Origin of the sequence: Bacillus sp. FSL M8-0025, from assembly GCF_037975475.1 — a bacterium.
GTDB lineage: Bacteria > Bacillota > Bacilli > Bacillales > Bacillaceae > Bacillus > Bacillus subtilis.
Map to the genome: position 1 here is coordinate 2,174,574 of NZ_CP150258.1, position 112,106 is coordinate 2,286,679.

The 112,106-nt window shown below is 43.4% G+C and carries 135 protein-coding genes, 1 pseudogene and 2 riboswitches (2 of these 138 cut by a window edge); of the genes and pseudogenes, 15 read left to right on the top strand and 121 right to left on the bottom strand.

Features of this window, described 5'->3' with window-relative positions; translation table 11 throughout:
* The 4 genes in view from bshB1 to MKX38_RS10985 are tightly spaced (at most 15 nt apart) and all read right to left on the bottom strand, a layout consistent with a single transcriptional unit that may run on beyond the window.
* Positions 1 to 368 carry the 5' portion of a bacillithiol biosynthesis deacetylase BshB1 gene (gene bshB1 / locus MKX38_RS10970; RefSeq protein WP_003230642.1) on the bottom strand. Its footprint begins 343 nt before the window's first position, so 368 of the gene's 711 nt are visible here — the first part of the coding sequence; its start codon is at positions 366 to 368; its stop codon lies beyond the left edge, outside the window.
* Positions 361 to 774, bottom strand: a complete 414-nt coding sequence (gene mgsA / locus MKX38_RS10975) for a methylglyoxal synthase (RefSeq protein ID WP_003230640.1) — start codon at positions 772 to 774, stop codon at positions 361 to 363. Before mgsA ends, bshB1 begins: the two co-directional genes overlap by 8 nt.
* A gap of 15 nt (positions 775 to 789) precedes the next feature.
* Positions 790 to 1,593: a 4-hydroxy-tetrahydrodipicolinate reductase gene (gene dapB / locus MKX38_RS10980; protein ID WP_038429205.1), complete on the bottom strand. Its 804-nt coding sequence runs from the start codon at positions 1,591 to 1,593 to the stop codon at positions 790 to 792.
* Positions 1,594 to 1,604: 11 nt separating this feature from the next.
* Complete coding sequence (locus MKX38_RS10985) at positions 1,605 to 1,940, bottom strand: nucleotide pyrophosphohydrolase (RefSeq protein WP_004398044.1); 336 nt, start codon at positions 1,938 to 1,940, stop codon at positions 1,605 to 1,607.
* Positions 1,941 to 2,079: 139 nt separating this feature from the next.
* Between MKX38_RS10985 and MKX38_RS10990 the strand changes: the two genes are divergently transcribed.
* A complete protein-coding gene (locus tag MKX38_RS10990) occupies positions 2,080 to 2,952 on the top strand; it encodes a YitT family protein (protein WP_003230635.1) in 873 nt (290 codons plus the stop codon).
* Positions 2,953 to 2,993: 41 nt separating this feature from the next.
* Here MKX38_RS10990 and ypjB read toward each other — a convergent pair whose 3' ends face one another.
* The 36 genes from ypjB to MKX38_RS11170 form a co-directional block, all read right to left on the bottom strand.
* The gene (ypjB, locus tag MKX38_RS10995; protein ID WP_003230633.1) at positions 2,994 to 3,788 is read right to left on the bottom strand and encodes a sporulation protein YpjB; all 795 of its coding nucleotides are present in this window, start codon (positions 3,786 to 3,788) and stop codon (positions 2,994 to 2,996) included.
* 68 nt (positions 3,789 to 3,856) lie between these two features.
* Complete coding sequence (locus MKX38_RS11000; RefSeq protein ID WP_339187156.1) at positions 3,857 to 4,450, bottom strand: DUF1405 domain-containing protein; 594 nt, start codon at positions 4,448 to 4,450, stop codon at positions 3,857 to 3,859.
* Between the two features lie 110 nt (positions 4,451 to 4,560).
* Positions 4,561 to 5,328, bottom strand: a complete 768-nt coding sequence (locus MKX38_RS11005; protein ID WP_003225562.1) for a menaquinol-cytochrome c reductase cytochrome b/c subunit — start codon at positions 5,326 to 5,328, stop codon at positions 4,561 to 4,563.
* Between the two features lie 34 nt (positions 5,329 to 5,362).
* Complete coding sequence (qcrB, locus tag MKX38_RS11010) at positions 5,363 to 6,037, bottom strand: menaquinol-cytochrome c reductase cytochrome b subunit (RefSeq protein ID WP_003225560.1); 675 nt, start codon at positions 6,035 to 6,037, stop codon at positions 5,363 to 5,365.
* A gap of 1 nt (position 6,038) precedes the next feature.
* A complete protein-coding gene (locus MKX38_RS11015) occupies positions 6,039 to 6,542 on the bottom strand; it encodes a ubiquinol-cytochrome c reductase iron-sulfur subunit (protein WP_003230627.1) in 504 nt (167 codons plus the stop codon).
* A 142-nt stretch (positions 6,543 to 6,684) separates the two neighbouring features.
* A complete protein-coding gene (locus MKX38_RS11020) occupies positions 6,685 to 7,131 on the bottom strand; it encodes a YpiF family protein (protein WP_041337728.1) in 447 nt (148 codons plus the stop codon).
* Positions 7,132 to 7,185: 54 nt separating this feature from the next.
* Complete coding sequence (locus tag MKX38_RS11025) at positions 7,186 to 7,725, bottom strand: ReoY family proteolytic degradation factor (RefSeq protein ID WP_015251820.1); 540 nt, start codon at positions 7,723 to 7,725, stop codon at positions 7,186 to 7,188.
* A gap of 71 nt (positions 7,726 to 7,796) precedes the next feature.
* Entirely contained in the window at positions 7,797 to 9,068 is a 1,272-nt protein-coding gene (locus MKX38_RS11030; protein ID WP_032726037.1) for a tetratricopeptide repeat protein, read from the bottom strand.
* A gap of 335 nt (positions 9,069 to 9,403) precedes the next feature.
* Complete coding sequence (gene aroA, locus MKX38_RS11035; RefSeq protein WP_015251819.1) at positions 9,404 to 10,690, bottom strand: 3-phosphoshikimate 1-carboxyvinyltransferase; 1,287 nt, start codon at positions 10,688 to 10,690, stop codon at positions 9,404 to 9,406.
* A 10-nt stretch (positions 10,691 to 10,700) separates the two neighbouring features.
* Positions 10,701 to 11,816 carry a prephenate dehydrogenase gene (locus MKX38_RS11040; protein WP_339187161.1) on the bottom strand — a complete coding sequence of 372 codons (1,116 nt, stop codon included), beginning with the start codon at positions 11,814 to 11,816 and terminating at the stop codon, positions 10,701 to 10,703.
* A gap of 48 nt (positions 11,817 to 11,864) precedes the next feature.
* A complete protein-coding gene (hisC, locus tag MKX38_RS11045; protein ID WP_015714167.1) occupies positions 11,865 to 12,947 on the bottom strand; it encodes a histidinol-phosphate transaminase in 1,083 nt (360 codons plus the stop codon).
* Between the two features lie 10 nt (positions 12,948 to 12,957).
* Positions 12,958 to 13,761: a tryptophan synthase subunit alpha gene (gene trpA / locus MKX38_RS11050; protein ID WP_339187164.1), complete on the bottom strand. Its 804-nt coding sequence runs from the start codon at positions 13,759 to 13,761 to the stop codon at positions 12,958 to 12,960.
* Positions 13,754 to 14,956: a tryptophan synthase subunit beta gene (trpB, locus tag MKX38_RS11055; RefSeq protein WP_120028319.1), complete on the bottom strand. Its 1,203-nt coding sequence runs from the start codon at positions 14,954 to 14,956 to the stop codon at positions 13,754 to 13,756. The genes trpA and trpB overlap by 8 nt, the downstream gene beginning before the upstream one ends.
* The gene (locus MKX38_RS11060; RefSeq protein WP_015714169.1) at positions 14,937 to 15,584 is read right to left on the bottom strand and encodes a phosphoribosylanthranilate isomerase; all 648 of its coding nucleotides are present in this window, start codon (positions 15,582 to 15,584) and stop codon (positions 14,937 to 14,939) included. Before MKX38_RS11060 ends, trpB begins: the two co-directional genes overlap by 20 nt.
* A 4-nt stretch (positions 15,585 to 15,588) precedes the next feature.
* Entirely contained in the window at positions 15,589 to 16,341 is a 753-nt protein-coding gene (gene trpC, locus MKX38_RS11065) for an indole-3-glycerol phosphate synthase TrpC (RefSeq protein ID WP_015251815.1), read from the bottom strand.
* The gene (gene trpD, locus MKX38_RS11070; RefSeq protein WP_339187169.1) at positions 16,334 to 17,350 is read right to left on the bottom strand and encodes an anthranilate phosphoribosyltransferase; all 1,017 of its coding nucleotides are present in this window, start codon (positions 17,348 to 17,350) and stop codon (positions 16,334 to 16,336) included. Before trpD ends, trpC begins: the two co-directional genes overlap by 8 nt.
* A complete protein-coding gene (trpE, locus tag MKX38_RS11075; protein WP_003246124.1) occupies positions 17,322 to 18,869 on the bottom strand; it encodes an anthranilate synthase component I in 1,548 nt (515 codons plus the stop codon). Before trpE ends, trpD begins: the two co-directional genes overlap by 29 nt.
* 215 nt (positions 18,870 to 19,084) lie before the next feature.
* On the bottom strand, positions 19,085 to 19,468 hold the full coding sequence (gene aroH / locus MKX38_RS11080; RefSeq protein ID WP_004398675.1) for a chorismate mutase: 384 nt from the start codon (positions 19,466 to 19,468) through the stop codon (positions 19,085 to 19,087).
* Positions 19,465 to 20,553, bottom strand: coding sequence for a 3-dehydroquinate synthase (aroB, locus tag MKX38_RS11085; RefSeq protein WP_076458060.1), 1,089 nt, complete (start codon positions 20,551 to 20,553; stop codon positions 19,465 to 19,467). The genes aroH and aroB overlap by 4 nt, the downstream gene beginning before the upstream one ends.
* Positions 20,553 to 21,725 (bottom strand): chorismate synthase, encoded by a 1,173-nt coding sequence (gene aroC, locus MKX38_RS11090; protein ID WP_339187173.1) that lies wholly within the window; start codon positions 21,723 to 21,725, stop codon positions 20,553 to 20,555. Before aroC ends, aroB begins: the two co-directional genes overlap by 1 nt.
* Positions 21,726 to 21,799: 74 nt before the next feature.
* Complete coding sequence (gene cheR, locus MKX38_RS11095; protein ID WP_015251811.1) at positions 21,800 to 22,570, bottom strand: protein-glutamate O-methyltransferase CheR; 771 nt, start codon at positions 22,568 to 22,570, stop codon at positions 21,800 to 21,802.
* A 236-nt stretch (positions 22,571 to 22,806) separates the two neighbouring features.
* Positions 22,807 to 23,256, bottom strand: coding sequence for a nucleoside-diphosphate kinase (gene ndk / locus MKX38_RS11100; RefSeq protein WP_010886554.1), 450 nt, complete (start codon positions 23,254 to 23,256; stop codon positions 22,807 to 22,809).
* 115 nt (positions 23,257 to 23,371) lie between these two features.
* Positions 23,372 to 24,334 carry a heptaprenyl diphosphate synthase component II gene (hepT, locus tag MKX38_RS11105; RefSeq protein ID WP_324271629.1) on the bottom strand — a complete coding sequence of 321 codons (963 nt, stop codon included), beginning with the start codon at positions 24,332 to 24,334 and terminating at the stop codon, positions 23,372 to 23,374.
* A 25-nt stretch (positions 24,335 to 24,359) separates the two neighbouring features.
* Complete coding sequence (gene menG / locus MKX38_RS11110; protein WP_003230580.1) at positions 24,360 to 25,061, bottom strand: demethylmenaquinone methyltransferase; 702 nt, start codon at positions 25,059 to 25,061, stop codon at positions 24,360 to 24,362.
* A gap of 6 nt (positions 25,062 to 25,067) precedes the next feature.
* Positions 25,068 to 25,823 (bottom strand): heptaprenyl diphosphate synthase component 1, encoded by a 756-nt coding sequence (gene hepS, locus MKX38_RS11115; RefSeq protein WP_004398550.1) that lies wholly within the window; start codon positions 25,821 to 25,823, stop codon positions 25,068 to 25,070.
* Between the two features lie 163 nt (positions 25,824 to 25,986).
* On the bottom strand, positions 25,987 to 26,214 hold the full coding sequence (gene mtrB, locus MKX38_RS11120) for a trp RNA-binding attenuation protein MtrB (protein ID WP_003230576.1): 228 nt from the start codon (positions 26,212 to 26,214) through the stop codon (positions 25,987 to 25,989).
* A gap of 21 nt (positions 26,215 to 26,235) precedes the next feature.
* Entirely contained in the window at positions 26,236 to 26,808 is a 573-nt protein-coding gene (gene folE, locus MKX38_RS11125; protein ID WP_003225516.1) for a GTP cyclohydrolase I FolE, read from the bottom strand.
* A gap of 187 nt (positions 26,809 to 26,995) precedes the next feature.
* Positions 26,996 to 27,274 carry a non-specific DNA-binding protein Hbs gene (gene hbs, locus MKX38_RS11130; RefSeq protein ID WP_003153447.1) on the bottom strand — a complete coding sequence of 93 codons (279 nt, stop codon included), beginning with the start codon at positions 27,272 to 27,274 and terminating at the stop codon, positions 26,996 to 26,998.
* A gap of 373 nt (positions 27,275 to 27,647) precedes the next feature.
* Positions 27,648 to 29,126, bottom strand: coding sequence for a stage IV sporulation protein A (spoIVA, locus tag MKX38_RS11135; protein WP_003230572.1), 1,479 nt, complete (start codon positions 29,124 to 29,126; stop codon positions 27,648 to 27,650).
* Between the two features lie 180 nt (positions 29,127 to 29,306).
* Positions 29,307 to 30,041, bottom strand: a complete 735-nt coding sequence (locus MKX38_RS11140; RefSeq protein ID WP_339187176.1) for a hypothetical protein — start codon at positions 30,039 to 30,041, stop codon at positions 29,307 to 29,309.
* Positions 30,042 to 30,062: 21 nt separating this feature from the next.
* Complete coding sequence (locus MKX38_RS11145) at positions 30,063 to 30,266, bottom strand: DUF2768 domain-containing protein (protein ID WP_004399143.1); 204 nt, start codon at positions 30,264 to 30,266, stop codon at positions 30,063 to 30,065.
* 337 nt (positions 30,267 to 30,603) lie between these two features.
* On the bottom strand, positions 30,604 to 31,641 hold the full coding sequence (locus MKX38_RS11150; protein WP_003230566.1) for an NAD(P)H-dependent glycerol-3-phosphate dehydrogenase: 1,038 nt from the start codon (positions 31,639 to 31,641) through the stop codon (positions 30,604 to 30,606).
* Between the two features lie 17 nt (positions 31,642 to 31,658).
* Positions 31,659 to 32,969: a ribosome-associated GTPase EngA gene (gene engA, locus MKX38_RS11155; protein ID WP_003230565.1), complete on the bottom strand. Its 1,311-nt coding sequence runs from the start codon at positions 32,967 to 32,969 to the stop codon at positions 31,659 to 31,661.
* 153 nt (positions 32,970 to 33,122) lie between these two features.
* Positions 33,123 to 33,317, bottom strand: a complete 195-nt coding sequence (locus MKX38_RS11160; RefSeq protein ID WP_003230563.1) for a hypothetical protein — start codon at positions 33,315 to 33,317, stop codon at positions 33,123 to 33,125.
* Positions 33,314 to 34,207, bottom strand: a complete 894-nt coding sequence (locus MKX38_RS11165; RefSeq protein ID WP_003230562.1) for a YIEGIA family protein — start codon at positions 34,205 to 34,207, stop codon at positions 33,314 to 33,316. Before MKX38_RS11165 ends, MKX38_RS11160 begins: the two co-directional genes overlap by 4 nt.
* Positions 34,204 to 34,803: a hypothetical protein gene (locus MKX38_RS11170; RefSeq protein WP_003230560.1), complete on the bottom strand. Its 600-nt coding sequence runs from the start codon at positions 34,801 to 34,803 to the stop codon at positions 34,204 to 34,206. The genes MKX38_RS11165 and MKX38_RS11170 overlap by 4 nt, the downstream gene beginning before the upstream one ends.
* A gap of 77 nt (positions 34,804 to 34,880) precedes the next feature.
* Here MKX38_RS11170 and MKX38_RS11175 point away from each other — a divergent pair, with 77 nt between their 5' ends.
* Positions 34,881 to 35,012, top strand: coding sequence for a YpzI family protein (locus tag MKX38_RS11175; RefSeq protein WP_003225499.1), 132 nt, complete (start codon positions 34,881 to 34,883; stop codon positions 35,010 to 35,012).
* 42 nt (positions 35,013 to 35,054) lie between these two features.
* On the opposite strand, the gene fni is transcribed toward MKX38_RS11175, so the two are convergent.
* The 17 genes from fni to MKX38_RS11260 form a co-directional block, all read right to left on the bottom strand.
* Positions 35,055 to 36,104 carry a type 2 isopentenyl-diphosphate Delta-isomerase gene (fni, locus tag MKX38_RS11180; protein ID WP_032722383.1) on the bottom strand — a complete coding sequence of 350 codons (1,050 nt, stop codon included), beginning with the start codon at positions 36,102 to 36,104 and terminating at the stop codon, positions 35,055 to 35,057.
* A 12-nt stretch (positions 36,105 to 36,116) separates the two neighbouring features.
* Positions 36,117 to 37,265, bottom strand: coding sequence for a 30S ribosomal protein S1 (gene rpsA / locus MKX38_RS11185; RefSeq protein ID WP_003230556.1), 1,149 nt, complete (start codon positions 37,263 to 37,265; stop codon positions 36,117 to 36,119).
* 232 nt (positions 37,266 to 37,497) lie between these two features.
* On the bottom strand, positions 37,498 to 38,172 hold the full coding sequence (cmk, locus tag MKX38_RS11190; protein WP_003230555.1) for a (d)CMP kinase: 675 nt from the start codon (positions 38,170 to 38,172) through the stop codon (positions 37,498 to 37,500).
* Between the two features lie 78 nt (positions 38,173 to 38,250).
* Positions 38,251 to 38,427, bottom strand: a complete 177-nt coding sequence (locus MKX38_RS11195) for a YpfB family protein (protein ID WP_003230553.1) — start codon at positions 38,425 to 38,427, stop codon at positions 38,251 to 38,253.
* A gap of 44 nt (positions 38,428 to 38,471) precedes the next feature.
* Positions 38,472 to 39,125 carry a cyclic di-GMP receptor DgrA gene (dgrA, locus tag MKX38_RS11200; RefSeq protein ID WP_003230551.1) on the bottom strand — a complete coding sequence of 218 codons (654 nt, stop codon included), beginning with the start codon at positions 39,123 to 39,125 and terminating at the stop codon, positions 38,472 to 38,474.
* Between the two features lie 92 nt (positions 39,126 to 39,217).
* Positions 39,218 to 40,570: a germination protein YpeB gene (gene ypeB, locus MKX38_RS11205; protein ID WP_003230547.1), complete on the bottom strand. Its 1,353-nt coding sequence runs from the start codon at positions 40,568 to 40,570 to the stop codon at positions 39,218 to 39,220.
* A 34-nt stretch (positions 40,571 to 40,604) separates the two neighbouring features.
* Positions 40,605 to 41,522 carry a spore cortex-lytic enzyme gene (sleB, locus tag MKX38_RS11210; protein WP_004398523.1) on the bottom strand — a complete coding sequence of 306 codons (918 nt, stop codon included), beginning with the start codon at positions 41,520 to 41,522 and terminating at the stop codon, positions 40,605 to 40,607.
* Between the two features lie 138 nt (positions 41,523 to 41,660).
* Entirely contained in the window at positions 41,661 to 42,317 is a 657-nt protein-coding gene (gene prsW / locus MKX38_RS11215) for a glutamic-type intramembrane protease PrsW (RefSeq protein ID WP_014480144.1), read from the bottom strand.
* 119 nt (positions 42,318 to 42,436) lie between these two features.
* Entirely contained in the window at positions 42,437 to 43,411 is a 975-nt protein-coding gene (locus MKX38_RS11220) for a YpdA family putative bacillithiol disulfide reductase (RefSeq protein WP_015714182.1), read from the bottom strand.
* 108 nt (positions 43,412 to 43,519) lie between these two features.
* On the bottom strand, positions 43,520 to 44,794 hold the full coding sequence (gudB, locus tag MKX38_RS11225; RefSeq protein ID WP_003230536.1) for an NAD-specific glutamate dehydrogenase: 1,275 nt from the start codon (positions 44,792 to 44,794) through the stop codon (positions 43,520 to 43,522).
* Between the two features lie 155 nt (positions 44,795 to 44,949).
* A complete protein-coding gene (locus MKX38_RS11230) occupies positions 44,950 to 45,534 on the bottom strand; it encodes a genetic competence negative regulator (protein WP_003230533.1) in 585 nt (194 codons plus the stop codon).
* A 158-nt stretch (positions 45,535 to 45,692) separates the two neighbouring features.
* Positions 45,693 to 46,472 carry a metallophosphoesterase gene (locus MKX38_RS11235; RefSeq protein WP_003230532.1) on the bottom strand — a complete coding sequence of 260 codons (780 nt, stop codon included), beginning with the start codon at positions 46,470 to 46,472 and terminating at the stop codon, positions 45,693 to 45,695.
* Between the two features lie 85 nt (positions 46,473 to 46,557).
* A complete protein-coding gene (locus tag MKX38_RS11240; protein ID WP_003230531.1) occupies positions 46,558 to 47,001 on the bottom strand; it encodes a YpbF family protein in 444 nt (147 codons plus the stop codon).
* A gap of 62 nt (positions 47,002 to 47,063) precedes the next feature.
* Positions 47,064 to 47,786 (bottom strand): LysM peptidoglycan-binding domain-containing protein, encoded by a 723-nt coding sequence (locus tag MKX38_RS11245; protein ID WP_264099018.1) that lies wholly within the window; start codon positions 47,784 to 47,786, stop codon positions 47,064 to 47,066.
* Complete coding sequence (locus tag MKX38_RS11250) at positions 47,737 to 48,339, bottom strand: CPBP family intramembrane glutamic endopeptidase (protein WP_339187179.1); 603 nt, start codon at positions 48,337 to 48,339, stop codon at positions 47,737 to 47,739. Before MKX38_RS11250 ends, MKX38_RS11245 begins: the two co-directional genes overlap by 50 nt.
* A 26-nt stretch (positions 48,340 to 48,365) precedes the next feature.
* Positions 48,366 to 49,856, bottom strand: a complete 1,491-nt coding sequence (locus tag MKX38_RS11255) for an ATP-dependent DNA helicase RecQ (RefSeq protein WP_015251799.1) — start codon at positions 49,854 to 49,856, stop codon at positions 48,366 to 48,368.
* Positions 49,849 to 50,907, bottom strand: a complete 1,059-nt coding sequence (locus tag MKX38_RS11260) for a helix-turn-helix domain-containing protein (RefSeq protein ID WP_004398594.1) — start codon at positions 50,905 to 50,907, stop codon at positions 49,849 to 49,851. Before MKX38_RS11260 ends, MKX38_RS11255 begins: the two co-directional genes overlap by 8 nt.
* A 265-nt stretch (positions 50,908 to 51,172) precedes the next feature.
* Here MKX38_RS11260 and MKX38_RS11265 point away from each other — a divergent pair, with 265 nt between their 5' ends.
* Positions 51,173 to 51,421, top strand: a complete 249-nt coding sequence (locus MKX38_RS11265; protein ID WP_003225461.1) for a ferredoxin — start codon at positions 51,173 to 51,175, stop codon at positions 51,419 to 51,421.
* Between the two features lie 39 nt (positions 51,422 to 51,460).
* Here MKX38_RS11265 and fmnP read toward each other — a convergent pair whose 3' ends face one another.
* Entirely contained in the window at positions 51,461 to 52,033 is a 573-nt protein-coding gene (fmnP, locus tag MKX38_RS11270; RefSeq protein ID WP_004399159.1) for a riboflavin transporter FmnP, read from the bottom strand.
* A 154-nt stretch (positions 52,034 to 52,187) separates the two neighbouring features.
* A riboswitch (FMN riboswitch) is annotated at positions 52,188 to 52,322 on the bottom strand.
* 208 nt (positions 52,323 to 52,530) lie between these two features.
* Between fmnP and serA the strand changes: the two genes are divergently transcribed.
* On the top strand, positions 52,531 to 54,108 hold the full coding sequence (serA, locus tag MKX38_RS11275; protein ID WP_004398713.1) for a phosphoglycerate dehydrogenase: 1,578 nt from the start codon (positions 52,531 to 52,533) through the stop codon (positions 54,106 to 54,108).
* 42 nt (positions 54,109 to 54,150) lie between these two features.
* Here the strand turns inward: serA and aroD are convergent, their stop codons facing one another.
* The 15 genes from aroD to scpA form a co-directional block, all read right to left on the bottom strand.
* The gene (aroD, locus tag MKX38_RS11280; protein ID WP_076458067.1) at positions 54,151 to 54,918 is read right to left on the bottom strand and encodes a type I 3-dehydroquinate dehydratase; all 768 of its coding nucleotides are present in this window, start codon (positions 54,916 to 54,918) and stop codon (positions 54,151 to 54,153) included.
* Between the two features lie 111 nt (positions 54,919 to 55,029).
* Positions 55,030 to 56,136, bottom strand: coding sequence for an anti-sigma-X factor RsiX (gene rsiX / locus MKX38_RS11285; protein ID WP_339187181.1), 1,107 nt, complete (start codon positions 56,134 to 56,136; stop codon positions 55,030 to 55,032).
* A complete protein-coding gene (gene sigX, locus MKX38_RS11290; protein WP_003230521.1) occupies positions 56,072 to 56,656 on the bottom strand; it encodes an RNA polymerase sigma factor SigX in 585 nt (194 codons plus the stop codon). The genes rsiX and sigX overlap by 65 nt, the downstream gene beginning before the upstream one ends.
* Positions 56,657 to 56,859: 203 nt before the next feature.
* Positions 56,860 to 58,629 (bottom strand): sensor histidine kinase ResE, encoded by a 1,770-nt coding sequence (gene resE / locus MKX38_RS11295; protein WP_015714187.1) that lies wholly within the window; start codon positions 58,627 to 58,629, stop codon positions 56,860 to 56,862.
* On the bottom strand, positions 58,626 to 59,348 hold the full coding sequence (resD, locus tag MKX38_RS11300; RefSeq protein WP_003246107.1) for a DNA-binding response regulator ResD: 723 nt from the start codon (positions 59,346 to 59,348) through the stop codon (positions 58,626 to 58,628). The genes resE and resD overlap by 4 nt, the downstream gene beginning before the upstream one ends.
* Positions 59,349 to 59,428: 80 nt before the next feature.
* Positions 59,429 to 60,604, bottom strand: coding sequence for a cytochrome c biogenesis protein ResC (gene resC, locus MKX38_RS11305; RefSeq protein ID WP_015714189.1), 1,176 nt, complete (start codon positions 60,602 to 60,604; stop codon positions 59,429 to 59,431).
* A gap of 19 nt (positions 60,605 to 60,623) precedes the next feature.
* Positions 60,624 to 62,252, bottom strand: coding sequence for a cytochrome c biogenesis protein ResB (resB, locus tag MKX38_RS11310; RefSeq protein ID WP_015251793.1), 1,629 nt, complete (start codon positions 62,250 to 62,252; stop codon positions 60,624 to 60,626).
* Positions 62,249 to 62,788 carry a thiol-disulfide oxidoreductase ResA gene (gene resA / locus MKX38_RS11315; RefSeq protein WP_339187185.1) on the bottom strand — a complete coding sequence of 180 codons (540 nt, stop codon included), beginning with the start codon at positions 62,786 to 62,788 and terminating at the stop codon, positions 62,249 to 62,251. The genes resB and resA overlap by 4 nt, the downstream gene beginning before the upstream one ends.
* A gap of 94 nt (positions 62,789 to 62,882) precedes the next feature.
* On the bottom strand, positions 62,883 to 63,617 hold the full coding sequence (gene rluB / locus MKX38_RS11320; RefSeq protein WP_004398815.1) for a 23S rRNA pseudouridine(2605) synthase RluB: 735 nt from the start codon (positions 63,615 to 63,617) through the stop codon (positions 62,883 to 62,885).
* Between the two features lie 91 nt (positions 63,618 to 63,708).
* Positions 63,709 to 64,245, bottom strand: coding sequence for a spore maturation protein SpmB (gene spmB, locus MKX38_RS11325; protein ID WP_029317965.1), 537 nt, complete (start codon positions 64,243 to 64,245; stop codon positions 63,709 to 63,711).
* A gap of 4 nt (positions 64,246 to 64,249) precedes the next feature.
* A complete protein-coding gene (spmA, locus tag MKX38_RS11330; protein ID WP_004398980.1) occupies positions 64,250 to 64,840 on the bottom strand; it encodes a spore maturation protein SpmA in 591 nt (196 codons plus the stop codon).
* Positions 64,828 to 65,976 carry a D-alanyl-D-alanine carboxypeptidase DacB gene (gene dacB / locus MKX38_RS11335; protein ID WP_003230505.1) on the bottom strand — a complete coding sequence of 383 codons (1,149 nt, stop codon included), beginning with the start codon at positions 65,974 to 65,976 and terminating at the stop codon, positions 64,828 to 64,830. The genes spmA and dacB overlap by 13 nt, the downstream gene beginning before the upstream one ends.
* Positions 65,977 to 66,098: 122 nt before the next feature.
* The gene (locus tag MKX38_RS11340) at positions 66,099 to 66,638 is read right to left on the bottom strand and encodes a YpuI family protein (RefSeq protein WP_004399065.1); all 540 of its coding nucleotides are present in this window, start codon (positions 66,636 to 66,638) and stop codon (positions 66,099 to 66,101) included.
* Positions 66,639 to 66,692: 54 nt separating this feature from the next.
* Entirely contained in the window at positions 66,693 to 67,286 is a 594-nt protein-coding gene (scpB, locus tag MKX38_RS11345; RefSeq protein WP_003223904.1) for an SMC-Scp complex subunit ScpB, read from the bottom strand.
* Positions 67,276 to 68,031: a segregation/condensation protein A gene (gene scpA / locus MKX38_RS11350; protein ID WP_003246108.1), complete on the bottom strand. Its 756-nt coding sequence runs from the start codon at positions 68,029 to 68,031 to the stop codon at positions 67,276 to 67,278. The genes scpB and scpA overlap by 11 nt, the downstream gene beginning before the upstream one ends.
* A 280-nt stretch (positions 68,032 to 68,311) precedes the next feature.
* Between scpA and MKX38_RS11355 the strand changes: the two genes are divergently transcribed.
* A complete protein-coding gene (locus tag MKX38_RS11355; protein WP_032722049.1) occupies positions 68,312 to 68,836 on the top strand; it encodes a DUF309 domain-containing protein in 525 nt (174 codons plus the stop codon).
* Between the two features lie 13 nt (positions 68,837 to 68,849).
* On the opposite strand, the gene ribT is transcribed toward MKX38_RS11355, so the two are convergent.
* From ribT to lepB, 7 genes are all read right to left on the bottom strand, one after another.
* Positions 68,850 to 69,224, bottom strand: a complete 375-nt coding sequence (ribT, locus tag MKX38_RS11360) for a GNAT family N-acetyltransferase RibT (RefSeq protein WP_003223910.1) — start codon at positions 69,222 to 69,224, stop codon at positions 68,850 to 68,852.
* 112 nt (positions 69,225 to 69,336) lie between these two features.
* Positions 69,337 to 69,801: a 6,7-dimethyl-8-ribityllumazine synthase gene (gene ribH, locus MKX38_RS11365; protein WP_003223915.1), complete on the bottom strand. Its 465-nt coding sequence runs from the start codon at positions 69,799 to 69,801 to the stop codon at positions 69,337 to 69,339.
* 32 nt (positions 69,802 to 69,833) lie between these two features.
* Positions 69,834 to 71,030 carry a bifunctional 3,4-dihydroxy-2-butanone-4-phosphate synthase/GTP cyclohydrolase II gene (locus tag MKX38_RS11370; protein ID WP_003230496.1) on the bottom strand — a complete coding sequence of 399 codons (1,197 nt, stop codon included), beginning with the start codon at positions 71,028 to 71,030 and terminating at the stop codon, positions 69,834 to 69,836.
* 14 nt (positions 71,031 to 71,044) lie between these two features.
* Positions 71,045 to 71,692 carry a riboflavin synthase subunit alpha gene (ribE, locus tag MKX38_RS11375; protein WP_004398505.1) on the bottom strand — a complete coding sequence of 216 codons (648 nt, stop codon included), beginning with the start codon at positions 71,690 to 71,692 and terminating at the stop codon, positions 71,045 to 71,047.
* Positions 71,693 to 71,702: 10 nt separating this feature from the next.
* The gene (gene ribD / locus MKX38_RS11380) at positions 71,703 to 72,788 is read right to left on the bottom strand and encodes a bifunctional diaminohydroxyphosphoribosylaminopyrimidine deaminase/5-amino-6-(5-phosphoribosylamino)uracil reductase RibD (protein ID WP_032722052.1); all 1,086 of its coding nucleotides are present in this window, start codon (positions 72,786 to 72,788) and stop codon (positions 71,703 to 71,705) included.
* Positions 72,789 to 72,917: 129 nt separating this feature from the next.
* A riboswitch (FMN riboswitch) is annotated at positions 72,918 to 73,062 on the bottom strand.
* Positions 73,063 to 73,181: 119 nt separating this feature from the next.
* The gene (locus MKX38_RS11385) at positions 73,182 to 73,526 is read right to left on the bottom strand and encodes a hypothetical protein (protein WP_032722053.1); all 345 of its coding nucleotides are present in this window, start codon (positions 73,524 to 73,526) and stop codon (positions 73,182 to 73,184) included.
* A gap of 232 nt (positions 73,527 to 73,758) precedes the next feature.
* The gene (gene lepB / locus MKX38_RS11390) at positions 73,759 to 74,313 is read right to left on the bottom strand and encodes a signal peptidase I (RefSeq protein WP_003246166.1); all 555 of its coding nucleotides are present in this window, start codon (positions 74,311 to 74,313) and stop codon (positions 73,759 to 73,761) included.
* A gap of 266 nt (positions 74,314 to 74,579) precedes the next feature.
* Between lepB and MKX38_RS11395 the strand changes: the two genes are divergently transcribed.
* Positions 74,580 to 74,816, top strand: coding sequence for a hypothetical protein (locus tag MKX38_RS11395; protein ID WP_010886560.1), 237 nt, complete (start codon positions 74,580 to 74,582; stop codon positions 74,814 to 74,816).
* Here the strand turns inward: MKX38_RS11395 and MKX38_RS11400 are convergent.
* Positions 74,759 to 74,965: a zinc ribbon domain-containing protein gene (locus MKX38_RS11400; protein ID WP_003223929.1), complete on the bottom strand. Its 207-nt coding sequence runs from the start codon at positions 74,963 to 74,965 to the stop codon at positions 74,759 to 74,761. The genes MKX38_RS11395 and MKX38_RS11400 overlap by 58 nt on opposite strands.
* Before the next feature lie 620 nt (positions 74,966 to 75,585).
* On the bottom strand, positions 75,586 to 75,789 hold the full coding sequence (locus MKX38_RS11405) for a hypothetical protein (protein WP_004398590.1): 204 nt from the start codon (positions 75,787 to 75,789) through the stop codon (positions 75,586 to 75,588).
* Positions 75,790 to 76,454: 665 nt separating this feature from the next.
* On the opposite strand from MKX38_RS11405, the gene MKX38_RS11410 reads away from it, so the two are divergent.
* Positions 76,455 to 76,667 carry a spore germination protein gene (locus tag MKX38_RS11410; protein WP_003230479.1) on the top strand — a complete coding sequence of 71 codons (213 nt, stop codon included), beginning with the start codon at positions 76,455 to 76,457 and terminating at the stop codon, positions 76,665 to 76,667.
* A 140-nt stretch (positions 76,668 to 76,807) separates the two neighbouring features.
* Here MKX38_RS11410 and MKX38_RS11415 read toward each other — a convergent pair whose 3' ends face one another.
* Positions 76,808 to 77,239: a peptidylprolyl isomerase gene (locus MKX38_RS11415; protein ID WP_014480166.1), complete on the bottom strand. Its 432-nt coding sequence runs from the start codon at positions 77,237 to 77,239 to the stop codon at positions 76,808 to 76,810.
* A gap of 97 nt (positions 77,240 to 77,336) precedes the next feature.
* A pseudogene (locus MKX38_RS11420) lies at positions 77,337 to 77,525 on the bottom strand (peptidyl-prolyl cis-trans isomerase); the annotation flags it as partial.
* A 256-nt stretch (positions 77,526 to 77,781) separates the two neighbouring features.
* Here MKX38_RS11420 and MKX38_RS11425 point away from each other — a divergent pair.
* The gene (locus MKX38_RS11425) at positions 77,782 to 78,654 is read left to right on the top strand and encodes a DUF1002 domain-containing protein (protein ID WP_014480169.1); all 873 of its coding nucleotides are present in this window, start codon (positions 77,782 to 77,784) and stop codon (positions 78,652 to 78,654) included.
* A gap of 29 nt (positions 78,655 to 78,683) precedes the next feature.
* Here MKX38_RS11425 and lysA read toward each other — a convergent pair whose 3' ends face one another.
* The 23 genes from lysA to ansA form a co-directional block, all read right to left on the bottom strand.
* The gene (gene lysA, locus MKX38_RS11430; RefSeq protein ID WP_004398851.1) at positions 78,684 to 80,003 is read right to left on the bottom strand and encodes a diaminopimelate decarboxylase; all 1,320 of its coding nucleotides are present in this window, start codon (positions 80,001 to 80,003) and stop codon (positions 78,684 to 78,686) included.
* Positions 80,004 to 80,108: 105 nt separating this feature from the next.
* Complete coding sequence (gene spoVAF, locus MKX38_RS11435; RefSeq protein ID WP_003230471.1) at positions 80,109 to 81,590, bottom strand: spore germination protein SpoVAF; 1,482 nt, start codon at positions 81,588 to 81,590, stop codon at positions 80,109 to 80,111.
* Positions 81,541 to 82,152 (bottom strand): stage V sporulation protein SpoVABEA, encoded by a 612-nt coding sequence (gene spoVAEA / locus MKX38_RS11440; protein WP_003230469.1) that lies wholly within the window; start codon positions 82,150 to 82,152, stop codon positions 81,541 to 81,543. The genes spoVAF and spoVAEA overlap by 50 nt, the downstream gene beginning before the upstream one ends.
* A 7-nt stretch (positions 82,153 to 82,159) precedes the next feature.
* Positions 82,160 to 82,510 carry a stage V sporulation protein AE gene (gene spoVAE / locus MKX38_RS11445; protein WP_003230467.1) on the bottom strand — a complete coding sequence of 117 codons (351 nt, stop codon included), beginning with the start codon at positions 82,508 to 82,510 and terminating at the stop codon, positions 82,160 to 82,162.
* 1 nt (position 82,511) lies between these two features.
* Positions 82,512 to 83,528, bottom strand: coding sequence for a stage V sporulation protein AD (gene spoVAD, locus MKX38_RS11450; protein WP_003230465.1), 1,017 nt, complete (start codon positions 83,526 to 83,528; stop codon positions 82,512 to 82,514).
* A gap of 12 nt (positions 83,529 to 83,540) precedes the next feature.
* On the bottom strand, positions 83,541 to 83,993 hold the full coding sequence (gene spoVAC / locus MKX38_RS11455) for a stage V sporulation protein AC (protein ID WP_003223947.1): 453 nt from the start codon (positions 83,991 to 83,993) through the stop codon (positions 83,541 to 83,543).
* A gap of 12 nt (positions 83,994 to 84,005) precedes the next feature.
* On the bottom strand, positions 84,006 to 84,431 hold the full coding sequence (gene spoVAB / locus MKX38_RS11460) for a stage V sporulation protein SpoVAB (protein ID WP_003230463.1): 426 nt from the start codon (positions 84,429 to 84,431) through the stop codon (positions 84,006 to 84,008).
* Entirely contained in the window at positions 84,421 to 85,041 is a 621-nt protein-coding gene (spoVAA, locus tag MKX38_RS11465; protein ID WP_015714205.1) for a stage V sporulation protein SpoVAA, read from the bottom strand. The genes spoVAB and spoVAA overlap by 11 nt, the downstream gene beginning before the upstream one ends.
* Before the next feature lie 126 nt (positions 85,042 to 85,167).
* Positions 85,168 to 85,935, bottom strand: coding sequence for an RNA polymerase sporulation sigma factor SigF (sigF, locus tag MKX38_RS11470; protein WP_003230458.1), 768 nt, complete (start codon positions 85,933 to 85,935; stop codon positions 85,168 to 85,170).
* An 11-nt stretch (positions 85,936 to 85,946) separates the two neighbouring features.
* Positions 85,947 to 86,387: an anti-sigma F factor gene (spoIIAB, locus tag MKX38_RS11475; RefSeq protein WP_014477237.1), complete on the bottom strand. Its 441-nt coding sequence runs from the start codon at positions 86,385 to 86,387 to the stop codon at positions 85,947 to 85,949.
* Positions 86,384 to 86,737, bottom strand: coding sequence for an anti-sigma F factor antagonist (spoIIAA, locus tag MKX38_RS11480; RefSeq protein ID WP_003223957.1), 354 nt, complete (start codon positions 86,735 to 86,737; stop codon positions 86,384 to 86,386). Before spoIIAA ends, spoIIAB begins: the two co-directional genes overlap by 4 nt.
* A 95-nt stretch (positions 86,738 to 86,832) precedes the next feature.
* Positions 86,833 to 88,002, bottom strand: a complete 1,170-nt coding sequence (dacF, locus tag MKX38_RS11485) for a D-alanyl-D-alanine carboxypeptidase DacF (protein ID WP_014480174.1) — start codon at positions 88,000 to 88,002, stop codon at positions 86,833 to 86,835.
* A gap of 153 nt (positions 88,003 to 88,155) precedes the next feature.
* Positions 88,156 to 88,971: a purine nucleoside phosphorylase I, inosine and guanosine-specific gene (locus MKX38_RS11490; RefSeq protein WP_003230447.1), complete on the bottom strand. Its 816-nt coding sequence runs from the start codon at positions 88,969 to 88,971 to the stop codon at positions 88,156 to 88,158.
* A 12-nt stretch (positions 88,972 to 88,983) separates the two neighbouring features.
* Positions 88,984 to 90,168, bottom strand: coding sequence for a phosphopentomutase (gene deoB / locus MKX38_RS11495; protein WP_326243302.1), 1,185 nt, complete (start codon positions 90,166 to 90,168; stop codon positions 88,984 to 88,986).
* Between the two features lie 160 nt (positions 90,169 to 90,328).
* Entirely contained in the window at positions 90,329 to 91,219 is an 891-nt protein-coding gene (gene xerD, locus MKX38_RS11500) for a site-specific tyrosine recombinase XerD (RefSeq protein ID WP_004398985.1), read from the bottom strand.
* Positions 91,220 to 91,226: 7 nt separating this feature from the next.
* Complete coding sequence (locus tag MKX38_RS11505; protein WP_003230440.1) at positions 91,227 to 91,454, bottom strand: YqzK family protein; 228 nt, start codon at positions 91,452 to 91,454, stop codon at positions 91,227 to 91,229.
* Positions 91,455 to 91,578: 124 nt separating this feature from the next.
* Complete coding sequence (gene fur / locus MKX38_RS11510; RefSeq protein WP_029726750.1) at positions 91,579 to 92,028, bottom strand: ferric iron uptake transcriptional regulator; 450 nt, start codon at positions 92,026 to 92,028, stop codon at positions 91,579 to 91,581.
* A 112-nt stretch (positions 92,029 to 92,140) separates the two neighbouring features.
* A complete protein-coding gene (gene spoIIM, locus MKX38_RS11515) occupies positions 92,141 to 92,785 on the bottom strand; it encodes a stage II sporulation protein M (RefSeq protein ID WP_004398593.1) in 645 nt (214 codons plus the stop codon).
* A 100-nt stretch (positions 92,786 to 92,885) separates the two neighbouring features.
* Entirely contained in the window at positions 92,886 to 93,101 is a 216-nt protein-coding gene (locus tag MKX38_RS11520) for a hypothetical protein (protein ID WP_256682860.1), read from the bottom strand.
* Positions 93,102 to 93,200: 99 nt separating this feature from the next.
* Positions 93,201 to 94,520: an NAD-dependent malic enzyme gene (locus MKX38_RS11525; RefSeq protein WP_004398731.1), complete on the bottom strand. Its 1,320-nt coding sequence runs from the start codon at positions 94,518 to 94,520 to the stop codon at positions 93,201 to 93,203.
* A 17-nt stretch (positions 94,521 to 94,537) separates the two neighbouring features.
* Positions 94,538 to 95,944: a malate-H+/Na+-lactate antiporter MleN gene (gene mleN, locus MKX38_RS11530; protein ID WP_130572529.1), complete on the bottom strand. Its 1,407-nt coding sequence runs from the start codon at positions 95,942 to 95,944 to the stop codon at positions 94,538 to 94,540.
* Positions 95,945 to 96,084: 140 nt separating this feature from the next.
* Complete coding sequence (gene aspA / locus MKX38_RS11535) at positions 96,085 to 97,512, bottom strand: aspartate ammonia-lyase (protein WP_014480179.1); 1,428 nt, start codon at positions 97,510 to 97,512, stop codon at positions 96,085 to 96,087.
* A gap of 44 nt (positions 97,513 to 97,556) precedes the next feature.
* A complete protein-coding gene (gene ansA / locus MKX38_RS11540) occupies positions 97,557 to 98,546 on the bottom strand; it encodes an asparaginase (protein WP_004399032.1) in 990 nt (329 codons plus the stop codon).
* A gap of 181 nt (positions 98,547 to 98,727) precedes the next feature.
* Between ansA and ansR the strand changes: the two genes are divergently transcribed.
* Positions 98,728 to 99,078 (top strand): HTH-type transcriptional regulator AnsR, encoded by a 351-nt coding sequence (ansR, locus tag MKX38_RS11545; RefSeq protein WP_004399024.1) that lies wholly within the window; start codon positions 98,728 to 98,730, stop codon positions 99,076 to 99,078.
* Between the two features lie 8 nt (positions 99,079 to 99,086).
* Here the strand turns inward: ansR and MKX38_RS11550 are convergent, their stop codons facing one another.
* Positions 99,087 to 100,250 carry a TIGR00375 family protein gene (locus MKX38_RS11550; protein ID WP_015714211.1) on the bottom strand — a complete coding sequence of 388 codons (1,164 nt, stop codon included), beginning with the start codon at positions 100,248 to 100,250 and terminating at the stop codon, positions 99,087 to 99,089.
* Entirely contained in the window at positions 100,247 to 100,804 is a 558-nt protein-coding gene (nudF, locus tag MKX38_RS11555) for an ADP-ribose pyrophosphatase (protein WP_004398600.1), read from the bottom strand. The genes MKX38_RS11550 and nudF overlap by 4 nt, the downstream gene beginning before the upstream one ends.
* Before the next feature lie 74 nt (positions 100,805 to 100,878).
* Between nudF and mciZ the strand changes: the two genes are divergently transcribed.
* The gene (mciZ, locus tag MKX38_RS11560; RefSeq protein ID WP_069837614.1) at positions 100,879 to 101,001 is read left to right on the top strand and encodes a Z-ring formation inhibitor MciZ; all 123 of its coding nucleotides are present in this window, start codon (positions 100,879 to 100,881) and stop codon (positions 100,999 to 101,001) included.
* Positions 101,002 to 101,063: 62 nt separating this feature from the next.
* Complete coding sequence (locus MKX38_RS11565) at positions 101,064 to 101,984, top strand: aldo/keto reductase (RefSeq protein ID WP_167408268.1); 921 nt, start codon at positions 101,064 to 101,066, stop codon at positions 101,982 to 101,984.
* 31 nt (positions 101,985 to 102,015) lie between these two features.
* Here the strand turns inward: MKX38_RS11565 and MKX38_RS11570 are convergent, their stop codons facing one another.
* Positions 102,016 to 102,240 carry a YqkE family protein gene (locus MKX38_RS11570; RefSeq protein WP_003230416.1) on the bottom strand — a complete coding sequence of 75 codons (225 nt, stop codon included), beginning with the start codon at positions 102,238 to 102,240 and terminating at the stop codon, positions 102,016 to 102,018.
* Between the two features lie 159 nt (positions 102,241 to 102,399).
* Between MKX38_RS11570 and MKX38_RS11575 the strand changes: the two genes are divergently transcribed.
* A complete protein-coding gene (locus MKX38_RS11575) occupies positions 102,400 to 103,317 on the top strand; it encodes an alpha/beta hydrolase (protein ID WP_003230413.1) in 918 nt (305 codons plus the stop codon).
* Positions 103,318 to 103,356: 39 nt separating this feature from the next.
* Here the strand turns inward: MKX38_RS11575 and MKX38_RS11580 are convergent, their stop codons facing one another.
* From MKX38_RS11580 to MKX38_RS11610, 7 genes are all read right to left on the bottom strand, one after another.
* Positions 103,357 to 103,596 carry a YqkC family protein gene (locus MKX38_RS11580; RefSeq protein WP_003230411.1) on the bottom strand — a complete coding sequence of 80 codons (240 nt, stop codon included), beginning with the start codon at positions 103,594 to 103,596 and terminating at the stop codon, positions 103,357 to 103,359.
* A gap of 12 nt (positions 103,597 to 103,608) precedes the next feature.
* A complete protein-coding gene (locus MKX38_RS11585) occupies positions 103,609 to 103,932 on the bottom strand; it encodes an iron-sulfur cluster biosynthesis family protein (protein ID WP_003226552.1) in 324 nt (107 codons plus the stop codon).
* A complete protein-coding gene (locus MKX38_RS11590) occupies positions 103,929 to 104,960 on the bottom strand; it encodes a bifunctional GNAT family N-acetyltransferase/GrpB family protein (RefSeq protein WP_167408269.1) in 1,032 nt (343 codons plus the stop codon). Before MKX38_RS11590 ends, MKX38_RS11585 begins: the two co-directional genes overlap by 4 nt.
* Positions 104,953 to 105,297: an antibiotic biosynthesis monooxygenase gene (locus tag MKX38_RS11595; RefSeq protein ID WP_003230407.1), complete on the bottom strand. Its 345-nt coding sequence runs from the start codon at positions 105,295 to 105,297 to the stop codon at positions 104,953 to 104,955. The genes MKX38_RS11590 and MKX38_RS11595 overlap by 8 nt, the downstream gene beginning before the upstream one ends.
* A gap of 9 nt (positions 105,298 to 105,306) precedes the next feature.
* Positions 105,307 to 105,777, bottom strand: a complete 471-nt coding sequence (locus MKX38_RS11600; protein ID WP_003230405.1) for a GNAT family N-acetyltransferase — start codon at positions 105,775 to 105,777, stop codon at positions 105,307 to 105,309.
* Positions 105,778 to 105,961: 184 nt separating this feature from the next.
* Positions 105,962 to 106,300 (bottom strand): YolD-like family protein, encoded by a 339-nt coding sequence (locus MKX38_RS11605; protein WP_003230403.1) that lies wholly within the window; start codon positions 106,298 to 106,300, stop codon positions 105,962 to 105,964.
* A complete protein-coding gene (locus MKX38_RS11610; protein ID WP_339187197.1) occupies positions 106,297 to 107,535 on the bottom strand; it encodes a DNA polymerase IV in 1,239 nt (412 codons plus the stop codon). The genes MKX38_RS11605 and MKX38_RS11610 overlap by 4 nt, the downstream gene beginning before the upstream one ends.
* Positions 107,536 to 107,700: 165 nt before the next feature.
* Here MKX38_RS11610 and MKX38_RS11615 point away from each other — a divergent pair, with 165 nt between their 5' ends.
* Positions 107,701 to 107,907 (top strand): YqzH family protein, encoded by a 207-nt coding sequence (locus tag MKX38_RS11615; protein ID WP_033884663.1) that lies wholly within the window; start codon positions 107,701 to 107,703, stop codon positions 107,905 to 107,907.
* Between the two features lie 146 nt (positions 107,908 to 108,053).
* Here MKX38_RS11615 and MKX38_RS11620 read toward each other — a convergent pair whose 3' ends face one another.
* Positions 108,054 to 108,194, bottom strand: a complete 141-nt coding sequence (locus MKX38_RS11620; protein WP_154817153.1) for a hypothetical protein — start codon at positions 108,192 to 108,194, stop codon at positions 108,054 to 108,056.
* 269 nt (positions 108,195 to 108,463) lie between these two features.
* Here MKX38_RS11620 and MKX38_RS11625 point away from each other — a divergent pair, with 269 nt between their 5' ends.
* Positions 108,464 to 109,696, top strand: coding sequence for an MFS transporter (locus MKX38_RS11625; RefSeq protein WP_339187200.1), 1,233 nt, complete (start codon positions 108,464 to 108,466; stop codon positions 109,694 to 109,696).
* Between the two features lie 50 nt (positions 109,697 to 109,746).
* Positions 109,747 to 109,905 carry a hypothetical protein gene (locus tag MKX38_RS11630; RefSeq protein ID WP_014477259.1) on the top strand — a complete coding sequence of 53 codons (159 nt, stop codon included), beginning with the start codon at positions 109,747 to 109,749 and terminating at the stop codon, positions 109,903 to 109,905.
* On the opposite strand, the gene MKX38_RS11635 is transcribed toward MKX38_RS11630, so the two are convergent.
* The 3 genes from MKX38_RS11635 to dsdA form a co-directional block, all read right to left on the bottom strand.
* Positions 109,902 to 110,288 carry a VOC family protein gene (locus MKX38_RS11635; RefSeq protein ID WP_080287617.1) on the bottom strand — a complete coding sequence of 129 codons (387 nt, stop codon included), beginning with the start codon at positions 110,286 to 110,288 and terminating at the stop codon, positions 109,902 to 109,904. The two genes, MKX38_RS11630 and MKX38_RS11635, sit on opposite strands and share 4 nt — an antisense overlap.
* A gap of 4 nt (positions 110,289 to 110,292) precedes the next feature.
* On the bottom strand, positions 110,293 to 111,252 hold the full coding sequence (gene coaA, locus MKX38_RS11640; RefSeq protein ID WP_014480189.1) for a type I pantothenate kinase: 960 nt from the start codon (positions 111,250 to 111,252) through the stop codon (positions 110,293 to 110,295).
* A gap of 71 nt (positions 111,253 to 111,323) precedes the next feature.
* On the bottom strand, positions 111,324 to 112,106 hold the 3' portion of the coding sequence (gene dsdA / locus MKX38_RS11645) for a D-serine ammonia-lyase (protein WP_003230387.1). Its footprint extends 564 nt past the window's final position; the window shows 783 of its 1,347 coding nt (coding positions 565-1,347); the start codon falls outside the window, past its right edge; the stop codon is at positions 111,324 to 111,326.

A 112,106-nucleotide genomic window follows, 5' to 3' on the forward strand; every position in this document is an offset into this window, starting at 1 on the left:
GCTTCTTCCACCAGTGCAGCCGCATTGCCGTGATCCGGATGGCGATCCTTTTTATACGGCATAAAAACCGCTTTTGGCCGACAGATTCTGATGACAGTGACAATTGACCGAATTGCCTGATCACTCATTATTAGGCCGCGGTCTGGAAGCGTTAGCTGAATTCTTTTATCTGCGCCTAATATGCGGGCTGCTTCAGCTGCTTCTTCTTTACGCAAACTGACCGTACCGTTAGAAGAGAGTTCCGCTTCTGTCAAATCGCATATCATTACTTTTTTTTCCTGTTTGACAAACTTCGCTATTGTGCCGCCCATTCCGATCTCGACATCATCACTGTGGGCGCCAAAAGCAAGAACGTCAGCATTATACATTCGGCTCTTCTCCCCGAAGAAGGTCACGGAATTCGAAAACACCTTCATCAAGTGTGCGCACAAGAATTTCCGCAGTACCCATATTTGTGGCGAGCGGAATGGAATACACATCACATAAACGGATTAATGCCGAGACATCCGGTTCATGCGGCTGCGCGGTCAGCGGGTCGCGCAAAAAAATGACAAGATCGAGTGCATTGGCAGCGATCAGTGCACCGATTTGCTGGTCTCCCCCTAAAGGGCCGGATTGAAAACGTTCAATTTGAAGACCTGTCGCCTCATGAATTTTCAACCCTGTGGTTCCGGTTGCGTATAGATCATGATTCTTTAAAATATCCCGATAGGCAGTCGTAAATTGAACCATATCCTGTTTTTTCTTGTCATGCGCGATCAAAGCAATTTTCATTGTTTATCCCCCCGTCTAATCAATGATATTTTCTAAACCATACACAAGCTGATCAATCTTCATGACTTGTTCGACTGACAGTTTAACGCCTGACATGAAAGAAGCACGGTTATAAGAATCATGGCGTATCTGAAGCGTTTGGCCATCCATGCCGAACATGACCTCCTGATGCGCGATCAGTCCCGGAAGACGGACGCTGTGCAAGCGAATACCGTTTTGCTCCGCTCCTCTTGCTCCTGGGAGAATTTCTTTTTCATCCGGATGTCCTTGCTGCTTTTCTTTACGGACTTCTGAAATCATTTCCGCTGTTTTAAGCGCAGTTCCGCTTGGTGCGTCAAGCTTCTGGTCATGATGAAGCTCAATAATCTCAACATCCTCAAAATAGTTGGCAGCCATTTTTGAAAATTTCATCATCAGTATCGCACCGAGCGCAAAATTTGGCGCGATGATGGCTCCGATCCCTTTTTCTTCTGTTAAAGATGTGAGCTCTTTTAAATCAGCTTCTGAGAAACCGGTTGTTCCGACAACTGGACGGACTCCGTGCTCTAATGCAATTTTTGTATGTACTTTTCCGATTTCGGGCGTTGTTAAGTCAATCAAGACATCCGGTTGTGTTTCTGTAAAACAGGCATGGATATCTGTGTAAATGTAAGCATCTGACTCAACAGGCATCACATCAGATAATTTTTGCTGATCGTATGTATGGTCTATGGCCCCGACAAGGTCAAAATGAGGTGTTCGTTCTGCCAATTTAACAGCTTCCTGCCCCATTCTTCCACGCGGTCCCGCAATGACTACTTTAATTGTTTCGTTTGACATCTTGATCTCCTCTACTTTCCTTCTTCTTTTCTGGTCCAGCGATCTTTATCTCTTGTATTAAATTTATGCATGACTCGGTCGTGAGCTTCCTCTAAAGAGATATCAAGAGAGTTGGCTAAACAAACCAATACAAATAGCACATCGCCCATTTCCTCTTCCATGCTTTTATCATCTTCAGTCGCTTTTTTTGGTTTTTCTCCATAACGGTGATTCACTTCTCTGGCAAGCTCGCCCAGTTCTTCAGTCAGCCTCGCCATCATGGCCAGCGGGCTAAAATATCCTTCTTTAAATTGGCCGATGTAACGGTCTACTTCAGCCTGTATGTCTTTCATTGTTTTATCACTCACTGAACGAAACCTCCTATCATCCTCTTACATGTTAGCTAATTCAGATACGTTTGACAAATGTTTAAGCACGTTTGCTGTTTTCTTTTTCATCCACTATAATATAAACGCTATCTAATGGAAGGAAAAGGGGTTTTGTGTGATGCTTGGAGAAATTAGATTAAAAAACATATTTTTTATTTTAATCGGAGCGGCAATTTTTTCATTTGGCTTGGTTCATTTCAATATGCAGAACAATCTGGCTGAGGGCGGTTTTACAGGTATTACACTTTTGCTTTATGCCCTTTTCCACATCAGCCCCTCTATCTCGAACCTGGTGTTGAACATTCCGATTTTTTTTATTGGCTGGCGTTTGCTCGGCAGGACAATGTTTGTTTATACCCTTGTCGGCACTGTAGCCTTGTCTTTGTTCCTCAGCATCTTTCAGCGATATGAAATCCATATGCCTCTTCAGCACGACTTAGCGCTCGCCGCTTTATTTGCCGGCGTATTCATCGGAGCCGGACTGGGTATTATTTTTAAGTTCGGCGGTACGACAGGCGGTGTTGATATCATCGCACGTTTAGTGAATAAGTATTTTGGGATCCCGATGGGCAGAACGATGTTTGCTTTCGATGCCTGCGTCATCATTTTGTCTTTGCTTACTTATCTCTCCTATAAAGAAGCGATGTATACGCTGGTAGCTGTATTTGTAGCGGCAAGATTAATCGATTTTATTCAGGAAGGCGGATACGCTGCTAAAGGCGCTACGATCATCTCTTCGAAAAACGACCTGATTCAGAAAAAGATTCTTGAAGAAATGGAACGGGGCGTCACCATTTTGAAAGGACAAGGTTCCTACACAAAAGAGGATATAGATGTACTTTATTGTGTGGTGCCGAAAAACGAATTGGTGATGCTGAAAAGCGTGATTAACTCCATTGATCCCCATGCCTTTGTAGCGGTAAGCGATGTTCACGATGTGCTCGGAGAAGGATTTACGCTTGATGAAAATAAAAATCCGCTTCCGCGCTGACATGTAATAGAAAAAAGGCGGCTGACCGCCGCCCCTCATCCTTATTTAGGGTAGTCCCTTTTTTTCAGCTTGTTTTTTTCCGCCTTGTACTTTCTGTAACCGACATAGGTAAGAGCAGTAATGATGATACTGCCGGTTGTAATGATCACCCAGAGTAAAGACGGATCGGCATCATCCTCCTCCACCCTGTCAAACACATTTTTCAGGTCATGCTGAAGAAGGGAAAGCCGTTCAAGCTTCGTGCTCTCTGTCATTTGCTGAAATTCCTCTTGCTCAATAACATCTATATGTTTTCCGACAGTTTCAAGCTGATCCTCTGATACATCGATTGTAAGACTGGGGTAAATCAAGTCATATAAACTGATAAATTCATTCCATTTTTCATGAAAGCTTGTGCTTCCATTCTTTTGGACATCTCGCTTCAGTTCAGTAAAAGCTTCCATAATCGGTTTTTCCAGTGAGCCCCAAAGCGGGTCAGACCGATTGTCAACCGCATCCATCAGCATTCTGAACTGCGCGGCTGCTCTGAGTTTTTGTGTGTCTGATGTATCAGCTTGCTTTAAACTCCGAACCATATCATTATAGCCCAATGTGATTTGACGAATTTGGGCTCCCGTTAGCATGGGGTCTTGCTGTTTTTTCTCAGCGGATTTTAATGTTTTTTCAAAATACTCCAAGACTTGAAGCGCCTCTTCATATTTCGCCTGTCGGGTCATTTGAAAGACTGTATCGGATAAATCATTCAATTCCTCGAGGCTTCCCCGCTCTGCAGCCTTGGCATTTCCATTATAAAAAATAAGTGCAATCAACAAACAGATCGTCAGCTTTCGTTTCATGCAGGTCCCTCCCACTCTCTCTCCTTACAGAATATGAAGAAAGGGACAAGGATAGACCAACATTGTCTTTACATCGGCTCAAGCTTCGTTTGCTTTTTTGAGACCACAAGAAAGTAAGCAAGCGCGATTGAAAAGATGCTTAGCCAAAATGTTCCGTATCCTATTTCAGTCATATAATCAGAAAGCATAGAGTATTGCGGCATCATATCAAACAAGTAGTCAATGACATCGTTATGCAGTGTCCAGACTGCAGCAATTGCAAGATGCCAAAATGAAAAACGAAAATACGGACTGTATAATACGCCTTGAACTGCCATTGCAAAATGCGAAGCAATTAGCATGTAGCCCTCCCACGGCAAGTTACCAGTTACTGCAAGCACAAGAAAATTCATAGCCACCGCCCATAGGCCATACTTTACGAGGGTAACTAGCGCAAGCGCCTCAAAGAACGGAGCATTCCGTTTCATGAGAAAGGCAAGCAGCACAAACAGAAAGAAAAACGTTGCTGTCGGACTGTCCGGAACAAAAATCAGGAAACGTGCCGGTGTCTCCAAAAGCTGCGGCAAGTACCAATAGTAGCCGTAAACCGTTCCCAGAAAATTAATGGCTAAGACAAGAATAAGCATCGGCCGCTGCCCTAATACATATTGAAACCATTTCACATCGAATCAACTCTCAGTCTGTAAAAATAATATGTCCAAATAAAAAAGCTGACGCCGGGTCAGCTTTTGATAATAAAAGTATATCCTTCCATTTGACAATTCACAATACGTTATTTTGCGGTTGTTTCAGAAATAAATTTTGCAAGTTCTTCGAGCTGCTTATCATTTCCTTTGAACACACCCGCCGGCATTTTGCCTTTCCCTTCTACAGCGATTTTTTTGATTTCATCCGGTTTCAGCCCGCTGTCAACCAATGAAGGCCCGGCCGCTCCTCCCTGAAGGTTATCCCCATGGCAAGAAATACAGCCCTGTTCCTTAAAAACCTTATATCCTTCTGCATTGGTGTCAATGTCGGCTTCTTTTGTAATTTTCCCCTGTTCTTCTGCCTTGGCCCAGTCATGAGTAGCAACTGACTGCCACGTCAAAAATACAGCAGCGGAAATGGCCAGAAGCATCATACCGACAGCGACCGGACGCTTCCACGGCCTTCTTTCTGTCCCTCTGTCTAGGAATGGAGCCAAAAGCAGGGCCCCAAAAGCGAGACCTGGCATAATCATGGCGCCGACCACTGTAAAGCTTCCAGCGGCGTATTCATACTTCAACAGCTGGTATAAGAAAAGAAAATACCAATCCGGCAGCGGAATATAACCAGTATCAGTCGGGTCCGCCATCCGCTCCAAAGGCGGCTGATGCACAATCGTCAAAACGAGAAAACCGATGAGAAAGACAGCTCCAACCATCCATTCCTTTAACAAGAAATTTGGCCAGAAAGCCTCTGTTTTACCGGGATACTCCGAATAATCCTTCGGTATATTCGGCTTTTTTTCAGCCGGTATCCTTGAGTCGCCTACAAATTTCATCCCTTTGCCCCGGTGCATGTCATCCCCTCCCTTTTATTCGCAGATCAAGAGTTTAAAGCGGTCCTGAAATCCCCTGCTTCCGGATCATAATAAAATGTGCAGCCATCAGCCCGAACAATGCGGCAGGAAGAAAAAATACATGGATCGCAAAAAACCTAGTCAGCGTTTGGGCGCCTACAATATCCGGATGCCCTGCAAGGAGCGTTTTAACTTGCGTTCCGATCAAAGGCGTAGCTTCGGCGATCTGCAGCCCGACTTTTGTTGCAAACAGAGCCTTCATATCCCAAGGAAGCAAGTAGCCTGTAAAGCCAAGACCGAGCATAACAAAAAAGATCAGCACACCGACAATCCAGTTCAGCTCGCGCGGTTTTTTATACGCGCCTTGGAAAAAGACCCTCAGCGTATGTAAAAACATCATCACAATGACCAGGCTCGCACCCCAGTGGTGCATCCCCCTGACAATCTGGCCGAATGCCACTTCATTTTGCAAATAATATACCGATTCCCAGGCATTTTTGATATCAGGCACATAATACATCGTTAAAAACATTCCAGATAATACTTGGATAACGGTTACAAAAAACGTCAGTCCCCCAAAGCAATACACAAACGCAGAGAAATGATGGGCGGGATTCACATGTTCCGGTACTTCGTGATCGGCAATATCCCTCCACATCGGTGTAATATCAAGCCGCTCGTCTACCCAGTCATAAATTTTGTTCAGCATGTCACCCTTCCCCCTTAGGCTTTGCTTTTCCAAGATACAGGAAGCCGTCTTTTACTTCTTGCTCATAATGATCAAGAGGCGCAAGCGGCGGCGTGCCAGGGACATTGGTGCCGTCCTTTTCATAGAGTCCGTAATGGCATGGACAAAAGAATTTATTCGGGTTTTTAGGATCACTATTCCAGTTCACCGTACACCCTAAATGTTTACAAATTGGCGAAAGTGCTACAATTTCATCCCCGTTTTTGAAGACCCAGGCTGATCTTGACTCTTCTGACTCATACCAGGCATCGACTTGATTAATTTTAAAATCAAAGCGCTGCGGCTCTTTTGTCAACTCATCAACGCTGACAACCTGAACCATATCCTGCTTCCCTGTCGATTTTAATACCGGGTCGAGTGCGAAGCGAACCATAGGCATGAGCATACTAGCCGCCATAAAACCTCCTACACCTGTGAGCGTGTAATTCAAAAATTGACGTCTGGATATATCATGTTTTCCGCCCATCTCTTCTCCCCCCTCTAGGTCACCCCTGCAAACTGACTAAAATAGAAAATATTGCAATAACTCTAGACACCCTCATAATATATGAATCTCTCAGCAAGGTCAATATAGCCAAAATATTGTTTATAAGGAAATGTAAGTGTTTTTATGAAGTGCTCCATAACTGTAACAAAACGTTCAAAATTTCAGCAGTGCGTTCATCCAATATTTTTCTTATTAAAGAGTCATTTAAATGCTCTAATGGAACAGACGGTGTAACAATGATTTTGCCTAACGCATCCTCAGCTCTCCAACTTTCGTCAGATGTGAGCAGGACAACATGCGGAAATTCCGTTATCAGCTCTTCCCGCAAATCCTTAAGCCCTTGAACGGTTATTTCATTTCTATCAACATATGTATAAGGTGGAAGTAAATATACCCGTCCCTTTAACTGCCTTTCAAGTTCTTCTGAGAGAAGCTGCGTAAACTCGCCTTTCTCCGCCGCCATTTTAAAATGGTTATTAACCCTTATGTTAATTAATGGTATGACAGCGGTATCAATGTAATCCTTAGCTTGTAAATAGTCCTTGGCATCAGTGATTCTCCACCTCATCGTTCTCCCCCTTTACGGCAACAAGCCTTGCAATTCACTGCAAGGCTGGTCATATTATGTGAGCTGATTTAATTGGCGCGATAATTGTTCAAATGCCTCTTTATCATGACGATCTAACGCCTCGTCAATGTCTTTTAATAATTTTTCTCTTTGGAATGTGGAAATAGCGTGCTCTAAAATCTGTTCCGCCAATCCCTGATCTTTTTTATTCTCAAAAAGGTTTTTCGGAATATGCGGGTTGGACTCCAGCACCGCCGCATATTCAGGTGAGCTGTAAGCCGAACGGAAATTAAGCTGGATAAACAAATCCTGCTGTTTATTTAATCTAATATCATGAAAAGATTTTTCCGCGTCGGTAGTCATGACATTCTCTTTATAGAACCGGAACGGAACTTCTTCAACACAATGTGTTGACATTATAATGCCTCTCGGGCAAAATTCAGCCTGCTCCACAAAATGAACCTTCTCCATGAGAGAATCATGGCTCATTAAGTAGTTCAAGATCCAAACGCACTCTCGGCGCTTTAACTGATAATGGTTTAAAAACCAACGGATAAAATCTTTTTTCTCATTGACAGAAACAGGGGTCTGCATGTAATTCCCTCCTCTATCGTTCGTATAATCTATATACTTATATGTTCCACATGAATGGTTAATATTCCTGCTTATCTAGAAAATTCATCCTCGATTCGCAAAATCGTTTCTTCCAGTTCTTCATTGGCTCCGTCCATTTCAAGAACCTTTTTCAAAAGCGGCAGCGCTTCTTTTTGAAGACCTTCTTCTAATAGGAAGCTTGCGTATTCATATAAGAAATCTCTATCCTCCCGGTAATGAAGATAGGCAGCCTCAAAGGATTGTTTTGCTTCCTCGTATTGCTCTAATTCAGTATATGCGCTTGCAAGATACCAATTGTATTTCGGATCTTCTTCACCGTAGCTTCGAACCTCTTGAATAAGATCAATGATCTGATCATAATCCTCTTCTTTGTGATACACGGCAAGAAGTGTATGAAGCGCCTCAACAAAGCCCGGATCAAGCGCAAGCGCCTCCTGAAGCAGCTTTTTCCCCTCTTCTGACTTCCCGATTTTTAAGGCCATTTTGGCGGCATAAAGGAAAAGTTCTTTGTTATATTCATCATATCTGATCCCCTCTTTTGCCGTTTTTAATGCCTCTTCATACATTCCTTCAGCTTCATAGCTTTTCGAGAGCGGCATATAAAGTGAAGTATAAGATGGATCAAGCTCCTTTAAATCAGACAGCTGCTTAATAGCTGTTTTCACAAGCCCCGCCTGTAAGGCTGTAAAACCATAGCCGAAAATCGTATTAGGATCAGGATTCTCATCGACAGCTTTCTCGTACCATGGAATGGCATCCTCAAATTCACCTGAGGCACTTAACGATTCTGCCAGTCTTTGATGGACATTAACGCCTCCGATCTCCCCCTGCTCCTCAGCCGTTGTTTTAAAATATTGAACCGCTTTTGCATAGGCTCCCTGAGCAAAGTAAAGTTCTCCCAGTGCAAAATCAATAACAGGTTCATTGTCCAGAATGGACTTTGCTTGTAAAAGCTTTTGTTCACTGACTTCGAATAACCCCTGCATCTGATAAAGATCCGCCATAAGCAGCAAACTTTCCGGATATGATGGATCTGTTTCCGGAATAGTCTCCAGCACAGCGAGGGCTTTTTCTTCTTCGTCAATATCTATTAAAAGTTCAGCGTAGAAATTCGTCAGTTCTGTTTCATTTGGATATAAATCATGTAGATCACTAATCAGTGAAATGGCTTTTTCTACATCGCCCCACTCGTAATAAAGCTGGGCTGCAATGGCTTTATCTTCATCATGCAGCTGTTTTTCAGCCTTCGAGAGCGTGTTGAGGCCTTTTTCTGTTTCACCTGCTTCAACTAATTTTATGGCTTCTTGAATCAATGTATTCAAATCGGACCGGTCCTTTCTTTTCCTATACAACATCAACCATACAAAAAAAGCTTTATTTGTTCGGGTTAATCTTATCATAATTCAGACGAATGCCCCCGGCAAATAAGATGCTTCTGTACGGAAGGGAATTATTGAGTCTTATTAGTTTACCAAAAGATCTTGAGATAGAAAATGAAAAAAGGAAGATCGCCCTCTGTACAGTAAAGCAGCTCTTTGACCTGCCGGCTTGTAAGTAAAGCTCATCCCCCCTTTTCGTTTTTCTATCCCCTCTATAAGACAAGCTATGTTTTTTCGCCCCGAATTATGATCTGCATAAAAAATCCTGAAGTAAAACTTCAGGATTTTTTCGAAAGCTTATTTAAATGCTCGAAGAAGGTTGGATAAGAAACGTGAATGGCGTCCGTGTGCTCGATTTCAATCGGCTCCTCCGTTATACAGGAAGCAATACCAAGCATCATTCCGATTCGATGATCTCCGTGGCTGGACACTGCAGCGCCGCCTTTCAACGTTTGTTTGCCATAAACCTTCATTCCATCTGCTGTCGGTTCAATTTCAGCACCCAGCTTGCGAAGCTCAGAAACAACAGTATCAATGCGGTTTGTTTCTTTCACTTTTAGCTCTGCCGCGTCCTTGATAACGGTGGTTCCTTCCGCCTGAGTCGCAAGAAGCGCGATGATAGGGATCTCATCAATTAAACGCGGAATAATATCTCCTCCGATTTCAACTGCCTTTAGAGATGACGTTTCTATAATCAAATCTCCATAAGGCTCTGCACCACTATCAGCAGATGGTTTGATTTCAAGTTTTGCCCCCATGTTTTGAAGGACGTCAATAATACCTGTCCGAGTCGGATTTAAACCTACGTTTTTCAATACAATTCTGCTGTTTGGAACCATCGCGCCAGCAGCAAGGAAAAACGCGGCTGAAGAAATGTCTCCAGGAACAAAAATATCAGCAGCTGTCAGTTTCTGGCCACCAGCAATGGAAACACTCGTTTGATCTTCAGAAAGCTTAACGCCAAAAGCAGAAAGCATCCGCTCAGTGTGGTCCCGAGATTTATGGGGCTCTGTGACAGTTGTTGTGCCCTCAGCCTGTAATCCGGCCAGCAAAACAGCAGATTTAATTTGCGCGCTTGCAACAGGTGATACATATTCAATGCCTTTTAATGAAGCGCCGCTCACCGACAGCGGTGTAAATTCTCCGCCGGCTCTGCCGTCGATTTTAGCCCCCATTTTTTTCAAAGGCTCAGTCACACGCTTCATTGGGCGCTTCGCAATGCTCTCATCTCCGGCTACCGCGCTGTAAAAAGGTCGGCCCGCCAATATTCCGAGCATCAGGCGAATGGTTGTACCTGAATTTCCGACATCTAAAAGGCTTTCTGGCTCTTTCAGGGCATCGATTCCTTTTCCGTGAATCACGACATCGCTGCCGCTTTGCTCAATGTGAACACCCATTTTTCTAAAGCAATCGATCGTGCTCAGACAATCTGCTCCCGGCAGAAAGTTTTTAACTGTTGTTGTGCCTGCCGCTAGCGCGCCAAACATAACAGAGCGGTGAGAAATGGATTTATCACCGGGAATATGTATTTCTCCATGTAAGGTCTGCACCTTTTCTCGTTTCATTTTTTCCACCTCAATCAGCATAAAAAGTTTCATATTCCGCCCGGGCTTCAATGCATTGTTCTGCCCTTTTGCGGTCGTCATCAGACTGAAAACTGATCCTTAAAATTCCGTTAATATCTTCTCGTGTTTCAATAATGCGGATATTCGTGATACTGATGCGTTCCGCAGCTAAAATCGCTGTTATCTCGGATATCACACCCGGATGATCGGGTACATCCACATATAAATCATAAAATGCAGGTATCGCTCCCTTCTGCCGAAGCGGCAGCCCGTCGCGATAATCCTTGGCGGTTTTAAAATAACGAAATAGATTTTCCGCATCTTCTTGTTCTACATATGTACGGATCTTGTCAATTTCACGAATCCACTCATCAAAACGGTCTAAGATTTTATCTTTATTATGTAATAAAATATCCCGCCACATTGCCGGGCTGCTTGATGCAATCCTTGTAATATCTCTGAACCCGCCGGCAGCAAAACGTTTAACAAGCGGATACAGGTTTTCCGAATGATGGGTTTGGTGAACAAGACTAGCTGCTACAATATGCGGAAAATGACTGATTACACTTGTAACACCATCATGCTCCTCTGGCGACATTTCCACAAAATGGGCATTCGTCCCCTTCAGCAGGCTTTTTAACTGTTCCACAGCTTGTTTGTCCGTTTTCTGGCCTGGCGTTAAAATATAAAATGCATTTTCAAACAGGAACTCCTTCGCAGCGGCCACTCCTGATTTATGTGAACCCGCCATCGGATGCCCTCCGACAAATTGATAGCGGCTAGGCAGCACTTGATCAGCGTAATCAACCACTTTTTGCTTTGTGCTTCCTACATCCGTAATCAAAAGCTCATGTTCAATTCCTGAATGAGCCAGCTCTTCAAGCATAACCAGTGTTTGTTCGACAGGTGTCGCAATGATTACTGTAGCTGCCTCTTTCGCACCGCTAATAAACGAATCAGCACGATCGTCTATCACACCTAATTTTAATGCCGCTACCGCCTGTTCATCAGAGATGTCGATTCCGATAATCCGTTTGCCGGGATGATTTTTTTTGATGGCTAGGGCAATCGAACCGCCTATCAATCCGAGACCGGCGAGCAATATTGTATCTTTCATTTGATTCATACGTCATCACCTGGTTTATAGACTAAAGAGGTGATATTTGATCACCTCTTATAAAATTTCAGCTAAAATGGCAAGTATTTCTTCATTTTGCTCTTTTGTTCCGATCGTAATCCGGAGTGATGTCGGGAAACCTAATGCGTTTCCTGACCGGACGATATAGCCTTTTTCCAGCAGAGCCTGAAACAGTTCATCAGCAGGACGTTTAAAGTCAATTAACACAAAATTTGTCTGTGAAGGGTAACACTTTAAACCATGAGTTTTCGCAAAATCATAATACTGCTGAAGGCCTGCATTATTTTGCTCGACACAGGAAGCAATAAACGCTTGATCATCAAGTGCTGCAATCGCCGCAGCCTGGCCCAGACGGCTCGTATTAAACGGCTCTCTCGCCGGCTCAATCTGGCGAATCAGGCTCTCGTCAGCAATTCCGTATCCGACTCTGAGCGCTGCCAGACCGTATGCCTTTGAAAATGTGCGCAAAATCATCAAATTGGAATACTTGCTTAAGAGCGGCACGGTTTCCGGGTAATCCTCTGCTGTTACATATTCATAATATGCTTCGTCAAGAACAACAAGGACACGTGAAGGAACGCGCTCCAGAAATGCGAGTAATTCTCCTTCAGATGTATAAGTGCCAGTCGGATTATTCGGGCTGCATATCCAAACGACTTGTGTCTGTTCGTCGATGGCTTCTAACATGGCGTCTAAATCATGTGAGCCGTCGGGACGAAGTGCAATTTCACGTACTTCAGCACCTTCAATGACCGCATTATGTTTATATTGCGGAAAAGTGGGGGCAGCAGTAACCGTGTTTGTTTTATCGTTTAAAAATGCCCGGCAGATGATCTGTATGATTTCATCAGAACCGTTGCCGAAAATAAGTGATGTTTCGCTGACATTGAGGTGCTTACTGAGCCTTGTCCGCAAAGCGGCGCTATACCCGTCCGGGTAAAGGGCAAGCTGTTGAATCTCATGATGAAGCGCCTCTTTTGCAGCCTCTGAACAGCCGTAAGGATTCTCGTTTGAAGCAAGCTTCACCACTTTATCCAAGCCATATTCTGATTTCACTGCTTCAATCGGCTTTCCAGGCTGATAAGGCTTCAGCTGTTTTAAATGTTCTTTGATACGCAAATCAGTCACCTCATTTTAAACTGTACAAGCCGCTAAACGCCATTGCATAATCCTCAAACTCCTGCAGCGCCTGATTTCTCGTTTCAGCGCTGATGAGCCGGTCCTTTAATTCTTCTATTTTTCTGACGAGCGCACTTCCCACTACGACACCGTCACTAATTTCATTCATCTTTATGACCTGTTCACGGTTTGATATACCGAACCCTACAGCAACCGGAACAGCGCTGAGATTCTTCACAGTACAAATGAACGGGTACACGGATGAATTGAACTCATTGCGGACACCGGTCACACCCAGAGAAGATACACAGTAGACGAACCCCTCGGCTTGTTCAATAATGGTTTTCAAACGGCTTTCGCTTGTCGGCGCAACCAAAGAAATATACGTCACCTCATGGCTTTTACATTCCTCTTGAAGGCTGTTGCTTTCTTCTAATGGCAGATCCGGAACAAGCAGACCGTCAATATGATTTTCCCGCAGTAAAGCGAAAAAGTATTCTTTGTTCAATTGTAACACAGGATTATAATACGTAAAGAGGATAATCGGAATATTCACTCCGTTTTTTTTCATTTCTCCGCCTAATTCGATTGCCTTTACGATATTCATTCCTTGATCAAGTGCCCGCTTTGAAGCCCTCTGGATCACCGGACCGTCTGCAAGCGGGTCAGAGTATGCAACACCAAGCTCCAATGCAGTGGCGCCTGCTTTTTGGAGTGACTTCGCCAGTTCAATCGAAACCTCAGGAACTGGATCGCCCGCCGTAATAAACGGGATAAACAATTTTTCTGTTGGTTGAAGATCCAATTTAAACATGGGCTTTCACCTCTTCTTCCAATACATTCATTAATGTGTTGACATCCTTGTCTCCCCGTCCTGATAAACAGACGAGAATGAGTTGACCGCGATCCATTCCTTTGGCGAGTTTGAATGCTTTCGCTAACGCATGGGCAGATTCGATTGCCGGCAAAATCCCCTCTTTTTCTGACAAAAGCTTTAATGCATCCACCGCTTCTTCATCAGTGATACTGTCATAAGTGACACGGCCGCTCTTATGCAAGTATGCATGCTCCGGACCGATTCCAGGATAGTCGAGACCGGCTGAAATAGAGTAGGGCTCAATAATTTGCCCGAACTCATCCTGAATGAGATAAGTCAATGAACCGTGAATAACCCCTACGGTTCCTTTCGAAATAGTGGCGGCATGAAGAGGCGTATCAATTCCTTTTCCTGCTGCTTCAGCGCCGATCAGTTCAACATCTTCATTTAAAAATGCCTGAAACATACCCATCGCATTGCTTCCTCCGCCTACACATGCCACTACTTTATCAGGCAGAGTGCCTTCAATATGTTTCAACTGATCCTTCGCTTCCTCTCCGATCATTTTTTGAAATTCACGGACCACTTGCGGATAAGGATGCGGGCCGACAACTGATCCAATCATATAAAAGTGATCCTCACAATGCTGAACCCAGTACCGGATCGCCTCATTTGTGGCATCCTTCAATGTTCCGTTTCCGCTTGTTACAGGCACTACCTCCGCTCCAAGAAGCTTCATGCGGAAAACGTTCAGAGACTGGCGGGCAACATCCTCTTCACCCATAAACACAGTACAGGAAAAGCCGAATTTGGCTGCAACTGTTGCAGCGGCAACGCCATGCTGGCCGGCACCGGTTTCAGCAATGATTTTCGTTTTGCCCATTTTTTTAGCAAGCAGCGCTTGACCTAGCGCATTATTGATTTTATGAGAACCTGTATGGTTTAAATCTTCTCGTTTCAAATAGATTTTCGCGCCGCCTAAGTATTCAGTGACTCGATCAGCGTATGTTAATGCAGTCGGCCGTCCGGAATAGTCCTTTAACAGCTTATAATACTCTTCACGAAAAGCGGGATCATCCTTGATTTGTTTAAATGCTGTTTCTATTTCATCTAACGGCTGCATGAGTGTTTCCGGAACAAACTTTCCGCCAAAATCACCGTATCTGCCTATTTCATTCGGATATGGATACATATCGGTTCATCCTTTCTTCTAAAAGACTCATCAGATTCTGATCTTTTTGTCCGTTTTTTTCAATTCCGCTGGCAAGGTCAATTCCTTCTGGCTGCCATTTCAATAGGCTGGTGATGCTATCCGGATTCACGCCGCCAGCGATAAAGCAGCGTTTACCAATAGCCGCCTGCTGATATTCCGGCACACATTCCCAAGAAAATGCAACACCAGTTCCGCCTCTAGACCCTTTTACAGATGAATCAATCACAAAGCCGTCAACATTATCTTTAAAGCGGGCTATTTCTTGAGTTGTGTTACCTTGATGGTGAAGCGCCTTCCATATTTCACAGCCTGTCAGCTTGCGAAGAGCAGCAGCATCCGCCGGTTTTTCATCACCGTGAAGCTGAATGACGTCGAGCTTCAAGCTCTTGGCAATACGTGACATCGTCTCTATTGATTCATTAACAAAAACACCTGCAACCTGTTTTTCGACACGAGCTTGGTTCAGCCATTTTTTCACATCTTGCGGAGATACTTTTCGTTTGCTTTCAGCAAAAATAAATCCTAGGTAATCAGCCTGTGATTCCGCCGCAAGCTGCAAATCCTTTAGTGACCGAATACCGCAATATTTTAATGCCGGTTTCTTCACAACCTCACTCCCCAAACAAAGCATGGATTGCTTTACGCTGAGAAGTTTGTCTCATCAATGATTCACCGATAAGTACAGCTCGCGCCCCATGTTCATTGACAAATGTTAAATGTTCTAAAGAACCGATTCCGCTTTCGCTGACAAGCAAGGATTCTTTCGGAACGAGAGATGCGATTTGTTCTGTCTGCTTTACAGATGTTTTAAACGTTTTTAGGTTTCGATTATTTACACCGAGAATGTCGGGTGTGAACACTTTCAATATTTGTTCTAGCGTTGATGCATCATGAACCTCCACTAGCACGTCCATCCCCTTTTCACCTGCTTCAAGATATAATTCATGAAGGTGTAAGGGATCAAGCACCTCGCCGATTAACAATATGGCATCCGCTCCGATTCTTCTTGATTCCTCTACTTGAAGAGAATCAATAATAAAATCTTTTCTAAGTACAGGAATCGAAACAGCACGCTTTACGTCTGATAAATAACTGTTTTCCCCTTGAAAAAACGGGGTGTCTGTTAAAACGGAAATCGCATCTGCCTTCGCAGCCTCATAGTCTATTGCAATCTGCACAGGCACAAAATCCTCTTTAATAAGCCCTTTTGACGGCGATGCTTTCTTCACTTCGGCAATCAACCCGATAAACCGATTCGGGCTTGCCAGCGCCTCCTTAAATGAACGTTTCTCGAAAGGCTGCTCTACCGGCAAAACCAGTGTTTTCACTTCTTCTTTCTTTTGTTTGATGATTTTTTCAAGCATAGATCTCTTCCTCTTTCTGCTTTAGTCGTTCAAGCTGCGCGGCAGCGCCTCCGCTTGTAATCGTCTCTAACGCCAGCTCCGTTCCTTCCTTCAGTGAGGCGGTAATTCCCGCCGTGTAAATCGCAGCTCCCGCATTAAAAGCCGTAATAGATAAAGCGGAACTGCTGCTTTTATTTTCAAAAATATTCTGAATGAGATAGGCGCTCTCTTTCGGAGACTGCACCTGTAAATCTTCAAGTCTGCCATTTGTGAAACCGAAATCTTCGGGTGAAACGGTATACTCCCGGCGCTCTCCGTCCTTTAATTCAATCACGTCGGTCGGTGCTGTAATTGAAAGCTCATCTAAACCGTCACGGCTTGATACAAACATAACGTGCTTCGGCTGAAACGTCTCCAGTGCGCTTGCCATCAGTCCAGCTTTTTCAACAGAATAGACCCCAATCACCTGACGCTTCGCCTGTAAAGGATTGCTGAGCGGCCCAAGCAGATTAAATACCGTTCTGAAACCTAGCTCTTTTCTAGTACCTGCTACATGTTTCATAGACGAATGGTAAAGCGGCGCAAAAAGAAATCCCATGTTGTTTGTTTCAATGCTGCTTTTGACCTCTTCGGGAGTGGTTTGAATAGAAACCTCTAGCTCCTCTAAAACATCAGCGCTTCCGCTTTTAGAAGAGACAGAGCGATTGCCATGCTTAGCGATTTTCGCACCAGCTGCCGAGGCAACAATTGCCGAGGCCGTTGAGATATTAAAAGTGGAAATACCGTCTCCCCCTGTTCCGCATGTATCAACAATATCAGGAAGTCCATCGACTGTAAGAGCGTGTGCCCGCATTGCCTTCACAAAACCCGCAAGCTCTTCTGGCGTCTCCCCCCGATGAGCAAGAATTGACAATATCCCCCCCATTTCAGAAGGAGTCATTTCCGCTGCCATCATCATATTCATCAGCGTTTCAGCCTCACCGGCAGTAAGGGTTTTTCCGTCAACGCACAATTGTAGAAATCTGTTCATCAGCTTTATCCTCCTTGCTATGAAACATGTCTTCTGCAATATGAATCGTTTTCAGCAGCGCACCGGCTTTATTACAGCTTTCTTCGTATTCGGCTTCCGGAACAGAATCAGCAACAATGCCAGCACCTGCCTGTATCGATGCAACACCGTTCTTTACACTCATCGTGCGAATCGTAATACAAGAGTCGATATTCCCGTCAAACCCAATGTAGGCAATACACCCTCCGTATGTCTCTCTCGGTGTTGGCTCGAGTTCTTGCAAAAGCTGCATGGCACGGATTTTGGGTGCGCCTGTTAAAGTCCCCGCCGGGAAAGCAGACATCAGTGCATCGACAGGATGAACCCCTTTTTTCAATCGGCCTGTAACCACCGAGATAATGTGCATGACATGTGAAAAGGAAACAATTTTTGTGAACTCCGGCACAGAAACAGAACCATACTCTGCTACTCTGCCGATATCGTTTCGGGCAAGATCAACGAGCATGTAATGCTCCGCTTTTTCTTTTTCATCCTTCATGAGCTCAACCTTCAGTCTCTCATCTTCAGCTTTGTCTGCACCGCGTTTTCTCGTACCGGCAATCGGATGGATTTCTAAGTGCCCGTCTTGAACGTGTATTAACCGTTCCGGAGAGCTGCCGACTATTTCTCTGTCTAGCAGTTTCATATAATACATATACGGCGAAGGATTGACGATCCTAAGCACTCGGTATAACTCAAAAGCATCTGCTTTTATCGGCACCTCAAATTTTTGTGATAAAACACCCTGGAAGATATCGCCTGCTTTTATATAGCTTTTGATTTTTTCTACATCAGCCATAAAAGCCGATTTTTCATAATTAGAAGATACTGTCTCAAAGCTGGGTGTCTTGTATGAATCAGCAGAAAGAAACAGCTCTTTTATGTTTTTTTGGTCCATCATTTTTTCAATGAGATTTTGAAGCTCCAGATGATTTTGATGGAATACATCCATTTTTTCGTTTTTTGTTTCCTCTCCAGTGAGCCTTGCATATTGGATAAAGTGGACGTTTTTGGTTTCATGATCATACGCAATTAATGTCCGGCAAACAAACAGCATACACTTTTCCATGTCTGTTTCTTTGGTATGCGAAGGAACAGAAGGCTCAATCAGCGGGATCATATCATAGCTTAAGTACCCGACAGCTCCGCCGACAAAAGGAATGCCAAGCTCAGGTGTTTTGATTTTGTATGTGGTATTCATCCAGTTCAGCACTTCTTTTAGTTCATTTCCTGTGTAAAGAGATTTGCTGTCCTGATCAGCGGCCGAAAAACGGCCCTGCTCTTCTTTAATTGTGAGAAATGGATTCAGGCCGATAAACGAATATCTGGACCAAGTGGATGTATCGTCCTTGCTTTCAAGAAGATACGTAATCTCCCTGTCAAGCTTCTCTATCATTTGAATGGGTGTCAGTGTATCGACTGTGAAGGTCTCCACAATCGGTATCGTGTGGTGGGACAAGCTGTCCTCTAAAAATGCGGAAATGTTTGATTGGAAATTCATTGCTCTCACTCCTTATGGCAAGGAGAATGAGAAGATGGCATGAGAGGATAAAATACTATATAACAAATAAACCCAAAAGAAAGACTTCTTTTGGGTAGAATAAACATAATGTCTCAGCTCAACTAAACTCATTCTCTGCTACCCTATTCTCTAACTCAACTCATTCTAATTGCTTTATACACACTCTTGTGTATTTCTAAGCTGTTCTTATCGTATTACAATTCAGTATTTTTTGTCAATGATAAATCGGGCCTCAATACGACAGCTTTTTCTAAATATACATGTCTGATCTGATCCTGAGGGACATCTGTCTGGACCGTCATCATGACTCTTATGCACTTTTTCAGACCGCCTGTTACGTCCATTTCCTGCATACATGTTACCGGTACATACTGCCATCCTGAAAGCTCGCGAACAGCTTTTGCCGGGAAAACAGCGTGCAAATCAGGTGTAGCCGACAGAAGCATTTGAACAACATCTTCCGGTTTTGTATGATTTTCTTCTATGATTTTCTCTAACAGCTGTTTAGTTTTTTGTAAAATTTCTTCTTCAGTATCCCGTTCAACTGTAGTTGCTCCGCGAATTCCGCGAATCATCATGATGTCTCCTCCAATCGCCATTTGTTCAGCCAGCTCTCAAGTTCATTTCTGGAAAATGTATGATCAGCAACTTTCCCTAATTCGTTGAGCACAATAAACTGAATCTTCCCGCCACGGGTTTTCTTATCATTCATCATACGGTTCAAGAGAACCGAAGTTTCCGTCTCTTTTCTGATTTGACTTGGATAACCCAGGCTTTTTAGCCAGCTGACCAAACGTTTTCTGTCCATTTCACAGCCTACAGTCTTTTCGCTTATATATAAAGCAAACTGCATTCCGAGGGCTACGGCATCACCGTGAGTGATCTGCCCATATCCATATTCCGCCTCAACGGCATGGCCGAGCGTATGCCCAAAGTTTAAGTAAGCTCTTATCCCCTCTTCTTTTTCATCCTGCTGAACGACAGACGCTTTAATTGAAATGCCTTTAAAAATCATGTCATTCAGCTGATCATTAGTGATATCACGCAGTGAGTGGATATTCAGCAGCTCCTCCAGAAACGCTCTGTCATAGATAAAAGCGTGTTTAATCACTTCTGCCATTCCGGACCTAAGCTCTTTTTCAGGCAGAGAACGCAGGAAATCTGTATCATAGAGCACGGCTTTCGGCTGATAAAACGCACCGATTAGATTTTTTCCAAGCGGATGGTTCACGGCTACTTTTCCTCCGACTGCGCTGTCATGCGCCAAGAGCGTCGTAGGCATTTGGATGAAATCAATGCCGCGCATAAAAGTGGCAGCCACAAAACCGGCAAGATCCCCTACAACACCGCCACCGAATGCGATGATGCATGAGGAGCGATCCATATGAAAACGAATCGCTTCACTCTGCAATTTTGTGTACATGTCCATGGATTTTGCCTGCTCTCCACTCGGTACCGTCACTTTTTTCACAGGCCATTTTTCTTGCAGCAAATGGAGCATTTCATCACCATACAGGCGGTCCACTTCTTCATCCGTGACAAGCATAATCCTTGTTAAAGGCCTGTTTAAAGAGGTTAATAGTTCGCAAGCCTTTTTTCTGATACCTTGTCCGATAAAAACAGGATATGACGAGGAAGCAGTTTGAACATGCAGTGTCTTCATTAAAATTCCCTCGACAGTTTTCTCATATTCTCCACATTTTCTCTAATGCGGTCAATTTGATCTAATCCGAATTGTTCAACGACTGCGTTCGCAATTTCCCAAGCGACAGCCGCTTCAGCGACTACACTTGCCGCAGGAACAGCACAGCTGTCTGAACGTTCAATGCTGGCAGAAAACGGTTCTTTCGTTTCAATATCGACACTTTTCAGCGGTTTATACAAAGTCGGAATCGGCTTCATGACTCCGCGGACAACAATCGGCATCCCTGTCGTCATGCCGCCTTCCAGTCCGCCAAGTCTGTTAGTAGCACGGGTGTATCCTTTTTCCTCGTCCCAAATGATCTCGTCATGGACTTCGCTTCCATTTCGCCCTGCTGCCTCAAATCCGATGCCGAATTCCACACCTTTAAATGCGTTAATTGACAGAACAGCGGCAGCAAGCTTGCAATCCAGCTTGCGGTCATAATGGACATAGCTGCCCACGCCTACCGGCATTCCCTCGACAATGACTTCTACTATTCCACCGATGGAATCTCCGTTTGCCTTTGCTTCATCAATGGCAGCCATCATTTTTTTGCCTGCCTCTTCATCGTAGCATCTGACAGGAGACTCTTCCGTTACACGCTGCAAGTCTTCAATTGACGTATACTCTGTTTTTTCAGCTTTAACAGCGCCAATTTGCAACACGTGGCCCGCCACCTTAATGCCAAGCTCAGAAAGAATCTTTTTAGCTACAGCCCCTGCCGCCACTCTGACAGTTGTTTCCCTTGCTGAAGAACGCTCAAGCACATTTCTCATATCACGATGATTATATTTAATTGCACCGTTTAAGTCAGCGTGCCCAGGTCTCGGTCTGGAAATCTGGCGCTTCATTTCCTTTTCTTCATCTTCTGTAATCGGAGCGGCGCCCATGATTTTTGTCCAATGCTTCCAATCGTTATTTTCAACTACGAGAGCAATTGGCGAACCGAGTGTACGTGCATGGCGCACCCCGCTCATAATTTTGGCCTGGTCTTTTTCGATCTGCATGCGGCGGCCGCGGCCGTGTCCTTTTTGGCGTCTGGCAAGCTCAAAATTGATATCTTCCTCCGTTATGTAAAGCCCGGCAGGTACACCCTCAATAATGGTTGTCAATTGGGGGCCGTGTGATTCTCCGGCTGTTAAATATCTCATGACTTCTTCTCCCTTCATCGCATTAACGCTTTTAAGTAAGACTACTATAACATATTTTTCAGCAAAAAGTCAGTCTATCTTTTTTGATAAAAGAATGTATCGGCTGGGACTAGGCCAAATTTCTCGGGATTGAAGATTTGCTCGGTGCTGCCGACAAAAAGAACTCCATTCTTCTTCAAGCTATGTGCCATTTTTAAATACAGCTCTTCCTTCGCGCTTTCTGTAAAATAAATAAATACATTGCGGCACACGATTAAGTCAAAGTCTTGTTCATAACGATCCGCCAGCAAATTGTGCTTTTTGAATGTAATATTCTTTTTGATTTCCGTTTTCACTTCATAACTTCTATTTGCGTTTTGCGTAAAATAACGATCTTTCACAGATAGCGGCACTTCCTGTAAAGACCGCTCCTGATAAACGCCTTTTTTCGCTTTTTCCAATGCTTTTTCATCAATATCCGTCGCTAAAATCTGATAGCCCGGAAGACCTTTTTGCTGGTCCAAAAGCATGGCAAGCGTGTATGGCTCCTCCCCCGTTGAGCAGGCGGCACTCCAAATCTTTAAAGGCCTAGAGGTCTTGATTAACGGCAGAATTGCAGTCTCAAGAACTTCCCACCTTTTATAATTACGATAAAATTCTGAAACATTGATCGTCATTCTGTCCAATGTTTCATTTAAGAGAGCTTGATCCTCTTCCAATGCCGCCGCAAAGTCCTTAAAGCTTTGGAACCCCTTTTTCTCATAAAGTGACGTTAGCCTTCTCTTCATTTGTGCTTCTTTATATAGTGTCAAATCGACTCCGGTTAATTGTTTCCATTTCGTTGTAAATACGCTGTATGTATCCATCTCTACTCTCCCAGTCTCGCTGTCTTTTTGTCCTAGTATAGCTTGTTTTATCAGGAAATTGTATTGTTTCAATAAAAAAATCAGCTTTTCAGCTGATTTTAGATCGTTGGGAAAGGCAGAGGTCTGATGCACACTGCCATTCAACCCTTTATTCACTTTAATGTAAACCTTTACAAAACAGAACAAAAACCGGCGGCGTTATATGTTGCCGGCTCTGTTGCTTATTTTCACAATGATTAATAGATCCAGCCTGCCATAAGCTGCTGATATGATACTAATTCTTCATTCTTAAAGAAAATGTTAATCTCGCGTTCTGCACTTTCGAGAGAATCAGAGCCGTGGATGATGTTTTTTCCGACAAACATGCCATAATCCCCACGAATCGTACCAGGTAAAGCTTCTTTAGGGTTTGTCTTCCCGATCAGCTGTCTCGTCACTTCAATGACATTTTCGCCTTCCCACACCATTGCGAATACAGGTCCTGAAGTAATAAACTCAACGAGCTCTCCGAAGAAAGGCTTACCTTGATGTTCGGCGTAGTGTTTCTCAGCCATTTGTTCAGTCACTCTCATTAACTTGGCGCCAGCTAATTGTAAGCCCTTACGTTCGAATCTAGATAAAATGTCCCCAATGAGCTGACGTTGGACACCGTCTGGTTTCACCATGATAAAAGTCTTTTCCATCATATTCTCCACCCCATCATTATGTATGTATAGGCTTTCACACTGCACACCGAAATCGTAACATCTTTCTGATAATTAATCAATCCGGGGCGGAGAAATTTCTTAATATCTACAAAAATTAAAATTTTCTTTTACCGATATATTTTGCGATGGCTGCAAGAGACGAGCGTGCGCGCCCTCGAGGAAGCGTGTTTAATTTCTGAAAAGCTTTCTGCAGATACATTTCGCTTACTGCCATAGATGCTTCAATTGCATCTGTTTTTTTGATTTCTTCAATGATTGGTTCAAGCTGTTCCTGCGTTGTCTCACTGTTAATCAATTTAAGCTGTTTTTTTAATGCAGGATTTTTCAGGGCATACAGCACTGGCAATGTGACGTTTCCTTGAAGCAAATCTCCTCCAACGGGTTTACCCAGCTCTTCTTCAGTTGAAGTAAAATCAAGAATATCATCAATAATCTGATAAGACATGCCGACGTAATACCCAAACCAGTACAATGCCTTATGAATCTTCTCATCAGCTCCCGACGCAATAGCACCAAGCTGGCAGCTGACCGCGATCAAGAGAGCCGTTTTTCTTTTGATACGCCGGAGATACGTTCTGAGATTTTGTTCCATGTTGTATTTGTCTTTGATCTGCTCAATTTCTCCTAGACAAACTTCAACGATCGTCTGTGACAAAATCCTATGGGCTTTCGGTTCGTTAATTCTCGTCATCATTTCAAGAGATCCCGCAAGCATATAATCGCCTGTGTACATCGCAATACGATTGTCCCACTTTGCTTTGATTGTCGGTTTTCCTCGGCGAAGCTCCGCATCATCAATGACATCATCATGAACCAAAGATGCCATGTGAATCATTTCCAGAGTGACGGCGACATATTTAATCTTATTAATATCGTAATCGCCAAACATGCCGGAAAGCAGCACGAAAACAGGCCTAATACGTTTCCCTCCGGCCTGCAGCAGGTGAAGACCTGCCTCGCTTAAAAGCGGGTAATCGGAACGTACGGTTTGTTCAAGTTCTCTTTCGATTACATCAATATCGTCATTTAAAAAAGAGTAGGCCATTTTAAATTTCATATCATTCACCCAAACATCTGTGTTTTCATTTCCATCCGATATGCGTGGCAGCGACTCCGCCAGTAAACGAATGATATTTAACATTTTTCAGGCCCGCCTCTTCAAACAGGCCTGCCAGTTCCTTCATTCCAGGGAAATCTCTGGCTGATTCTTGAAGCCAAGAATATTCTTTATAGCTCTTCGCAAACAGTTTCCCGAAAAACGGCATAATATACTTAAAGTACATAAAGTAAGCCTGTCTGAATCCGAACATTTCCGGCTGGGACGTTTCCAGACATACCACCTGCCCGCCCGGCTTCACTACACGTCTCATCTCTTTCAGTACAGTCAAGTAATCAGGGACATTGCGGAGTCCGAAGCCAATGGTGACATAATCAAATGTATCATCATCAAAAGGAAGCTCCATCGCATTTCCGTGCAGCAGTTCAATTTGGCTGAATCCGCCGTCTTTTACTTTCTGCTCGCCGACACTCAGCATATTTTCACTGAAATCCAAGCCCTTGATCTCGCCGCTTTTGCCGGCCGCTTTTGCAAGAGCGATCGTCCAGTCAGCCGTTCCGCAGCAGACATCAAGTGCTTTTGCGCCTTCTTTTACATTCATGATGCGCATCGTTTTGTCGCGCCATTTTTTATGCTGCTGAAAACTGATGACAGAGTTCATTTGGTCATAGTTTTTATATATTTTTTCAAATACTCCGTGTACGCGCTGTTCTTTTGAGTCCTGCATAATGGTTTACCCTTCTTCCACTTTCTGATGATAGGTTTGATCTTGGCTGATTGTCTTCAGACGGTTTATTAAAATGTTCTGAATAGGTGAATTTAGAGGCAGAAGTGACTCAATGCTGTTTTTCGCTTTTTTAAAACAATCTTCTAATATCTCTTCTTTTGTTTTTCCCAGCTGTATAAAACTGCCGATCACATCCAGAAATGCATCATTTCCGTTCATAAGCCGCTTAAATACAAAAAAATCACTCGACAGCTTTTTCCAGCGCGGAAGGTTGAAGTGTTCCGCCACACGATGGAATAAAGCTGATTCAACGATGCCGACACTTTCGAAAAAATCGTTTTCGTCCTTGAAAGAACGGTCATACAGACGAATTTTATGTTCGTTGATTTCTTTAATGGCTGTAGCAAGCGTCCGAATCATGTAGATATCCTTCATTTCAGATAGTAAAGAGTAGTACAGCCCGCTGAAATAATCGCCCGCGAGAACAGTCAATTGGCGGTTTTTGTTTTCGTCTCGTTTTATGACTCTAGCTGTCGTCACTTCATCATGGGTATCAAGGGCGCTTTGTACAAGCATCGCTGTTACAATATAATTTTCTCTGTCGTTGTTTTTTATGTCGGCTTCTTCAAATAAAGCATGAAAAAGAAGAAGCTTATCCTCATCAATTTTCGGCGCAGAAATATGCTTCGCTAAATAAGGATGAGACAGCTTTTGTTTTAATTTCGTGTTCAGATTGGCTAAAGTTCCGTAGATGTCTTGCAAAAATATCACCCTTGTCCCCAAATTCACATTTATTTCTTAATCTATGTATGAGTTTTATCTTTTCATTCGCTTACGCAGGTATCATTATAGCATAAAAAAAAGAAATTGGCTGTATCCTCCCGCTGTTTGCGAGCATTTGCTTTTAACAGCGGGGACAGCCAGCTTATTTTTTTTCGCTTTTCATTTCTCCGTACGCGGTTTGAATCAGTGCCTCTCCTCTGACTTTAATGGCAGAAGTATGCTCTGTAAACTGAGCGATGATCACTTCTCCCTTGTCGAGTTTTTCGGAATGGTGAAACTTTGTGTCTGTTCCTCTTGTCAGGCCGATCACATTCACTCCGTCCTCAACGGCTTTAATGACGACAAAATCACTTGAATGCTTTTGGTTCATTTATAGCACCCTCTATCTTTATTAGTCCTGGCGTTTAATATGTTCCAATACTTCTGCACGGGCAGCGGCATCATCTTTAAAAACACCTCTGACTGCTGAAGTCACAGTTTTCGCACCCGGTTTTCTTACACCGCGCATCGTCATGCACATGTGTTCCGCTTCAACCACTACCATTACGCCATGCGGATCAAGCGTTTCTACGATGCTTTCTGCAATTGTAGAAGTGATGCGTTCCTGAAGCTGCGGGCGCTTTGCAACGGCTTCAACGGCACGTGCCAGTTTGCTGAGCCCTGTGACCTTTCCGCCTCGCGGGATATATGCAACATGTGCTTTTCCATAAAAGGGAACAAGGTGATGCTCACACATAGAATGAAATGCGATATCTTTTACAAGAACAAGCTCCTCATGGTTTTCACCGAAGATAGTCTGGAAATGTTCTTTTGGATCTTCATTCAAGCCGGAGAATACTTCGGCATACATCTTTGCGACTCTTTTCGGAGTATCAAGAAGCCCTTCTCTATTCGGGTCTTCTCCGATCGCTTCTAAAATTTGACGAACAGCTTGTTCGATTTGCTCTTTATTAACTTCTTTCATGTTCTATGTCCTCCACCAATGAATACATTTAATTTCGATTCTAGCACATATGCCCCGCTAAAAGCAAAGTGAATGCCCTGTCAGGAAGCCCATGCTCTTGAAATATGAAAAGCCCCTTAGAAAGGGGCTTTTCTGTGAAGAAATAAAGTGTATGTAAGCTAGATGCATACACGATCTATATTCACAATTATTTTCCGGCAACTGCGTCTTTAAGCGCTTTACCTGGTTTGAAAGCAGGTACTTTGCTTGCTGGAATTTCGATTTCTTCACCTGTTTGAGGGTTGCGCCCTTTACGTGCAGAACGTTCACGCACCTCGAAGTTACCAAAACCGATCAGTTGGATTTTATCACCGTTTTTAAGTGCATCTAAGATCGTATCAAAAACAGAGTCAACTGCTTTTGTAGCGTCTTTTTTAGACAATTCGCTTGCTTCTGCAACCGCATTGATAAGTTCTGTTTTGTTCATGCCTTTCACCTCCTCCCAAAAGGATACATTCAGTTCGTTTATTATCATTTCTTCACAGTTCAGTCTGATTCTAAACCTGTCTCAGAAAAAAATGAGAGCAAGTAAGAGAAAGACAATTAAACGGCTTTTTAAGAAAAACTGCACTCTGAGGAATGTTTGTCCAACAAAGTGAAGAATTTCTGTATGTAGAGTAACACATATAAAAAGCCATATCAAGCATTTTAAAGCGTCAATCCCTTGCTCGTCAAGGATTTAAGGTGATTTACCGAACGAATATTCCTTTTTTTCCTTTTTTCATCCTATTCCTTGATCCTTTTCCATTATTAAGAGCAAAGAAAAAAGACCTCCCATTCTATAAAGAGGTCTACCGGTATTACAGGATGATGGCGATTAAGCCGCCAGAGCCTTCGTTTATGATTCTTTCTAATGTTTCTTTTAATTTATACCGTGCGTTTTCAGGCATCAATGACAGCTTTGCCTGAATCCCTTCTCTCACAATTGAGCTCAGCGACCTTCCGAAGATATCGGAATTCCAGATGGAGAGCGGATCATCCTCAAAGTCCTGCATTAAATAGCGTACAAGCTCTTCACTTTGTTTTTCCGTTCCGATAATCGGAGCGAATTCGCTTTCGACATCTACTTTGATCATATGGATCGACGGAGCGACAGCTTTCAGCCTCACACCGAATCGCGAGCCCTGCCTTATAATTTCCGGCTCATCGAGACTCATATCAGCTAAAGCAGGCGCTGCAATGCCGTATCCCGTCTGTTTGACCATTTTTAAGGCATCAGACACTTGATCATATTCTGTTTTCGCATGGGCGAAGTCTTGCATGAGCTCAAGCAGATGGTCTCTTCCTCTGATTTCGACGCCCACAACTTCTTTTAGGATTTGATCATATAGATGATCAGGCGCGTACAAATCAATTTCTGCCACCCCTTGGCCCAGCTCAATTCCGGCTAATCCGGCACTTTCAATGAATTCAAACTCGCTGAATTGGCCGACAACCCTGTCTACGTCCCGGAGCCGTTTAATATCCTTAACCGTTTCCTTCACGGACTCCTGATAGCTTTCACGCAGCCAATGGTTTTCTTTCAGCACCATTACCCAGCTTGGGAGATTGACATTCACTTCTAGCACCGGAAACTCGTAGAGGGCCTCTCTGAGCACACTCAGCACATCTGATTCCCGCATGCTCTCTACACTCATTGCCAATACCGGGATATCATATTTTTCGCTTAAATCCTGGCGCATGGCTTCCGTTTCCGGGTGATACGGCCTGACTGAGTTGATGACCATAATAAAAGGTTTGCCAACCTCTTTCAGCTCTTCAATGACTCTTTCTTCAGCCTCTATATAGTCACTTCTGGCGATATCTCCAATGGTGCCGTCTGTCGTAATGACAACTCCGATGGTCGAGTGTTCTTGAATGACTTTTCGAGTGCCGATTTCAGCAGCCTCATGAAATGGGATCGGTTCTTCGTACCAAGGCGTATTGATCATCCGCGGCCCGTTTTCATCTTCGTATCCTTTAGCGCCGGGCACTGTGTAACCTACACAATCTACTAATCTTATATTCACATCGAGTCCGTCTGACACATGAACAGACATCGCCTGATTCGGAACAAATTTAGGCTCTGTAGTCATAATGGTTTTGCCGGCTGCGCTCTGCGGCAGTTCATCCTGCGCTCGGGCCCGGTCTGCTTCGTTACTGATATTCGGGAGCACCACAAGCTCCATAAATTTTTTAATGAACGTGGATTTTCCTGTACGGACAGCACCTACGACTCCTAAGTATATATCGCCTCCTGTTCGTTCAGCGATATCCTTGAAAATATCGACCTTTTCCAAGTGATCCCCTCCCGGACTTCCTATCCTTTTCAATTTTATTAAGCTCTTTCAATCAAACACAGGACACTATATGTGTATGACGTTGTCCTATTTGAATATGACATCTTTAGAAAATTTCTCATCCTCAATCTATTAATATAAAAAAACCTTTCTCCCTATTTGTATGCAAGGGAGAAAGGTTCATTCCATTTTCATATCATTTTCTAAAAAAACAGGTTCCTGTTTGTCATTTACCGTATATTTTACAGAAAACACGGGGACAAAGGGGGTTTCATGCCAAATCATATCCTGGATTTCAGTCCCGGGTTTAAACGTTTTTTTGCTTTTTTTGAGGCAAGAAGCCAGCTCAGTCCGGTAATCGGCATATATTTCTCCGTCTCCGTCAATCATAAGCGGCAAGGAATTCCCTGAGATTGGGCTTGTCACTGTAAGAGAGCTGCCATCCCCAAGCTTCTTCTCATCGAGTGTAAATAAATCACGAGATAGCACATCCTTGTAAGGCGGATATTGATGCTCCTGACGATACATTTGGATGCGCAATTTCACATCGCGAATTTTTTCTGCCATCTTTAGATCAATTAATTTAACAGTCGGATCGTTCTCTACGTCAACAAGCACGTATTGATAGTCTCCCCCGCTTTCAAATGCCGTACTTGGAGGTTCAGCTATGTATCTTGGCGCTAACCGGTTAAAGTCTATCGGATATTTTTGATATAGCGGTGTCGACATATCTTTGGTTTGAATAGGAAGCAGCCCTCCATTTGCCTTTTGAAATTCATCAACAGCAGATTGAACCTGCTTTAGCTGGTCTTGATAAGGAATGGCATGCACACTGCTTTTCCGTTCATTTGGATATAAACATCCGGATAAAAACACGACTGCCGCAAAAATGATTGCGCACTTCAGTTTACCCATACAGCACTTCCTTTTACAGCTTTATTCATTGACAGGGCCGCTAAAAACCACGACAAACACAATAATTCCAGATATGAGCATACACATGTATGCGAATGATGAAATCGCAATCTTCAAAAAACGGTTTTGGCACTTAAAGCGGCTTAAATAGATGGAAGCTACAGCCAGAAACATCAGACCCATGGACCCTAGAGCAAACCACATTTTCATCAATGCCAGATTCAATGACGTGCGCCTCCCCGATATGTAAGATGTAAGCGTTATATTATATTTTAATATACAGCGCCGGAAAAGATCAACCAGATTTTCCATCCATTGATAGAACAAAAAAACTGAAGCAAAGAGGGGGACCTTCGCTTCAGTCAACTTGACTATATTCACCTGCACGTTTAAGAAACACTCTCTTGGACTTCGATGCTATAGTATGCGACTTGGCATACAGATGCATCCTCTATTGCCTAAATCGGCAAAATGTTTCAGGAGATCCCAAGACTTGGGTGTTCTTCTGTTTTTCGGGCTTTCGTTCAATTAAGATATGCGATTCACCATTTGATTGACACTTTTACTTCACTTGATTTTCAAACGTATTTACCAAATCCTCCATCTCGTGGGTTTTCCCTCTCGCCATTAAAGATTCAACAGCGGTTTCCACTTTTTGTCCGTTGAATAGGACCTGATGGAGAGCTTCTGTAATCGGCATTTTAACATCATATTTCTTCGAAAGCTGATAAGCCGCTTTCGTCGTGCGGACGCCTTCGACTACCATTCCCATCTCTTCAAGAACATCTTCAAGCTTGTACCCTTTTCCGAGCAAATTGCCCGCACGCCAGTTTCTGGAATGAACACTTGTGCACGTCACAATCAGATCGCCTACTCCTGTCAATCCAGAGAACGTCAAGGGATTTCCGCCCATTTTCGTTCCGAGTCTCGCGATTTCGGCAAGTCCGCGTGTAATCAAAGCAGCTTTGGCATTGTCACCGTACCCTAAACCATCTGTAATTCCTGCAGCAAGGGCAATAATATTTTTTAAAGCCCCTCCGATTTCAACTCCGATAATGTCAGGATTTGTGTACACCCGAAAATTGTGATTAATAAATAGATCCTGCACCTCTTCTGCTGCCCTCATGCTCTTTGAAGATGCAGTAACAGTTGTGGGGTGCCGCAGCCCTACTTCTTCCGCATGACTCGGGCCGGAAAGGACAACGATATCTTTTCTGACATCACTCGGGAGCTCAATTTCCATAATTTCAGAAATGCGCAGAAGTGAATCTGGCTCAATACCCTTGCTGACATGAACAAAGACTGCCTTTTTCGTTATAAAAGGGACAGCCTGTCTCAGCACTTCCCGAATTGCTTTTGTCGGGACCGCAACGATAATGACATCTGCGTCTGAAACAGCCTCTTTCATATCTGTTGTTCCTTTAATGGATGTAGACAGCTTAACATTCGGCAAATAATCTTTGTTTTCATGCAACTCATTAATTTGATGAATTAAATCTGCACGGTGAGCCCACACACACACTTCATTTCCATTATCAGTTAGAACTAAAGCCAGTGCTGTTCCCCAACTCCCCGCTCCAAGCATTGTGACTTTTTTCATGTTTGATTCACACCTTTTTATTTTCTAGCTCTTGCAAATATTTTGATTGGTGTCCCCTCAAAACCGAACGCGTCTCTGATTCGGTTTTCTAAAAACCGTTCGTATGAAAAATGCATCAATTCCGGATCGTTTACAAACACAACGAAGCTTGGCGGCTTTACCGACACTTGAGTCGCATAGTAAATTTTCAAACGAGAACCGTTATGAGTCGGTGTCGGATTCATTGCCACAGCGTCCATGATGACATCATTTAAGACGTTTGTTTGAACTCGAAGTGAATGATTTTCACTAGCTTTGATAATCGCAGGCATCAGAGTATGGATCCGTTTTTTCGTTAAGGCAGACATAAATAGGATTGGCGCATAATCCAGAAATTGAAAATGATCGCGAATATTTTCTTCAAATTCTTTCATCGTGCTCTCATCTTTGTCAACAGCATCCCATTTGTTTACGACGATGACGACGGCCTTGCCCGCTTCGTGTGCATAACCGGCGATACGCTTGTCCTGTTCAATAATGCCTTCTTCGCCATCCAGCACAACCGCCACGACTTCTGAGCGGTCAATCGCTTTTAGCGCCCGCAGTACACTATACTTCTCAGTCGTTTCATAGACTTTCCCTTTTTTTCGCATACCTGCAGTATCGACAATGACAAACTCCTGCTGGTTGTAAGTAAATGACGTATCAACAGCATCTCTTGTCGTTCCAGCCACGTTGCTGACAATAACGCGTTCTTCGCCGAGCATCGCATTCACAAGTGAAGACTTTCCGACATTTGGACGTCCGATCAGACAGAATTGAATAACTTCTTCATTGTATTTCGTTTCAGGAATGTTTTTAAAATGCTCTGCAACGGCATCCAGTAAATCACCCAGTCCGAGTCCGTGTGTTCCCGAAATTGGATACGGCTCGCCAAAGCCTAGCGAATAAAAATCATAAATATTCGCTCTCATTTCTGTGTTATCCAGTTTATTAACCGCTAAAACAACAGGCTTTTTTGTGCGGTACAAAATTTTCGCCACTTCTTCATCAGCAGCTGTCACGCCTTCACGGCCGTTCACCATAAAAATAATCACGTCCGCTTCATCCATGGCGATTTCAGCTTGCTGGCGAATCTGCGCTAAAAACGGCTCATCACCGATATCAATACCGCCCGTATCAATCAAATTAAAATCATAATTCAGCCATTCAGCCGAGCTGTATATCCGATCCCTTGTCACGCCAGGGGTATCTTCTACTATTGAAATTCTTTCTCCCGCAATCCGGTTAAAGATTGTGGATTTTCCTACATTTGGTCTCCCGACAATGGCTACGACAGGTTTACCCATAGTACCCTTCCTTTCAATCCAGCCGCTTTCATTTTTACATAAATTTTCAACCGGTTATTAAAATCATTTCATTCACTTTTATGAAAAGAAACCCTTCAGAGGAAGGGCTTAACTCATTTATTATATCAGTTTTTACTGGGATCACAACTATTCTTAAAAATGTTTCACGATCAAATACACGTCATCTCCGATTCTGTGAGCTATTCCATCAAGGATCGCCTCAAGATTTTTAGCGAAAAGCTCCATCTCCTTTTGGTCATTGCAAAAAAAGACAGGTGCTCCCCCTGCAACCCGATTTCGATTTGTCGTGATTACAGACAAAATCACTTTCGTAAGAGATTCACTCATCCTATCACCTTATCCTGATTCTTGATAAATTCAGTCGGCATTCTAATCGCATTTTCCAGGGTTGGAACATTGCTAATAATTTGAACAGCCGTTTCGGGATGGTGAATTTGCGGGAGAACAAATACTGCCACTCTCCCATCATTTAAATCCCGTTTTGCAATTGGTGTCAAAGATGGCTCTCCTGAATCCCGATAAACCCCGAGCACATTGGAAACATCAAATAAAATGGCCTGACGCTGCCCTAAATTTGCTATCGTCGCTGCTGAATTAAAGTTTTTCGGCGTCAAAATAAAGCCCATGCCATGCTTTAAAATCAGTTCCTGTTTCTCTGGAAGCCCGATATTCATCATATAAATATTATCAACAAACAGTCCCGGACCGTCAAAGCGCGGCTTTATGTACTCGATATCTACAATATCCTTCAACACACTGCCCGACATAAACTTCATGGCCAGTAAAAAACAAACGACAGCCGCTATGACTGCAGCCCAGATGGATAAAAACACATACGCAGAGGTTGTCAAAAGCGCTGTAAAGATCACAATATAATTTCTGCTTTCAAACGCAATGGCAATCCCCTCAATATATGTGCTTCCCCTTGAGACAAGTTCATACGAATCCATTTGCGTCAATGTGTTCCGCTCCATGTTTCGGACATCTCTAAATTGCGTCGCTGCCAATGTTAAAAATGTGATGGCCGTAAATTCCTCCTGCAAAAGCGCCGGCATAATAATTGCACCTAAACCAGCCGCTATCAACCCCAGTGCGATGTGAATCACTTTCCCATGAACATAGGTCGGATACTGGCGGTAATCCGTTTTCAGCATATAAAGCCTTGTCGCAATTCCGGCAATGACCCCAGCAATAATCGGATAGATGTAATCACTCATGACATTTTGGTAGCTCCTTTGTTTGATCTTTTGCTTTTCTGACCAATCTGGCTTGCGAGGTGTTCGTATTTAGATATGCCAAACAGCAATATCATCCCCGCAGAACACGCATTCAGCCATTGAAAGCCGCCGACAGCCATAGCCCCGGCCAACTTCTGGATCACAAATGAATACACCAGTTCGCCTTGGCACATCCCTAGGACAAATAAGACAAGCTGCTTCTCAAAATTCCTTTCAACAGAAGCTGTTAAAAGCACTATTAATATAACAGCAGCCCACTCAGGTTTTATGATGAACCAAACCGGGTCATATAATGCAAAAAGATAAACAAACGCATACGCGGCAACAAGCGTCAGATAGACCATGATGTAACGAAAACGATACATTCCCAAATACCCGGCATAGACACATCCGCAAACGAAAAACATCAAATATGCAGCATTCAGGGAAAAATATAAAGCGATGTCATGTATGCTTAGAATAATATTAGTTAAAATAAAGACAGAGACGGCAATTCGTCTTTTCGTCTTTTCAAAAATAAATGTTGTCAGAACCCACAGAAACCACATTGACCAATAGTAATAAAATTGTTCCATTTTACTTCCTCCATATTCCCAGTATGGAGTTCAAGCACATTTTTTAAACAATCGATCTCACATTAAGGAGTATGATCATGGGAAAAGACAGACAAGAGAAAAAACTCAAAGCTTCAGGCAGAGTCGAATCAGATCGCGACCAGTCCATTCACTATGACGGAGCGACAAGCCTTGAACAAAACGGAAGATTCAAAAAGCGAAAATCATAATACAAAAAGCCCAAACCACATATGGTTTTGGGCTTTTATCATTTATCGCACACTATAGCTTGATGTATTGACCCCTCTCTCTGTGAGCCAATGATGGGTTTCACCTTTGATCACAAGGGGCGCCTTTTGTAAATCGGCAATTGTTCTGGCACCCAGCACGGTCATAATCAACTTTAATTCCTCAAGGATCAGCTGAATCTCCTCAAGCAGTCCTTCCTCACCGCTGTCAGTCAGCGCTTTTAAAAAATGCCCTGCCATTCCGGTGCAAGAGGCCCCCAGCGCAATTGCCTTTGCCACGTCAAGCGCATCTTGCAGACCGCCAGAGGCGATCATGGTGCTTGCAGGAAACTCAGAGCGGATTTCCGCCAAACTTGCAGCTGTCGAAATGCCCCACGAATTAAAAAAGGAGATTTGCCGCTGTCTTCGGAGATTTTCGATTTTCGAGAAATTTGTTCCCCCGTAACCGCCAATGTCAACAGCTGCAGCACCAGCTTCATACAGCTTTCCTGCTGATGCTTTGCTCATACCGAAGCCGACTTCTTTCACAATGACCGGTACACTGACCCGGCTGCAAATTTGTTCAATGCGTTTCAATGCGCCGCTAAAGCTTCTGTCCCCTTCAGGCATCACAATTTCCTGAATCACATTGAGGTGGATCTGCAGTGCGTTTGCTCCAATCATCTCAACGGCTTCCTTTGCCTGAGCAGCCGTTGCCTCGCTTCCCAGGTTGGCAAAAATCAGCCCGTTTGGGTTTTCCTTTCGAACAATTTCATAGGAAAGACGCTCTGATGGATCTTTTAATGCTGACATTTGCGATCCCACAGCAAGGGGAATTCCAGCCTGAGAAGCCGCTCGCGCAAGCGATTTATTAATCTCATATGTAAGTTTTCCGCCGCCGCCAGTCATTGCATTGATAAAAATCGGCGAACTGCTTGAAAGTTCGCCGATTTTTGTGGAAATATCTACTTGTTCTAATGCAAGATCGGGCAGACTGACGTGAACAAACGTAATATCATCAAGACCTGTTTCCCGCTTCTGGCCGGTGGACAAGGCATGATTGATGTGTTGTCTTTTTCGTTCTGCTCGAGTCACGTTTATCACCAATTATTTTAGTTTATTCAGCTTATCTCCGATCAGATCTCCAAGCTGGAAGCCAGTGCTTGTTTCTTCCTTCGCTTGATATTGACGGTAATCTTCCTGGTCAGCTTTAGGCGTTTCTTCAAGTTCACGCATGCTTAATGAAATGCGCTCCTCATTTTCATTCACATCAAGAACCTTCACTTTTACAGTCTGTCCTTCTTCAAGGACTTCATGCGGCGTGCCGATGTGTTTATTGGAAATTTGAGAAATATGAACGAGACCTTCAACACCTGGAAGGATTTCAACAAAGGCACCGAAGCTTACAAGACGCTGTACAGTTCCTTCAAGCACATCGCCAGGCTTCACTTTTTCGCCGATTTGGTTCCAAGGTCCAGGCAGTGTATCTTTGATCGATAAAGAAATACGTTCATTATCACGGTCAACCGATAACACTTTCACTTTTACTTCTTGTCCCTCTTCAACAACGTCAGACGGCTTCTCTACATGAGAGTGGGAAAGCTGTGAAATGTGTACAAGTCCGTCGATGCCGCCAATATCAACAAACGCGCCAAAGTCAGTCAGGCGCTGTACTTTGCCATCAAGTACACTTCCAACTTCAAGAGACTGAAGAAGTTCTTGTTTTTTATTCGCTTGTTCACTTTCAACAACAGCACGGTGTGAAAGGATCACGCGGTTTTTATCACGGTCAAGCTCTACAACGAGCAGTGACAGTGTTTTTCCTTTATAGTCAGTGAAGTCTTCAACGAAATGTGCTTCAACAAGTGATGCCGGAATAAAACCGCGAACGCCGATATCAACGACAAGGCCGCCTTTCACGACATCTTTCACTTCAGCTTCAAACACTTCTTTTGTTTCAAATTTTTTCTCAAGGTCTTCCCAAGCGCGGTCTGCATCAACAGCACGTTTAGATAAAATCAAAGCATCGTCTTCCACTTTTGTTACTTTCAGGTCAAGCTCGTCGTCTACTTTAACAACATCCGATGCTTTCTCTACATGAAGACTTGATAATTCACTGATTGGAATAATACCGGATTGTTTGACATTGATAATTTCTACATCTACATGTTTGTCTTCTACCTTTGTCACAATCCCTTTAACTACATCTCCAACCTCTGGCACTTGAACATCAATTTGATTCATTTCCTCTGTCATTTGAATAACCTCCTTGGTCCAAACCTACACAGCTTAATTAAAACGGTTTGAAAGCTGAACATATAACATGCCCGCTTTTAGCCGAATATGTATTAAAGAATCATCCAAAAAAGTTTTTTGAATGATCAATAAAAAGTTTTATTAGTATTAACTTCTAATAAAAGGACAGGTTTGTCAAGCAATAACATTCTATCTTCGTTGAAAAATTCAAAAAAAGTGGCATTTGCCATCCTCAGCGGGACTTTTGCTCCACAGCCTCGAGGATTTTATCAGCTACCTCTTGAATGGAAAGCGATGTCGTGTCGATTTCAAGAGCGTCTTCTGCTTTACGCAGCGGAGATACTTCGCGCTCTGAATCAAGCTTGTCTCTTCTTGCAATTTCCTCAATTAATGTTTCGTAGTTGACATCAAAGCCTTTTTTCACATTTTCTTCATAACGGCGTTTCGCTCTCTCTTCCACAGATGCCAAAAGAAAGATTTTTACTTCTGCATTTGGCAGCACATGCGTCCCGATGTCACGACCATCCATGACGACGCCGCCTTTTTCCCCAAGCTGCTGCTGGCGTTTCACCATTTCTTCTCTGACACTTCTGTGCTTGGCCGCAATTGAAACTTGGTTGCTGATTTCATCTGTTCTGATCGCCTCAGTTACATCGGTGCCGTTTACAAACACTTTTTGTCCATCTTTTGTTGTAATCAGCTCAATGTCTGTCCGCTTTAGCAGCTCAGCCAGTTTTTCTTCATCTGTCAGATCAACGTTTTCCTGTAAAGCCGCGTACGTAATCGCCCGATACATCGCTCCTGTATCAATATATATGTACGATTTTTTCTCAGCCACAATTTTGGCAACGGTGCTTTTCCCCGCAGCTGCCGGGCCGTCGATTGCAATCGATAATTTCTTTTCCATAATTCCTCTCCTTGCTCTTTTCTCCTCTAAGGATTGTATCACGAACTTTATGAAAAAGGGTGAAAAATTGATGAATAATTAATGTTTGAAGGTTTCAATCCTATTGTTTTCCTCCATTTTATCCACCCCTTCATATTGAATCACTTTTGATACGTATGGTTCAATATGCTGATAGTGAAAAAGAAATTGGACACCAAGTAAAATGATGGCCTGAATGAACAATAATTTGATCAGCAGCCGTTCAAATGTTTTCATTGGAGCACCTCCATTACAAATAGTATGGAAGTGTTTGCCGATGTTTATTCCATTCGGGCCTTTCTTCTCTTATTTAACTGGCGCCTGATGCAGTATTGAAGCAAAGCCTGCTGGTCACCTGCTGCAATTTCTGAATACTCTAAAGTCATTTTTCGTTTTTCTGACTTGGGGTCATTAAAGATTCGTCTGACAACTGCTTCTGTTTCTATTTGACGTGTGTGCTCCTCTTCAGGAAGACGGATGATCAGGCGCAATGATTCCCCCGATTGAAAAGAAAGGCCATCAGCTAAAACCACGGCGATGCCGCCTGCACTGATGTTATAGGATAGTGTGCGGATCTCTTCTTCATTTCCCGGCTGAATTTGCACATCTAATACCGCATCAGTTCTTACATATTGGCGGCGCTGGATTCTTTTCATTTTTTCACGGGGAGGCATTTCAAGACAGATCATTTGAAGTTTGTCCTTCACTTTACCTTTTATACGGCTTATAAAGCGATAAGGAACTTCGTCTTTTCCCACAAACTCTACCGTTACTTCCATATCGTTATGTAAAATCACAGTTCGCCCTGTAACTACATCAACAGGATACGCGATCAAAAGTTCATTGTTTTCGATGCTGACCGCCTTGCTTTTTGCCTTTTTCAATTCATTTTCTTCTATATATTCTAAAAGTACATTTTCTCCAATCTCTATCATTGACTTCACTCTTTCGCATTCAATATACTCACGTTTTTATTAAAGCACGTAATGAAAAAAAGGAAAAGACATTTAGTCCTTTCCTCCTGTTTTTATAGGTCTTTATATATAGGTTCTGCATTTTTTAGTTTTTCAACCTTTTCTTCCGATCCGTCTTTGGCATTGATATACATTCTGAATGTGTCATTTTCAATTGTCCCAAGCATTTCGTAGCATAACACTTCTTGACCTAGTTCATTTGTAATCAAAGCGAGCCTTGTTTCTCTCACTTGTACATTTTTATTTAATTTAGACTTTGCCTCTGCTTCAGTAATTGCAGGCTTAGGTATGGTTCTTTTTCTGTGAGATGTGAGGAAGTCTCTTGCTGAAAAGCCGACAACCTCACCGTCATCCAAGGCCACTTTCATACGAATTGCCTCGGGGTACATCCGGACTTTATTTTCAACAGGAACATATGAAAATACACCGATTTTATCATATTGGGCACTTTCATCAATTTCCAAATCATCTGTTTCAAATCCGTTTTTCTTTAAAAATGCAAGCGCTCGGTTCGATCCGTCATTTAAACTGATTTTCTGATCTTTCACTTCTCTGTTTTGGATCAAGTATACCGGATGCCCGCCCTTCTTCGTAATATCCATATAAATCACTGCTTTATGGTCTGGGTCTTTCATGCTGATGCTATATACATCGCGATTTGTTTTTTTTCCGCTCTTTACCACTTTAATTGAATAATTGTCATCTGGGGCAAAGCGCTCAGCAATTTGTTTTGCTTCCTGTTCGGAAATTTGTTTTCCCTTCAGATGGCTGAAGCCTTTCTCTTCTTTTTTCGTACTGGTGAAACTCGGGCCAAGATCAGTGCCAGTGGAGAATGCACCAACATTTTTTTCGACTGTTTTAAAGCTGTTGATAATCGTATTATCACTTTGTTTTTCGTCAGAAGCCAGAGCCATTTCTACGTCCATCCAGCGAAGGTTTTTGCTCATGACAAGGTGCTGAACATGACGCAATTCATTTTGTATATCTTCGGACTGCTGATATAGCTTATTTAGTGATGTATACTCGTTTTTATCAAGCGGCTTTTGGTCCAAATCTCTGACTGACGTTTTATAGCTGAAATCGCCGATCTTTGATAATAGCTCTTCAGTTTTATTAAACGGCATTAATGTAAGCGGCAGCTGACTGACGCTGTTATGAGCTTCTGATGTAATCCTCCACACATCGATCAATGCAGGCGACAGTGATTTTTGGCTGTTCATGGCAAGTGTTGTTCCGATTTTATCATGAAGCTGATCCACCTGATAGGTAAGCTCATGAAACGCCCGCTGATAGTTATTTTCAGCATGAAGAAGAACTGCGTCTTTTTCCTGGTGTTCTTTGTATCCCCAGTAGCCTGTACCGACTATTGCAATACCAAGCACGGCGATTAAAATTCCTCTGATCATTTATCACACCTCTTTTTATGCTTTCTCATATCTGCTACTCACAGAAAATGTGTTTACCGATTCTTTTAATCTGCGGACGCCCCCAAATCCACGGACTTGTAGCCGTATCCGGATTAAAGTAGTAAAGTGCTTCCTCTGATGGGTCCCAGCCATTGATGGCATCCAGCACTGCTTCTCGTGCCGTTTCATTCGGCTGCATGTAAATTTGTCCGTCGGCTACTGCTGTGAAGGCAAGCGGCTCAAAAATAACCCCCGCTACTGAATTTGGAAATAACGGGCTGTTCAAACGGTTTAAAATGACTGCTGCAATAGCAACCTGCCCCTCGTACGGCTCGCCCCGGGCTTCGCCATAAACCGCTTGAGCAAGCAGCCTGATATCGTTGTTGGAAAATCCACCAGGCATGTTCGCTGCTACCGCATCCTGTTTTCTTGCTTTTGCTGGTGTATTGTTTTGCTGTTTATTCGCATTCGCTTTAGGCTTCTGCGTTGTTTTTTCCGCAGGCTGTTTCTGCCGTGCTTCTGCTTGTTGTCTTGCCTTTTGTGTTGCTGCTTTTGATGGTTTCGTCTGATACTTTAGCGGAATTTTTCCGTAATGCGTGAATGTATTCCCTTTATTGAGCTGTTCCATGACATATTCACGATAGTATTTTGATTTACATATTAAGGTTTGCTTTGTTTTAGCTCCTACAAGGCCGTCAACCTCTTTTAACCCGAATTGATCCTGAAAATTTCGAACTGCCCAGTACGTCCCCCATCCATAAACCCCGTCAATTTTTCCGTTATAATATCCGTTGTATTGAAGACGCGCCTGAAGCTCGACCACATCATCCCCTGTTGCCCCTCTTTGAATGACCTGATTCGAAAAGGCAGAGATCGTTTCAGTATTAATAAACGTCGTTATTGTAAAGGAAAAAAGGATGAGACATGCCATAATCGATCCTTTGGACTTCATCTTTTCAAGCCTCCTACTGCAAATTTTTAAGTGTAATCGTATTTTCTGTAACGAGGTTATTTTTATACACTCTTTCCTTGTTATCCCTCAGAACATAAAAACTGCACACAAAAAAGCCGCACGGTTGCTGTGCGGCTTCTATACTTGCATCATATTAACGGAACGGGCTTTTTTCGCTTTACGCAAACCAAACCACCATAAAAATACCATAAATGGAAGCATATAATAAATCCAATTGCTAAGCGCTGTTAGGATAAAATCATATGATCCATGCAAAAGGGATGGGACAACTAGAGAAAGAGTAAGCCACTTTACACGCGCCTTATCAGCGGAAAAACGGGCTTTTCCAAGGTAAAATCCCATTATAACGCCAATCAAGGCATGGCATGAAACAGGCAGCAGCGCCCTGACAAACGCATGCTCCACGCCGTGGCCAATTAAATAAAGAATATTTTCGAGGGTTGCAAAACCGAGTGATACACTTGTACCGTACACAATCCCGTCATAATGCTCATCAAAGTGGGCGTGCGGGTAGACACTGATCATCAGTATAAACCATTTTAATGATTCCTCCAAAAACCCCGAAGATAAAAAAGAAACGAAAAAGCTTCCGCCTCCTACATTCTCTTTTTCAAGTACATACTGGATAAACATGATGGGAAATACAAGAACAACCCCGAGAAAAAACGACCGTAGCACCATATGTACAGGTTCATTATCATACTGATCTTTTAAATAAAAATAACTTAATAACGCGATGCCGGGGGCAATTCCTGCAGAGATGATTGCAAACATCAGGCAACCTCTTTCCTTTATATTCCTACGTCTATCCTACCATGTTGTTTAAAATTTTACATCTGTCTGCACTTAAAAAAACAAAAAGAGCATACGAATGCATCATATGCTCCTCATCTTTAATGGTTTTCTCTTTTGGCGATTTCCGCTGCGATATGCCCCCCGTGAAACCTGCCGTTTTCAATAAATATTTCATTTGCATTATTTCCCGCAGCAATAACCCCGGCAATAAAGACACCTTCAACGTTCGTTTCCATCGTTTCTTCGTTGAAATATGGACGCCCTGTTTCTTTATCAATTTCAACACCAATTTTTTCAAGAAATTGATGATCGGGATGATAGCCTGTCATGGCAAATACAAAATCATTTTTAATGGTAATGAGTTCTTTCTCTCCGGAGCGAAACACAACTTCATCCTCGGTGATTTTTTCGACACAAGCGCCAAATTCCATACGGATTGTACCGTTTCTGACGAGGGCTTCAAATTCTGGCAGAATCCACGGCTTAATGCTTGGAGAATACTCATTGCCCCTATATAAAACTGTGACACGCGCCCCAGATTTCACGAGTTCAAGGGCGGCGTCCACGCTTGAATTTTTCCCGCCGATGACAACAACATCTTTATCAAAATACGGGTGGCCTTCTTTAAAATAATGAAATACTTTCGGCAAATCCTCACCGGGTACGCCCATATAGTTTGGATGATCATAATAGCCTGTGGCGATGATACAATATGGCGTCGTGTAGGTCTCTTTTGACGTCTCAATAACGAATGTGTTATTTTGCGTTTTCGTCACTTTACGCACCATTTCAAACGCATTAACACGGATGTTTTTCCGTTTGACGACTTCACGGTAATACGATAAAGCCTGAATTCTGACAGGCTTCCTGTTCTCTGTAATAAATGCCACATCTCCGATTTCGAGCTTTTCACTTGAGCTGAAAAAGGTTTGATGCGTCGGATAATTGTAAATACTGTTAACGACATTGCCTTTTTCGATGACGAGGGCATCAATGCCAATTTGTTTTAGGTGAATGGCAGCAGATAGTCCACAAGGTCCTCCGCCTATAATAATTGCTTTTTCTTGAATCATTTCTGTCAACTCCTGCGATTGGCATTTCACTTCATATTTTCTATTTCCGAATAAAAAAATCTCCTATTTTATCATAGGAGATTTTTTATTTTTATGCAAATCATCAACTTATATCCAGCCTCTAAAACGCGAAGCTTCAGCCATTTTGCGAACGCCGACCATATATGCAGCGAGCCTCATGTCAATTCTTCGGTTGTTAGCCATTTCATAAATATTGTTAAATGATTTGACCATCATTTTTTCTAATTTTTCTTCTACCTCTTCTTCACTCCAGTAGAAGCCTTGGTTATTCTGAACCCATTCAAAATAAGAAACTGTTACGCCACCGGCACTTGCCAGCACGTCTGGTACAAGCAGAATGTCCCGGTCTGAAAGAATTTTTGTTCCTTCAAGCGTTGTTGGTCCGTTCGCTGCTTCAACGACAATTTTAGCCCGGATATTATGGGCATTTTCTTCTGTAATTTGATTTTCAATCGCAGCAGGAACGAGAATATCACAATCCAGCTCCAGCAGCTCTTGGTTGGTAATGGTATCGTTGAAAAGCTTTGTTACGGTACCGAAGCTGTCGCGTCGGTCGAGTAAATAATCGATATCAAGGCCTTCCGGATCATAAAGTCCGCCATACGCATCTGAGATGCCGACAACTTTTGCCCCCGCATCATGCATAAATTTTGCCAAATAGCTTCCCGCGTTTCCGAAGCCTTGGACAACGACACGCGCACCTTTAATATCGATGCCTCTCTTCTTAGCCGCTTCTTTAATACAGATGGTAACACCTTTTGCTGTCGCAGATTCTCTCCCGTGAGATCCGCCAAGCACAAGCGGTTTGCCTGTAATAAATCCAGGCGAATTAAATTCATCAATTCTTGAATACTCATCCATCATCCAAGCCATGATTTGTGAGTTTGTAAATACATCCGGTGCCGGCACGTCTTTTGTCGGGCCGACAATTTGGCTGATCGCTCTGACATACCCTCTGCTCAGACGCTCCAGCTCTCTAAACGACATATCCCTTGGATCACAAACAATTCCGCCTTTACCACCGCCATATGGAAGATCAATTATGCCGCATTTTAAACTCATCCAAATTGAAAGCGCCTTCACCTCTTTTTCTGTTACGTTCGGGTGAAAACGTATCCCGCCTTTCGTTGGACCGACAGAGTCATTGTGCTGCGCACGATATCCTGTGAAAATCTTTACTGAACCGTCGTCCATACGAACAGGTATTTTTACCGTTAATAATCTCATCGGCTCTTTTAACAATTCGTATACCTCTTCGGGATATCCCAATTTTTCCAGAGCCTTATGTATTACGGTTTGGGTTGATTTTAATACATCAAGTTTGTCCTCTTCTGTATGACCGGTGTTTCGATCGGCTGCCATTTGAGTTAACCTCCTAGAATCTTCTGTTTCTCACATGCTCCCTTTCAGAGAATAGTATACACCTTCATATGATCTGTGCATAGAATAAACGTTATGTTTTTCCATGTTTTTTAACGAAAAAAAACTGCTGAAATCAGCAGTTTTCCGTTGCATTCTTATGAAAAATGAGTTTGTATCGTTTCTACGGCATTACCGTCCATAATGAGCTTACCATACTCTTGCAGGCGATAAATCGTTAAAGTTGTCGGATTGCCGTATTCAGCCAGAACCGCCACAACCCCTTCAGCCGTATGTGACCCTAGATCTTCAAGGCTTAAAAAGTACTGCCCGTCATAGTGGTAGACAGTTCCCCCTGTGATACCGATTCGCTGTAAGCTTTCTGAAAGCTGAATGATATCTTCAAAGGAATGGAATTGATATATGATGTCCGCGCTTTCATCAAGCTTGACTTGCATTTCGATGTAATCATCATCATACTCATCGTCTTCTGAATCGGCGTCTTGGTTCTTTGTTACAATCACGACCATCCCTTGTGCTTGGAGAGAATACACTTCTACTGCAATCGGTCCATTCGCTTCAAAGCCGAGCTCTGTATTTGCTTCATTCATCATATCTTTAAATAACTGGTGGACTTTAAATGAGTCCTTCCAGAGGTCTTCTTTTGTCAATCCCCGGTCTGTCAAATCATCGAGGGTTAAAAAGATTTTGATCTTATTATAATTCAGACGCTCAAGCCGCATAACGTTCCCTCCTGCCTCTACTTGCACACAAATCATATAACACATTATATGAGATGATGAGTCATAGGTTCTTAATTGTTATCAGTTTACACTGAGTTCACTAGTAAGACAAGCACAATGCAGTTTTTATTGCCATACGGATTTTTGCTTTTTAGAAGTTATTCTGGCCCGCAAAGAGTCACAATGTGAGTTTCAGGCTCAGCACCTAAACGAAGAGGCACTTTTGTCGTGCCGTAGCCGTTGCTGATCAGATATGCCGCGTTTTTAACAATACCTGTTTTCCCCAGTTCATAAGGACCGAATTTTCCAAACCTGATCTGGCCTCCATGGGTATGTCCGCTGAGTATCACATCAATACCGTCATCTTCATTGATTTGTTCATGAATCTCCGGATTATGGCAAACCAGAATATTCAGCTGGCTTTCATCAAGTTCTTTGATGGCTTCCTCATAATGATCCATCTCCATCCTGATATCATCAACCCCCGCAATCGCAATCGTATGCCCATTGTATGAAAACGGGACTGACTCATTTCTCAGAGTGATGACGCCGTGCGCTTTAAATATGGAATACAGCTTATGCTGCCTGACTTCATAATCATTATTCCCCCACACAAACACGATAGGGACCCCGAAATGTACGAGCCTTTTGATGTTTTCCTCGATTCTCGCACTGGGCACCCCGCCCTCAGCTAAATCACCGCCGATTATAACCAAGTGGGGGGCATGGCTTCGCGCTTTTTCTAAAAGGTCTTGATCGATGAGACGTTTGTGAATGTCTGAAATAAAAAAGATTGTGAGAGGCGGCTTGCCCTTCATCTTTGATAAAGGAAACGTATGTGTCTTCAAATGATTGCCTTTTGCTGTTGCATACATTTTTGCCGTCATTGCCGCTGCCGCAACAGTTAGTACACCGGCAATTTTCACTGATAGCTTCATAAAAAACTCTCCATTCTTTTTAGAATTTATCAATAAGACGGACAATAAAAAAAGACGTTTCTATCGTTTGAGAAAACGCCCCATTTTATTTACTTTCAAAATATAGATTAATGTCATATTTGTGCTTCATCATATGAAAAACAGACTCTCTCGCCTTCCATTTATCGGGCTGCGGCCAGAGATCAGTGCTTTTCTGAATAATTTCACATCTCAGTTTATGGAAATCAGTCTCGGATTTTTCTTCCTTTTTCTTGAAATAATATGAAGTGCAGTAGGCAAAAGCGGTTGCCAGCATCCAAAATAAATAAAAGGTATGGCTAAGTATTTCTTGAAGTATAAGCTGAGGCTCCGGGCTTTTGATCATGATCATAACACATAATAAGCCTAGGCAGATAAGTGAAGCCCATCGCCATCTGCGGCATTGTGCTGCATAATTTTCGAATTTTTGTTTTCGTTTTACCAGCGCTTGGAGCATCTGTTTGGTCGGCGCGTCTGTAAACTGATCCAGCTGATTCCATAAGGATTCCATACGCTTCACACCTTGTCCATTTTCATTGCTACAATATATGAACGTAAAATAAAAATAATACCCTATTCATCCATTAAAGGGATGTCCAAAACTTGTCCGGTGTAAACATCATTTCCATTCAGATGATTATATGCTCGAATTTTTTCTTCTCCTGTCCGGCTTTTATAATACTTCATGGAAATGCGGTATAGCGTTTCTTTCTTTTGGACGGTGTGCTTGACAACGCGATTCGGCACATTTTGAACTGGCTCAGCTGGCTGTTCTTGCTGTTGTACTGTTGATTGGGAAGAGGAAGCAGCCGCGGCGGTTGCTTCCTCCTTATTTGCCGAGTCTTCTTTTTCCGCTACAGCAGTCTGTTTCTTATCAGCAGCTGTTTGCTCTTTTGGCTTGGAATCTTCTGGCTCTTTTTTTGACTCCTTCTGCAGTGCGGTTTCTTTAGTGTCTGCGGTATCGTTTTTATCCTCTGATTTCGGGACAACCTCATATTTGCTTTGGCTGCTGTCAATAAAAACATCTTCATAATCGTCATGATTATCCGGGTGGCTCTTTAGATAAAATAAGGTGACTAAAACAATAACCGGCACAAATACAAATATTACTGCGAGTACTGTGAATAATGGCGTTTTTGTTTTGCCTTGCTTTTTTTTCTGTTCTCTTTGATTTTTTACAGATTGTCTTGTCGGAAGGCTTTCTCCATCATCGACATAATCGTCCGCCAATGCGGCGTTTTGATCTTCATAAAGATTCTGGGCTTTTCTTCTCTCTACTCTCGACATGTTCGTCATGTTTATCCCTCCTCACATGTTCAAAACGAATCTGACAGGCAAACACGGCATCAATGATAAAATGCGCCGTCATCGGAACAAATAAGTTGCCGGTCCATTCATACATCAGACCGAGCAAAAAGCTGATTGCTGTCACCATAATAAATAACAGCCATTTTGACAAATACCGAAAGTGCAGAGCGGCAAATATAAGGCTGGCCGTCCATAAACCGATATGAGTCTGCAGCACTCCTCTGAATAACATTTCTTCCGCGAAAGCAATCAGAAGCGTTAAAAATATAATATGAGGGATTGACCTCTTACTGAATATTTTTTTATTGATTCCGCCGTCATCATGTAAATGAGACGGAAACCATTTCATTACTGCCATATCGGCTAAAATAACAATAACAGCTATAGAAACACCATACCAGATGATTCGCATATCGCGAATGTCCCAGAGCTTTAATACGTCCCGTACATCCTCAAAAAAGAACAGTCCTGCTGCAGCAGCGGCAAAGATGATGAGTAGCTGCGTCAAATATAACTGCTTCAGCATATCATGGTCAGTCATATGCTGAATATAATCTTTTTGCTGTTTCAGTTCAGCTCACCTACAGTCTGCAAGCTGAATATCCGGTGCAATTCCGAACTCCAGCTGTCTAATGGCGCCATTTTACTCCGTTCCCCTTTTTGTTCATACAAGGATAAATCAAAACCGCAATGTGAACAGCACGGGAGGTTTCCGTCATCAGGCTCGTATGATTCATCAAAGTAGGTTAACAGTGCCTGCCTTAAACAGCCGTCACGCTGAAGCAAAAATGATACACGGTGCATTTTTTCCAGCTTCAGCTCCATGCGATATGAAATTTCTTTCTTCATCAGTTCAACTGATGTTTTTCCCTGCATAAAGAGATGAATCATCATACGGGCCTGTGTCTCTCCAACGCCATACTGAAGTAATACGTCACGCAGCCTTCTCTCATCCCGCTCCTCCGTCTTCTCTAGCACACGGATCACGTCGGCGATTTCTTCAGCTGTGACACTCTCCATCTGGATAATCTGTTCCTGCAATTCAAAATCCCCTGGCGCCCGCAGCAAAATGCTGACACTCGGCTTTCCATCACGGCCCGCTCTGCCGATTTCCTGCATAAAAGCTTCTGCCGTCTGCGGGAGGTGAAAATGAATCACATATCTGATATCGGGTTTATCGACACCCATTCCAAACGCATTCGTACAACATATCACATCAAGCTGGTTATGAATAAACTGCTGCTGAATTAAAATCCGGTCCCCTGACTCCAAACCGCCATGGTAAAAGTCGGCTCTGCTGCTCGTTTTGCTTTTAATTTCACCCGCTAATTCCTCGGCCCATTTCCGTGTCGGACAATAAACAATTCCCGGACCTTGCAGGTTTTCAACCAGCTGAATGACCCTATCTATTTTTTCGGCAGTATCCGCCGCATTTTCAACCCTCAGTGCGATGTTTGGGCGGTTGACTGAGTTGAGATGGCGTACAGCATGCTGCAGCTCCAGCAGGTTCATGACATCTTGCAGCGTTTCCTTTGTAGCCGTGGCGGTCAATGCCAGAACGGGTGGGTGTCCAAGTTTTTTTCTCAGCTGTCCGAGCTTTGAATAATCAGGCCTGAAGTCGTGTCCCCATTCAGAAATACAATGCGCTTCGTCAATAACAAATAGGCTAATCGGAACGCTTTTCAATTTTTCCAATACATATGGAGACTGTAAAGCTTCAGGAGACAAGTACAAAAATTTATATCGATGAATATGTTCTAAAACAAATTGTCTTTCCTGCCTGTTAAGCATGCTGTTCAAAGCTGCAGCACGCTTTTCCCCCCGGGCTTTGAGCTGCTGCACCTGATCCTCCATTAAAGAAAGCAGTGGAGAAACGATTAATACCATGCCGTCAAGCATATAACCAGGCAGCTGGTAGCAAAGCGATTTCCCTCCCCCAGTCGGGAGCATTGCAATGGTATCCTTCCCGCTGAGTATGCTTTCAATAATGTCCTGCTGCCCTTTTTTAAAGGAAGTAAAACCAAAAAACTGATATAACGTTTGCTGTAATTTAGTCATATTGCTGCACCTGCTTTGTCAATGCCAGTCTGATTTGAAAGTAGCTGAACCGCTGTTCCAGCCCGTCGCGAATTTGTTTGATTTTATTCGTCCGCATCCGTTTGGCAAACTCTGCGATTTGAAGCTGGTCTTCTGCTGATACATAGTCATTAATCATAAACGCAGGCTCATGGAGAGAAATCTCGACAATGTGGTCTTCAATCGTCGCTGTTTTCAGCTTTCTGATTTCAGCAATTCGCTGTATCGGAAACCCTTGTTTGACCATCTGCCATGTTTTCCTCGTCGACTCTGTCAGGGCATTATCTAAGTGCACATCAGAAAGGAGATCCTTTAACAAAGCATCTTCACACTCCGGAAGAGAATGAATAAAATAATGTACCGAAGCCCAAAACATGATATAGACATACCATTCGTCTTCTTTCAGCGTATCAGCAAGCTGCCTGCTCGTATAACCGATCCGATGGTGCGAGGTTAAGGAGTAGACAAAAATTTGCGCTGCTTTGTTTTCAATCTTTTTCAAATGCGCCTCAAGCATGGCAAAAAGGCTTTTTGCCATCTCTATATGATCCGTATGCCGGGACAGGTATTTCTTTACCCAGTGAAGTGTCTTATGATCCTTTGTGACAGGGATATACTGCCTGCTCCCTTGCTGTTTATGGGATAGGACCTGCACAAGCAGCGAAAGCCTTTTCCAAAGCACGCCGGCAGCCTGCTGATAATGAGCGCCGTGACAATGAACGGGCCAAGGCCGCTCGCTAAGGGCATGTCTCAAAACTGCTGCGCCGCTGGCTGTCACTTTGTATGTATCTGATTCAGACATTGGCGCGAGATATGAATGCTTTTCAAGCTTGTCAAGCGACGCAGAAATATCGCTTCTCGAACATTTTGCCGCCATTCCAAAGTATTTTGCAGTCTGAAATAAGCCGGCATCTTGAATGGTCTGTGACGATCTCTTGCCTTTGAATAGGTGAAAAACAGCGCTTCCCGACCGTTCCCCGTTTATTTTGCAAAGACAATCGAGAACCATAATATCGAAGTAATTTAATGACAACCTATCCACCTACATTCTTCCTGACAAAAATCGTTGATTTGCTCTTTTTATTTTAACAGATTTCAAACAGAAATCGACGTTTAAAGTCATCATTAAGGGGGATGTTATGTAGATAACCCCTTATGTGATAAGCATTCTCAATCATTTTTCTGTTGAAATGTGGCAGCAACATCATTACAATAAGTAAGAGGAATAGGTGTTAAATTGATTAAATATAAAGATTGATCCATTTGTTCCACCAAGAACAATCTGGGAGGTTTTATTCATGGCAAAGTACACAATCGTAGACAAAGATACATGTATTGCATGCGGCGCTTGCGGAGCTGCTGCACCAGACATTTACGATTACGATGATGAAGGCATCGCGTTCGTAACGCTTGATGAAAACAAAGGTGTTGTCGAAGTTCCTGAGGTACTGGAAGAAGATATGATTGACGCATTTGAAGGATGCCCTACTGATTCCATCAAAGTGGCGGATGAGCCATTTGAAGGCGACCCGCTTAAATTTGAATAGAAGTAACTAAAAAAAGCTCCCGAACGGGAGCTTTTTTATTTAATGGATATGTGCACTTCGCTGCTGCTCAATCCATGGCTTAAGCTTGATAAAAATTAGTGAGAATACAACCGTAATTACAATACCTTTTATCATGTTAAACGGCAGGATACCTGCGACGACTGCTGTTTTTAGCGCGCTGTCGGATAATGCCGGTGAATGTAAAAACCACGTGTATGCCGGAAGAATCAGAACATAATTTAAAATACTCATTAAAATGGTCATCGCTGCAGTTCCCAAAAGCAGGCTGACAGCCAAGCCCTTTGCTGAGTTGAGTTTTTTAAATAAGAAAGCAGTCGGTAATATAAAGAGTGTTCCTGCAATAAAATTCGCAACTTGCCCTACAGGAACTCCGGCCATGCTTCCCTGAATGATATACTGAAGAACATTTTTTATCGCTTCTACGGCAATACCCGCCAAAGGTCCGTAAATCAGAATGGCAATAATAGCGGGAACGTCGCTAAAATCGATTTTTAAATAATCCGGAAGACCCGGAAACGGGAAATTTAACAGCATCAAAACAAATGCAATGCTGCTCAGCATGCTGACCACAACTAATTTTTTTACTTTCACTTCATTCTCTCCTTTTCGATCACATCTTACTCGAAAACGGAAAGGTTCTTTTCCAGCCAATAAAAAAACCGCTTCATATATAAAAGCGGGGTTTCGAAAATTAGGCTAGGCAAAGAAACGTTTGAAAAATTTCAATTTCAAAACGCTTATGAACCTCCATCTTCTCCCATCCAGACTGTACTGTCGGCTCCGGAATCTCACCGAATCCTGCTGTAAAGACAGCTCGCGGGCTTAGAGCCATTGGCTCATCACCGCCGGTAGGGAATTTCACCCTGCCCCGAAGATTGATCATATGAAATTTAATTACATTATAAACGATAACTGGTTGGCTGTATAGAGAATTGCTTCAAATTAAATATATTACCTGCAAGCTGTCAGATCATTGATTTATTAGGCTTTACTTTTATCCTTTACTGCGTCAATACACGTTGACACTCTTTTGAGAATATGTTAAATTATCAGATATTTAGTTTGTCAATTTAGGAGGAAATCTAACGATGTTTCGAGTATTGGTCTCAGACAAAATGAGCAACGACGGTTTACAGCCACTTATTGAATCAGACTTTATTGAAATCGTTCAAAAAAACGTAGCAGATGCAGAAGATGAATTACATACTTTTGATGCTCTTTTGGTGCGAAGCGCGACAAAAGTAACAGAAGACCTTTTCAACAAAATGACTTCTTTAAAAATTGTCGGAAGAGCCGGTGTCGGTGTCGATAATATCGATATTGATGAGGCTACGAAACACGGGGTAATCGTGATCAATGCTCCGAACGGCAACACCATTTCGACAGCTGAGCATACATTTGCAATGATCTCTTCTTTAATGAGACACATTCCGCAGGCTAATATCTCAGTGAAATCCAGAGAGTGGAACCGCACAGCTTATGTCGGTTCAGAGCTTTATGGAAAAACGCTTGGTATTGTAGGATTAGGCCGAATCGGAAGTGAAATTGCACAGCGTGCAAGAGCGTTCGGTATGACTGTGCACGTTTTTGATCCTTTCTTAACGGAAGAAAGAGCGAAAAAAATCGGCGTAAACAGCCGTACATTTGAAGAAGTGCTTGAAAGTGCGGATATCATTACCGTTCACACGCCTTTAACAAAAGAAACAAAAGGCTTATTGAATAAAGAAACGATTGCAAAAACGAAAAAAGGCGTTCGCTTAATTAACTGTGCGCGAGGCGGAATTATCGATGAAGCAGCACTTCTCGAAGCTTTGGAAAACGGGCATGTTGCGGGAGCAGCGCTTGACGTTTTCGAAGTCGAACCGCCAGTTGACAACAAACTTGTTGATCATCCATTAGTCATTGCCACTCCTCACTTAGGAGCATCAACGAAAGAAGCACAGCTCAATGTCGCCGCCCAAGTGTCAGAAGAAGTTCTGCAGTTCGCAAAAGGCCTGCCTGTCATGTCAGCTATCAACCTGCCTGCCATGACAAAAGATGAATTTGCTAAAATTAAGCCTTACCATCAAATTGCAGGAAAAATTGGCAGCCTTGTATCACAGTGCATGAAAGAACCAGTACAGGATGTTGCCATTCAATATGAAGGCACAATTGCTAAACTTGAAACATCGTTCATTACAAAAGCCCTTCTGTCAGGCTTTTTAAAACCGCGCGTAGACTCTACTGTTAATGAGGTCAATGCCGGGGGTGTCGCAAAAGAACGCGGCATTAGCTTCAGTGAAAAAATTTCCTCTTCTGAATCTGGATACGATAACTGCATCAGCGTAAAAGTGACAGGAGACCGCAGCACCTTTACTGTAACGGCTACGTATATTCCTCATTTCGGAGAACGAATTGTCGAGATCAATGGATTTAATATTGATTTTTATCCGACAGGTCACTTGGTGTATATCCAGCATCAAGATACAACAGGTGTCATCGGCCGAGTAGGACGTATTCTCGGAGATAATGATATTAACATTGCAACTATGCAGGTTGGCCGTAAGGAAAAAGGCGGAGAAGCCATCATGATGCTTTCCTTTGACAGACATCTGGAAGATAAAATTGTGAAAGAACTAACAAATGTCCCTGATATTGTGTCTGTGAAGCTCATTGATCTGCCATAATTAAAAAAACTCAAGCTATATAGCTTGAGTTTTTTTATTGTTCTATCCCCGTGTGTTTTTATGCAAAATATCTAAGACACTCCTTAGCTCAGAAACAGGAATTTGGCCTGGTGCGGACGCCTCTTCTCCAGCTCCAAAAGTACAAGCCGATCCAAAAACCTCACCGCTCAGCCTGCTGATGAGCCCTGTTGCAGCCATTGACATTGTAATAATGGGACGGTCTGCATATTTTGTTTTCATTGTATATGTCGCATCAAGCAGCGTTAGGAGATCTCCAGTATCATTCGGCATAACAGCCATTTTGGGAATATGCCCCCCTAAATCCTGCATTTTCCGAAGTCTTGAAAGAATCTCATCTTTCGAAGGCGTTTTTTCAAAGTCGTGATTTGACATCACCACATAGACGTTGTTTTCTTCCGCCATCGATACTAACGCTTTTACATGTGCATCTCCTGAAAATAATTCGATGTCTATCAGATCGATGTCTTTTGTTTGGATTGCCGATTCCAGCAAAGCAAGATAGGAGCTTCCGTCCATCTCCATGTTCCCGCCCTCTTTGTGGGTTCTGAATGTAAATAGAAATAGCTTGTCTCCTAAAGATTTACGAAGCTTAGAAATGAGCTTTGTGACCGCTTCTCTGTCATTCGCTTTTTCAAATACGTCGACTCTCCATTCAACAATGTCCGGATTCAGTAATTTTACTGCCTCTGCTTCATTCAGAATTTGTTTTTCCGTCTTTCCCATCAGCGGAACGATGATTTTCGGCATTCCTTCCCCGATGGAAACTCCTTTAATTGTTAACACGTTCACTCATCTCAAATCCTTTCAATCGTTACCTTGTTTTATTATACACGTACAACTTTTTTTTGAAAATTTCTATTATATGAATAGCAACTAAAAAAGAGCCTTAAAGGGCTCTTTTTAGTTTAAGGAAATCGGATTTGGAGCAGCTGGCACCGGAATTGCATCTGATATGTCATATTTGCCGATTTTTTTCGTTCTGGTTTCCGCAAAGGTCACTTCTGTGAAGCCAAACTCTTTTGCGGTTAAAAGAAGTCCCTCAATCATTAAAATACCGGCAATAGAATCCTCAACTTCTGAGTCCTTTGAAAAGCGGATATATAAGTGTTTCTGTTTCTTCGTTACAGATTGGACAGCACCCGCTTGAATAAGAGGTGTCGTATCTTCTTGGCTGCTCGATTCCATTTCCTTAATCGCTTCTTTTACTGTATCAAAAGAATGATTTGACGGAACGAGAAAGTCTTGTCCTTGTTTATTTTGGTACAAGTAGTAGGATCGTTTTGACTGTTTGGGAATCGAAATTTCCGTAAAAGTGCCATATGAGCCAATCCGAACCCCAGTCTCATTTTGATCCGATAAAAATTTGACTTTTTCATAAGGACTCCATTTTAAGGATTCTTTAAGCAATTTTTTTAACAGTGTATCATCTTTTACAGAAAATGCCGTAGCTGGCTGATGGACTCGTATACTTAATTCCTTCTGCTTTGGTTTTTCCTTTATTTCTACTTCATCTATGAAGGTTGGAATTGTAATGGCATGATCAAGGATGCCCAATTCACTACTTTCAAACAGCATATCCTGGATCGTTTGGTCTGCATTTGTTTTTTGGATGCTGACGGGTATGATTGCGGATGTATCGGCATCAGCAACTGCTACAGTGATGTAATTGTCTTGTTCCTTTTCAGGTACAACAAACGATGTATGATCCAGGGATGATGCAGCTTTTGGGCTGTCTTCTGTCTCAGTTTTCGTTACTGCGTTCTCTTGGGACGCTTCTTTTTGTTGAGGCTGTGCCTGATCAAAGAAATGAGGAGAAATAATGAAGGCGATATAAACCGCAATTGCAGCGGCACACGCGGGGCCAATCCACTTGACAGCGGGCTTATTTTTACGCTTTGCCATCGTCAGCCGCTTGTAAATATCCTGAGGCGAACGATGGTCTTTAACTGCCGGAAGTTGACTTAACAACTCCTTTATCTGTTCTTCGTTCCATTCTGACTTCATCATCCATTAGCTCCTCCCTCAAAAGCTCCATATGTTTCCGAAGTACTTTGAGCCCTCTGTGTTGGGTCGTTTTTACTTTGCTTTCCGAGAAGCGCAGAGCCTTGGCTGTTTCCTGTATTGAATATCCCTGAATAAACCGCAAGATAATCACAGCTCTTTGATCGATTGTACATTGATCAAGCGCAGCATAAATTTCCCGGACATTTTCATGTTGAACGGCAAGTTCGTCCGGTAGCAATTGCTGATCCCTGACATCCTGTGTATCCCAGTCAAATGTACCGAGTATACGCTGTCTGATTGTTTGCTGTTTACGGAACCAGTCTATCGCAACATGGCGTGCGATAGACAATAGCCATGTTTTTTCACTGCTTCTTCCTTCAAACGTATGATAAGAATTTAATACCCGGATATAAACCTCTTGAAGAAGGTCTTCTGTCTGGTTTTTATCCTTTACCATATAAAATAAAAATTGGTACAAATCTTGATGATATGTATCATATAATAATTGAAAGGTTTCTTCCATTTGAAACCCCTCCGTTCACTTTTTTGTCGTATGAATAGCTTGAAAAGTTACATTACAACTATATTACGAGTAACTGGAATTTGGAAGGGAATTTATATTAACATATCCTTAAATTTTATTAATGTTGGCTATTAAAAAAACACCCGCTTAGTCAGCGGGTGTTTCTTATGGAACAAGATTCTTCGGCAAATTCAGACTCGATTTTATCGTTTTGTCGGAATATAAAAAGTAAATGTTGTTCCTTTATCTATTCGGCTGTGCACAGTGATTGATCCGTTGTGGGCTTCCACGATATTTTTAACGATAGCCAGCCCTAACCCGGTTCCTGCTCTGCCCCTTGTCCGCGCTTTATCTGCCTTATAAAACCGTTCAAAGATAAATGGCAGATCTTCTTCCGGTATGCCGGACCCGGAGTCTTTGATATCAATTTTCAATCCATCCTTCACAGAATGGACTGAAATGGAGACACTGCCGCCGGCTGAAGTATGCCGCAGCGCGTTATCGATCAAATTGGTAAATACCTGCTCCATCTTGTCTTCATCAAACATAAATTCCTCTTCTGTGAGAGAAATGTCATGATGTAAAGCAATATTTTTTTCTTTAGCAACACCGGAAAACTTCCGAATGATCTTTTCTAAAAACTCATTCACATTGATTTTTTCATAATGTAAGCCTGTATGGCCTGATTCCATTCGGGCTAAATCAAGCAAATCATTAACTAAACGGCCCATTCGGAGCGATTCGTCATAAATGATTTGGGCAATTTCTTTCCGGTCTTCTTCAGAGCTTGCAATGTCATCAACAATTGCTTCACTGTATCCCTGAAGCATGGAGATCGGTGTTCTCAGCTCATGACTGACATTTGCGATAAAGTCCTCCCGCAGCTTATCAAGGCGGCGTTCTTCTGTCATGTCACGCAGTACGGCAACCGCTCCTCTGACGTGCGATTCCGCATAAAGCGGCGACATCAAAAGCACCCATGATCTGCCTTGAAGCGTCATCTCAATCATTTGTTCTTTTTCAGTGCTGACAGCGTTTTGAAACAGCTCTTTTGCTTCAGGCGGAAGGTTGTCGCCTTCTTTGATATTCATGTTCTGTTCATAATACCAAGCCTGAAGAAAACGTTCAGCCGGCGGGTTGGTCACAAGAATCGTACCGTCAATATTAATGGTAATAACCCCGTCAGCCATACTGCTCAAAATGTTAGAAAGCTGCTCTTTTTCTTGATTGAGCGCATTGATATGAAAGTTAAGCTGCCGGCCCATTTGATTAAAAGCGGTCGCCAGTTCACCGATTTCATCCTGAGTTAAAATCGGGATTTTTGTATCGAACTTGCCCTTCGCCAAATCCTGCGCGCCTTCTCTCATTTTTCGGAGAGGGTACGTGACCCTGCTTGATAAAAAGAATGCGAAAAATGTGGTCAGCACAATCGCAATTCCAGCGGCAAGAAAAATATAGCGGGTCGTATGTTTTGTTGTATCTTTAACGGCAAGCAAAGACTGGGATAAAAAGACCATGCCTTTCTTTCCGTCTTTTTCATACGGGACACCTACAATCAGGCGTTCATTATCCGTGTCTGTATCGCTCAATCCCGTCCGTTTGCTTACTTTTTTATGGTCTTTGAGAGCTTTATTTAAGTCTTTGTCATGCTGTATTTGCTCAACCGTAATAGACGACAGGCGATTTTTATCATTCGGAGAATACCAGTGGTTCTTCTCATCCTGGATGATGGCAATGCTTGTTAAGTTATCAGCGAGCTCCCAAGTGATTGACCTTGCCAGTGCCTGGTCCTCGTGATTTTCTAGGATGACAGCAACTTTATTCGCAAGCTGTGTTAAATCATTCTCGGCTTCTTCCACATGGTAGTTTTCAATAAACTCCAGCAAAAGAACCGTTAAAATGAACAATACGATCAAGACGAGTGAAAGGATCGTAAACCACAGCTTGCCTACTACGCTTTTCCAAAATTTCATTCAGCGCCGACCTCAAATTTATAACCTACACCCCATACGGTGACAATTTTTTTCGCAGCCTCCGGAGAAACCTTGTTCAGCTTCTCTCTCAAGCGTTTGACGTGAGTGTCCACTGTCCGTAAATCACCAAAAAACTCATATTGCCACACTTCTTTCAGAAGCTTTTCCCGATCATACACCTTGTCAGGCGTTTTCGCTAAGAAATATAGAAGCTCATACTCTTTTGGCGTCAGGCTCACTTCTGTTCCATCAGCTGTTACGCGGTGAGCATCATGGTCTATGGACAGATGTGAAAACACGAGCACATTTTTCGTCGGTGTATTGGCATTGAAATAAGAGGTTTGGGATGCTCTTCTCAAAAGGGCCTTTACACGCAGCACGACTTCTCTCGGGCTGAACGGCTTAACAATATAATCATCTGTTCCCGCTTCAAACCCCTGCACCCGGTTTGCTTCTTCTCCTTTTGCGGTCAGCATAATAATGGGTGTCGCTTTTTTTTCACGAATTTGCCGGCACACTTCAATTCCATCAGTCCCCGGCATCATCAGATCAAGCAAAATTAAGTCATAATTGGCTTCAAGCCCTTTGGCAATGGCCTCATCACCATTTTCCGCTTCATCTATAGCATAATTTTCACGTTCAAGATACATTCTTAAAAGGCGGCGAATTCTGGCTTCGTCATCAACTACTAATATTTTTGTTTCGTTCGTTTGGTCCATGTTTTCCCCCTGCTTTCCTTCTGTTACTTTCATTTTATCAAATCGTGAGAAAGTTTGAGAACTGTGTCGCTTTCAAAGGACTATGCATAAGAATGAAGTCCGGCAAGCACAAGATTTACGAATATTAAATTAAACATAATAATAGCAAAACCGATTACGGCCAGCCATGCTGACTTCTCACCGTGCCAGCCTCTTGACAGTCTTAAATGCAAGTAAGCGGCATAGAACAAAAATGTGATCAGCGCCCATACTTCCTTAGGGTCCCAGCCCCAAAATCTGGTCCACGCGAGCTGAGCCCAAATCATTGCAAAGATCAGCGCGCCGAGTGTAAAGATCGGAAATCCGATTGATACGGCCCTGTACCCAACCTCATCCACCAGATCAAGATTGACGTTTTTCACCAGCGGATGTAATAGAGCGCTGATTCTTTTTCTGATGATCAGACGGAGAGCCCCATACAACACAAGACCTGCTCCAAATGACCAAATGACAGTGTTCACTTTTCTGCCTGAGAAAAGCGCGGGAAGATCAACAAGCGGTTCCATTCTTCCTTCGGTCAAAAGCTCTCCCTGATGCGGACCGACAAGCGCGGGCATTTCGTACACCATCACGCTTTTTTCTTTATTTTTGTCCACCCAGTTAAACTCCGCTTCATAGCCTGCAAGACGAAATGCTGATGTGATTGCAATAAAGGCGACGGTTGTGACCAGGATAAACATAATCGCTTCAAGCCAGAAGGTCTTTTTGCTTGGCTTTGTCTGGTCTACATGCTTCAAAAGAAAGATGACACCAGCGACAAAGCTGATGGCAAGTATAGCTTGCCCAAGCGCGGCCGTTGTTACATGAATATACAGCCAGTTGCTTTGGAGCGAAGGAATTAAAGGCGAGATATCTGTTGGAAACATGCTGGCGTAGGCAATCAGCAATAAAGCAATTGACAGCGTAAACAGACCTAATGAAGGCAATCTATAGAGAAAATAAAGAATGATAAACGCCAAAACAAGCATCATGCCAAAAGCGGTGGTGAATTCAAACATATTGCTGACAGGCGCATGGCCGCTGGCAGCCCACCTTGTGATGAAATATCCAAGGTGGCAGAAAAAACCAACAATAGAAAGGGTGATTCCAATGTTGGCCCATCGGTTTGGCCTGCCCTTTTTATCTTTATTCCCGCGTATGGCCCCGCCGAAGATTGGGACAGCGATTAAATACACAAGAAAGGCCGCATAAAGAAAATTTCCGCTCAGCTCTGCCATGACATCACTCCCTTTTCGCCTATTTCTGTGTTTTGATTAATTCTTTTTGGTCCACCGGTTCAGTCAGTCCGGAATCAGCCAATATAAATGCTAAATCCTTCTTCAGGCCAAACCAGTTTTTATTGGTATGCCCCGCTACCATAACTGCACCGTCCTGTGAGTGCAGCCAAATTCTTCGATGCTGCCAGTACATACCTTGAATAACACCGATCATAAAAATGGCTCCGCCGACAGCAAGCACCCAGAGTGTCAGATCCTTTCTGACTGTAAGTCCAGTAATGTTTTTCGTTTCGACATGGTCAAATTTCAGCTTGTATTTATTATTGCCTGATCCTTCGATGGTTTCTTGGATGGCGACAAAGCTCTTTTCGCCTTTCGGTTTGTCCGGCGTTATGATATTAAAGACAAAAGCCGGATTGTTAGGGATCTTTGTTTTTGTGCTCGGCTCTCCGTCCTGATTAAAATAGAAGTCAGGCAGGTAGCTGGCGATTTCCACCTTGTAACCGTTGCCAAGATCATAGACTGAATCTGGATCCAGAAGGTTGATCTTCAGGCTCCCAAAGGATTTTTTTGTTTTTTTATCAATCAGCTGGAACACCATTTGGTCAAGCTGATTCTCTTTGTAATCCACCTGGTAAACGGAAAAAGAATCAAAACGCAGCGGCTGATTGACACGGATATCTTCTTCTGTTACTTTTTTCAGCTTCGGCTTCTCGCCATAAACAATTTTCCCTTCTCTCTTGTAGAGTACGGCATCGGTTTGAAAGTTCTTTGCCACTCTACCGTCCCCGACTCTGTCAATGGCATCTGCAAATACCTTTTTTTCCGTTTTGCTGTTATAGGTCTCTACGCTGAATTGATTGTTTTTCAAATAATATTTTCCGTCTGTACCCGGAATTGCTGCGGTTTCGCCTTCTCTGACCCAAAGCGTCTCATCGACGTACATGCCAGGCACAAATCTCAGCATCGCACCAATCAGAAAGATGATCAATCCAATATGGTTGACATACGGGCCCCAGCGGGAAAAGCGTCCTTTTTCAGCAAGAATGCTGCCCTCTTTTTCTCTGATTCTATAATGTTTTTTCTTTAATAGAGAAACTATCTTTTCTTTCGATTCCCCGTTCAGTACAGTAACTGTTTCACTGAACAAGCGCTGCCTTCTTAAAAAGGCCGGGCTCCTTCTGACACCTTGGTTTTTTAACGCTCTATACAACGGAATGACCCGATCAAGGCTGCAAATCACGAGTGAAATGCCGATCGAGGCAATGAGCAGCAAATACCACCAAGAACCATATAAATGATGAAACCCGAGCAAATAATAAAGCTGGCCGAACGTGCCATACTGCTCCTTGTAATAAGTATCAGCCTGTGCGCCCGGAGGCAGATAGGCTTCCTGGGGAAAAATGGTGCCGAACGCTGATGCGGCAAGGGTTATGACGATAAGCCATATTCCCACCTTAACCGAGGAAAAGAAATTCCAAATTTTGTCGATGATCGTTTTGTTATAGGTTTGCGAACGTCTTGCGCTTCCGTCATATCTCATATCAGCGAGCGGAGGTTGAGTTTCCTGAAGAGCTCTTCCGCACGATTCGCATAAAACGGTTCCGACCGGGTTTATATGTCCGCATTCACATTTGACTTGCTTCATCCCGAAGTCTCTCCGGGTTTTATGAGATTCATATAATCGTGTATCATGCTTTCTGTCATAGTGCCGGTCACCACCTTGACAACTTTTCCTTCCGGATTGATCAAAAAGGTTGTCGGAAGCGGAGATACGTCATAGGCATCAAGCACTTGGCGATCTGTATCCAGAACAACCGGGAAATTGACTCCGTAGGATTTCATAAAATTATATACTGCTATCTTTGACTCCCCAACATTTACAGCGACAATTTCAACACCTTGGCTTTTAAAATGCTTATATTGGTTTGCCATATAAGGAAACTCTTTTTTGCACGGTTCACACCATGTACCCCAGAAATTCAAAAAAACACCTTTCCCTTTTAAGTCACTGAGCTCGATACGTTTCCCATTCGTATCCTCTAGGACAAAATTCGGTGCGTCGGACCCTTCGGATATACTCTCTTTGCCGGCAAATACAGCGTTGTAAATGGTATAGCCGAGTGCGCAGATTAAAACGAGAAGGATGCCGGTCCGAATGAATAAACGCCTTTTTTTCTTCATTGTCCACTGCCCCCTTCCCCCTATTGCAGATCCATTCAATTATATCATTGCACGTTCATTTCACATTTCTTACTTTTTGAAGGTTATGTGAAATTTAGAAAGCGTTTTTACCGTGATCCGCCAGTGCTCTGAGCCTTTTTACTTCGTGAGGCGTAAGCTCTCTGGCATCGCCCGTGTGCAGGCCTCGCAGGTTTAAAAACGCGTATTCCTCACGCTTCAGCTTGATTACCTCATGTCCGATCGCTTCAAACATGCGGCGCACCTGTCTGTTGCGTCCCTCATGGATCGTCAGCTGAATAATGCTTGTCTGCTTTTTCTTATCCAAAGACAGCAGCTTCGCTTTAGCAGGCGCTGTTTTGCCTTCCTCCAGCCTAATTCCGCGCTCCAGCTTTCTGAGCAGCTCTTTAGGCGGGATTCCTTTCACCTTCGCCACGTATGTTTTGTCTATTTCATACTTAGGATGCATTAGCTTATTGGCGAATTCGCCGTCATTGGTTAAAAGCAAAAGACCGCTCGTATCATAGTCCAGACGCCCAATCGGATAAATGCGCTGCGGAATATTTTTAAAAAAGTCCGTCACCACTTTGCGTCCTTTATCATCTTGCGCTGCGGAAATAACGCCTCTTGGTTTATATAAGAGAAAGTAAACCGGCTCTTCGCGTTCAACCTTTAACCCGTTTACCTCAATCTGATCAGAACCGGTGACCTTAACACCTAGCTCTGTTACTACTTTGCCATTCACCTTTACTTTTCCTTCTTTAATCAGCTCTTCTGCCTTTCTGCGCGACGCAACTCCGGCATGAGCAATCACTTTTTGCAGTCTTTCCATGTCTTTCACCTCAAGTATTATCTTACTTTTTTCAACCTTAACAAACAAGCTTTTTCAAATTCCTATGCCAAATCTAAAAAAAACGCCGTTTTCAGGCGCTCCCAAATAATAACGTAACGATGATGATAGATGCAACTACGCCGATTAAATCTGCAAGAAGTCCCACCTTTAATGCATCACCCATTTTTTTAATGCCGACTGCTCCGAAATACACAGTCAGTACGTAAAGCGTTGTATCTGTAGATCCCTGCATGACGGAAGCCAGCCTGCCGATAAAGGAATCGGGCCCGTATACTGCAATTAAATCGGTCGTCATTCCGAGTGCGGCCGTACCGGAGATCGGGCGGATCAGAGCAAGCGGCGCTACTTCAGCAGGGATGCCGATAGCGGAGAAAGCCGGTTTTAAAAGATCCATTATAAAATCAAGCGCGCCTGATGATCTGAAAACAGTTATAGCGACAAGCATTCCGACTAAATAGGGGATAATGGAAAAGGCAATTTCTATCCCCTCTTTCCCGCCTTCGACAAACGATTCATATGTCGGAACCTTTTTGATCGTTCCATAAAGAAGAATTCCGGCAATAATGATTGGAATCATGGCTAAAGACAGCCAGTTGATGATTTCCATCCGCTCACCTTCCCTTCTTTTTGCGGCGGTAATAAAAATACCGATCAATGATAATGGCACCGATTCCGGAAATAAGCGTTGCCAAAATGCTTGGCCCGACGATATCTGTCGGCGTTTTGGAGGAATAAGCCATTCGGACAGCGATCACCGTTGTCGGGATGAGTGTGATGCAGGACGTATTAACAGCTAAAAAAGTAATCATCGACCGGCTTGCTTCCGATCGGTTTCCGTTCAGCTTTTTCATTTGTTCCATTGCTTTAATGCCAAGCGGAGTTGCTGCATTTCCGAGGCCGAAGAAATTCGCCATAAGATTAGATAAAATATAGCCCATCGCCGGGTGATCCGGCGGTATATCAGGGAACAGTTTAGATATAAAAGGTCTGCACATCCGGCTGAAAATATCCAAAAGCCCTGACTGCTCGGCGATTTTCATTAAGCCAAGCCAGAAAACAAGCACGCTCATCAATCCAAATGAGATCGTAATCGCTTCTTTCGCACCCTTAAACACGGCTTCATTTACATCTTGCAGAGTTCCGTTGCACATCGCAAAAACGAGTCCGATCACGGTTAAACTGACCCAAATTATATTGACCATTTTGCTCCGCCTGCCGCATTCAGAAAGATTGATTTAAACGTTTCAAAAAATTGTTTCTTCGGTTTTTGATGCCGCTCATTTTCATAATAGATCGGCACTTTTGCGATGGTTGCATCGTTGAACATGATCTCCATGTGCCCTACGATGTCAGGGATTTTCGAGGCATCTTTTTCCCATGCTTTTTTCGGCTTGAGCAGTGTGGTATTAATTTTTACATTTTCTTTTTCCTCTTCGGTCAGCAAATAGGTGATATCACGTTTGATAAAAGCCTTCGATTCATAAAATGTGCCTTTCAGCTTTGGAATATCCCCTTTTTTTGCAATTAAATAGGTTTGATAATGCTCAAACACATAGTTAAACATCTTCATATGGTCATCCCAATCATTAGGGTCATTAATGGTGACGGCTATCAGGTCAATGCCGTCCTTTGAAGCCGTAGAGACCAGTGTCCGTTTTGCAAGTTTTGTATAGCCTGTTTTTCCTCCTGTGCTGTACGGATAAAGCATGGTCAGCAGTTTGTTTTTGTTTTTCCATACGCTTTCCATCGTTTCCGCTTTGTATATTTTTGTGCCTGAAATCTTTTGATAGTCTTTCAGCTTCATAGCATACTTAGTTAAAATGGCCATGTCATAGGCTGTTGAATAATGATTTTCATGGTCGTCCAATCCGTGCGGGTTTTGAAAACGGGTGTTTTTCATACCAAGCTGCTCGGCTTTTTGATTCATCATATAAACAAACCCATCGAGGCTCCCACCGACATGCTCAGCAATCGCGACAGCGGCATCGTTTCCTGATCTTAGCATCAGGCCATACACAAGATCTTTCAGCTTCACTTTTTGACCTTCTGTTAAATAAATGGCGGAGCCTTCTGTTCTGACAGCATTTGCCGAAACCGTCACTGTTTGATCCATTTTGCCGGATTCGATGGCGAGGACGGCGGTCATAATTTTTGTGATGCTCGCGATCCGCCTTTTTTGATGCTCATCCTTGGCATATAACACTCTGCCTGACGCACCGTCAATAATGATCGCGCTTTTTGCACTGACATCTATAGCAGCATGTGCTGTATTCACATTTACGGTTGCAATAAGAAAAGAAATCATGATCACGAATACTGCTTTTTTGAAAATGCGCATGTTTGCTCACGTCCTTGTGGTGGTTTGTACAAGTTTATGCGCATGTCCATCAGTTATGAATAACAATTATATTTCTGGAAGCAAACATAAAAAAACTCTCCCTGAAAAAGGGAGAGTAAACGTTATCTGATTGGCGCCATGCTTGATCCGGACGCTTCGTAATGAGCCAGCTCTTCCCTCATCTTCAGAAAGGCCGCGCTCAACGGCAATAATAATTGCTCAAGCGACGCAGGAACAGCATGATAAAACTCAATTGCGCTGACCCCGGTATAAGACGCCCGGCTATTTTCACACCACGTGTCTTTTTTCGGCATAAAGAACTCTTCAATGCATTGGTGATACACATTATAAAGTGTTTTTTCCGCTCTGGCTTCCTGAAAAGGCTCCTGCATCAGGAGACGACGGCACGCTTCTGCGCCTCCTTCACAAAATACTGCCATTCTTCTCAGAGTGCTAAGCACATCACAGCAGTATCCTTTTTCAATAGGCAATTCAGCCTGTAAGGACTCAAGCGTCGTTTGATTTAGGTAATCGTTCACGGTATTGACAACCATTGATAAGAATTCGCCTGTTTTTTGAGTCTGCGCTCGCACAATCGAATGTCCCATTTCGTTTGGTATCTTCCCCTCATGTATTTGTCTCTCACATTTTGCTTCTTTCATGATAGCTTCTTCCTTATATCTTATGATGATGAAAAAGCGCGATTCATTAAACTTCTATTTTATATCTTCGAAGGTTTGGTTAAAGTTTTCAAAAAATAAATCTGCTTCTTCTTGAAGAACGTCTTCTTCCGCATTTTCAGGCAGCGGCGGAAGCTCGTCCAGCGTTTTCAGACCGAATTGTTCAAGAAAAGTCGGCGTAGTACCGTATAAAATGGCCCGCCCCGGACCATCGGCACGCCCTACTTCACACAATAGCGCCTTCGCGACAAGACTGTGTAAAATCCGCTCTGATTTTACTCCTCTGATTTCTTCAATTTCTGCTCTCGTAATTGGCTGTTTGTATGAAACAATGGCCAGTACTTCTAAAGATGCTTGAGAAAGGCCCTTTGACGGCACTTCAATCAGTTTTTTCAAGTAAGGCGCAAAGTCTTTTTTGGTAGAGAGCATGTACGTATCTGCATACTCAATAAGTTCAATCCCTCGTGTATCTCCGCGGTATTCGTCCGCCACATCCGCCATGATCGTGTTCAGTTCAGGCTCTTCGATTTCAAGCACTGTTAACAGCTGCTTTTTTGTAAGCCCTTCATCGCCTGCCGCATAAAGAAGGGCTTCCACAATAGCTTTCCAATTCACGATATCAAGCCCCATGAATGGATTCACTCCCCGTAATGTAAATATCTGAAAAATTGTGCTCCTGTTCAATGAGGACCAGCTGATTTTTCATCAGCTCAAGAACAGCTAGAAAGGTCACTACTAAATGTTCTTTTTGCTCATATGGAAACAGATCCATAAAGTTAATTCTCGTTCCTCTAGATTTCAAGCTGTGCACGATTTCGTTCATTCTGGCTTCGATTGGTATGTCCTGTCTTGTAATTGTTGTTTCCATCGGCCTGTTTATTTTTTTGCGTTTCAGCACTTTTTGAAAAGCTCCGATCATATCATAGACCGTGACAGAGAGCTTTTGCTCAGACTGTTTTACTTCTTTTGCATATTCACTCAAATCACTCGGCGGTTTCGTGAACGATTTTTGTCTTTCTTCTTCCCGTTCTTTTAAATCCTTCGCCGCATCTTTATATTTTCGGTACTCAATCAGCTTTTCAATCAGTTCCTCCCGCGGATCTTCTTCTTCAAGTAATTCATCTTCAAAAAGCTCCTCCTCTTGCTTCGGGAGCAGCATTCTGCTTTTAATGCTGAGCAGCGTGGCAGCCATAACCAAATACTCGCTGGCAATGTCGAGCTCAAGCACGCGCATCGTATGTACATATAATAAATATTGTTCAGTGATCTTCGCCACAGGTATATCATATATGTCAATTTCAAGACGATTGATTAAATGAAGCAGCAGGTCCAATGGGCCCTCAAACGTATCAATTTTCACTTGATATTCTTCCATCATCTCACCATTTTCAAGTATCACTCTCATTGCCGGAAAAACTGGCTACCCTATAGTATAAGCCACCAAAAAGCTCTCGTCCAATACTATTTCATATCCTGTTTTGAAGGAGTTTGTACAGAATATTCAAAACACAAGAGGTGTTTGCTCGGAGCGCAGAAGCGGGAGAAAAAGCCTTTGCTTCTGGTTTTCCTTTCTAAGAAGCACTAGAGGCCGGGCGTTCTTTTTTCCTTTTATCCCTTCTATGGTACACTAAAAGCACATTAAAGGAGGAAGCACCTTGTATCCGAAAGCTTATATAGATTATCTCGTTGAGTTTCATGCGACACGGGATTATTTTGAATGCCATGAAATATTAGAAGAATATTGGAAGGAAGATCCGCCAAAGAAACGAAAACGCTATTGGGTCGGCTTTATTCAGCTTGCAGTTGCTTTATATCATCACAGAAGGCAGAATACAGCCGGGGCAAAAAGACTGATGGCGAACAGCATCCGGATTCTTCAAGCAGAACACCGGGCAGTCGAAGACTTAGGGCTCGATCATGGCCGTTTGCTCGAACTTATGCAATCGGTTTACGAACAAATCGAAACCGGCTCTGCCTATAAAAGCATTATGCTGCCAATCAAAGATGAGAAACTGGAGGAAGCATGCAGGATCGAATGCAGGAAAAAAAAGTATACATGGGGGCAGCCCAGTGCACTCAGGAACATATTTCTGATCGACAAACACCGTTTGCGGGATCGGACTGACGTCATCCGTGAACGTGAAAGAGAAATAGAACGCAGAAAAAAAAGCAGAGGCTGATGACAGCCTCTGCTTAATTATTGTATGAAATGTCTTGATCCTGCTGACCTTGACAACGTTCGAAAAAGCTCTGCGTTAATTCATTTGGAACCAGTACTTGCGTTTTGAATAAATGCTTTAAAGCATCCATCATCTGTTTTCCGATTCCTTGATGGCGATGAGAAGGATTCACACTGATATGCCGGATCTCAACCTCAGAATCCTTTTTTTCGACTCCGATTGCTCCGACGATATCCTCGTCCTCTTTCCAAAGAAAGAGCTGGCGGTCTGTATCCGTTTCGTAGTCCTTAATTGTCTGCTGAAGCTGCTTAAGGTCTTTTTCATTCGGCATAAACGAAAGAAGCCCCATCGCAATCTTTTCAAACGATTTTTTATAACGAATTAACATAAAAACCCCTCTATATCCAAAATGTCCAGTCTGCTATTAACGGATACGAATAGGTGATCCGTTTTCTCACATTATATCATTTTCGCCATATTTTTAAACTGTTTTCAGCAAATTATTCAAATGAGCGGTTTAAATTTGCCATTTCAATGGCAGAAACAGCACAATCTACACCTTTGTTGCCCGCTTTTGTGCCGGCACGCTCGATAGCCTGTTCGATGTTTTCAGTTGTTACAATTCCAAAGATGACAGGTACACCAGTAGTGTTTGCTGCTTGCGCGATGCCTTTTGCAGCTTCATTGCAGACATAATCGTAATGTGTCGTCGCGCCTCTGATGACAGTGCCCAATGTGATAATAGCATCATATTTTTTTGTTTCCGCCATTTTTTTCGCAGCAAACGGTATTTCAAATGCGCCTGGAACCCAAGCCACATCAATGTCATTTGTGTCTACGCCATGTCTGAGCAGCGCATCTTCTGCTCCGCTCAGCAGCTTGCTCGTAATAAAATCATTAAATCTTCCTACTACGATTCCGATTTTAAGACCTGTACCAACTAAATTTCCTTGTATGATATTCATATGATTCCCATCCTTTTTTGTGATATTTGTGATTAGAAATGAAGTAAATGACCTAGCTTGTTCATTTTGGTTTGCAAATATTTTTTATTGTGTTCTTTCGCCTCCATTTGAAGCGGCACTCTTTCTGAAATACTGAGTCCGTAGCCTTCAAGGCCTGCGATTTTTCGCGGATTATTCGTCAAAAGCTTCATATTCCGGACACCGAGGTCGCGTAAAATTTGTGCTCCGATGCCATAGTTGCGAAGATCCGGCAAGAATCCAAGCGCCTCATTGGCTTCTACGGTGTCATAACCTTGTTCCTGAAGCTTATAAGCTTTTAATTTATTGATTAAACCGATGCCTCGTCCTTCTTGGCGCAAGTACAGAAGCACTCCACGGCCTTCTGCGGCAATTTGGTTCAGCGCGGCGTGCAGCTGCGGTCCACAGTCACAGCGATGAGACCCAAACACGTCACCTGTGAGACATTCTGAATGCACCCGGACCAATACCGGTTCTTCTCCGAACGGCACCTCTCCCATCACAAATGCGACATGCTCTTTTCCATCTACCTCATTTGTGTATCCATAAACCTTAAATGTCCCAAAATCAGTAGGCAGCGTAATGTCAACTTCACGCTCGACAAGTGTTGTCAGATTGTAACGGTATTGAATCAAATCCTTAATGGTGATCATTTTTAATTGATGCTTTTTCGCAATTTCAATGAGCTCAGGCACTCTCGCCATCGTTCCGTCTTCATTCATAATTTCACAAATGACGCCGGCTCCTGGAGATCCGCAAGCTTCAGCAAGATCAACAGCAGCTTCTGTATGGCCCGCTCTTTTCAGGACACCTCCTTTTTTCGCAATCAGTGGAAAAATGTGCCCCGGACGCTGAAAATCAGATGGCACGGATTTGCTGTCCAGCAATGCTTGAACGGTAAAAGATCTTTCTTGAGCGCTGATACCTGTCTTCGTTTCACGATGGTCTATGCTTACGGTAAATGCAGTGTGGTGAGAGTCTGTATTATGCTCAACCATAGGGTGAAGATCAAGCCTGTCTGCGATTTCCTCACTGAGCGGCGTGCAGATCAGTCCTCTCCCATGTGTCGCCATAAAGTTAATGACTTCCGGCGTTGCATGCTCGGCAAGAGCCACAAAGTCTCCTTCATTTTCTCTGTCTTCATCATCTACAACGATGATGACTTCGCCTTTTTTTAAAGCGTCCAGTGCTTCTTCTATCGGATGAAACATGCAAATCTTCCTCTCTAAAAGCCGTTTTCGCTTAAGAAGGCTTTTGTAATGGTTTGTTGGGTCTTATTTTCATTGGCTTTATGCAAAAATCGATACATATATTTTCCGATCATATCGCATTCGATATTCACTTTAGAGCCGATCGTTTTTTCTGAAAAGATCGTTTCGCTGATCGTATGCGGTATTAAGGAGATCGTCACTGTGTCTTCTGTCAGGCCGAATATGGTTAAGCTCACGCCATCCACAGTAATTGATCCCTTTAAAACCAATGTTTTTGTTAATGACGGGTCCATTTTTAAATCATAGTAAACTGCGTTGCTTTTCTCTTCAATTCGTGTGATTTCCGCAGTTCCGTCGACATGGCCTGAGACGAAATGGCCTCCGAAACGGCCGTTTGCCGCCATCGCTCTTTCCAGATTTACTTTGCTTCCTTTTGTTAAATCATTCAGTGACGTAGCTTTGACTGTTTCAGGCATAACATCCACTGTGAATTGATTTTTTGTAAAATCAGTGACAGTCAGACAAATGCCGTTCACTGCAATGCTGTCGCCAAGATGAACATCCTCTAAAATCTTTGAGCATTTAATAGTTAAGGCCATTGCATGCCCTGCTTTTTTCATGGATTCGATTGTGCCTGTTTCTTCGATAATTCCTGTAAACATGGTCACCATCCTATTCCTTTGTCGGTTTTGCCGTCAGTTTGATATCACGGCCGATTTGGGTTATATCAGTGAATTGTAATAAGGGGACATCTTTCATTGATTGAAAACCTTCACCGGAGATTAAGCTGGGAGCATGCGTTCCTCCGATTAGTTTAGGGGCAAAATAGAAGATGATTTCTTGAAAACAGCCTTCTTTGACAAAGCTTCCGTGAACAGCTGAACCGCCTTCCACATACACCGACATGATGCCTTCTTCCGCTAGGATCTTCAAAACATCGGGAATTTGAATGCGCTCGGTTTCAAGTGTAAATATGTTCACTCCGAAAGCTGAAAGCCGTTTTTTCTTTTCCTCTTCTGCGCGTGCCGTCGTAAAAATCCATGTCGGCGCTATTTGATCGCAAATCACTTTAGCGTCCTCAGGAATCGAGAGTACGGTATCAAGTATGACCCGAACCGGCTGTTTTGTTACATTCGGCAGTCTGCAGGTTAAGCTCGGATTGTCGGCTTTCACTGTGCCAACTCCGACTAAAATGCTTTGGTGTGTTTTCCTGTATTGCTGAGCATCCTGTCTTGCAGCCTCTGACGTGATCCATTTGCTGTCACCCGTGCTGGTAGCTATCTTGCCGTCAAGGCTGGCAGCCGCTTTTAGCGTGACGTACGGAAGGCCTGTCCTCATAAAGTGCAGAAATTTTTCATTCAGCCTCTCCGCCTGGTCTGCCAGGATGCCTTCCCTTACCTCAATGCCGGCTTCTTTCATCATGCTGATCCCTCTTCCAGCCACAAGCGGATTAGGATCTCTCATCGCCACGAACACTCTTTTGATGCCAGAGTTGATAATCAATTCTGCACATGGCGGTGTTTTTCCGTAATGGCTGCACGGTTCGAGTGTAACGTAAATGTCGGCACCCTCTGCATGTGCTCCAGCCATATGGATGGCATGAACTTCTGCATGAGCTTCACCATATTTTAAATGGGCGCCCATTCCGACAATTTGTCCGTCCTTTACGACAACAGCGCCGACGAGCGGATTGGATTCGGTCTGTCCTTCGCCCTGCTTCGCAAGATCTAAGGCCAGCTTCATATAATACTCTTCCATTTGTTTCCCTCCCCTCTTTTGTTATTTACCGTCAAAAAAGCCCCGAATTTATAAAAAATTCGGGGCTTTAGGTATTTTACGCAATAGGAAATAACACTATGCATTTTTGAACCATTTGCATAGCGGTTCATCATCCTTCTCCCATCCAGACTTTCACTGTCGGCTTCAGCTTAAACTGAATCCACCGCGTGCTTATGCACACGGGTCACGGGCTCTAAAGCAAATGTGCTTTACTACCGCCGGTCGGGATTTCCACCCTGCCCCGAAGGATACAATCTTTATTCATTTGTCCTTATTGGCTATTATAGCGATCCTTTTTAAAGTACGCAATGAAATAAACTTACAATTTGAGAAAAACAAAACATCACCCTTCGATCCGAAAGGTGATGTTTTTTAATCATTCACTTTTGCAACCTTGATTAATCCGTCGATCCGCTTTGATTTGCTGAAGTATGCCTTAATCTTGTCACCTTCTTTTATATCAGATAAATCCTGATTTAATTTTTTTCCGTTGAAGATGATTTTCGTTCCGTTTTCTGCTACTCCATGATACTCTGAGCCCTCAATTCTCGTCACTTTATATTCCTGGATGGTGTATTCCTCTTCTTCCGAGGACAAGGTTTGTCCAATTGCTGTCGGAACATCCTTCAGCTCAACATCATTTATGTACATATAACCGCCTGCAAGTAAAAGCAAAAGCACTAACAGAATGGTAATCTTGGTTTTTATTCTTCCCATTTCTAAACCTCCAGCCAATATGAATCTATTCATTCATATGAGTTATTCCTTTTTTTCATGAATAAAAAACCGTAAATTCTCGTAAATTATTAATATAACGATGCATAACGGGAATATGTTTCACATTTCTGCAAAAATTTCTTTTCTATAGATATACGAATTTATGTTCTGTTTTAAGGGGATGACCGCAAAAAAGATATAAAAAAGCAGCCTCTCGGGAAGCTGCTTGATCCTAATTTGTTTTGCGCATTTCGTTAAACGGGTAGAAAACAAACTTTGACGTACCCGCAATTTGTTTTTTCGTGAAGAGGCCAAGGCCGTTACGGCTGTCCATGGAATTGCGACGATTGTCACCCATCACAAAATACTTGTTATCAGGCACTTTAACCGGGCCGAAATCATCGGTCAAATGGTCAAAACCGTCCTGTTTCGCTCTCTTTTTATTAGCCGCCAAATAAGGTTCGTCCACCTTTTTCCCGTTGATATAGAGCTGGTCATTTTTCATCTCAACCGTATCGCCGGGAAGGCCGATAATACGTTTGACATAGTGAACATCATCTCCGTTTAACACGACGATGTCTCCTCTATCAAACTCGCCGATGTATTTGACTGTCATATTAACAAAAACCCTTTCACGGTTGTGAAGTGTAGGATACATAGAGTCACCATCAACGACATACGGCGCAAAAATAAAGTTGCGGATGAGCAAAGCAAGAACGACAGCAATCACAATTGCTTTTGCCCATTCTAATATTGACTTTTTCTTCGAAACATTTTCTGATTTCAACTGATTTCCTCCAATAAACAACGGTCTTCAATTTATGTTATCACGAATCGAAAAAAAATCCCATTAGGACCATTGAAGTGATTTTACAAACTGTTAATCTTCATCTTCTACCCACATCATGCCTATTTTTTCTTGTCGATCATAACTAGGCCTGAAAATATTGAAAGAAATGAATCGCATAATTCAGAAGCGATGGACTCAGAAGAAAGAGAGTTCTCATATGCAAAATCTTTAGATCGTATATAAAGCATGAGGTTACGGGCAGTTTGTTCATTTACTGCATTCCATTGATCTCCCAGTCCATGATACCCATGGCACTTGACAAAACAATTAACGTCATGAAGGTTACTGGAATGTTTGCGGCAACCTATTTCACAGGTGATAACCGCACCCCGTTTTTTGCTTTCATAATATGTTTAAAATCATTCAAGCTCGAAAACATGGATCAGCCTCCAAAAAATAAATCCAATATATTCCCGGCAGTTGAAGACTCTTTATTATAAAACTCTGAATATCCGCAGTTCTTACAGTAAACCACTAGAAATCGGTTATGCTGCACGTCAAACAGCTTTGATAATCCCGTGCCGGTTGTAGCTATTTCTTTTTGTCCGGCTTCAGTACTACCGCATTTTATACAGCCTTTGTTGTTCATATCGCGATCTCCTTTTCATTACATCACGTTTGTTTGATTTATTTTACTACAAAATATCAATCCCAATGACCCGTACTACTTTAAAGTTTACTTAATTTTGATTACATACTAATTGGGTTCGTTTCTCAGCTTGGTAAATCTTCTGGAGAAACGGAAAAGCTCCATGACCAAAACATTCAAACTCAGCCAAACACCGCCGAAGGCGTAACCCGCAGCAACATCACTCGGATACTGCTCATAAAGTACACACGGCTCAGCCCGATGAGGAATAAAACGATAATAAACAAAAAAATGCAACAGTTTGCAGACGCGTCTTGTGAGAATGACGAACAAAAAGATAAGCACAAAAACCAAAAATGACAAATGCCGTTAAAGTCTGTTCGCTCGGGAATGGATATAATACATGACTTTCCAAAGGAGCGTGAACAGGATGAAGGGAATGAAAGAGCCGTCTGATTCCCTCTTCATAAAGCTCCCCACCAATGACTAGGAAAAATAAGAAAGAGAGTTCGATTTTCCGATCTTGCCCTCTGAATACTGTCCAAAAAAAAGTTAGAACAATAACGGCTAACAGAACACCTCTCGACGCAAAAGCTTTCTGAATTGCAGCTGGGCCCAGTCTATACCCGATCCAATACGACATGCTCACTCCCACAGCTCCCCAATCCGGCCGCTAACATGCTTAGCACCCAGTTTAACTTTTCTTGAAACACGAGAACACCGGCAAACTCTCCCGGTCCAAGTAAAGCTAGAAGCTCTAACATCAAGACAATAAACAAGACGGCATATCCGTACTGTTCGAGCAACCCCGTCAAAACTTGCATGTGATTCTCCTTAAACTTTTTTGTTCTTTTATCATTCCCAATCCACTTTTTGTATAATCAGCACAATTTTATCTTCAGTCGTCCAACAACATTGTCTATGGCGGGATCTTCTCTCATACATTCTTTTTTGACATAGGAGGAGCAATAGCATGAAATGGGAGGAAACAAAAGATACGCAGGGAGTTTGCCAAAATTTTGGGCAGTTCGTTCTGCCACCGAGTCAGGTGTTTGTTTGCCCACCTCATCCCTTGTCAATTCCCCATTTTTCCCGTTTGAGGTTCGAAATGGTAAAGTATTTCACTTAGTTTCTTACATGAAGAGGTAAATTCTTTGCTCACCGAACTAGGATAGCGGCGTATGGCGATTTCTACATTGCATAACCACTGGTTATTTAGTGAGCCGTGAGCAATGTATATGCACTTTGAGTCAGCACAGGATGATCCTATTACATTCGCCAGAAAAGCAGCTGCCGCATTCAGAGTAGTTAAAAGAATAGACAGATATCTGGGCTTCCGGAAGCTTTAAAGGAGGCTCTTTTTTCGAGCATTTTTATAAATCAATAAAAACAGGCATCTCCTAAATATTTTTGCCGATAAGTTTACGCTAATCAACTCTAGCACTAATACATATAAAAAATAGAATGATATGAAAGGAGACTTGATAGTATGATTGATTATCCTATTAATATAAACAACGTTTCCGGGAACAGTGTAATTAACGTAGGCGGCGCTTTTATGATCAGGCCTTTAACTTTGTCCAAATCTGTGTTTGGCTCCGGAGGTTTAAACACAGGAATTGTCTTTGAAAATAACTTTGTAAGCAAAGCTAAAATGATTAATCATCAATTTACTGATCAAAACGTCACCAAAACTTTTTAATGTATTTATTTGGGGATTGAGAAATCTCCTTCCTTAAAAACCCGGTTTACCAACCGTCATCAGCACTCGGCGGTTTTTTATTGAACATTTTTACCCAATAAAAAAGCTCCCTCTATATGAGGAAGCCTTTTACCTGCCTATTAGCCTTCTACACGAACTTCTTTCATGACGTCGCCGTTAGACATGTTTTTTGCGAATTCTAAACCGCTTGTTACTTTGCCGAATACAGTGTGAACACCGTTCAAATGCGGCTGCGGCTCATGTACGATGAAAAATTGGCTGCCGCCTGTGTCTTTTCCAGCATGTGCCATAGAAAGAGAGCCCGCTTCATGTGTATGAGGGTTTCCTTCTGTTTCACATTTGATTGTGTATCCTGGGCCACCCATCCCTGTTCCAGTAGGATCTCCCCCTTGGCTTACGAAGCCTGGAATTACTCGGTGGAAAGTTACACCGTCATAAAATCCTTCGTTTGCAAGCTTTTCAAAGTTTGCAACTGTACCCGGTGCAGCTTCATCGTAAAGTTCAAATTCAAGTTTGTTGCCATTTTCCATTAAAATGTAACCTGTTTTCATTTTTCTTCCTACTTCCTTGTTAAATTTTCAAAAGAGGGCATATAATTGATAAGTTGTTACTTAGAAGACAATAAATTTTGTTGTTAGTTTCTTACTCAGTACCAGTTCCGTGCGGGCAGCCGCCTTGACTGACGAAGCCAGGGATCACTCGGTGGAATGTAAGCCCGTCATAAAAGCCTTCGTTTGCAAGCTTTTCAAAGTTTGCAACAGTTCCAGGTGCAGCTTCAGGATAAAGTTCAAATTCAATTTTGTTCCCGTCTTCTAATAAAAAGTAACCTGTTTTCAATTGTATGCCTACTTTCTTTATTTTAATTTTCAAAGGAGATTATGTATGATAGGTTATAGCCTGTCTCTCCTTGTCGCGGCTATTATACCACACCTTTCGGGGGAAAACGAATCTCCCGGGCTTTACTAAAAAATAAAAATGAAACCTGAATCTCTTTATCTCCGTCTAACCTAACGGAACTGTATTTTTCATGATTCAGGTCCTCACAAAGCAGCACTATCCAGCTGCTTGTGAAATTGAAGGAGGTCAAACTGCTTTGAAGAAAATTTGGATTGGAATGCTGGCAGCGGCCGTTTTGCTGCTGACGGTTCCGAAGGTCAGTCTCGCGGATGCCGCAGTTGGAGATGTCATTGTAACACTGGGTGCTGATTTGTCAGAATCCGACAAACAAAAAGTGCTTGATGAAATGAATGTCCCTGATAATGCCACAACGGTAACCGTGACCAATAAAGAAGAACATGAATATTTAGGAAAATATATATCAAACGCGCAAATCGGGTCGAGAGCGATTTCTTCTTCGTCAATCACCATTGCCAAAAAAGGCTCCGGATTGAATGTTGAGACCCATAATATCAGCGGCATCACAGATGAAATGTACCTGAATGCACTGATGACAGCCGGTGTGAAAGATGCGAAGGTGTATGTTACAGCACCGTTTGAAGTATCCGGGACTGCCGCTTTAACTGGATTGATTAAGGCTTATGAAGTTTCTTCTGACGAAGCGATCTCGGAGGATGTTAAGCAAGTCGCCAACCAAGAGCTTGTCACGACATCAGAGCTTGGAGACAAAATCGGTAACGAAAATGCGGCAGCCCTGATTGCAAAAATCAAAGAAGAGTTTGCTAAAAACGGGGTGCCTGATAATAAAGCTGACATCGAAAAACAAGTGGATGACGCAGCTTCTGATTTAAACGTCACACTTACAGACAGCCAAAAGAATCAGCTTGTCTCCCTATTCAATAAGATGAAAAACGCTGACATTGACTGGGGACAGGTCAGTGACCAGCTAGATAAAGCGAAAGATAAGATTACGAAATTCATAGAATCAGATGAAGGCAAAAACTTCATCCAGAAAGTCATTGATTTCTTCGTATCTATCTGGAATGCGATTGTATCTATATTCAAATAGGAAAAGCGCCGAAAAATCGGCGCTTTCTTTTATTGCTTTACACCCGTTTTAAATGGCAGATCAAGTTTTACAATATCTTCGTATGTTTCTCGCTTCACGACTAAATGAGCCTCACCGTTTTCGACAAATACAACGGCGGGTCTCGGAATACGGTTATAATTGTTGGCCATGCTGTATCCATAAGCGCCTGTACAAAAAACGGCAAGAAGATCGCCTTCTTTTACTTCCGGCAGGTCAATATCCCAAATCAGCATATCTCCGCTTTCACAGCACTTTCCGGCAATTGATACCGTTTTGTCATGCGCTTCTCCGATCCTGTTGGCTGCCGCAGCTTCATATTTAGCTTGGTAAAGCGCAGGACGAATATTGTCGTTCATGCCTCCGTCTACAGCCACATATTGGCGGACACCCGGCACTTCTTTTTGAGAGCCAACCGTATAAAGAGTTGTGCCTGCGTCTCCCACGAGAGAACGGCCCGGTTCGATCCAAATTTCCGGAATGTCAAAACCGTAACGGGAAGCATTTTCTTTCACAGCTTCGATAATTTTTTCAACGTATTCAGTGGCATGAAGCGGTTCATCATCTTCCGTATAACGAATGCCGAAACCTCCTCCAAGATTCAGCACCTTGGATACAAATGAATATGAATCTCTCCATTCGTCTAGTTTTTTGAAGATTTTTTCCGCTGCTAACACAAAACCGGCCGTATCAAAGATTTGCGAGCCGATATGGCAATGGACACCCAGCAGCTGAATGTGTTCCGATTGTAATACTTGTTCAATGGCCCGTTCAGTTTGTCCGTTATGAAGATCGAAACCAAACTTTGAATCTTCCTGGCCCGTTGTAATGTAGTCATGCGTATGCGCTTCTACTCCGGGCGTGATCCGAAGAAGAACATCGATGGAATGACCCGTTTCTTTACACAGGTCTTCAAGAAGCGCAATTTCATAGAAATTATCCACCACAATGCAGCCGATGCGGTGCTCAAGCGCCATGCGCAGTTCTTCCCTGCTCTTATTGTTTCCATGAAAGTGGATGCGTTCTGCCGGAAAGCCTGCCGCAACAGCCGTATAAAGCTCTCCTCCGGATACGACATCTAAAGAAAGTCCCTCTTCCTCAGCGAGCTGAATCATTGCGACTGATGAGAATGCTTTGCTCGCATATGCCACCTGTGCTTTCAGCCCTGCAGAAATAAACGCCTGCTTAAAGCTTTTAGCACGCTCACGTATTAAAGCCACATCATATACGTAAAGAGGTGTACCATATTTCTCTGCTAAATAGAGAGCATCCACACCTCCGATTTCTAAATGACCATGTTGATTTTGTCTGCTTGTGCCGTGTAAGAACAATGTCATTCCCTCTTTCTCCGCTTATGGATGAAAGGACAGTTTTATGGACTGTCCCTTCATAATTAAGACATACATTATCATACTCTTCAGTCAGTTTCAATGCGATTATGAATTGGTAGGCTGCCTTAAGCGATTTTTGGGGTGAACGATACTGGGTCTTACTTTTGCGCCAGGTTTCGCTGTGCGGACAAGAACCTGCCACAGCGCCTTTCCGTTAAAGGGAATCAGCGGCCATAAGTACGGTGTCTGAAGGGATTTGATGCTTGCCATGGCAATAATTAGCACTGTAAATCCGATGACGAGCCCTTTTATATGAAATAAGGCAACGAGTATCATGAGGACAAGACGGCTCATTTTGTTTGCCAAGCTTAATTCATAACTAGGCGTCGTAAAGGTTCCAATCGCCGCAAGTGAGACGTACAGAATCACCTCAGGAGAAAAAAGGCCGACCTCAATCGCAATCTGCCCGATCAGAACAGCGGCAATTAAACCCATTGCTGTCGATAAAGCCGTCGGGGTGTGAATGGCAGCCATTCTGAGAAACTCGATTCCTAAGTCAGCTAAAAATATCTGCAGGATGATCGGGATATGCGTATCTTTATTTAAACCGATAAATTTCATGTTGTCCGGGAGCAGATCAGGCTGAAGCACAAAGAGAAACCAGATCGGAAGAAATAAAGTAGAAGCAAGAATACCGAAAAATCTTACCCATCTTAAAAAGGTCCCGACTGAAGGCGCCTGCCTATATTCTTCAGCATGCTGCACATGGTGAAATAAAGTCGTCGGGGTAATGATCACACTCGGCGATGTGTCCACTATAATGATAACATGGCCTTCTAGAACATGATTTGCGGCCACATCCGGTCTTTCTGTATAGCGCACGAGCGGAAAAGGATTATAGCTTTGATTAACAATGAATTCCTCGACAGTTTTGTCTGCCATTGTTAATCCATCGACATCAATGGATGCAATTTCTTTTTCTACGATCTCAACCAGATCCGGATCAGCTATATCTTCTATATAACAAATGCTTAAATCCGTCTTTGACCGCTCACCAACTTTAGTCATCTTGACTCGAAGGCGTTCGTCTCTGATCCGCCTTCTGAGAAGGGCCGTATTGACGACGATATTTTCAACAAATCCGTCTCTGGCTCCCCTGACTACCTTTTCCGTATCAGGTTCTTCCGGGTTTCTGCCCGGATAGCTTCTGACGTCAATTATAAATGCGAAGCCTGCACCTTCAACAATGACAGCGACGAGCCCGGACAGCACTTGGTCGGTGGTTTCATCCAAGGTTTTTACTTTTTCGACCTGGGCGTTAAGCAGCCTGTTTTCGACGATGTCGACCAGCTCATCAGGGTCTTCTTTCCGATTGTTAATGGCAACAAGCTCTCTCATTAAATGAATAATATAGGCTGTATCGCATAATCCATTTAGATAGTAAAGCTGGATCTCTTTATCTAAAATCGTGAGCTTGCGAACACCTACATCATAGCTCGTCCCCATCCCAACACGGTTTTTGAAATACTCTTCATTTTTAGCTGGATTCCGATAAACCCGAATTTTCTCTTCCTTGTGGTCCGGCATGATACCCGCTCCTTTCTAAAATAAACTCGACCGCTTTCATGGTGATTGGCGACCCTTTTGAGATATCGTCTTTTCTGCCCATTTTGCCGATATCCCCGATACCGACAATAAGCGGGAGATCAAGTTTATCAAGGCAATAGACTGTATCTCCACTCATTCTGTGGTCATCAAATTCCCTTTCCCCGACTTTATCGACGCCGTATTCAGTTATTTCTCCATTGCGGTCAATGCTTACATCGACCCTGGTCCATTCAGCCTGATGTGTTTTTGACGCGACCGCAATCACACCGAGCACTTCAATAGACGGATGGGTTGCGACATAGGTTAGAGCGGCTTCTCCCGGACCCTCTCCTTGAAGGCCGGAGTCGTCAAACATGACAAATACAGGATCATACGGTGCTGAGGCGATCAGCTTGACAAGCTCGGCGCCGCTGCGGGTGGAAGGATTCCCTTTTGATTGTGAAATGCATCGGCCTCCCACTTTGCTTGCGGCGTATTCAATTGTTTTAGCGGCATAAACATCCCCGTCTGTTACCAGTATGACCTTGCGTTTTGTCGTCATGTCGGCATTATCCTTTCGGTTTGAAAATAACAGCTACGATAAAGGCGAAAAGAATAGCGGCTGAGATACCGGCCGAGGTCAGCTCAAAAATCCCCATGCCGATTCCGATAAATCCGTGTATATGCGCCTGATGCATGGCGCCGTGCAGAAGACTGTGACCGAAGCTGACGATCGGAACGGTGGCGCCTCCTCCGGCAAATTCAATAAATTTATCGTAAATGCCGAAACCATCTAATATTGCACCGATTACAACAAATGATGTCATGACATGAGCTGGCGTCAATTTAAAAATATCCAAGAGCAGCTGGCCGACGATACAAATGGCCCCGCCGCAGACAAAAGCCAAAAGGTAGTCCATGTTAAGATGCACCTCCTGCACGCTCAAATACAACCCCGTGGGCGATAGTCGGGATGGTTTCTTTTTGCTGGATCATCGTCGGGCTTAATAGCGCCCCGGTCGCCACGACAAATACACGGTTTAGTTTTCCTTCTCTCAGCTGCTTAAAAATATGAGAGTAGGTGACAACCGCTGAACAAGCACAGCCGCTCCCCCCGGCAAAGACCTGCTGATCCGGAGTGTAAATCAGAAGCCCGCAATCATCATGCTTTGTGCCGACTGGATATCCATCTTCTTTTAAAATGTCTTTTACGATTGGAGAACCGACGCCTGACAGGTCACCTGTCAGGATTAGATCATAGTCATCCGCTGTCCGGTTGAGATCTTTAAAGTGCTGCTTAATCGTATCAGCTGCAGCCGGAGCCATAGCCGATCCCATATCAAAAGGATCTGTAATTCCTAAATCAGAAACCTTCCCGACAGTCGCACTTGTGATTTGGATATCACCCGGTGTCTGACTGATGACAACTGCACCGCTTCCGGTTACAGTGGAGGTAGCAGTGTCCGGTTTTTGGCCTCCGTATTCTGTCGGATAGCGAAACTGTCTTTCCGCAGTTGCATTGTGACTGCTGGTGGCAGCGAGTGCCCTTTTGGCAAACCCTCCATCAACTAAGGCTGATGCGACAGCCACTGTTTCCATTGATGTTGAACAGGCGCCAAACATACAAAGAAATGGGATTTTCAAGTGTCTTGCCACATAGTTAGCCGTCACGTTTTGGTTCAGCAAGTCGCCTGCCAGCAATAGGTCAATATCATCTTTTGTCAGATTGTTTTTTTGAAGTGCAACATTAACAGCGTCTTCCATCAGCTGCCGTTCCGCCATTTCCCAGCTTTTTTGATTACAATGCATTTCGTCATAGGTTTTATCAAATAAAGAGCCAAGCGGTCCGTCTTTTTCCTTTGGTCCTGCTGCCGTTCCCGCTGAGTTGACAAATATGGGATGTTCAAATACCCAGGTTTGCTTTCCTGTTAATTTCATTTTCTTCTCCTCCTATGACATCAGTTTCTCAAAAGCAAACCGAATCATTCCAACGATGTATGCAGCTACAACTCCGAAAACAATAACATTTCCTGCCAGTTTAAACATATTTGTCGCTACTCCAAGCACTAATCCTTCGCTTTTATATTCAAGAGCCGCACTTGCCATACTGTTGGCAAAACCCGTGACAGGTACGGCTGAACCTGCGCCTGCGAATTGTCCGATTCTGTCATAGATGCCAAACCCTGTAAGTAGGGCAGAAATTAATATCAGCGTTGCAGCTGTTGGATTCCCCGCAGTTTTTTCATTGAAATCAAAAAAATGGATATAAAAATTTTGCAGACCTTGCCCGATTGCACAAATCAGTCCGCCCACTAAAAAGGCTTTTACACAGTTCCAGACGTAAGGCGGCTTAGGCTGATATGTTTTCACTTTTGATTTGTAATTTTCTTTTATGTTTGTCATCTTGAAACCTCCTTATGAATGGTCAATAAAGTACAGCCAGTGAAATAAAGATCCCGCGATTTTCCCAATCACGATGGCCATTAACAGAATAATGATTTTACTTCTGAGCCCGATTCGTTTCGCCAAAATCGGCAGGACATTTAAAACCTCTGTAAGAGCAGCCGCTAGCATCCCGACGAACAAACCTGCCAGAAGCCCGACCGGCACAGCTATCCATTTTGTTAGATAAAGATGATTCATATGAAGCGTCTCCCATCCCCCGCAAACCGCGCCAAGAATAACAGCCGCTTCATAAGCCTGAACAAATCTCATTGTTTTGGTGAGCTGCATCAGCCGCGGAATGATTCCCATTACGGTTAAAAAAGCAACGAAACCCGCCCCCACCGTTATGCCTCCGCCGAGCCCGACAAAAATGATGAACAATACACTAACGATCATGCAGATCCTTTATGGTTTCTTGATTCTCATGCATGGCCACATATTGATCGAGATCAAGCTGATAGTTAAACATCTCAACCTCCAGCGGGCTGGGCTCTTCATTTAGGCGCTTTTTAAATATGTGGTTAAAAAACACGATCATCCCCAGTCCCAAACCGATGCTGTATGGGATTTGAAGCAAATATGGATAGTCATTCCTCTCTCCGGTTATGATTTCATATAGTGCGATATGAACATCTCTCATGCTTACATCCTCATGAAAGTTCATGATGGCAAGACACGATCCAATAAACAGAAGCAGCCAGACACCGATAAATAGAACCGTTGATAAATTTCGCTTTCGATACTGAATTTCAACAATGGTTTCTGCTCCGCCTACGGTTTGAACATCAAGTGTCGGGTCTTGTAAATGAATGGCTCTGAGGACTTGTATGATATCCAGAATTACGATATTTTTATCTTTTTCGCTCACCTGATAAAGCGGCATAGCCGAAAGTTTCTTTTTCAGCTGAAGCTGCCCTTCTATTTGCGCGGCATCTCCAACGGTAATAATATCCCCTGGATGTGCCAGCACCCGGTGGCGAAGCCGGATAAATATTCGTCGTTCCATCATTGATCACCATCTTTCGGTGGTTATATATGTAGTATGTGGTTCGATTTTGTTCTCATTCATCCGCTCGAAAAGACCATAAATTACCACGCTTTTGCACACAAAAAAGCTAGCCTGCACTGCAGACTAGCCATCCGTATGATCCATTTGAACCTTGATCTGTTTTAATATTTTCTTTTCAAGCCTGGAAACCTGCACCTGAGAGATCCCGAGCCGCTCAGCCACCTCGGACTGTGTCTGGTCTTTATAATATCTGAGATAGACGATTAGTTTTTCCCTTTCCTCCAAATCGCTGATCGCTTCTTTCAGCGCAATTTTGTCAAACCATTTTTCTTCTGAGTTGTCAGCGATTTGATCAAGCAGGGTAATCGGATCTCCGTCATTTTCATAAACGGTTTCGTGAATCGAAGATGGAGCCCTTACCGCCTCTTGGGCCAGTACAACATCCTCAGCTTCAATCTCCAAATGGTCAGCGATCTCCTGCACCGTCGGCACTCTGCCCAGTGTTTTCGAAAGCTCATCCTTCGCGCGCCGGATTTTGTTTCCAAGCTCTTTTAATGACCTTGATACCTTTACGGTTCCGTCATCACGGATAAATCGTTGGATTTCTCCGATAATCATCGGCACTGCATACGTTGAAAAACGCACATCATAGGTTAAATCAAATTTGTCAACAGATTTTAACAGCCCGATGCAGCCGATCTGGAAGAGATCGTCAGGCTCATATCCTCTGTTTAAAAACCGCTGTACGACAGACCAAACAAGACGCATGTTTTTTTCTATGAGGAGGTCTCTTGCCTGCTGGTCGCCATTTTGGCTTTGTTTGATTAATTCCTTTACTTCATGATCCTTCAGCTGAGCGTTTTTGCCGTTTTTCTTAACCTCCACATCCATAACAAATCTCCTTAATTACAAAGCGCTTTGCTTTTTGATAAGTGCTTTGTTAAGCGAATCGTTGTTCCCATTTCAGGCGATGAATCGATACTGACATCATCCATGAAATTTTCCATAATGGTAAAGCCCATTCCAGAGCGCTCAAGCTCAGGCTTAGTCGTAAATAGAGGCTGACGGGCTTCTTCAAGATCTGTAATGCCTAAGCCTTCATCACGAATGGTCATATATACGACATGATCTTCCAGCGTCACTGAAATGTAAACTTTTCCTTCACAGTTCTCTTCATATCCATGGATAATCGCATTCGTGACAGCCTCTGACACGACTGTTTTGATTTCAGTCAGTTCATCCATTGTCGGGTCCAGCTGAGCTATAAATGATGCAACTGTCACACGGGCGAACGATTCATTCTGACTGAGGGCAGAAAACTCAATGTGCATTTCATTTTTCATGATGCCACCCCCAGTGTCAGGAGCGCCTGCTGTTCAGATTGTTCAAATCGGATAATTTTAAACAGACCCGACATATCAAACAATCGCTTCACCGCAGGAGAGATAGCGCAAACGACCATTTCCCCGCCAATTTGCTTAATTTGCTTGTATCTTCCTAAAATAACGCCAAGCCCCGAGCTGTCCATAAAGGAGAGGTCCTCCAAGTTCAGCACGATATGGCGAATATCATCCTTCTCCAATGATTGAGTCACTTTTTGCTTCAGGGTTTCAGCCGTATGGTGATCGAGTTCGCCTGTTAATCGAATACAAAGCACAGATTCTTTGACATGCATGTCAATTCCAAGGCTCATGCTCATTCCTCCTTGATATGATCGGATAATGAGTGTTTCGATTTCGACGGAATGAATTCCTTCACCGTGACAAAACTAGTGGTCATTCGGCATAATTACTTAAATTTTGTCCAGTCTCCCATCGTCCGCTTCAAGAATGTGATAAACCCGGCTTTCTTCATATCTTCTTTTGCAGCAACAGGACTTTCAGCGAGTACTTCTCCATCCTTTTTCAGAACAAGAGTGCCAAGCTCTTGGCCTTTTTGAATCGGAGCACTAATATTGTCCTTCATCTTGATTTCTTTTTTCACATCGTTCATATCCTCGCCTTTTTTCGTCAATATTGAAATCGGCTCAGATGTAGTGAGTTCGATCAATTTTTGTTTCCCTTTTTTGACCTTTACTTTTGCTACTGTTTGATTTCGTTTATATAAAGGATGCGTTTCATATTGGCTAAAGGCGAAGTCAAGCATTTTTGTCACTTGCGCGTTTCTTTCTTTAGGCGTGCTCGCTCCGAATACAACCGCTATGGCCCGCATGTTTCCTTTTTTAGCCGAAGCAGTCAGACAATATTTCGCTTCGCCTGTATAGCCTGTTTTTACGCCGTCTACACCAGGATAAAATTTGATAAGGCGATTTGTATTTACAAGCCAAAACTTTTTATCTGTATTTTCACGCAGATAATCTTCATACGTGCCGGTAAACTTCGTAATTGATTCGTATTTCAATAATTCCTTAGCCATGATTGCCATGTCATAAGCAGAGCTGTAGTGTCCTTCCTCGGTCAGTCCTGTTGGATTTTTAAAGGATGTATTTTTCAATCCCAGCTCTTTTGCTTTTTTATTCATTTTCTTCACAAATTCTTCTTCAGAGCCGGAAATAAATTCAGCCATGGCGACGGAAGCGTCATTTCCCGAAGCGATTGCGATGCCTTTCAGCATTTCTTTGACAGTCATTTCTTCGCCGGGCTCAAGGAAGATCTGTGAGCCGCCCATTGACGCCGCATGCTCGCTTGTACGGACTTTATCACTCATTTTGATTTTGCCTTTATCTAAAGCTTCCATAATCAAAAGCATCGTCATAATTTTCGTCATGCTTGCAGGCGCCAGTCTCTCATTGCTGTTCTTGTTGTAAAGCACTTTTCCTGTGTCACGTTCTATCAGCACCGCAGACTTCGCTTCATGAGCAAGCTCCGATGTACGTTTTCCGTCTTGTTTTGCAAATGCAGACGGTGCAAATGTAAGCAGCATTATACCAATCAACAAAGTGGATAAAAGACGTTTCATCTCAAAAGCCCTCCATTTCATAATCCTTTTTATTTTTTCCAAGCGGGATGGTTTTATACGCCACTGATGGAAAATGTTTCGAATTTTGGGCATAAAAAAGACAGCTGTGTGATATCAGACACAGCCGTCTTTTGGCCCTGCATTGATTCATTTTTATTCGTACTGAGCGACGATCGCTTTAACAAGCTTTAAGAATCCAGCTTTTACTTTTTCGGTCACTTCCATAACTTCATCGTGACTTAAAGGCTGATCCAGAATTCCGGCTGCCGCGTTAGAGATGCAGGAAATGCCAAGAACCCGCATTCCCGCATGATTCGCTACAATGACTTCCGGAACAGTAGACATGCCGACTGCATCAGAGCCCATCGTTCTTAAGAACCGGACTTCTGCCGGTGTTTCGTAAGAAGGTCCTGTCACAGCAGTGTACACGCCTTTTTGAATTGGGATATTAAGGTCTTTCGCAATCTTTTCAGCCAGGCTGGACAGATCTTTGTCATAGGCTGAAGACATATCTGGAAATCTGGCGCCGAAATCTGCTTCGTTTGGCCCGATTAACGGGTTTGTTCCCATAAAGTTGATATGATCGGTAATAATCATTAAGTCTCCCGCACGGAATTCAGTGTTGACACCGCCTGCGGCATTTGTCACGATCAACGCTTCCACACCGAGCGCTTTCATCACGCGTACAGGGAATGTGACTTTCTCCATTGAATAGCCTTCATAAAAATGAAAGCGGCCCTGCATTGCAATGACGGAAACTCCTTCAAGAGTGCCAAGCACAAGCTGTCCGGCATGCCCTTCAACAGTAGATACCGGGAATTCAGGTATGTCTTCATATTTCAGCTTGACCGGATTTTCGATTTCGTCCGCCAAAATGCCAAGACCTGAGCCTAAAATAAGGCCGATCTTCGGAGATTCCGGCAGGTTTTGTTTAATAAAAGCGGCTGCGCGTTCAATTCTGTCCTTCAAGAAACAGTCCCCCTATTGTAATAAAGATAAAAAGCTTTTCCCGTATTTCGGTTTATTCGTTTGGAAATTATCAGCGATCGTTGCGCCAATATCGGCAAATGTATCTGCAAGCGGCAGCATTTGCGCTTTCTTATGTTTTTTGCTGTAAGCGAAAATCGGCACATACTCGCGTGTATGGTCAGTCCCATGATGAATCGGATCATTGCCATGGTCGGCTGTAATAATTAACAGATCGTCTTCTCTCATTTTTTCAAACACTTCCGGAAGCCGCGCATCAAATTCTTCAAGCGCGCGTCCGTAGCCTTCAGGGTCACGGCGGTGTCCGAATAACGCGTCAAAATCAACAAGGTTCGCAAAGCTCAGACCCGTAAAGTCTTCACCCAGCGTATCAATCACCTTGTCCATTCCGTCCATATTGGAAACCGTTCTGCGTGAAGAAGTAATGCCTTCTCCGTCGTAAATATCAGAGATTTTACCGATTGAAATCACATCTAAGCCGCTGTCTTTCAATTCATTCATGACAGTGCGATCAAACGGTTTAAGGGCATAGTCATGGCGGTTTGGCGTCCGTTTGAATTGACCCGGCTCTCCGACGAACGGCCGTGCAATAATGCGGCCAACCATATATTTCGGATCAAGCGTCAGCTCTCTCGCCGTTTCGCAAATGCGATACAGCTCCTCAAGCGGCACAACCTCTTCGTGAGCGGCAATTTGCAGAACAGAGTCAGCAGACGTGTAAACAATTAAAGCCCCTGTCTCCATGTGCTCCTGACCAAGCTCATCCAAAATCGCTGTGCCGGAAGCCGGCTTGTTTCCAATAATTTTGCGGCCAGATCTCTTTTCCAGCTCTTGAAGCAATTCATCAGGAAAGCCTTCCGGGAACACTTTAAATGGTTTATCAATGTATAAACCCATAATCTCCCAATGGCCGGTCATCGTATCTTTTCCGTTTGACGCTTCTTGCATTTTTCCATAATAGGCAAGCGGATGTTCTGTTTTTTCTACACCTTTGATATCTTCGATAAGACCAAGGCCGAGCTTTGCCATATTCGGCATATGTAATCCGTTCATATGCTCGGCAATATGACCGAGCGTATGAGCGCCTTCGTCATTAAAGTCAGCGGCATCCGGCGCTTCGCCGATTCCGACTGAGTCCATCACAATTAAAAACACACGATTATATTTGTATGCAGGCATCTTGAAAGCCTCCTTTTTTTCTATACGTCTATTGTATCGCTAAGAGGTCTGACAACTCAAGTATAAATCGTTTTCATTCCCGTTGACAATGTATTTGGAAATAATGAGAAACTTCAATATTTTCTGTCGCTCTAAACAAAAAAGCCGCAGCCACCTGCGGCTATGCTCGCGGATGAAACTGCTTGTACACATCCTTCAGCCTTGTTTTCGTCACATGCGTATAAATTTGCGTCGTGGATATATCCGCATGACCGAGCATTTCCTGCACCGCTCTTAAATCTGCCCCGTTCTCAAGCAGATGCGTCGCAAAGGAATGCCTGAGTGTATGCGGAGTCAGCTCTTTCTTAATGCCGGCTTCCAACGCGATTTTTTTCAGGTTCTTCCAAAATCCCTGGCGGCTGATCTGTTTGCCGTGATGATTTAAAAAGAGGGCGTCAGATACATTATTTTTTAACAGTTTTCCCCTGGCTTTTGTCATATATTCCTCAATAGCGGAAGCAGCGGCTTCACCGATTGGCACAATCCGTTCTTTTCTTCCTTTGCCGAAGCATCGGATAAACCCCATAGATAAATGAACATCAGCCGTTTTCAATTCAATCATTTCACTGACTCGTATGCCTGTCGCATAAAGCAGCTCCAGCATCGCTTTATCCCGGTATCCGAATGGGCTCGTCAGCTTAGGCGTGTCCAATAACCGCTCGACCTCATTGAGCGCGAGCACCTTCGGAAGCGCCCGTTCCGTCTTTTGTGTTTCGATATGAACGGAAGGGTCCTTATCCGTTACTTTTTCCCTGAGCAGAAATTGATGAAAAGAGCGAATGGATGCCAAATGCCGCGCCGATGTCTTGCCGGATTTCCCCGAGTCCTTCAAATGCTTTAAATATTGGATAATATGTATGCGGGTAACGTGATTCCAATCTGTAACATGAAGGGTTTCTGTTAAGTAGAGAGAATAGCTTTTCAAGTCACGTTCATAGGATACGATCGTATTTTGAGAGAGCCCTCTCTCTACCATAACGTAGTGGATGAAATCCTTTATTTGATCTTTCACTCTTGATCTACTCCCCGTTTTGGTAAAAAAAGATCAACCGGTCGAACCATCCGCCTTTTTCATCCTGATCCATTTCAACAACTTTTACAGCGGAGCCTTCCGGTTTATCATACCGATGATAGTTTTCATACTCTTGATTCACCCATATCATAGCATAATAGAACAAAGCGGTAAAACCGGTAAACAGGATGAAAACTTTCAATGCATCGACAGCTGTTTTCAGGAATCTTCCCATGTCCTAATCGATCCTTTCCCTATGGTTCCAGTTATATAAACCATATGCCAAATCAGAAAGGTTTTATACATAGAAACAGCAAAAAACCCTTTCCCTATGAGAAAAGGTTCGCGCTCGGCACCGTCTATTCAGTTTCTTTTCCGTAACAGCGGTGGCAAATGCCGTGAAACGTCAATCTATGATCTTTAATCTTAAATTTCCAATCACGTTCAATGATTTCTTCCACGTCTTCAAGCAAATCTTCTTCAATTTCATCAACGGCTCCGCACTCCATGCACACCAAGTGGTGATGAAAGTGAGCTGCTCCCTCTTTCCGAAGGTCGTAACGGGACACACCGTCTCCAAAGTTAATTTTATCTACGACTTTTAATTCAGTTAATAATTCAAGCGTACGGTATACTGTAGCGAGACCGATCTCAGGAGATTTCTCTTTTACGAGGAGGTATACATCTTCTGCGCTTAAATGGTCTTCTTCGTTTTCAAGCAGCACTCTTACTGTCGCTTCACGCTGTGGCGTAAGTTTATAGCTGGATGAGTGCAGTTGTTTCTTAATACGATCAATACGGTTTTCCATGTCTTTCCCTCCTACGCCGCATTCCATGACTCATTATAACAAAATACGCGCAGAGTTCCAACTATAATTATTATAAACTGATAAATAAAATGGTTTTCTTTTAATAATGATTTTAAAAAAGTCTAGATGTAAGCTTTTCCATTAAAACAGGAGATAAGTATGCTTCAAACAGAGATGAGATCAGCGCTAAAAACAGAATGACCAGCAGCACAAAGGCATACCGCCCGAACCATTGAATCGGCGCGTCATGCAGGCTTCGTTTCACGAACAGCTGTCTGATTAACTTTAAAGAAAACGCAATTGCACATGTGCCCATAATGAGATAAGCCGGAATCAGCAGCACATTTTGCGGCAAAACGGAGACAAATGATAGGAAAAACCCGCTTACTCCCATCTGATTGACTAGGAACCCGACAGTAAAGCCGACGACGATCCCTTTCAGAAAGATCATGATGAAAATAATCGGCATCCCAATGACGGAAATTCCCAGTATCCACATCAGGCCTAAATACTTTGCATTATGAAAGATACTTTGCCCAAACATATCAGCTGAACTTGCCTGTTTTCCATCCGAAAGCTGTCCAAAAAATTGACTTAAGTAGTAGTATAAATCTTCTTTCTGGCTGATGGTCATACTGTTGACAATAATCGCGCCAAAGATGACACCCATGAAAAACAGCACTGACACAAATATATAAAGAGAGAGATGATCTTTAACATGCCTGAGAAACATGTCCTTATAAGAGATTTTTCGCATACCGTTTCCTCCCGCCCGCTCTAGTGATTTGATTTAATAGATTGTATGAAAGAAACAGAAAAACATGCCCTTTTTCAAAAAGAAACGATAGAGACGAATGCTAGGCGGCTTTTTGGAGCACAAAAAAATCCTTATCATCAACTGCTGTATGATCATAAGGATTCTTATGCTTCCGTTTATTCAAAATCTCTTTTTTGCTTTTTGTCATTCTTTCATGTGTGCTGAAAGATGGTGTGCTGCCTCTTGATAATAAGACGTCACGTCCGCCGTTTCTCAATCGATGCCCCCGCTTCTTTTTCGCTTGGCTTTTTGCCATGTGATCACTCCCTTTTTTATTTTCATAGTAATGATAACAAAATTGAACAATGATAAGAAAAAAACAGCACCTGCTACGACAGGTGCTGTTTAGCTACATTTATTTCACTGCTGTAAGAGCTGCATGCTCGACAGCTGCTGCTACCGCATGATGGACTTTTGAATCAAGCGGCTGAGGGACAACATCACCTTGTTTAGTGCAGGCTGCGATGGCCTCTGCTGCTGCGACAAGCATATCATGATTAATCTCCGTGCTTTTTGCGTTAAGCGCTCCTCTAAAAATCCCCGGAAAACCGAGTACATTATTAACAGAACGCCCGTCAGCTGCATATGCGGCGCCAGCCTGCAGTGCGGCCTCCGGCTCAATTTCCGGCTTCGGATTCGATAAAGCCAAAATTACTTGACCAGAACGTACAAATGCCGGTTTTATTAAACCCGGAACGCCCGTTGTAGCAATGACAATATCACATGTTTCCATGAGCTCCTCAATACTGGAAACTGCCTGTCCGCCGTATTGTTCGAGACGGTTCATTGCTGACTCTGATTTGTCTGTTCCGTACACAGCATTCACACCATAAGCCATGAACATCCGGCAGATGGCCACGCCTGCTGCGCCAAGGCCGATTTGCCCCACTTTCGCTTCCTTCAGGTCAACTCCCGCACTCCTGCATGCCGAAATGGCAGCTGCCAGCGTCACTACAGCTGTACCATGCTGGTCATCGTGCATAACAGGAATGTTCAGCTCCTCTTTTAGGCGATCCTCGATTTCAAAACAATGCGGCGAACCGATATCCTCAAGAAGGATGCCGCTAAAGCCCGGAGAAATATGTTTTACTGTTTTGATGATTTCTTCAGGATCACTCGTATCAAGCAGTATCGGAATGCCGCTAATACCCGCCAGCTGATCAAACAAAGCAGCCTTTCCTTCCATGACAGGCATGCCAGCCACAGAGCCGATATTCCCAAGGCCTAAAATTGCGGTTCCATCCGTTACAATTGCAACAGAATTGCTGATCGTTGTATAAATAGAAGCTTTTTCAGGTTCTTTTTCGATCAGTCGGCACACGTCCGCAACACCTGGTGTGTAGACACGTCCCAGCTCTGCCAGTGAACGGATCGGCATTTTGCTTTTCATTTGGATTTTTCCGCCTTCATGTGCGGACAGGACTTCATCAGATACGGTGTGAAGCCTGATCCCTTCTCCGAGGGCCTGTACAGCCGCGATCACTTCCTGAAGCTGTTCTTCATTCTCCACTTGAACGGTAATATTCCGCATTGTGTAATTGGGTCCGACTTTTACCGTCTCCACTTCACCAATATCCCCGCCCAGAAGGCCGATGGCCGTAGCCACCCTTCCAAGATTTCCGGGAACCGAAGGCGTTTCGATCATCAGTGTCCGAATCATGTGTTTCGCTATCATTCAGTGATCCTCCCCTATTAGCCTAGTTTTTCGGCTTTAACTGTATTGTTTTTCGTATACCATATAAATTTTCCTGTATAACCATAGATAATTGCAAGACCTATTGCTACAAAACTGAGCCACATAAACGGCAGATAAGAGAAGGTAGAAACACCTAAAATACCAGCCATGTAAATCCCATTATCAGACCAAGGTACCATCCCCGAAGTCAATGTTCCCCCGACCTCTGAGTTACGTGATAACACTCTTCTGTCCAGATGCAAGCGATCATAGCTGTCTTCCATAATTTTCGGAGTCAAAATAAGAGATACATACATCGCACAGCCGAAGATGTTCGCTAAAAACGCTACGATCAGTGTAGACAATGTGACATTGCCGGCTGAAGTTAATTTCTTTTCAAACGTTGAAACAATGACTTTTAACACGCCGAGTTTCTCAAGCAGACCGCCAAAACCAAGGCCAAAGATGATGACGACGAGAGAATCAAGCATACCGACAATTCCACCGCGGTTTAACAAGCCGTTCAAAAATTCAACATCAGTTTTAATAGAGAAACCGTTGTACGCAGTTGCAATCGCATGGGCAATATCCATTCCTTGGAAAACGACAGCCCAGATTGCGCCGAGTAAAGCGCCAATTACGATAACCGGCATAGATGGCTTTTTCATCGCCAATAAGACTATGACGACAACTGCCGGGATCAGCATCCAAATATGAATGTCAAACGTGTTTTGCAAAGATGATTTTAAGAATTCAACTTTATCAAGATCAATATTTTTCCCGCCGTACATAAATCCAACAATTGTAAAGAGTATAGCTGTAATGACATACGCAGGTATTGATAAATAAAGCATTGCTCTCACGTGAGCCAATACATCGACTTTTGATAGTGAAGAAGCTAGAACTGTACTGTCAGACAGCGGAGACAGCTTGTCCCCGAAATAAGCACCTGAAAGAATAGCTCCCGCTACTAGAGGAAGCGGAATGCCTAAACCCTCTCCTATTGCAATCATGGCAATGCCGGCAGTTCCGACTGTTCCCCATGACGTTCCTGTTGCCACAGACATAATGGAACAAATAATTAACGTTGCCAGTAAAAAGATACTTGGGTGAATAAATTCCAGTCCGTAATAAATCAAAGTCGGCACAACGCCTCCGGCAATCCATGTTCCGATGAGCGCCCCAACTGAAACGAGAATCAGTACGGCTTCAAGGCCATTTGATATTCCATGTACAATCGCATTTTGTAAATCTTTATAAGAATAACCGAGTCTTATACCTAAAAGCATTGCAATAAACCATGAAACAAAAAGCGCCAGCTGTATCGGCAAGTCGAGAAAGACTGTAAACGATAGAACAAGTGCTAAAAATACTCCTAGTACAATAATAATTTCAAATAGTGTTGGCAATCTTACATCCTTCAAAAGAAGTCCCCCTTCATGTAAAAGCTAAAACGCTTTCAATATATAGTGCAACACGTATACTATACTTCCTCATCCCTATGTTGTAAACAGCTTATTCATCCGACTATTCGGAGATGAATAAGCTGTATTTTATACAAATTTTATTTTTCTAATAGTTCTTTCCCTGCGATACCTGGTTTGGTCATCTCATATGGGTTTAAAATAATATCCAATTCTTCTTCTGTCAGCACATCATGCTGCAGGCAAAGGTCACGGACTGATTGGCCTGTCATAATCGCTTCCCTGGCAATTCTGGCAGCCGCTTCATATCCAAGATGCGGATTGACAGCAGTAATCACTCCAGCGCTTTTTTCTACATATTGCTTCAACCGCTTTTCGTTGGCTTCGATGCCTTTTAAGCAATGATCAGTGAACGAACGGAAGCCGTTGTTCATGATGCTGATGGATTGAAGCAAATTAAAGACAAGCACGGGCTCCATGACGTTCAACTCAAGCTGGCCGGCTTCTGAAGCAAGGCAGATTGTATTGTCGTTTCCGATAACCTGGAACGCAATTTGGTTGATCAGCTCCGCCATAACCGGATTGACTTTCCCCGGCATAATAGATGAACCCGGCTGACGTGCAGGCAGAGAAATTTCCGCAAGTCCGGCGCGCGGTCCCGACGCCATTAAGCGCAGGTCGTTTGCGATCTTCGACATGTTCATCATGCAGACTTTTAATGAAGCTGATACCTCTGTATAGGCATCTGTATTTTGTGTCGCATCAACAAGATGATCAGCGCCGACAAGAGGAAGCCCGCTAATATCAGCAAGGTGCTTTACTACCTGTTTGATATATTCAGGATCAGCGTTCAGCCCTGTACCAACAGCAGTTGCGCCCATGTTGACTTCATATAGGTGCTGGCGCGATTGCTTGATTCGTTTGATATCTCGCTCGAGAACACGGCTGTAAGCTTCGAATTCCTGGCCAAGACGGATCGGAACCGCATCTTGAAGGTGTGTCCGGCCCATTTTAATAACAGAATCAAACTCCTGTGCTTTTTGCTTAAACACACTATGCATATCTTCCATTGTTTTCAGCAGTTTTTCCAAGAGCTTCAATGTAGAAATATGAATAGCAGTCGGGAACACATCGTTCGTAGACTGTGACATGTTCACATGTGTGTTTGGACTTAAATGGATATAATCTCCCTTTTTATGTCCCATGATTTCAAGCGCCCGGTTTCCGATAACCTCATTCGCGTTCATGTTCATAGAAGTTCCGGCACCGCCCTGAATCGGATCGACGATAAACTGATCGTGCCACTTGCCTTCCAGAATCTCGTCAGCGGCTTGTACGATAGCTTGGCCAATTCCTTCATACAGCCGTTTCACGTCCATGTTGGCAAGAGCCGCAGCTTTTTTCACAATCGCCAGTGCGTTAATCATTTCCTCATGGATTTTGTATCCTGTGATCGGAAAATTTTCAGAAGCACGGAGCGTCTGAATTCCGTAATAAACATCTGCTTCAATTTGTTTTTCCCCAAGGAAGTCTTTTTCCACGCGATATTCTTTTTGGCCGTTTAACATAATCTTTAACCTTCTTTCTCTTTGCTGGTTATCGTTTTTACATTTTACAGGACAACGTCATCAGCTATCGGCGTTTCCATAATTCTCTTGACGACAGGAAGATCCGAAGACTGACCTAGCGCCCACATCAATTTTGGCACAATTGCTTCTGTGTTCATATTTCTTGATCGGATAATTAAGTCTTGGTTGACTCTGCGGCCAACCTCGTAAATGCTCATGTCTTCGCCTTCTTCAAGACATTGAGTCGTAATGACGACGACAATGCCGCTTTCGATCAGTTCATTCACTTTTGACAAAATGTCTCTGCCTTCAAACGGCACTCCTCCGCTGCCATAACTCTCAATGACAATTCCTTTGTACATGCTTTTCAGGGCATCAAACATTTCGGGCTTTAAGCCTGGATGCAGCTTCAGCAGACATACATCTGTGCATAGTGAAGTGTCAACTGTGAAGGTGTCGTTCTCAGGTTCCGTTACTTGTTTGTTGTATTCGATCCCGTCTTCATTGATAAAAGCGATATATGGGTAATTGATGCTTTCAAATGCGTCGTAGCTTTTCGTTCTTAATTTGATCGCACGTGTTCCCTGAATGACTCTGCCGTCAAACACAACATAAACGCCGCCCACGCCTTCACAGGCAAATCGAATGGCATCTGTAATATTTTTTTTGGCATCGGTTTTTTGGAACGTGATCGGAATCTGCGAGCCGGTGATGACAATCGGCTTTTTGGCATGCTGCAGCATATACGATAGTGCGGCAGATGTATAGGCCATTGTATCTGTACCGTGAGTAATAACAAACCCGTCATAGGCATCATAATTTTCCTTAACGGCTTCTGCTATTTCCACCCAGTATTCAGGCTGCATATTGGTGCTGTCTATATTCATAAGCGACTGAGTTTCCATTGTGTAATCGTTATCAAGTTTTGATACGTAACTTAATAATTCATCAGCCTTGACTCCGGGAGCCAGCCCATTTTCCCCTTCAACTGAAGCAATCGTTCCCCCAGTTGTCAACATCAATAATTTTTTCATACCATGCACCTCTTCACTGTATCTAAAGATGGGTTGCGAGAAGGTATTCGCTTTTCGCATACTTTTAATGCAATTATAGACACGGAAAATAAAATACGCAAGACATTATTATTCAATTCGCGTACACTTCCTAATACCTATATGATATAATCAGCTCAAGGTGAAAAAGGAGCGGAAGTTCATGAATCTAGATCGTTTAACAGAATTGAGAAAAAAGAAAAATTGGTCGCTTCAATATACAGCTGACCTTCTCGGTATCGCAAAAAGCACATATGCCGGCTACGAGTCAGGCTACCGACGGCCTTCACTTGAAGCGCTTGCCATGCTGGCTGACCTCTTTGACACAACCTGCGATGAACTTTTAGGCCGCGAGAAACAAAAGCAGACTGCTCCTCAGGCCATAGAATTGGCCACGTGGAGCAGCCTTGACTTTACCATTTCTGTTGATGGCCAGCCGCTGAGTGAAGATGAAATCATCCAGCTGATTACCTTTATACGCACAAAAAGAAAAGTACAGGAGGAACTGAGTTAATCTTTAGCTCACGGTTTAATTTTACCGTAGGTTCCTCCTCCTCCGGCTTTCAATTCCAGTTTTCCGGATCTCGCTTTTACGATAAGCGCCGCGGTTTTCGGCGGGACAACGCGAGCCAAATCTTCTTCTGCAGCCTCGTGAAGAACAGCCATTTCTGTTCCGAAGGCTTTTTTTAGTTTGTCCAGCGTTTTCGGGCCTACACCCGGAACAAATTGCAGCGGGATCTGATGTACATATCGCGGACGCGGGACGCGAACTTCAAGCTGATTACTCAATTCATGCAATCTTTCGCTGACTCCCTTGGTAAATCTGGAATTTCCGCAATTCGCGCACGCTGTTTCCCCGCTTACAGCAGGCTCTCCGCACGCTTCGCAAGCGGTCTGATAATATTTCCCCAATAACGGGTCCAAGCCGTAATTTGCGATAATTTTCCTGTCATCTTGTCCCTTTAATGCAAGAGCAAATTCAGTAAAATCAGCTGACTGCACATATAGTTCATTATATTCTCTGCCGATTTTCCCCAACGAATGCGCATCAGAATTTGTTAAAAAAGGATACGGATTCAATTGCGATACGTGTGATGCCATGTCTGTATCACAGCTTAATCCAAGCTCCACCGCGTCTATCATAGATGGATCAAAAACCTCAGTTAAGCTTGATTTAACCCCTTTTCCATATAAGCTTTTATGCGGCGTAAAGATATGGGCGGGGATAAACAGGCCGCCCATATCCTGCACTTTTTTTTGCAGGTTTAAGCCCGTTTCATAAATCCGCTGCGAGCTTAAATGAATATTTTTCAGCCGGGCTGACAGCCAGTTTGAAAACTGTTTCATATCAGCCAGCGTCGGCATAAATACGAGCACATGGATCGGCCCGCTGCAGGCTTCATCATAAATCTCCAGCTCGCTCCCCAATAAAAGAGTCGTGCTGCGATAACGGATTCCTCCCCCGTCAAGCTCGCGATATTTTCCAGATGAAATGCCTTCCTCAAGCTCTAGAATGACTTCCGGAGAATGACAGTCGATAATGCCGAGGAGTTCAATTCCTTTATGTTCACTGGCTTCAACCAAAATTCTGTCCAGCGTTAATGTTTTGGCGCCTGTTATTTTGACAGCCCTTCCTGTAAAGGTCCGGCCGATATGAATGTGCAAATCCGCGTAAATCTTTTTCATTTTTGTGCTTGGAGCGCTTCTTTCAGTTGAAGATACTGAATCGCGTAGGCTGTTTTAGCATCATATACTTCACGCGATTCAACCAGCTTTAGCGCATCTTCAAGCGTCACCTCCATCACTTCAACAAACTCGTCCTCATCAAGCTCCCGTTTTTCTTCAAGCACAGAAAGCTCCTCAGCAAGAAAAACGTGAACGATCTCATCTGCAAATCCGGGTGATGTATAAAACGCAGTTATTTTTGTCAGTTTTTTTGCTGTATAACCGGTTTCCTCTTCAAGTTCCCGAAGTGCCGTATACTCCGGCTCCTCACCTTTTTCAAGCTTACCGGCCGGAATTTCAACGATCGTCCGCTCAAGCGGCTTACGGAATTGTTTGACCATGATGATTTTCCCTTCATCTGTGACGGCTAGTACCGCTACAGCTCCAGGGTGTTTCACAATTTCACGTTTACTGGCTTTGCCGTTTGGCAGCTCTACATCCTCGACATAAAGATCAATGACTTTACCCGAAAAGATCTGTTCTTTGGCAATTGTTTTTTCTTCTAATGATTTCATTTCTTCATCTCCCGTTCTGTCTCTATATGATGCCCCATACATTTTATCATACTAGAGCAAAAGGGGGCTTCTTCGTGAAAGTGCACCGCATGCCAAAAGGTGTTGTCTTAGTCGGAAAAGCATGGGAAATTCGGGCGAAGTTAAAAGAGTATGGACGCACATTTCAACATGTGAAAGATTGGATCTCAAAGCCATAAAAGTTGAAACTTTAGCTCCTTTATATTACGGTCAATACAAAGCCTAAAAAAGGAGTGTGCACATGAGAAAGCGCAAATTGGGTACATCTGATTTAGACATTAGTGAAGTCGGACTCGGCTGTATGTCTCTTGGAACTGAAAAAAACCAAGCTTTGTCCATTCTGGATGAAGCGATCGAGCTTGGCATCAACTATTTGGATACAGCGGATTTGTATGACCGGGGACGCAACGAAGAAATTGTCGGTGATGCGATCCAAAACAGACGCCAGGATATTATACTGGCAACAAAAGCGGGAAACCGTTGGGATGACGGAAGCGAGGGCTGGTATTGGGACCCTTCAAAAGCTTACATAAAAGAGGCGGTAAAAAAGAGCCTTACACGTCTGAAAACAGATTATATCGACCTTTATCAGCTTCACGGCGGCACGATAGAGGACAACATTGATGAAACGATCGAAGCGTTTGAGGAATTAAAACAAGAAGGTGTCATCCGCTACTACGGCATTTCTTCCATCCGCCCGAATGTGATTAAAGAATATGTAAAAAAATCAAACATCGTCAGCATTATGATGCAATTCAGCCTGTTTGACAGACGCCCTGAGGAATGGCTCCCGCTTTTAGAGGAACATCAAATCAGCGTAGTCGCCAGAGGTCCTGTTGCCAAAGGGCTCTTAACTGAAAAACCGCTTGATCAAGCTTCAGACAGTATGAAACAAAACGGGTACTTGTCCTATTCATTCGAGGAACTGACAAATGCACGCAAGGCAATGGAGGAAGTGGCTCCCGATCTTTCCATGACAGAAAAGTCGCTGCAGTATCTGCTAGCACAGCCGGCTGTCGCTTCAGTGATTACAGGCGCCAGTAAGATTGAGCAGTTACGGGAAAATATTCAGGCAGCAAATGCACGGCGTTTAACCGAAGAGGAAATCAAAGCGCTCCAATCTCATACGAAACAAGACATTTACAAAGCTCATCGCTCATAGCAGAAAAACCAGCACCTGTACGGGTGCTGGTTTATTTATATTGATGCCAATCCATTTGGCTTTCATTTAGGAGTTCTTCAAAGCTCTTATTTTTTTCGATCTCTTTTTTCTTTCTAATCTGTTCTGCTTTTTCTCTTTCCTGCCTCTTTTCATCCTCTTCCTTCAATTGGCTCTTCATCTCCATAAGCTTTGCTTTGATATCGGATTGAAGGCCGTCTTTTAGCTGGTGTTTGTCAGCGGATTTTTGTTTTTTCATTCAGACTTCCCCCATGTTTTGTTTTGAAGACAGTTTATCACGGAGCATATACACTGAACAAGCAGACTCTCTTCTGATCACTTTCTCAGCGGAGCAGTGTTTAGGTATAATGATTTTAAACACGAATTACCTATATTTAGTTGAAAGGTGCTGTGACTTTTGAAGAAAATCCTTTTGGCCATTGGCGCTCTCGTAACAGCTGTCATCGCAATCGGAATTGTTTTTTCAAATATGATTCTATTCATCAAGAAAAAAACGGATGAAGACATTATCAAAAGAGAGACAGACAACGGACATGATGTGTTTGAATCATTTGAGCAAATGGAGAAAACCGCTTTTGTGATACCCTCCGCTTACGGGTACGACATAAAAGGATACCATGTCGCACCGCATGACACACCAAATACCATCATCATCTGCCACGGGGTAACCATGAATGTGCTGAATTCTCTTAAGTATATGCATTTATTTCTTGATCTCGGCTGGAATGTGCTCATTTATGACCACCGCCGACATGGCCAAAGCGGCGGAAAGACGACCAGCTACGGGTTTTACGAAAAGGATGATCTCAATAAGGTTGTCAGCTGGCTCAAAAACAAAACAAATCATCGCGGATTGATCGGAATTCACGGTGAGTCGATGGGAGCTGTGACCGCCCTGCTTTACGCTGGTGCACACTGCAGCGATGGCGCTGATTTTTATATTGCCGATTGTCCGTTCGCATGTTTTGATGAACAGCTTGCCTACCGGCTGAGAGCGGAATACAGGCTCCCGTCTTGGCCCCTGCTTCCTATCGCCGACTTCTTTTTGAAGCTGAGAGGCGGCTATCGCGCACGTGAAGTATCTCCGCTTGCTGTCATTGATAAAATCGAAAAGCCGGTCCTCTTTATTCACAGTAAGGATGATGACTACATTCCTGTTTCTTCAACCGAGCGGCTTTATGAAAAGAAACGCGGGCCGAAAGCGCTGTACATTGCCGAGAACGGTGAACACGCCATGTCATATACCAAAAATCGGGATACGTACCGAAAAACAGTGCAGGAGTTTTTAGACAACATGAATGATTCAACAGAATAAAAAAGCGAAAGGCCTCTTCGGCTCTTTCGCTTTTTTATGTTACAGAACGTCGGTAATGCCATCCATATTTTCTCTGATCCATTCAATCGCAAGATCTATCGTTGTAAACTCCTGCGTCTCGAAGGTCATTTCATCCTGCAATAGCCAGACATCTTTCTTGATGGACTCTGCTCCTCCAATTGACCAGTGAAGCAAGGTATAGGGATGGTTTTGATTCAGGAAGGATACCCACGTTTTATTTTGTGCTGTGTTCTTCATTGCCTTCAGCTTTTGTTCCACGTTTCGCGTCTCCTACTTTACTAATATGCTCATTCTGGGGCTGAGCATTTCAGCCGGGCTTTTCAGCGCCAATGTTTTGGCTTTTTCATTGTAATCGATCGTCATTTGATCGTCAAAAAACACTTTTTGCGACGATTGGATATACAGCGGAATGCCATTCGTTTCCAGCTGTTCGCACTGTCCCGTTAATTCTTCTGCCAGCCAGATTGTCGGGACACCGCTTACAGCGCAGCCGCATCCTTCTGCATCGTAACGAAGCTGGGCTTTTTTTCCCGGGTTGGCGTCAAACGCCTGCTGCAGTGCCTGTTTTGCTGCATCTGTCACATGTATGTTCATAAGGTGAAACCCCCGTTTTCATCATTTTCGCTATTGTAGCATACAACACTGCCATTCGCATTGTTTCTGCCTTTTTTCCACCGCTTCGCATTTTCTTCTGCAGTCTTGATCCACTCATCTTTCCCTTGTATGTACTGATTGATGCTGTCAGGATGCTGGGCCGCCAGCCGTTTTTTGAGAACGGCGTATTCCTTCGCTATGTTTGGATGAGATCTGAGATAATCTCTGAATAACAGATGCCTTTCAATAGCAGGGTTTCCCTGTTCGTACATATGGACATGATGAGTGCGTTTATTTCCGCCCTTTTGGAAATAACGCCTGCCCGCTATGCCGTTCTCACCTTTTGGTGTATAGCCGTTAGCCTTCATTTGTTCATCAAATTGGCTCACGGCTTCAATGCTTCTGACTTCAATTAACATATCAATGATTGGCTTCGCTGCCATGTTCGGTATTGATGTGCTTCCGATGTGATGAACAGCGATAATCTCCGGCCCGAACACAAGTTTCAGCCGTTCTTTTTCTTCATCGAAACATTCTGCCCATTTTTCGTTGTAGAGAATGACCTCAACTTTTCTTTTCGGATACAAATGAAAGACCGACAGCAATAGACCCTGCGCTGCTTTGACGGTTTCTGCCTTTTGGAATCCAGCCTGTGTATAGAGTGACACGGCCGGGGTATTGTTCTCGGCTGTGACTACTTCGATTTTCTCAGCGTCTTCATTATGATCAATGACAAATTGCAGAAGTGCTCGTCCAATTCCTTTTCTGAAACCGTCAGGATGCACAACAAGCCTGCAAATGGTGAGATGATGCATGTTTTTCTCATATGAAATGACACCGATCAGCTTGCCGTTTTTCCGATATCCCGCAAACCGTTCATGGGATGCTTGAATATCCTTCACCTTCTCTTGTAAAGCGGGAATACCGTCAAAACCGATAATCTCTGTTTCCTTTATGTAGGCGGGGATCTGTACGGCTAAAATCTCACGCGCTATCGCGGCTTCCTTATGCTGGAGAAATTCAATCATTCGTGTTCTCCTGAAACAGCCGCTGTCTGTCGACTTTTGCGACGCGGACTGCATACGACTCGTACCAAACGCTTTTTCCTTTTTCTTTTGCTGCTTGATGTTCAGTGTGATGCCTCCAATGGTTAATTGCGTCCATACTGTCCCAATAGGAAACTGTGATGCCCCTTCCATCCGCTTCACGTACGCTTTCCACGCCTAAAAATCCAGGCTGATCCGCCGCAAGCGATACCATCCGCTCCGCTGTTTCTCCATATCCTGTGTCATTTTCGCTTTTGACAGAAGAAAAAATGACTGCATAGTAAGGAGGCTCAGGTGTTTTTGATAAAAAATTCATCATATTTCCCCCTCATATGTTTTTGACAAACAGTACCCTGTCTTGGCCTGGGCCATCATAGTTTGCAAACACTGAGATGCCATTTACCGTCTTGGTGCCCTTTTCAATATCAAACCCCAATTTTGTGTGATATGCGATTGATACCTTATTCACAGGTGAAGTGACGCACTTTACCCGGGTGCAGCCTCTTTGTTTTACTGTTTCGATAAATACATCATACAATTGTTTCCCAATTTGCATTTTTCTGAAATCTGGATGCACACCGGAAAAATGAATGTACGCCGTTTCAGGATCCGATTGCGATTGAAATCCGATTAAAAATCCCGTCATGCTGTTATCTTCGGATGTAATAAAGCTTGTGTCCTGAAAATGCTCAAAAAATAGTCTCGGCAATTTTTCTTTCAGCTGTCTGCCGCCCCACCATTCATTCAGTACAGACGTTACCATTTCATAATCTGAAGACGTGATTGTTCGAATATCCATTACGATTTGATCTCCCTCCGTCTGGCAAAACGAATGTCAGCTCTTTTTCTCACAATATAAAAATTATATTTTGCCTGGCTGGAATTGTAAATGCCTTCTTTCCTTTATCATACGTTTCCAGACTGCCGAGGGAACAATGTTTCATCATTTTAGCCTATTTCTCCCCCAAGCAGGAGGAGAGACTTTACAGCACAATATCAAGCACTTGATCAAGTCTCAGCTTATAAAGCTGATCCTCGTCTCCTTTTATCCATACTGCTTTTTCAAACTCTTCATACCGGCAGATCTTCCCGGTGCAGCGGACAATCTCACCGTCCTGAAAGCAGCTGACAGTGATATCCTGAGCGAACTCCATCGCGGCGCAAAGCGTTTGATTCATCTCTTCCAGCTTATCGGGGTCAAGGATCGGCTTTTGCAGCTTCTGTTTAAGCCGCTTTCTCTCCAGCAGGCTTTGCTTATGTTCCGGCAGAAACATCCTGCTCCCTTCCCACAGCAGGTTGCCCCTTTTTAAATGATCGTTCATTTATAATGCCCCCCTATTTTAGCCGCACGTTCAAATGCCTGGCCTGCCGCTGTCAGTGACGCCGCCCTGATGATTGCTGTGTCGCCGAATCGATTTTTAATGCCGTCCATCACATAGCCTAGGCTCATTTTCTTTGCATAATCCTGAAATAAATTGAGCTGCCATATGTCATCAGATGAGAGCTGAGACAGATTGACACCGAGGCGGCGGACAGGTTTCCCGTCCCAAAATGTAAGAAACAGCCGGCGTACAGCCTCATATACATCCTGAGTAGAATTAGTCGGCTCTGCCAGCTTCACTTGCCGGTTGAAGCCCGTCGGCCAATCAAAATCAGCACCCCGGCAGCTCACTGACACCGTCTGCCCCATGACCCCGGCGTTTCGGCTTCGCCTGCACACTTCTTCACTCAGCTCAAGCAATACGACCTTGATTTCTTTGTCAAAGTGTTCGTAGTCTCTCGGGAGAGTCATTCCATGGCCTATCGCCTTTTGCCCGTCCAGAGACGAAGTTGACACAGGGGAATAGTCGATTCCGTTTGCCGTCATCCACAGCGCGTGGCCGTTAATGCCCCATTTCTTTTTTAAAAGATCGAGCGGAAAAGCCGCGAGCCCGCCGATCGTGCTGATGCCCATTCGATTTAAATGATGCTTCATGCGGCTCCCGACGCCAAACATGCTGCCCACCGGGAGCGGCCACATTTCGGTTTTCATATTTTCTTTCGTTAAGGTAAAAATACCGTTCTTATTCTTTTTGGCAAAATTGTCACACGCAATTTTGGCCAGCGCTTTGTTAGGGCCGATTCCGACCCGTGCATAAACGCCGATCTCCCGCATGATTCTGCCCTGAATGCTTTTCGCAATCTCCATCGGCGTCCCAAACAGCTTCTGGCTGCCTGTAATGTCCATGAACTGTTCATCGATAGAATAAGGCTCCACAAGGTCTGTATACTCCTCGAGAATGGCCGTAATTTGCAGTGATACATCAATATACCGTTGCATACGCGGCCGGAGCACAACAGCCTCAGGACACTTTTCCTGCGCCTCCCACAGCCGTGAAGCATTCACCACACCTTTTTGTTTCGCCAGCGGGCAGGCAGCCAATACCACTCCGCCCCTTTTTTCAGGGTCACCCGAAACAATGACGGGCCTATTTTTCAAATGTGGATTTTCCGCTTTCTCTACAGATGCATAAAACGATTGCATGTCAACGAGAAAAATCACTTTTTCTTTCATCATACACACCTCTAAAAAGAACTTATGTTCGCTTTTCATTATATGCGAAAGTATGTTCGTTTTATACTGGTAAATGATTCTTGTCTGACAGAAAATATGATCCAAGGGTTTGAGAGAAGAAAAACATTTAGTAGAATAAAAGCGAAGCATAAGGATAGGAGAGTCATGATGGAGAAATTTGTCGAAAAAATGATGGGACAGGCATTGCGTCAATACGGCAGAAACGTTGCTATAGACCCGTTAAGCCCGGATGAAAAACAAAGCCTGAAAGCGGCTCTACAAGAGAGACGGAATGAAGAACCGGATGAGGATTTGCATGCGCATATAGAAGATATCATTTATGACTATGTCACAAACCAAGGTCTGTTCTCTTAAACGCATGACTGTCAGTTCTTTCAGCCGCTGATGCGGCTTCCCTTTGAAAACACCGCTTGAAACAAATAAACAGTCTCAGGCTTACAGAAAAAAGCAGGATTTTCTCACGCTCCATAGATTCATATGGCCTGGCGTAAAATTCCCCCTCAGAACTCGCGCAAAACGGAATAAGCTGTCCATGATCCCGCGTATACACTTTTTCGAAGAGATGTGCTCTCTTGTTCTGTCATGCGGTCCATGCCGGTTTTCAGCGTACATCTTGATCTCATAGCCGGTTTCACTGCCAATATGATCCACGTCCTGGCGGCTTAAACTCTTTTAATGTTTCAAACACACCCTCACTGAATTCGGACATACCGTCATTTTCCTTCTGTCATCACCTTCAATTTCAAGATGTAACCCCCGCCACACGCATCCTCAACGCATAGTATATTGCCATCCATACAATCAGGCATACTACATGTCAATAACGAAATATTTTGAACGATCTATTGGAGAAGGAAATTTTTTCATATATGATAGAGAAAGATCATACATACAGGAGAGAATATAATTCATGAAGAAATGGAAAGATATCCACCCGATCAGCTGGACAATTATAATCGGAACCATTTTCGGCAGAATGGCAACATCGATGAGCATTCCTTTTTTAGCGATTTATTTGACAGCCGTCCAAGGCGCATCAGCTTCCTATGCAGGGCTGGTCATCGCCGCGAGCTCATCAGTCGGCATCCTCGCAAGCTTTTACGGCGGATATATCTCAGATAAATTCGGCAGAAAAAACATGATGCTTGTATCGATTTTCGGATGGATGCTGGTATTTGCAGGCTTTGCGGCAGCATCTAATCTCTGGGTGTTTTTTGTAGTAAACGCATTAAACGGTCTTTGCAAATCACTGTTTGAGCCCGCTTCAAAGGCCTTGCTGTCTGATATGACAGAAGAAAAAACGAGACTGCTAGTTTTTAATTTACGCTATGCAGCTATTAATATCGGCGTTGTCTTCGGACCTGTGCTTGGCCTATATTTCGGCTCATCGCAATCGACTACGTCCTTTTTGGTGCCTGCAGTCATTTACGGACTATACGGAATTGTGCTTGCCCTCCAATTTAAAAAACATCCATCCTTATCAGCACCAGCCCAATCCCGAAATATGAGCGTGCGGGAAGCGTTTATGGTCACGCAAAAGGATTATCTTTTTACCATTGCTTTGGTCGGCATTACGCTATGCACCTTCGGCTACTCACAATTGAGTTCCACATTCCCTCAGTATATGGCGCAGAGCCCCTTGATCGGCAATGGAACGAAGCTGTATGGGCTGATGCTGACATTAAACGCAATCGTTGTGTTGGCGACGCAATTTCCCATTGTCCATTTTGCAAAACGGTTTTCGCCGCTTTGTTCTCTGATGCTCGGTAATGTGATGGTTAGTATCAGCATGGCCATTTTCACCGTATCGCACGGTGTTCCATCAATTGTGATGATTGTCATCACATTTACAATCGGCGAAGTTCTTTTATTCTCTATGATGGATTTGTATGTAGACCAGATTGCAAAACCAGGATTAAAAGGCACTTATTTCGGGGCAATCGGTTTTTCACAGCTCGGAAACGTCATCGGCCCTTGGGTCGGGGGGATATGTATAGACTTGTTTGGCGCTGGCCGGCCGATTTATATTTTTTCTGTCCTGAGCGGCATTACCCTGCTCGGCCTGCCATTTTTAGGGTTCGCCTATCGGCAAATGAAAACAGAGACCACAAAACACCGTTCCCGTCTGGAAAAGCCGCTTTAAATAAAAAACGGAAGAGAATGAAACTCTCCCGCAAACATGAGGTGAAGAACATGAATATAGGTGATGTGATGTTTCAGCTGTTTGTATTTATTATATTTGCCGCTGTCATCTTTGCGGCTGTTACAGGCTTCAAGTATGCGAAAAACCGAAAAGCGCAGCTGGATCGCATTGAGAAAAAGCTGAACAGCCTGTCCGAAGATCACGATTAACAGCTTGGGGCAACGAGCTCTACCTTAATCCGGTCCGGATCCTCACAATAGACTGCATAATGCCCGTCTCCTCCGGCAAAAGGATGCCTGTCTCGGTACAACACACGATAACCTTTTGCCGTCAATTTTTCAGTCATCTGATCGACTTGAAGCTTGGATTCAGCATGAAATGCGAGATGGTTCAGACCGACTCGGCATCTATGGTATTCCGGCTCTAGAAATGGCTCTTTCGCCTGCACAATCACTAGGTAAAAACGATCTTTCTTCCAGCTGATGCCTGAGCTCCATTTTTGATACTCTTTATAGCCAAGTTCTTTTAAGAACCAGCCCCAAAACCGCCTAGACGCCTCCAAATCAGAGACATACAGTTCAATATGATGCACAATTTCATACCCTCCTTACCAGCACTTCCTCGACCTTATGCCCGTCTCCCTTACGCAAAATGAGATCTGACCTGAATTTAGTCGGCAAAATATTTTCATATAAATTCGGCCGGTTGACACTCTCCCAAATCGAGGCTGCCATCTCGTCAGCCTCCTGATCAGACAAGTCTTTGAATTTATGAAAATATGAATCAGGATTTTGAAAAGCTGTTTCCCGAAGCAGGCGAAAACGCTCTAAATACCAAGTGAAAATCCGGCTTTCCTCCGCATCCACATAAATCGAAAAATCAAAGAAATCGGAAACAAAAATACGCGGGTTTTCCCGGTCATCCTCCAAGGTGGGCGACTGAAGAACATTAATGCCTTCAATAATCACAATATCCGCCTGTTCTACAACCTCGAACACACCTTCCTCGCGGTCATAGGTTAGATGGGAATACACCGGGGCCTTTACGCTGTCCTTTCCTGATTTTAAGTCATTCAAAAATTCGAGCAGCGCCTTTACATCATAGCTTTCAGGAAACCCTTTTCTAGACATCATATTTTTCTTTTTCAGCTCGGCAGTAGGAAATAAAAAACCATCTGTCGTGATAAGGCTCACTTTTGGACGGTCAGGCAAACGCGAAAGCAGCTTCTGCAAGATCCGCGCCGTCGTGCTTTTTCCGACTGCGACACTGCCGGCAATGCCGATAATAAACGGAATTTTGGCTGAATGTGGGTGCTTCAAAAAAACATTGACATGCTTATTGCGTTCAGCCGCAGACTTGACATGCAAATGAAGCAAGCGAACAAGCGGAATATAGATTGTTTCCACTTCTTCAACAGATAAATAATCATTCAATCCTTCCACAGCTTTTGCCTCTTCTTCAGATACAGCAATCGACAAATGCCCCCCAAAACCAGACCAAGACGCCCGATTGTGCTGTGTATATAAAGTATGTAGGTTAAGTTCTTTATTTTTCACTGTTTACACCTGACTCTCTGTAGGTTAAAACCCTTACAAAGATTGTAACGGAAAACCTTTTCACTGTCTGCTTATTTTTCATTTCGTTTTTTTAGCAAATCAGCACCAATTCGGTTATACGCAGCCATTTCATCTTTTGGAACCATGCTTCCTCCCGTTCCCCAGACGACATGTACGGCATGTTCCATCTTATATTTCTGACCATAGCGCCTTCCCTCTTCTGTCGAAAAAAGCTGAACCGGCCCGAACATGCCCGCAAGAGCAGAGGGCTCTAAATATTTATCTTCAGATACAGCCAGCATATGAAGCAAAGTATAAAGCGTATTGTCCTCTACCGTATAACAGCCGCTCAGAAGCGGTTCAATCAGCTTGCCGACAAATCCTGACGGCCTCCCTACGGCAAGTCCGTCAGCAGCAGTCTGATTATCCAGGCCGATATCCTGGACGGAGATCTTCTGGTGAAGTCCTGAATAAAGCCCTAACAGCATACAAGGTGAATGAGTTGGTTCTGCGAAAAACACATGAACATCATCTCCGTATAAAAGCTTCAGCCCAAATGCTACACCGCCCGGTCCTCCGCCGACTCCGCACGGCAGATACACAAACAAAGGCGTCTCAAGACTCGGCTGTATATTCATACAGTCAAGTTGTGTTTTTAATCGGCTTGCAGCAACAGCATATCCTAAGAACAGCTGACGAGAATGTTCATCATCAATAAAATAACAGAATGGATCTTGTTCCGCCTGCCGTCTCCCTTCGTTGACCGCTTCGCTGTAATCTGTTTCGTACTCCATAACAGTGACTCCCTTTTGGCGGAGGAGATCCTTTTTCCACTGCTTAGCATCGGCGGACAT

Coding starts and splice junctions, on each gene's coding strand:
- mgsA (WP_003230640.1), bottom strand. CDS start 774: ATGAAAATTGCTTTGATCGCGCATGACAAGAAAAAACAGGATATGGTT.
- dapB (WP_038429205.1), bottom strand. CDS start 1,593: ATGTCAAACGAAACAATTAAAGTAGTCATTGCGGGACCGCGTGGAAGA.
- MKX38_RS10990 (WP_003230635.1), top strand. CDS start 2,080: ATGCTTGGAGAAATTAGATTAAAAAACATATTTTTTATTTTAATCGGA.
- ypjB (WP_003230633.1), bottom strand. CDS start 3,788: ATGAAACGAAAGCTGACGATCTGTTTGTTGATTGCACTTATTTTTTAT.
- MKX38_RS11005 (WP_003225562.1), bottom strand. CDS start 5,328: ATGCACCGGGGCAAAGGGATGAAATTTGTAGGCGACTCAAGGATACCG.
- qcrB (WP_003225560.1), bottom strand. CDS start 6,037: ATGCTGAACAAAATTTATGACTGGGTAGACGAGCGGCTTGATATTACA.
- MKX38_RS11015 (WP_003230627.1), bottom strand. CDS start 6,542: ATGGGCGGAAAACATGATATATCCAGACGTCAATTTTTGAATTACACG.
- MKX38_RS11020 (WP_041337728.1), bottom strand. CDS start 7,131: ATGAGGTGGAGAATCACTGATGCCAAGGACTATTTACAAGCTAAGGAT.
- MKX38_RS11025 (WP_015251820.1), bottom strand. CDS start 7,725: ATGCAGACCCCTGTTTCTGTCAATGAGAAAAAAGATTTTATCCGTTGG.
- aroA (WP_015251819.1), bottom strand. CDS start 10,690: ATGAAACGAGAAAAGGTGCAGACCTTACATGGAGAAATACATATTCCC.
- MKX38_RS11040 (WP_339187161.1), bottom strand. CDS start 11,816: ATGAATCAAATGAAAGATACAATATTGCTCGCCGGTCTCGGATTGATA.
- trpA (WP_339187164.1), bottom strand. CDS start 13,761: ATGTTTAAATTGGATCTTCAACCAACAGAAAAATTGTTTATCCCGTTT.
- trpB (WP_120028319.1), bottom strand. CDS start 14,956: ATGTATCCATATCCGAATGAAATAGGCAGATACGGTGATTTTGGCGGA.
- trpC (WP_015251815.1), bottom strand. CDS start 16,341: ATGCTTGAAAAAATCATCAAACAAAAGAAAGAAGAAGTGAAAACACTG.
- trpD (WP_339187169.1), bottom strand. CDS start 17,350: ATGAACAGATTTCTACAATTGTGCGTTGACGGAAAAACCCTTACTGCC.
- trpE (WP_003246124.1), bottom strand. CDS start 18,869: ATGAATTTCCAATCAAACATTTCCGCATTTTTAGAGGACAGCTTGTCC.
- aroH (WP_004398675.1), bottom strand. CDS start 19,468: ATGATGATTCGCGGAATTCGCGGAGCAACTACAGTTGAACGGGATACT.
- aroB (WP_076458060.1), bottom strand. CDS start 20,553: ATGAAGACACTGCATGTTCAAACTGCTTCCTCGTCATATCCTGTTTTT.
- aroC (WP_339187173.1), bottom strand. CDS start 21,725: ATGAGATATTTAACAGCCGGAGAATCACACGGCCCCCAATTGACAACC.
- cheR (WP_015251811.1), bottom strand. CDS start 22,570: ATGGATACATACAGCGTATTTACAACGAAATGGAAACAATTAACCGGA.
- ndk (WP_010886554.1), bottom strand. CDS start 23,256: ATGATGGAAAAGACTTTTATCATGGTGAAACCAGACGGTGTCCAACGT.
- hepT (WP_324271629.1), bottom strand. CDS start 24,334: ATGAAATTTAAAATGGCCTACTCTTTTTTAAATGACGATATTGATGTA.
- menG (WP_003230580.1), bottom strand. CDS start 25,061: ATGCAGGACTCAAAAGAACAGCGCGTACACGGAGTATTTGAAAAAATA.
- mtrB (WP_003230576.1), bottom strand. CDS start 26,214: ATGAACCAAAAGCATTCAAGTGATTTTGTCGTCATTAAAGCCGTTGAG.
- folE (WP_003225516.1), bottom strand. CDS start 26,808: ATGAAAGAAGTTAATAAAGAGCAAATCGAACAAGCTGTTCGTCAAATT.
- hbs (WP_003153447.1), bottom strand. CDS start 27,274: ATGAACAAAACAGAACTTATCAATGCGGTTGCAGAAGCAAGCGAATTG.
- MKX38_RS11140 (WP_339187176.1), bottom strand. CDS start 30,041: ATGGGTAAACTGAAGTGCGCAATCATTTTTGCGGCAGTCGTGTTTTTA.
- MKX38_RS11150 (WP_003230566.1), bottom strand. CDS start 31,641: ATGAAAAAAGTCACAATGCTTGGAGCGGGGAGTTGGGGAACAGCACTG.
- engA (WP_003230565.1), bottom strand. CDS start 32,969: ATGGGTAAACCTGTCGTAGCCATTGTCGGGAGACCAAATGTAGGAAAA.
- MKX38_RS11160 (WP_003230563.1), bottom strand. CDS start 33,317: ATGAGTGAATCTCTTACGAAAGTGATTTTGTCTGTAATCACGACAAAT.
- MKX38_RS11165 (WP_003230562.1), bottom strand. CDS start 34,207: ATGAGTGATTACATCTATCCGATTATTGCTGGGGTCATTGCCGGAATT.
- MKX38_RS11170 (WP_003230560.1), bottom strand. CDS start 34,803: ATGGAACAATTTTATTACTATTGGTCAATGTGGTTTCTGTGGGTTCTG.
- MKX38_RS11175 (WP_003225499.1), top strand. CDS start 34,881: ATGGGAAAAGACAGACAAGAGAAAAAACTCAAAGCTTCAGGCAGAGTC.
- rpsA (WP_003230556.1), bottom strand. CDS start 37,265: ATGACAGAGGAAATGAATCAAATTGATGTTCAAGTGCCAGAGGTTGGA.
- cmk (WP_003230555.1), bottom strand. CDS start 38,172: ATGGAAAAGAAATTATCGATTGCAATCGACGGCCCGGCAGCTGCGGGG.
- MKX38_RS11195 (WP_003230553.1), bottom strand. CDS start 38,427: ATGAAAACATTTGAACGGCTGCTGATCAAATTATTGTTCATTCAGGCC.
- dgrA (WP_003230551.1), bottom strand. CDS start 39,125: ATGATAGAGATTGGAGAAAATGTACTTTTAGAATATATAGAAGAAAAT.
- ypeB (WP_003230547.1), bottom strand. CDS start 40,570: ATGATCAGAGGAATTTTAATCGCCGTGCTTGGTATTGCAATAGTCGGT.
- sleB (WP_004398523.1), bottom strand. CDS start 41,522: ATGAAGTCCAAAGGATCGATTATGGCATGTCTCATCCTTTTTTCCTTT.
- prsW (WP_014480144.1), bottom strand. CDS start 42,317: ATGTTTGCAATCATCTCTGCAGGAATTGCCCCCGGCATCGCGTTATTA.
- MKX38_RS11220 (WP_015714182.1), bottom strand. CDS start 43,411: ATGATTCAAGAAAAAGCAATTATTATAGGCGGAGGACCTTGTGGACTA.
- gudB (WP_003230536.1), bottom strand. CDS start 44,794: ATGGCAGCCGATCGAAACACCGGTCATACAGAAGAGGACAAACTTGAT.
- MKX38_RS11230 (WP_003230533.1), bottom strand. CDS start 45,534: ATGCGGCTTGAGCGTCTGAATTATAATAAGATCAAAATCTTTTTAACC.
- MKX38_RS11235 (WP_003230532.1), bottom strand. CDS start 46,472: ATGAAGCTATCAGTGAAAATTGCCGGTGTACTAACTGTTGCGGCAGCG.
- MKX38_RS11240 (WP_003230531.1), bottom strand. CDS start 47,001: ATGGAATCCTTATGGAATCAGCTGGATCAGTTTACAGACGCGCCGACC.
- MKX38_RS11245 (WP_264099018.1), bottom strand. CDS start 47,786: ATGACGAACATGTCGAGAGTAGAGAGAAGAAAAGCCCAGAATCTTTAT.
- MKX38_RS11250 (WP_339187179.1), bottom strand. CDS start 48,339: ATGACTGACCATGATATGCTGAAGCAGTTATATTTGACGCAGCTACTC.
- MKX38_RS11255 (WP_015251799.1), bottom strand. CDS start 49,856: ATGACTAAATTACAGCAAACGTTATATCAGTTTTTTGGTTTTACTTCC.
- MKX38_RS11265 (WP_003225461.1), top strand. CDS start 51,173: ATGGCAAAGTACACAATCGTAGACAAAGATACATGTATTGCATGCGGC.
- serA (WP_004398713.1), top strand. CDS start 52,531: ATGTTTCGAGTATTGGTCTCAGACAAAATGAGCAACGACGGTTTACAG.
- rsiX (WP_339187181.1), bottom strand. CDS start 56,136: ATGATGAAGTCAGAATGGAACGAAGAACAGATAAAGGAGTTGTTAAGT.
- sigX (WP_003230521.1), bottom strand. CDS start 56,656: ATGGAAGAAACCTTTCAATTATTATATGATACATATCATCAAGATTTG.
- resE (WP_015714187.1), bottom strand. CDS start 58,629: ATGAAATTTTGGAAAAGCGTAGTAGGCAAGCTGTGGTTTACGATCCTT.
- resD (WP_003246107.1), bottom strand. CDS start 59,348: ATGGACCAAACGAACGAAACAAAAATATTAGTAGTTGATGACGAAGCC.
- resC (WP_015714189.1), bottom strand. CDS start 60,604: ATGGCAGAGCTGAGCGGAAATTTTCTTTATGCGGCCTTTCTTGTGTAT.
- resB (WP_015251793.1), bottom strand. CDS start 62,252: ATGAAGCAAGTCAAATGTGAATGCGGACATATAAACCCGGTCGGAACC.
- resA (WP_339187185.1), bottom strand. CDS start 62,788: ATGAAGAAAAAAAGGCGTTTATTCATTCGGACCGGCATCCTTCTCGTT.
- rluB (WP_004398815.1), bottom strand. CDS start 63,617: ATGGAAAGACTGCAAAAAGTGATTGCTCATGCCGGAGTTGCGTCGCGC.
- spmB (WP_029317965.1), bottom strand. CDS start 64,245: ATGGAAATCATCAACTGGCTGTCTTTAGCCATGATTCCAATCATTATT.
- spmA (WP_004398980.1), bottom strand. CDS start 64,840: ATGGTCAATATAATTTGGGTCAGTTTAACCGTGATCGGACTCGTTTTT.
- dacB (WP_003230505.1), bottom strand. CDS start 65,976: ATGCGCATTTTCAAAAAAGCAGTATTCGTGATCATGATTTCTTTTCTT.
- MKX38_RS11340 (WP_004399065.1), bottom strand. CDS start 66,638: ATGAAAGAAGCAAAATGTGAGAGACAAATACATGAGGGGAAGATACCA.
- scpB (WP_003223904.1), bottom strand. CDS start 67,286: ATGGGGCTTGATATCGTGAATTGGAAAGCTATTGTGGAAGCCCTTCTT.
- scpA (WP_003246108.1), bottom strand. CDS start 68,031: ATGGAAGAATATCAAGTGAAAATTGATACGTTTGAGGGCCCATTGGAC.
- ribT (WP_003223910.1), bottom strand. CDS start 69,224: ATGTTAATTCGTTATAAAAAATCGTTTGAAAAGATTGCGATGGGGCTT.
- ribH (WP_003223915.1), bottom strand. CDS start 69,801: ATGAATATCATACAAGGAAATTTAGTTGGTACAGGTCTTAAAATCGGA.
- MKX38_RS11370 (WP_003230496.1), bottom strand. CDS start 71,030: ATGTTTCATCCGATAGAAGAAGCACTGGACGCTTTAAAAAAAGGCGAA.
- ribE (WP_004398505.1), bottom strand. CDS start 71,692: ATGTTTACAGGAATTATCGAAGAAACAGGCACAATCGAATCCATGAAA.
- ribD (WP_032722052.1), bottom strand. CDS start 72,788: ATGGAAGAGTATTATATGAAGCTGGCCTTAGATCTTGCGAAGCAGGGC.
- MKX38_RS11385 (WP_032722053.1), bottom strand. CDS start 73,526: ATGGGAAGAATAAAAACCAAGATTACCATTCTGTTAGTGCTTTTGCTT.
- MKX38_RS11400 (WP_003223929.1), bottom strand. CDS start 74,965: ATGAACAACAAAGGCTGTATAAAATGCGGTAGTACTGAAGCCGGACAA.
- MKX38_RS11405 (WP_004398590.1), bottom strand. CDS start 75,789: ATGCAAGTTTTGACGGGGTTGCTCGAACAGTACGGATATGCCGTCTTG.
- MKX38_RS11410 (WP_003230479.1), top strand. CDS start 76,455: ATGATTGATTATCCTATTAATATAAACAACGTTTCCGGGAACAGTGTA.
- MKX38_RS11415 (WP_014480166.1), bottom strand. CDS start 77,239: ATGAAAACAGGTTACATTTTAATGGAAAATGGCAACAAACTTGAATTT.
- spoVAF (WP_003230471.1), bottom strand. CDS start 81,590: ATGCCGGACCACAAGGAAGAGAAAATTCGGGTTTATCGGAATCCAGCT.
- spoVAEA (WP_003230469.1), bottom strand. CDS start 82,152: ATGACGACAAAACGCAAGGTCATACTGGTAACAGACGGGGATGTTTAT.
- spoVAE (WP_003230467.1), bottom strand. CDS start 82,510: ATGGACTACCTTTTGGCTTTTGTCTGCGGCGGGGCCATTTGTATCGTC.
- spoVAD (WP_003230465.1), bottom strand. CDS start 83,528: ATGAAATTAACAGGAAAGCAAACCTGGGTATTTGAACATCCCATATTT.
- spoVAC (WP_003223947.1), bottom strand. CDS start 83,993: ATGACAAACATAAAAGAAAATTACAAATCAAAAGTGAAAACATATCAG.
- spoVAB (WP_003230463.1), bottom strand. CDS start 84,431: ATGATCGTTAGTGTATTGTTCATCATTTTTGTCGGGCTCGGCGGAGGC.
- spoVAA (WP_015714205.1), bottom strand. CDS start 85,041: ATGGAACGACGAATATTTATCCGGCTTCGCCACCGGGTGCTGGCACAT.
- sigF (WP_003230458.1), bottom strand. CDS start 85,935: ATGGATGTGGAGGTTAAGAAAAACGGCAAAAACGCTCAGCTGAAGGAT.
- spoIIAB (WP_014477237.1), bottom strand. CDS start 86,387: ATGAAAAATGAAATGCACATTGAGTTTTCTGCCCTCAGTCAGAATGAA.
- spoIIAA (WP_003223957.1), bottom strand. CDS start 86,737: ATGAGCCTTGGAATTGACATGCATGTCAAAGAATCTGTGCTTTGTATT.
- dacF (WP_014480174.1), bottom strand. CDS start 88,002: ATGAAACGTCTTTTATCCACTTTGTTGATTGGTATAATGCTGCTTACA.
- deoB (WP_326243302.1), bottom strand. CDS start 90,168: ATGCCTGCATACAAATATAATCGTGTGTTTTTAATTGTGATGGACTCA.
- MKX38_RS11505 (WP_003230440.1), bottom strand. CDS start 91,454: ATGGGAAGATTCCTGAAAACAGCTGTCGATGCATTGAAAGTTTTCATC.
- fur (WP_029726750.1), bottom strand. CDS start 92,028: ATGGAAAACCGTATTGATCGTATTAAGAAACAACTGCACTCATCCAGC.
- spoIIM (WP_004398593.1), bottom strand. CDS start 92,785: ATGCGAAAAATCTCTTATAAGGACATGTTTCTCAGGCATGTTAAAGAT.
- MKX38_RS11520 (WP_256682860.1), bottom strand. CDS start 93,101: ATGGCAAAAAGCCAAGCGAAAAAGAAGCGGGGGCATCGATTGAGAAAC.
- MKX38_RS11525 (WP_004398731.1), bottom strand. CDS start 94,520: ATGATAGCGAAACACATGATTCGGACACTGATGATCGAAACGCCTTCG.
- aspA (WP_014480179.1), bottom strand. CDS start 97,512: ATGTTAAACGGCCAAAAAGAATATCGCGTGGAAAAAGACTTCCTTGGG.
- ansA (WP_004399032.1), bottom strand. CDS start 98,546: ATGAAAAAATTATTGATGTTGACAACTGGGGGAACGATTGCTTCAGTT.
- ansR (WP_004399024.1), top strand. CDS start 98,728: ATGAATCTAGATCGTTTAACAGAATTGAGAAAAAAGAAAAATTGGTCG.
- MKX38_RS11550 (WP_015714211.1), bottom strand. CDS start 100,250: ATGAAAAAGATTTACGCGGATTTGCACATTCATATCGGCCGGACCTTT.
- nudF (WP_004398600.1), bottom strand. CDS start 100,804: ATGAAATCATTAGAAGAAAAAACAATTGCCAAAGAACAGATCTTTTCG.
- MKX38_RS11565 (WP_167408268.1), top strand. CDS start 101,064: ATGAGAAAGCGCAAATTGGGTACATCTGATTTAGACATTAGTGAAGTC.
- MKX38_RS11570 (WP_003230416.1), bottom strand. CDS start 102,240: ATGAAAAAACAAAAATCCGCTGACAAACACCAGCTAAAAGACGGCCTT.
- MKX38_RS11585 (WP_003226552.1), bottom strand. CDS start 103,932: ATGAACATACATGTGACAGATGCAGCAAAACAGGCACTGCAGCAGGCG.
- MKX38_RS11590 (WP_167408269.1), bottom strand. CDS start 104,960: ATGATTGAATTTCTCCAGCATAAGGAAGCCGCGATAGCGCGTGAGATT.
- MKX38_RS11595 (WP_003230407.1), bottom strand. CDS start 105,297: ATGATGAATTTTTTATCAAAAACACCTGAGCCTCCTTACTATGCAGTC.
- MKX38_RS11600 (WP_003230405.1), bottom strand. CDS start 105,777: ATGGATATTCGAACAATCACGTCTTCAGATTATGAAATGGTAACGTCT.
- MKX38_RS11605 (WP_003230403.1), bottom strand. CDS start 106,300: ATGAACGATCATTTAAAAAGGGGCAACCTGCTGTGGGAAGGGAGCAGG.
- MKX38_RS11610 (WP_339187197.1), bottom strand. CDS start 107,535: ATGATGAAAGAAAAAGTGATTTTTCTCGTTGACATGCAATCGTTTTAT.
- MKX38_RS11615 (WP_033884663.1), top strand. CDS start 107,701: ATGGAGAAATTTGTCGAAAAAATGATGGGACAGGCATTGCGTCAATAC.
- MKX38_RS11625 (WP_339187200.1), top strand. CDS start 108,464: ATGAAGAAATGGAAAGATATCCACCCGATCAGCTGGACAATTATAATC.
- MKX38_RS11630 (WP_014477259.1), top strand. CDS start 109,747: ATGAATATAGGTGATGTGATGTTTCAGCTGTTTGTATTTATTATATTT.